Annotated in this window: 116 protein-coding genes and 4 pseudogenes (1 of these 120 cut by a window edge); 64 read left to right on the plus strand and 56 right to left on the minus strand. The window is 57.3% G+C overall.

Annotated features, from left to right (window positions below; translation table 11 throughout):
* Nucleotides 1-97 precede the first annotated feature (97 nt).
* Both ABLV52_RS13855 and ABLV52_RS13860 read left to right on the plus strand, forming a co-directional pair.
* The gene (locus tag ABLV52_RS13855) at nt 98-2,212 is read left to right on the plus strand and encodes an endonuclease NucS domain-containing protein (protein WP_134913939.1); all 2,115 of its coding nucleotides are present in this window, start codon (nt 98-100) and stop codon (nt 2,210-2,212) included.
* A 285-nt stretch (nt 2,213-2,497) separates the two neighbouring features.
* A pseudogene (locus ABLV52_RS13860) lies at nt 2,498-2,749 on the plus strand (DNA adenine methylase); the annotation flags it as partial.
* Between the two features lie 64 nt (nt 2,750-2,813).
* Here the strand turns inward: ABLV52_RS13860 and ABLV52_RS13865 are convergent.
* From ABLV52_RS13865 to ABLV52_RS13880, 4 genes are all read right to left on the minus strand, one after another.
* Nucleotides 2,814-3,332 carry a hypothetical protein gene (locus tag ABLV52_RS13865; RefSeq protein ID WP_065907427.1) on the minus strand — a complete coding sequence of 173 codons (519 nt, stop codon included), beginning with the start codon at nt 3,330-3,332 and terminating at the stop codon, nt 2,814-2,816.
* A 2-nt stretch (nt 3,333-3,334) separates the two neighbouring features.
* Nucleotides 3,335-4,534: an ATP-binding protein gene (locus ABLV52_RS13870; RefSeq protein WP_065907424.1), complete on the minus strand. Its 1,200-nt coding sequence runs from the start codon at nt 4,532-4,534 to the stop codon at nt 3,335-3,337.
* 453 nt (nt 4,535-4,987) lie between these two features.
* On the minus strand, nt 4,988-6,049 hold the full coding sequence (locus ABLV52_RS13875) for a phage portal protein (RefSeq protein WP_268121501.1): 1,062 nt from the start codon (nt 6,047-6,049) through the stop codon (nt 4,988-4,990).
* The gene (locus tag ABLV52_RS13880; RefSeq protein WP_065907420.1) at nt 6,043-7,770 is read right to left on the minus strand and encodes a terminase family protein; all 1,728 of its coding nucleotides are present in this window, start codon (nt 7,768-7,770) and stop codon (nt 6,043-6,045) included. Before ABLV52_RS13880 ends, ABLV52_RS13875 begins: the two co-directional genes overlap by 7 nt.
* A 156-nt stretch (nt 7,771-7,926) precedes the next feature.
* Between ABLV52_RS13880 and ABLV52_RS13885 the strand changes: the two genes are divergently transcribed.
* The 17 genes from ABLV52_RS13885 to ABLV52_RS13965 all read left to right on the plus strand — a co-directional run bounded on the left by ABLV52_RS13885 (nt 7,927) and on the right by ABLV52_RS13965 (nt 22,088).
* Nucleotides 7,927-8,766 (plus strand): GPO family capsid scaffolding protein, encoded by an 840-nt coding sequence (locus ABLV52_RS13885; protein ID WP_065808130.1) that lies wholly within the window; start codon nt 7,927-7,929, stop codon nt 8,764-8,766.
* A 9-nt stretch (nt 8,767-8,775) separates the two neighbouring features.
* On the plus strand, nt 8,776-9,810 hold the full coding sequence (locus tag ABLV52_RS13890) for a phage major capsid protein, P2 family (protein WP_004213107.1): 1,035 nt from the start codon (nt 8,776-8,778) through the stop codon (nt 9,808-9,810).
* 49 nt (nt 9,811-9,859) lie between these two features.
* On the plus strand, nt 9,860-10,717 hold the full coding sequence (gene gpM, locus ABLV52_RS13895) for a phage terminase small subunit (protein ID WP_348890515.1): 858 nt from the start codon (nt 9,860-9,862) through the stop codon (nt 10,715-10,717).
* 112 nt (nt 10,718-10,829) lie between these two features.
* Nucleotides 10,830-11,345: a head completion/stabilization protein gene (locus ABLV52_RS13900; RefSeq protein ID WP_023339940.1), complete on the plus strand. Its 516-nt coding sequence runs from the start codon at nt 10,830-10,832 to the stop codon at nt 11,343-11,345.
* Nucleotides 11,345-11,545: a tail protein X gene (locus tag ABLV52_RS13905; RefSeq protein WP_004131559.1), complete on the plus strand. Its 201-nt coding sequence runs from the start codon at nt 11,345-11,347 to the stop codon at nt 11,543-11,545. Before ABLV52_RS13900 ends, ABLV52_RS13905 begins: the two co-directional genes overlap by 1 nt.
* Entirely contained in the window at nt 11,536-11,820 is a 285-nt protein-coding gene (locus ABLV52_RS13910) for a hypothetical protein (protein ID WP_032432781.1), read from the plus strand. Before ABLV52_RS13905 ends, ABLV52_RS13910 begins: the two co-directional genes overlap by 10 nt.
* Nucleotides 11,817-12,362, plus strand: a complete 546-nt coding sequence (locus ABLV52_RS13915) for a lysozyme (protein ID WP_032445027.1) — start codon at nt 11,817-11,819, stop codon at nt 12,360-12,362. Before ABLV52_RS13910 ends, ABLV52_RS13915 begins: the two co-directional genes overlap by 4 nt.
* 246 nt (nt 12,363-12,608) lie before the next feature.
* Nucleotides 12,609-12,884 (plus strand): peptidase, encoded by a 276-nt coding sequence (locus ABLV52_RS13920; RefSeq protein WP_348890516.1) that lies wholly within the window; start codon nt 12,609-12,611, stop codon nt 12,882-12,884.
* A complete protein-coding gene (locus ABLV52_RS13925; RefSeq protein WP_268121505.1) occupies nt 12,885-13,352 on the plus strand; it encodes a phage tail protein in 468 nt (155 codons plus the stop codon). It abuts the gene before it with no gap.
* Nucleotides 13,349-13,990 carry a phage virion morphogenesis protein gene (locus ABLV52_RS13930; protein WP_348890517.1) on the plus strand — a complete coding sequence of 214 codons (642 nt, stop codon included), beginning with the start codon at nt 13,349-13,351 and terminating at the stop codon, nt 13,988-13,990. Before ABLV52_RS13925 ends, ABLV52_RS13930 begins: the two co-directional genes overlap by 4 nt.
* A complete protein-coding gene (locus ABLV52_RS13935; protein WP_268121507.1) occupies nt 13,980-14,567 on the plus strand; it encodes a phage baseplate assembly protein V in 588 nt (195 codons plus the stop codon). The genes ABLV52_RS13930 and ABLV52_RS13935 overlap by 11 nt, the downstream gene beginning before the upstream one ends.
* Nucleotides 14,564-14,914, plus strand: coding sequence for a GPW/gp25 family protein (locus ABLV52_RS13940; protein ID WP_048337031.1), 351 nt, complete (start codon nt 14,564-14,566; stop codon nt 14,912-14,914). The genes ABLV52_RS13935 and ABLV52_RS13940 overlap by 4 nt, the downstream gene beginning before the upstream one ends.
* 1 nt (nt 14,915) lies before the next feature.
* Nucleotides 14,916-15,839 (plus strand): baseplate J/gp47 family protein, encoded by a 924-nt coding sequence (locus ABLV52_RS13945; RefSeq protein ID WP_268121508.1) that lies wholly within the window; start codon nt 14,916-14,918, stop codon nt 15,837-15,839.
* Nucleotides 15,829-18,855 carry a phage tail protein I gene (locus tag ABLV52_RS13950; protein ID WP_268121509.1) on the plus strand — a complete coding sequence of 1,009 codons (3,027 nt, stop codon included), beginning with the start codon at nt 15,829-15,831 and terminating at the stop codon, nt 18,853-18,855. Before ABLV52_RS13945 ends, ABLV52_RS13950 begins: the two co-directional genes overlap by 11 nt.
* Entirely contained in the window at nt 18,852-19,064 is a 213-nt protein-coding gene (locus ABLV52_RS13955; RefSeq protein ID WP_032688258.1) for a hypothetical protein, read from the plus strand. The genes ABLV52_RS13950 and ABLV52_RS13955 overlap by 4 nt, the downstream gene beginning before the upstream one ends.
* Nucleotides 19,064-20,161, plus strand: a complete 1,098-nt coding sequence (locus tag ABLV52_RS13960; protein ID WP_268121510.1) for a phage tail protein — start codon at nt 19,064-19,066, stop codon at nt 20,159-20,161. The genes ABLV52_RS13955 and ABLV52_RS13960 overlap by 1 nt, the downstream gene beginning before the upstream one ends.
* 151 nt (nt 20,162-20,312) lie before the next feature.
* Nucleotides 20,313-22,088: an AIPR family protein gene (locus tag ABLV52_RS13965; RefSeq protein ID WP_200558160.1), complete on the plus strand. Its 1,776-nt coding sequence runs from the start codon at nt 20,313-20,315 to the stop codon at nt 22,086-22,088.
* 191 nt (nt 22,089-22,279) lie between these two features.
* Here ABLV52_RS13965 and ABLV52_RS13970 read toward each other — a convergent pair whose 3' ends face one another.
* Genes ABLV52_RS13970 through ABLV52_RS13995 form a run of 6 tightly spaced genes read right to left on the minus strand, consistent with a single transcriptional unit; the run spans nt 22,280 to nt 27,957 of the window.
* Complete coding sequence (locus ABLV52_RS13970) at nt 22,280-22,771, minus strand: phage tail protein (RefSeq protein ID WP_201503338.1); 492 nt, start codon at nt 22,769-22,771, stop codon at nt 22,280-22,282.
* Nucleotides 22,772-22,785: 14 nt separating this feature from the next.
* Nucleotides 22,786-25,761 (minus strand): phage tail tape measure protein, encoded by a 2,976-nt coding sequence (locus ABLV52_RS13975; protein WP_348890518.1) that lies wholly within the window; start codon nt 25,759-25,761, stop codon nt 22,786-22,788.
* A complete protein-coding gene (locus tag ABLV52_RS13980) occupies nt 25,748-25,906 on the minus strand; it encodes a GpE family phage tail protein (RefSeq protein ID WP_071839164.1) in 159 nt (52 codons plus the stop codon). The genes ABLV52_RS13975 and ABLV52_RS13980 overlap by 14 nt, the downstream gene beginning before the upstream one ends.
* Nucleotides 25,906-26,223 carry a phage tail protein gene (locus ABLV52_RS13985; RefSeq protein WP_082225718.1) on the minus strand — a complete coding sequence of 106 codons (318 nt, stop codon included), beginning with the start codon at nt 26,221-26,223 and terminating at the stop codon, nt 25,906-25,908. Before ABLV52_RS13985 ends, ABLV52_RS13980 begins: the two co-directional genes overlap by 1 nt.
* A 46-nt stretch (nt 26,224-26,269) precedes the next feature.
* Entirely contained in the window at nt 26,270-26,785 is a 516-nt protein-coding gene (locus ABLV52_RS13990) for a phage major tail tube protein (RefSeq protein ID WP_023328055.1), read from the minus strand.
* Entirely contained in the window at nt 26,785-27,957 is a 1,173-nt protein-coding gene (locus tag ABLV52_RS13995) for a phage tail sheath family protein (RefSeq protein ID WP_200991466.1), read from the minus strand. The genes ABLV52_RS13990 and ABLV52_RS13995 overlap by 1 nt, the downstream gene beginning before the upstream one ends.
* Before the next feature lie 154 nt (nt 27,958-28,111).
* On the opposite strand from ABLV52_RS13995, the gene ABLV52_RS14000 reads away from it, so the two are divergent.
* From ABLV52_RS14000 to ABLV52_RS14010, 3 genes are all read left to right on the plus strand, one after another.
* Nucleotides 28,112-29,251 carry a phage late control D family protein gene (locus tag ABLV52_RS14000; protein WP_348890519.1) on the plus strand — a complete coding sequence of 380 codons (1,140 nt, stop codon included), beginning with the start codon at nt 28,112-28,114 and terminating at the stop codon, nt 29,249-29,251.
* A gap of 43 nt (nt 29,252-29,294) precedes the next feature.
* Nucleotides 29,295-29,546, plus strand: coding sequence for an ogr/Delta-like zinc finger family protein (locus tag ABLV52_RS14005; protein ID WP_004213128.1), 252 nt, complete (start codon nt 29,295-29,297; stop codon nt 29,544-29,546).
* Between the two features lie 265 nt (nt 29,547-29,811).
* Nucleotides 29,812-30,051 carry a DUF333 domain-containing protein gene (locus tag ABLV52_RS14010; RefSeq protein ID WP_086076174.1) on the plus strand — a complete coding sequence of 80 codons (240 nt, stop codon included), beginning with the start codon at nt 29,812-29,814 and terminating at the stop codon, nt 30,049-30,051.
* Here the strand turns inward: ABLV52_RS14010 and ABLV52_RS14015 are convergent.
* Together ABLV52_RS14015 and ABLV52_RS14020 are read right to left on the minus strand one after the other, a co-directional pair.
* Nucleotides 30,041-30,379 (minus strand): DUF488 family protein, encoded by a 339-nt coding sequence (locus ABLV52_RS14015; RefSeq protein ID WP_072096655.1) that lies wholly within the window; start codon nt 30,377-30,379, stop codon nt 30,041-30,043. The genes ABLV52_RS14010 and ABLV52_RS14015 overlap by 11 nt on opposite strands.
* A gap of 4 nt (nt 30,380-30,383) precedes the next feature.
* Nucleotides 30,384-30,893 (minus strand): DUF523 domain-containing protein, encoded by a 510-nt coding sequence (locus ABLV52_RS14020; RefSeq protein WP_023289247.1) that lies wholly within the window; start codon nt 30,891-30,893, stop codon nt 30,384-30,386.
* A 145-nt stretch (nt 30,894-31,038) separates the two neighbouring features.
* Here ABLV52_RS14020 and ABLV52_RS14025 point away from each other — a divergent pair, with 145 nt between their 5' ends.
* Nucleotides 31,039-31,731, plus strand: coding sequence for a CTP synthase (locus tag ABLV52_RS14025; RefSeq protein WP_023289248.1), 693 nt, complete (start codon nt 31,039-31,041; stop codon nt 31,729-31,731).
* A gap of 31 nt (nt 31,732-31,762) precedes the next feature.
* Here the strand turns inward: ABLV52_RS14025 and ABLV52_RS14030 are convergent, their stop codons facing one another.
* Nucleotides 31,763-32,938, minus strand: coding sequence for a CynX/NimT family MFS transporter (locus ABLV52_RS14030; protein WP_072096660.1), 1,176 nt, complete (start codon nt 32,936-32,938; stop codon nt 31,763-31,765).
* Between the two features lie 106 nt (nt 32,939-33,044).
* Between ABLV52_RS14030 and ABLV52_RS14035 the strand changes: the two genes are divergently transcribed.
* Complete coding sequence (locus tag ABLV52_RS14035) at nt 33,045-33,839, plus strand: helix-turn-helix transcriptional regulator (RefSeq protein ID WP_072096654.1); 795 nt, start codon at nt 33,045-33,047, stop codon at nt 33,837-33,839.
* Here ABLV52_RS14035 and ABLV52_RS14040 read toward each other — a convergent pair.
* The 3 genes and pseudogenes from ABLV52_RS14040 to ABLV52_RS14050 form a co-directional block, all read right to left on the minus strand.
* Nucleotides 33,823-34,269 carry a DUF441 domain-containing protein gene (locus tag ABLV52_RS14040; RefSeq protein ID WP_348890520.1) on the minus strand — a complete coding sequence of 149 codons (447 nt, stop codon included), beginning with the start codon at nt 34,267-34,269 and terminating at the stop codon, nt 33,823-33,825. The two genes, ABLV52_RS14035 and ABLV52_RS14040, sit on opposite strands and share 17 nt — an antisense overlap.
* A gap of 117 nt (nt 34,270-34,386) precedes the next feature.
* A complete protein-coding gene (locus ABLV52_RS14045; protein WP_182962089.1) occupies nt 34,387-34,887 on the minus strand; it encodes a YbaK/prolyl-tRNA synthetase associated domain-containing protein in 501 nt (166 codons plus the stop codon).
* A 95-nt stretch (nt 34,888-34,982) separates the two neighbouring features.
* Nucleotides 34,983-35,139, minus strand: a pseudogene (locus tag ABLV52_RS14050) (hypothetical protein).
* On the opposite strand from ABLV52_RS14050, the gene ABLV52_RS14055 reads away from it, so the two are divergent.
* Complete coding sequence (locus ABLV52_RS14055; RefSeq protein WP_072096653.1) at nt 35,134-36,270, plus strand: glycosyltransferase family 9 protein; 1,137 nt, start codon at nt 35,134-35,136, stop codon at nt 36,268-36,270. The pseudogene ABLV52_RS14050 and the gene ABLV52_RS14055 overlap by 6 nt on opposite strands.
* Nucleotides 36,271-36,431: 161 nt before the next feature.
* On the opposite strand, the gene ABLV52_RS14060 is transcribed toward ABLV52_RS14055, so the two are convergent.
* The 3 genes and pseudogenes from ABLV52_RS14060 to ABLV52_RS14070 form a co-directional block, all read right to left on the minus strand.
* The gene (locus ABLV52_RS14060; protein WP_348890521.1) at nt 36,432-36,674 is read right to left on the minus strand and encodes a DinI family protein; all 243 of its coding nucleotides are present in this window, start codon (nt 36,672-36,674) and stop codon (nt 36,432-36,434) included.
* 217 nt (nt 36,675-36,891) lie between these two features.
* Nucleotides 36,892-37,167 (minus strand): annotated as a pseudogene (locus ABLV52_RS14065) (IS3 family transposase); the annotation flags it as partial.
* Nucleotides 37,168-37,284: 117 nt separating this feature from the next.
* A complete protein-coding gene (locus ABLV52_RS14070) occupies nt 37,285-37,590 on the minus strand; it encodes a DUF596 domain-containing protein (protein WP_348890569.1) in 306 nt (101 codons plus the stop codon).
* 926 nt (nt 37,591-38,516) lie between these two features.
* Here ABLV52_RS14070 and ABLV52_RS14075 point away from each other — a divergent pair.
* Nucleotides 38,517-38,969, plus strand: a pseudogene (locus ABLV52_RS14075) (DUF4113 domain-containing protein); the annotation flags it as partial.
* A gap of 6 nt (nt 38,970-38,975) precedes the next feature.
* Here ABLV52_RS14075 and ABLV52_RS14080 read toward each other — a convergent pair.
* Nucleotides 38,976-39,881, minus strand: a complete 906-nt coding sequence (locus ABLV52_RS14080) for a LysR family transcriptional regulator (RefSeq protein ID WP_348890522.1) — start codon at nt 39,879-39,881, stop codon at nt 38,976-38,978.
* 167 nt (nt 39,882-40,048) lie between these two features.
* Here ABLV52_RS14080 and ABLV52_RS14085 point away from each other — a divergent pair, with 167 nt between their 5' ends.
* Entirely contained in the window at nt 40,049-40,798 is a 750-nt protein-coding gene (locus tag ABLV52_RS14085; protein ID WP_262963059.1) for an SDR family oxidoreductase, read from the plus strand.
* A 90-nt stretch (nt 40,799-40,888) separates the two neighbouring features.
* Here ABLV52_RS14085 and ABLV52_RS14090 read toward each other — a convergent pair whose 3' ends face one another.
* Both ABLV52_RS14090 and ABLV52_RS14095 read right to left on the minus strand, forming a co-directional pair.
* A complete protein-coding gene (locus ABLV52_RS14090; protein ID WP_348890570.1) occupies nt 40,889-41,449 on the minus strand; it encodes an ester cyclase in 561 nt (186 codons plus the stop codon).
* 14 nt (nt 41,450-41,463) lie between these two features.
* Nucleotides 41,464-42,573 carry an alkene reductase gene (locus ABLV52_RS14095; protein WP_348890523.1) on the minus strand — a complete coding sequence of 370 codons (1,110 nt, stop codon included), beginning with the start codon at nt 42,571-42,573 and terminating at the stop codon, nt 41,464-41,466.
* Nucleotides 42,574-42,673: 100 nt separating this feature from the next.
* Here ABLV52_RS14095 and ABLV52_RS14100 point away from each other — a divergent pair, with 100 nt between their 5' ends.
* Nucleotides 42,674-43,609: a LysR family transcriptional regulator gene (locus ABLV52_RS14100; RefSeq protein ID WP_072413008.1), complete on the plus strand. Its 936-nt coding sequence runs from the start codon at nt 42,674-42,676 to the stop codon at nt 43,607-43,609.
* A 13-nt stretch (nt 43,610-43,622) separates the two neighbouring features.
* Here the strand turns inward: ABLV52_RS14100 and ABLV52_RS14105 are convergent, their stop codons facing one another.
* Nucleotides 43,623-44,453 (minus strand): oxidoreductase, encoded by an 831-nt coding sequence (locus ABLV52_RS14105; protein ID WP_348890571.1) that lies wholly within the window; start codon nt 44,451-44,453, stop codon nt 43,623-43,625.
* A 102-nt stretch (nt 44,454-44,555) separates the two neighbouring features.
* On the minus strand, nt 44,556-45,563 hold the full coding sequence (locus ABLV52_RS14110; RefSeq protein ID WP_101991848.1) for an AraC family transcriptional regulator: 1,008 nt from the start codon (nt 45,561-45,563) through the stop codon (nt 44,556-44,558).
* A 226-nt stretch (nt 45,564-45,789) separates the two neighbouring features.
* Here ABLV52_RS14110 and ABLV52_RS14115 point away from each other — a divergent pair, with 226 nt between their 5' ends.
* The 7 genes from ABLV52_RS14115 to ABLV52_RS14145 all read left to right on the plus strand — a co-directional run bounded on the left by ABLV52_RS14115 (nt 45,790) and on the right by ABLV52_RS14145 (nt 52,006).
* On the plus strand, nt 45,790-46,647 hold the full coding sequence (locus tag ABLV52_RS14115; RefSeq protein WP_348890524.1) for a MurR/RpiR family transcriptional regulator: 858 nt from the start codon (nt 45,790-45,792) through the stop codon (nt 46,645-46,647).
* 128 nt (nt 46,648-46,775) lie between these two features.
* Entirely contained in the window at nt 46,776-48,104 is a 1,329-nt protein-coding gene (locus ABLV52_RS14120) for an aspartate aminotransferase family protein (protein WP_180264934.1), read from the plus strand.
* The gene (locus tag ABLV52_RS14125) at nt 48,101-48,655 is read left to right on the plus strand and encodes a carboxymuconolactone decarboxylase family protein (protein ID WP_171005034.1); all 555 of its coding nucleotides are present in this window, start codon (nt 48,101-48,103) and stop codon (nt 48,653-48,655) included. The genes ABLV52_RS14120 and ABLV52_RS14125 overlap by 4 nt, the downstream gene beginning before the upstream one ends.
* Before the next feature lie 127 nt (nt 48,656-48,782).
* A complete protein-coding gene (gene glnH, locus ABLV52_RS14130) occupies nt 48,783-49,535 on the plus strand; it encodes a glutamine ABC transporter substrate-binding protein GlnH (RefSeq protein ID WP_023289263.1) in 753 nt (250 codons plus the stop codon).
* A 51-nt stretch (nt 49,536-49,586) separates the two neighbouring features.
* Nucleotides 49,587-50,243 carry a glutamine ABC transporter permease GlnP gene (gene glnP / locus ABLV52_RS14135; protein ID WP_023289264.1) on the plus strand — a complete coding sequence of 219 codons (657 nt, stop codon included), beginning with the start codon at nt 49,587-49,589 and terminating at the stop codon, nt 50,241-50,243.
* A 2-nt stretch (nt 50,244-50,245) separates the two neighbouring features.
* Entirely contained in the window at nt 50,246-50,968 is a 723-nt protein-coding gene (glnQ, locus tag ABLV52_RS14140) for a glutamine ABC transporter ATP-binding protein GlnQ (protein ID WP_348890572.1), read from the plus strand.
* A 21-nt stretch (nt 50,969-50,989) separates the two neighbouring features.
* The gene (locus ABLV52_RS14145; protein ID WP_348890525.1) at nt 50,990-52,006 is read left to right on the plus strand and encodes a C45 family peptidase; all 1,017 of its coding nucleotides are present in this window, start codon (nt 50,990-50,992) and stop codon (nt 52,004-52,006) included.
* Here the strand turns inward: ABLV52_RS14145 and ABLV52_RS14150 are convergent.
* Nucleotides 52,003-53,193 carry an MFS transporter gene (locus ABLV52_RS14150; protein WP_348890526.1) on the minus strand — a complete coding sequence of 397 codons (1,191 nt, stop codon included), beginning with the start codon at nt 53,191-53,193 and terminating at the stop codon, nt 52,003-52,005. The two genes, ABLV52_RS14145 and ABLV52_RS14150, sit on opposite strands and share 4 nt — an antisense overlap.
* Before the next feature lie 175 nt (nt 53,194-53,368).
* On the opposite strand from ABLV52_RS14150, the gene ABLV52_RS14155 reads away from it, so the two are divergent.
* Nucleotides 53,369-54,250 (plus strand): LysR family transcriptional regulator, encoded by an 882-nt coding sequence (locus ABLV52_RS14155; protein ID WP_348890527.1) that lies wholly within the window; start codon nt 53,369-53,371, stop codon nt 54,248-54,250.
* 70 nt (nt 54,251-54,320) lie between these two features.
* Here the strand turns inward: ABLV52_RS14155 and ABLV52_RS14160 are convergent, their stop codons facing one another.
* Nucleotides 54,321-54,416, minus strand: coding sequence for a hypothetical protein (locus ABLV52_RS14160; protein WP_224222709.1), 96 nt, complete (start codon nt 54,414-54,416; stop codon nt 54,321-54,323).
* Between the two features lie 91 nt (nt 54,417-54,507).
* Here ABLV52_RS14160 and ABLV52_RS14165 point away from each other — a divergent pair, with 91 nt between their 5' ends.
* On the plus strand, nt 54,508-54,819 hold the full coding sequence (locus tag ABLV52_RS14165; RefSeq protein WP_044522295.1) for a hypothetical protein: 312 nt from the start codon (nt 54,508-54,510) through the stop codon (nt 54,817-54,819).
* Between the two features lie 121 nt (nt 54,820-54,940).
* Here the strand turns inward: ABLV52_RS14165 and ABLV52_RS14170 are convergent, their stop codons facing one another.
* Nucleotides 54,941-55,423 (minus strand): glutathione peroxidase, encoded by a 483-nt coding sequence (locus tag ABLV52_RS14170; protein ID WP_048297307.1) that lies wholly within the window; start codon nt 55,421-55,423, stop codon nt 54,941-54,943.
* A 159-nt stretch (nt 55,424-55,582) separates the two neighbouring features.
* Between ABLV52_RS14170 and ABLV52_RS14175 the strand changes: the two genes are divergently transcribed.
* On the plus strand, nt 55,583-56,146 hold the full coding sequence (locus ABLV52_RS14175) for a hypothetical protein (protein ID WP_044522300.1): 564 nt from the start codon (nt 55,583-55,585) through the stop codon (nt 56,144-56,146).
* A 45-nt stretch (nt 56,147-56,191) separates the two neighbouring features.
* Here ABLV52_RS14175 and ABLV52_RS14180 read toward each other — a convergent pair whose 3' ends face one another.
* On the minus strand, nt 56,192-57,475 hold the full coding sequence (locus ABLV52_RS14180; protein ID WP_012968476.1) for a YeaH/YhbH family protein: 1,284 nt from the start codon (nt 57,473-57,475) through the stop codon (nt 56,192-56,194).
* Nucleotides 57,476-57,560: 85 nt separating this feature from the next.
* Entirely contained in the window at nt 57,561-59,495 is a 1,935-nt protein-coding gene (gene yeaG, locus ABLV52_RS14185) for a protein kinase YeaG (protein WP_004203779.1), read from the minus strand.
* Nucleotides 59,496-59,911: 416 nt separating this feature from the next.
* Here yeaG and ABLV52_RS14190 point away from each other — a divergent pair, with 416 nt between their 5' ends.
* Together ABLV52_RS14190 and ABLV52_RS14195 are read left to right on the plus strand one after the other, a co-directional pair.
* Nucleotides 59,912-60,658 carry a MipA/OmpV family protein gene (locus ABLV52_RS14190; protein WP_023289272.1) on the plus strand — a complete coding sequence of 249 codons (747 nt, stop codon included), beginning with the start codon at nt 59,912-59,914 and terminating at the stop codon, nt 60,656-60,658.
* A 91-nt stretch (nt 60,659-60,749) separates the two neighbouring features.
* On the plus strand, nt 60,750-61,604 hold the full coding sequence (locus ABLV52_RS14195; protein WP_348890528.1) for an aldo/keto reductase: 855 nt from the start codon (nt 60,750-60,752) through the stop codon (nt 61,602-61,604).
* Between the two features lie 59 nt (nt 61,605-61,663).
* Here the strand turns inward: ABLV52_RS14195 and ABLV52_RS14200 are convergent, their stop codons facing one another.
* Both ABLV52_RS14200 and gapA read right to left on the minus strand, forming a co-directional pair.
* On the minus strand, nt 61,664-62,548 hold the full coding sequence (locus ABLV52_RS14200) for a D-hexose-6-phosphate mutarotase (protein WP_023289274.1): 885 nt from the start codon (nt 62,546-62,548) through the stop codon (nt 61,664-61,666).
* Between the two features lie 74 nt (nt 62,549-62,622).
* Entirely contained in the window at nt 62,623-63,618 is a 996-nt protein-coding gene (gene gapA, locus ABLV52_RS14205; RefSeq protein WP_004203784.1) for a glyceraldehyde-3-phosphate dehydrogenase, read from the minus strand.
* 337 nt (nt 63,619-63,955) lie between these two features.
* On the opposite strand from gapA, the gene msrB reads away from it, so the two are divergent.
* Both msrB and ABLV52_RS14215 read left to right on the plus strand, forming a co-directional pair.
* The gene (msrB, locus tag ABLV52_RS14210) at nt 63,956-64,369 is read left to right on the plus strand and encodes a peptide-methionine (R)-S-oxide reductase MsrB (RefSeq protein ID WP_004203786.1); all 414 of its coding nucleotides are present in this window, start codon (nt 63,956-63,958) and stop codon (nt 64,367-64,369) included.
* 43 nt (nt 64,370-64,412) lie between these two features.
* Entirely contained in the window at nt 64,413-64,691 is a 279-nt protein-coding gene (locus tag ABLV52_RS14215; protein ID WP_348890529.1) for a YeaC family protein, read from the plus strand.
* A 94-nt stretch (nt 64,692-64,785) separates the two neighbouring features.
* Here the strand turns inward: ABLV52_RS14215 and yajD are convergent, their stop codons facing one another.
* The 5 genes from yajD to sppA all read right to left on the minus strand — a co-directional run bounded on the left by yajD (nt 64,786) and on the right by sppA (nt 70,378).
* Nucleotides 64,786-65,130, minus strand: coding sequence for an HNH nuclease YajD (gene yajD / locus ABLV52_RS14220; RefSeq protein WP_002901254.1), 345 nt, complete (start codon nt 65,128-65,130; stop codon nt 64,786-64,788).
* A gap of 160 nt (nt 65,131-65,290) precedes the next feature.
* Nucleotides 65,291-66,544 carry a glycoside hydrolase family 18 protein gene (locus tag ABLV52_RS14225; protein ID WP_348890530.1) on the minus strand — a complete coding sequence of 418 codons (1,254 nt, stop codon included), beginning with the start codon at nt 66,542-66,544 and terminating at the stop codon, nt 65,291-65,293.
* A 171-nt stretch (nt 66,545-66,715) separates the two neighbouring features.
* The gene (gene pncA, locus ABLV52_RS14230; protein WP_064158346.1) at nt 66,716-67,357 is read right to left on the minus strand and encodes a bifunctional nicotinamidase/pyrazinamidase; all 642 of its coding nucleotides are present in this window, start codon (nt 67,355-67,357) and stop codon (nt 66,716-66,718) included.
* Nucleotides 67,358-67,366: 9 nt separating this feature from the next.
* Complete coding sequence (ansA, locus tag ABLV52_RS14235) at nt 67,367-68,386, minus strand: asparaginase (protein WP_023289277.1); 1,020 nt, start codon at nt 68,384-68,386, stop codon at nt 67,367-67,369.
* Between the two features lie 138 nt (nt 68,387-68,524).
* Nucleotides 68,525-70,378: a signal peptide peptidase SppA gene (gene sppA / locus ABLV52_RS14240; RefSeq protein ID WP_004203792.1), complete on the minus strand. Its 1,854-nt coding sequence runs from the start codon at nt 70,376-70,378 to the stop codon at nt 68,525-68,527.
* Between the two features lie 166 nt (nt 70,379-70,544).
* Between sppA and ABLV52_RS14245 the strand changes: the two genes are divergently transcribed.
* Nucleotides 70,545-71,096 carry an NAD(P)H nitroreductase gene (locus tag ABLV52_RS14245; protein ID WP_152842478.1) on the plus strand — a complete coding sequence of 184 codons (552 nt, stop codon included), beginning with the start codon at nt 70,545-70,547 and terminating at the stop codon, nt 71,094-71,096.
* A gap of 472 nt (nt 71,097-71,568) precedes the next feature.
* On the opposite strand, the gene phoC is transcribed toward ABLV52_RS14245, so the two are convergent.
* A complete protein-coding gene (phoC, locus tag ABLV52_RS14250; protein WP_004203793.1) occupies nt 71,569-72,315 on the minus strand; it encodes an acid phosphatase PhoC in 747 nt (248 codons plus the stop codon).
* A gap of 225 nt (nt 72,316-72,540) precedes the next feature.
* Between phoC and selD the strand changes: the two genes are divergently transcribed.
* From selD to ABLV52_RS14265, 3 genes are all read left to right on the plus strand, one after another.
* Nucleotides 72,541-73,584 (plus strand): selenide, water dikinase SelD, encoded by a 1,044-nt coding sequence (gene selD / locus ABLV52_RS14255; RefSeq protein WP_044522394.1) that lies wholly within the window; start codon nt 72,541-72,543, stop codon nt 73,582-73,584.
* A gap of 4 nt (nt 73,585-73,588) precedes the next feature.
* Nucleotides 73,589-75,535: a DNA topoisomerase III gene (locus ABLV52_RS14260; protein WP_023289280.1), complete on the plus strand. Its 1,947-nt coding sequence runs from the start codon at nt 73,589-73,591 to the stop codon at nt 75,533-75,535.
* A gap of 174 nt (nt 75,536-75,709) precedes the next feature.
* Nucleotides 75,710-76,690, plus strand: coding sequence for an NAD(P)H-quinone oxidoreductase (locus ABLV52_RS14265; protein WP_348890531.1), 981 nt, complete (start codon nt 75,710-75,712; stop codon nt 76,688-76,690).
* Between the two features lie 43 nt (nt 76,691-76,733).
* On the opposite strand, the gene gdhA is transcribed toward ABLV52_RS14265, so the two are convergent.
* Both gdhA and ABLV52_RS14275 read right to left on the minus strand, forming a co-directional pair.
* The gene (gene gdhA, locus ABLV52_RS14270) at nt 76,734-78,077 is read right to left on the minus strand and encodes an NADP-specific glutamate dehydrogenase (protein WP_004176526.1); all 1,344 of its coding nucleotides are present in this window, start codon (nt 78,075-78,077) and stop codon (nt 76,734-76,736) included.
* A 182-nt stretch (nt 78,078-78,259) separates the two neighbouring features.
* Nucleotides 78,260-78,670, minus strand: coding sequence for a pyrimidine (deoxy)nucleoside triphosphate diphosphatase (locus ABLV52_RS14275; RefSeq protein ID WP_048335002.1), 411 nt, complete (start codon nt 78,668-78,670; stop codon nt 78,260-78,262).
* A gap of 86 nt (nt 78,671-78,756) precedes the next feature.
* Between ABLV52_RS14275 and ABLV52_RS14280 the strand changes: the two genes are divergently transcribed.
* Nucleotides 78,757-79,371 (plus strand): CDP-alcohol phosphatidyltransferase family protein, encoded by a 615-nt coding sequence (locus ABLV52_RS14280; protein ID WP_032452514.1) that lies wholly within the window; start codon nt 78,757-78,759, stop codon nt 79,369-79,371.
* A gap of 51 nt (nt 79,372-79,422) precedes the next feature.
* Here ABLV52_RS14280 and ABLV52_RS14285 read toward each other — a convergent pair whose 3' ends face one another.
* The 7 genes from ABLV52_RS14285 to ABLV52_RS14315 all read right to left on the minus strand — a co-directional run bounded on the left by ABLV52_RS14285 (nt 79,423) and on the right by ABLV52_RS14315 (nt 86,037).
* Nucleotides 79,423-80,730 (minus strand): sulfurtransferase, encoded by a 1,308-nt coding sequence (locus ABLV52_RS14285; protein ID WP_348890532.1) that lies wholly within the window; start codon nt 80,728-80,730, stop codon nt 79,423-79,425.
* Between the two features lie 93 nt (nt 80,731-80,823).
* The gene (locus ABLV52_RS14290) at nt 80,824-81,456 is read right to left on the minus strand and encodes an ATP-binding cassette domain-containing protein (RefSeq protein WP_048334784.1); all 633 of its coding nucleotides are present in this window, start codon (nt 81,454-81,456) and stop codon (nt 80,824-80,826) included.
* On the minus strand, nt 81,456-82,991 hold the full coding sequence (locus ABLV52_RS14295) for an ABC transporter permease subunit (protein ID WP_348890533.1): 1,536 nt from the start codon (nt 82,989-82,991) through the stop codon (nt 81,456-81,458). Before ABLV52_RS14295 ends, ABLV52_RS14290 begins: the two co-directional genes overlap by 1 nt.
* On the minus strand, nt 82,964-84,142 hold the full coding sequence (locus ABLV52_RS14300) for an ABC transporter substrate-binding protein (RefSeq protein ID WP_348890534.1): 1,179 nt from the start codon (nt 84,140-84,142) through the stop codon (nt 82,964-82,966). The genes ABLV52_RS14295 and ABLV52_RS14300 overlap by 28 nt, the downstream gene beginning before the upstream one ends.
* Before the next feature lie 2 nt (nt 84,143-84,144).
* Nucleotides 84,145-84,705, minus strand: a complete 561-nt coding sequence (locus ABLV52_RS14305) for a carboxymuconolactone decarboxylase family protein (RefSeq protein WP_064158338.1) — start codon at nt 84,703-84,705, stop codon at nt 84,145-84,147.
* Nucleotides 84,702-85,412 carry a TVP38/TMEM64 family protein gene (locus ABLV52_RS14310; RefSeq protein ID WP_348890535.1) on the minus strand — a complete coding sequence of 237 codons (711 nt, stop codon included), beginning with the start codon at nt 85,410-85,412 and terminating at the stop codon, nt 84,702-84,704. Before ABLV52_RS14310 ends, ABLV52_RS14305 begins: the two co-directional genes overlap by 4 nt.
* On the minus strand, nt 85,399-86,037 hold the full coding sequence (locus tag ABLV52_RS14315; protein ID WP_223822588.1) for a TVP38/TMEM64 family protein: 639 nt from the start codon (nt 86,035-86,037) through the stop codon (nt 85,399-85,401). Before ABLV52_RS14315 ends, ABLV52_RS14310 begins: the two co-directional genes overlap by 14 nt.
* On the opposite strand from ABLV52_RS14315, the gene ABLV52_RS14320 reads away from it, so the two are divergent.
* Complete coding sequence (locus tag ABLV52_RS14320; RefSeq protein ID WP_023289292.1) at nt 85,969-86,112, plus strand: hypothetical protein; 144 nt, start codon at nt 85,969-85,971, stop codon at nt 86,110-86,112. The genes ABLV52_RS14315 and ABLV52_RS14320 overlap by 69 nt on opposite strands.
* Nucleotides 86,113-86,267: 155 nt before the next feature.
* Here ABLV52_RS14320 and xthA read toward each other — a convergent pair whose 3' ends face one another.
* On the minus strand, nt 86,268-87,074 hold the full coding sequence (gene xthA / locus ABLV52_RS14325; protein WP_218810167.1) for an exodeoxyribonuclease III: 807 nt from the start codon (nt 87,072-87,074) through the stop codon (nt 86,268-86,270).
* A gap of 438 nt (nt 87,075-87,512) precedes the next feature.
* On the opposite strand from xthA, the gene ABLV52_RS14330 reads away from it, so the two are divergent.
* From ABLV52_RS14330 to spy, 6 genes are all read left to right on the plus strand, one after another.
* The gene (locus ABLV52_RS14330) at nt 87,513-88,733 is read left to right on the plus strand and encodes an aspartate aminotransferase family protein (protein WP_348890536.1); all 1,221 of its coding nucleotides are present in this window, start codon (nt 87,513-87,515) and stop codon (nt 88,731-88,733) included.
* Nucleotides 88,730-89,764 carry an arginine N-succinyltransferase gene (astA, locus tag ABLV52_RS14335; RefSeq protein ID WP_023289295.1) on the plus strand — a complete coding sequence of 345 codons (1,035 nt, stop codon included), beginning with the start codon at nt 88,730-88,732 and terminating at the stop codon, nt 89,762-89,764. Before ABLV52_RS14330 ends, astA begins: the two co-directional genes overlap by 4 nt.
* A complete protein-coding gene (gene astD / locus ABLV52_RS14340) occupies nt 89,761-91,239 on the plus strand; it encodes a succinylglutamate-semialdehyde dehydrogenase (RefSeq protein WP_348890537.1) in 1,479 nt (492 codons plus the stop codon). The genes astA and astD overlap by 4 nt, the downstream gene beginning before the upstream one ends.
* Entirely contained in the window at nt 91,236-92,561 is a 1,326-nt protein-coding gene (gene astB, locus ABLV52_RS14345; RefSeq protein WP_044522417.1) for an N-succinylarginine dihydrolase, read from the plus strand. Before astD ends, astB begins: the two co-directional genes overlap by 4 nt.
* 9 nt (nt 92,562-92,570) lie before the next feature.
* Nucleotides 92,571-93,536, plus strand: coding sequence for a succinylglutamate desuccinylase (gene astE, locus ABLV52_RS14350; RefSeq protein ID WP_023289298.1), 966 nt, complete (start codon nt 92,571-92,573; stop codon nt 93,534-93,536).
* Nucleotides 93,537-93,879: 343 nt separating this feature from the next.
* Nucleotides 93,880-94,365 carry an ATP-independent periplasmic protein-refolding chaperone Spy gene (gene spy / locus ABLV52_RS14355; protein WP_072096650.1) on the plus strand — a complete coding sequence of 162 codons (486 nt, stop codon included), beginning with the start codon at nt 93,880-93,882 and terminating at the stop codon, nt 94,363-94,365.
* An 87-nt stretch (nt 94,366-94,452) separates the two neighbouring features.
* Here the strand turns inward: spy and cho are convergent, their stop codons facing one another.
* Both cho and nadE read right to left on the minus strand, forming a co-directional pair.
* The gene (gene cho / locus ABLV52_RS14360) at nt 94,453-95,316 is read right to left on the minus strand and encodes an excinuclease Cho (protein WP_348890538.1); all 864 of its coding nucleotides are present in this window, start codon (nt 95,314-95,316) and stop codon (nt 94,453-94,455) included.
* A 99-nt stretch (nt 95,317-95,415) separates the two neighbouring features.
* On the minus strand, nt 95,416-96,243 hold the full coding sequence (gene nadE / locus ABLV52_RS14365; RefSeq protein WP_023289301.1) for an ammonia-dependent NAD(+) synthetase: 828 nt from the start codon (nt 96,241-96,243) through the stop codon (nt 95,416-95,418).
* 282 nt (nt 96,244-96,525) lie between these two features.
* Between nadE and osmE the strand changes: the two genes are divergently transcribed.
* From osmE to chbG, 8 genes are all read left to right on the plus strand, one after another.
* A complete protein-coding gene (gene osmE / locus ABLV52_RS14370) occupies nt 96,526-96,864 on the plus strand; it encodes an osmotically-inducible lipoprotein OsmE (protein ID WP_023289302.1) in 339 nt (112 codons plus the stop codon).
* A 278-nt stretch (nt 96,865-97,142) separates the two neighbouring features.
* Entirely contained in the window at nt 97,143-97,463 is a 321-nt protein-coding gene (gene chbB, locus ABLV52_RS14375; protein ID WP_002901547.1) for a PTS N,N'-diacetylchitobiose transporter subunit IIB, read from the plus strand.
* 19 nt (nt 97,464-97,482) lie between these two features.
* Nucleotides 97,483-97,599 (plus strand): hypothetical protein, encoded by a 117-nt coding sequence (locus tag ABLV52_RS14380; RefSeq protein ID WP_162543158.1) that lies wholly within the window; start codon nt 97,483-97,485, stop codon nt 97,597-97,599.
* Between the two features lie 11 nt (nt 97,600-97,610).
* Nucleotides 97,611-98,969: a PTS N,N'-diacetylchitobiose transporter subunit IIC gene (gene chbC / locus ABLV52_RS14385; RefSeq protein WP_004203823.1), complete on the plus strand. Its 1,359-nt coding sequence runs from the start codon at nt 97,611-97,613 to the stop codon at nt 98,967-98,969.
* Nucleotides 98,970-99,022: 53 nt separating this feature from the next.
* Entirely contained in the window at nt 99,023-99,370 is a 348-nt protein-coding gene (gene chbA, locus ABLV52_RS14390; RefSeq protein ID WP_023289303.1) for a PTS N,N'-diacetylchitobiose transporter subunit IIA, read from the plus strand.
* Between the two features lie 27 nt (nt 99,371-99,397).
* The gene (gene chbR, locus ABLV52_RS14395) at nt 99,398-100,222 is read left to right on the plus strand and encodes a transcriptional regulator ChbR (protein ID WP_004203825.1); all 825 of its coding nucleotides are present in this window, start codon (nt 99,398-99,400) and stop codon (nt 100,220-100,222) included.
* Nucleotides 100,223-100,332: 110 nt separating this feature from the next.
* Nucleotides 100,333-101,679 (plus strand): 6-phospho-beta-glucosidase, encoded by a 1,347-nt coding sequence (locus ABLV52_RS14400; RefSeq protein WP_044522424.1) that lies wholly within the window; start codon nt 100,333-100,335, stop codon nt 101,677-101,679.
* A 12-nt stretch (nt 101,680-101,691) separates the two neighbouring features.
* On the plus strand, nt 101,692-102,450 hold the full coding sequence (gene chbG, locus ABLV52_RS14405; RefSeq protein WP_032452530.1) for a chitin disaccharide deacetylase: 759 nt from the start codon (nt 101,692-101,694) through the stop codon (nt 102,448-102,450).
* A gap of 56 nt (nt 102,451-102,506) precedes the next feature.
* On the opposite strand, the gene katE is transcribed toward chbG, so the two are convergent.
* The gene (gene katE / locus ABLV52_RS14410; protein WP_023289306.1) at nt 102,507-104,765 is read right to left on the minus strand and encodes a catalase HPII; all 2,259 of its coding nucleotides are present in this window, start codon (nt 104,763-104,765) and stop codon (nt 102,507-102,509) included.
* A 190-nt stretch (nt 104,766-104,955) separates the two neighbouring features.
* On the opposite strand from katE, the gene cedA reads away from it, so the two are divergent.
* Nucleotides 104,956-105,210 (plus strand): cell division activator CedA, encoded by a 255-nt coding sequence (cedA, locus tag ABLV52_RS14415; RefSeq protein WP_008807754.1) that lies wholly within the window; start codon nt 104,956-104,958, stop codon nt 105,208-105,210.
* 57 nt (nt 105,211-105,267) lie between these two features.
* Here the strand turns inward: cedA and ABLV52_RS14420 are convergent, their stop codons facing one another.
* The 4 genes from ABLV52_RS14420 to hxpB form a co-directional block, all read right to left on the minus strand.
* A complete protein-coding gene (locus tag ABLV52_RS14420) occupies nt 105,268-106,659 on the minus strand; it encodes an L-cystine transporter (RefSeq protein ID WP_023289308.1) in 1,392 nt (463 codons plus the stop codon).
* 135 nt (nt 106,660-106,794) lie between these two features.
* Nucleotides 106,795-107,385 carry a metal-dependent hydrolase gene (locus ABLV52_RS14425; protein WP_023289309.1) on the minus strand — a complete coding sequence of 197 codons (591 nt, stop codon included), beginning with the start codon at nt 107,383-107,385 and terminating at the stop codon, nt 106,795-106,797.
* 91 nt (nt 107,386-107,476) lie between these two features.
* Complete coding sequence (kduD, locus tag ABLV52_RS14430) at nt 107,477-108,238, minus strand: 2-dehydro-3-deoxy-D-gluconate 5-dehydrogenase KduD (protein WP_032452531.1); 762 nt, start codon at nt 108,236-108,238, stop codon at nt 107,477-107,479.
* A 149-nt stretch (nt 108,239-108,387) separates the two neighbouring features.
* Entirely contained in the window at nt 108,388-109,056 is a 669-nt protein-coding gene (gene hxpB / locus ABLV52_RS14435; protein ID WP_102006181.1) for a hexitol phosphatase HxpB, read from the minus strand.
* 188 nt (nt 109,057-109,244) lie between these two features.
* On the opposite strand from hxpB, the gene ABLV52_RS14440 reads away from it, so the two are divergent.
* Nucleotides 109,245-109,781 (plus strand): YniB family protein, encoded by a 537-nt coding sequence (locus tag ABLV52_RS14440; RefSeq protein WP_023283571.1) that lies wholly within the window; start codon nt 109,245-109,247, stop codon nt 109,779-109,781.
* 29 nt (nt 109,782-109,810) lie between these two features.
* On the opposite strand, the gene yciA is transcribed toward ABLV52_RS14440, so the two are convergent.
* Nucleotides 109,811-110,209: an acyl-CoA thioester hydrolase YciA gene (gene yciA / locus ABLV52_RS14445; protein ID WP_002901629.1), complete on the minus strand. Its 399-nt coding sequence runs from the start codon at nt 110,207-110,209 to the stop codon at nt 109,811-109,813.
* A gap of 107 nt (nt 110,210-110,316) precedes the next feature.
* On the minus strand, nt 110,317-110,569 hold the 3' end of the coding sequence (locus ABLV52_RS14450; RefSeq protein WP_004203842.1) for a septation protein A. It continues 287 nt past the right edge of the window; the window shows 253 of its 540 coding nt (coding positions 288-540); the start codon falls outside the window, past its right edge; the stop codon is at nt 110,317-110,319.

Genomic DNA, 110,569 nt, shown 5'->3' on the forward strand with positions numbered 1-110,569 from the left:
AATGTAATTGAATGTTTGCTTTTTCATTGTGTTGTATATATGCTTATGGTTCGTTAAGAATGTATTTAGTGACTGCGATTTGTATTTTGGAGGCGATATGAAAGAAAATGAGTTACGTGATTTAGTCTGTGAGAGAATGGATGTTTTTGGTGAGGATTTAATTCTTCTTGATAAGGAAAAATATATACCAAATAAACTTGGCACTAAAAGTTTTATTGATATATACGCAAAGGATAAACAAAATAATCATGTGTTAATAGAATTGAAACGAAGTAATCAAGCGGCAAGGCAAGCATTGCATGAGGTTATGAAATACGCCGAAGGTGTTAAATCATACTTTGGAGCTAACGACGATGAGATTAGAATTATCATTGCTTCAACTGAATGGAGTGAGTTACTAGTTCCTTTTTCAAGTCTTGTTCATAGTATTCAATTTCCATTAAAAGGGGTTGATATTAAACTGGACGGCCGTGATATTTCCGTGGAAACGATTCAACCGCTAAAATATAACAAGGGTAGGTTTATTTCTCCAGCCTATGATGTGTTTTGGTATAAGGATGAGATTAATTTAAATGAGGGGGGGGCATCGATAATAAAAACATTAACTAATGCAGGCATCTATGATTTTTTAATTACAATATTAAAGGCAGATAAACCAATTCCCTCTTCTTCTAAGGAGAGACGCATAGGTGTTATAAAGGATATCATGAGAATGAATAAGTTAGAGGCGATTGATTCGGATGCGGAATTGTTTTCTTATATAGTATTCCTTTCCGTTCAAGCTATGTCCGCTAGCGAACATCTGGATATAATAAAAAAAACAAAACCAAACGAAGTAGTTGAGGAAGTGAAGGAAACTATTGAAGAACTCGAGGAAGAAGAACAGATTGAGTATCTGCGAAATTATTCTTTTGATCTCGAAAATATAGAAAGTGACTATTATGAAATTGGAAATCCTGCAAAGTTCATGCTTTATTTTAATACTCATGGAATAAAGCTCCATAAGTTAATTAGAAAAGGTTTCTTTGAGCTAAATGAAAACTTAACTAACGATATCATCCTTGCAGAGTTGAAGGGAACCAAAGGTAACTCAGCACAAAATCTTCAGGCAAATATTAGTATTAACTGCAAACAAAAGCTAAGTAATTTGAAAGAGGCAGTCCAAGATTTATTGGATGCAAATCTAGCATGGCAGAGTCAGATACTGCAAATTTTAGCCGAAATCCAACAGAAATATCCTGACTCAACTATTGAGTTGAATATTTATCACCCAAGATTGGGCTTGTTTTCACTTTATTATACCTTTAAAGAATTTGAAAATAAGGAAAGCTATCTCCCATGTTATTCAATCTATGTAAAGAACACAAGCACTAAGGTTGTAAAAATATATTTCGGGTGTTTGCAGGGAAACACCAAAAGCTTGTCTTTTTATGAAGTGATTGATAAGTATTATAGTGGTAATATTCAAGAGTTAATGCTTACAATGATTTGGGGTGGTCGAGAATATCGAGATGATGAAATATTAGATGATCTAGGGATGTCCTATATGAGCTTTTGTTGGGATATTGAAACAGGTAAAAAGTTTACTTTAATAAATAACAAATGGCGTGAGGATGATGTTAAGTCTGTTTATGGTTATTTTTACGAATATATTGAGAGAAATGAAGGTTTGATGTTCGATATTCTAAACGAGATATCTTTTTATGATCAGGGAGATAAGTTTTGCACGCCGATTATTGATACCCATATAATAATTGAAAGAAAACAAATTGAAAATCTTGACACATCTAAGCTTCATGATTTTTTTAAGTATTTAACATCTTCACGCTCGGCTATGAAATACTTCCAAGGCAAGATAGATATTTCAATAAATGGATATGATGCTGATGGTGAATTGTACAACATCGTAGATGTCAGAAAATACTTAATAAAAGTAAGCGAAGAGATAAGGTTCCTATTTTTTTTCATTAATCCCAATGGGTTTAGCCAAATCCTAAGACATTTCTTTTTAGCCTATGCAGAAGTTAAATCTGAGACCATTACTTCAGAGGGGAATATTAAAATTGAGCTAGATACTTCAAATGTCGGCTCGTTTTTTGAACATCAGTTCTCAGGTTTGAACGAACTTACCGATTTTTGTGGCATGAGTATAGATGAAAATAAAGCTATTACTGATGCTGTTATGAGCTGTATAAATGTTTTTTATTCATGATTGTATCTTATATCATACCTAAAGGTATACTTAGCTGCACGCGATAAGATGTTTTTATATATTGTGCACATGGCTCATTAGAGAAAATATTTAGTGGGCTCAAATGGAATTGAGGAGATGTACTGACCAATAATAATGAGTAAGTGTTTTTATTTTTTAAGTTGCTTAAGAGTTCTGTCAATAACTGTACGGGGCGCTCCGCTTCGGATGAAAAACCGCCGTCAGAAACAGCAGTGCCAGCTGATAAAACCGCGCCTGACGACAGTTCAGTGACAGACCTTGCAGCTTTATGACGAAACGTTAGTGGGCTGGCGCAGCAAGGAATTTCAGGCCATGACGCGGGGCGGTGTACGCACTGAGAAAATATGGATGAACTACCCAGAGGGAGCCGCTTACTCGCACGCGTTCGCTGGTAAAGACTACAACGACCGTTACCGCATTAAACGGAAGGCGTTGCGCTGGAAAGAGAAATTTGCAGCTCTACCGGCCTCTGAGAGGCTGGCAATAATGGTTGCGTTAAATGATGTAGATTACTGATAAGAAAGCCGCTCATCTTAGCGGCTTTAAAAAATCATGACTCTATTGAATTTATTTTTTAGTGCTATGAAAAATAAGCATCATGGGATGAGGTATGTGAAGAATAATCATTCAATTGTGGAATTATGCCTCTGCTCCATAGTAAGCTTTTGTTAATGTTGAGACCGTCGAGCTTTGGCATTCTGTTGTGTAAAGCAATAAATTCATTTTTGAAATTATCTGAGGAAACAATTTTTGAGCAAAAAGAAGAATACAAAGCACGGTTGTTTATGTTGCACGCTTTAGCAATCTCATCTTCAAAATTTTTTGTTTGTTGAAATAAGTAGATTGTATGCTTCTTGGCCTTTAGAAGACTTATGTTGGTTTTAAATCGTTCTATGTTCTCAATTCGGTCAGTATCAAAAACCACTACGATCTCACTAACTTCAGTCAAAGCTGGCATGATTTTTTTTATGCTAACATTCCATAAGTTTGCAATGACTATTTTTTTTATAGGGTACCCAAGCGATGTTTTGAAATCACTGAATAATGCCTTTTCCGTTTCCCCCTCAACGAGGACAATAGCAAATTTTTTGGCCGCCATAATCAATCCTCAAAAAGCATTTCTTCAATTAATGAAACATCAGGGATGGTCGCGAAACAATCGTTTTTAACTTTATTTAAAAGATTTCGGTCATTCTTTTTATGCTGAGAGGTCGCTTCAATAAATGTGGTTGACCCGTTTATTTTTTTAGTAAATGTAAACGAGTGAGTCGGTAAATCTAAACTCAATATATCGTAATTATGAGTTGTATATATAAACTGACCATATCTGCAGAGTTTAGATATTATCAAAGTGACCATTATTTTTTCTAACTCTGTATGGGTGAAGGCCATTTTCTCATCCAAAAAATAAAGGCCACTACATGGGAAATTCATATCAGTTTCTTCAGTTTTATCTTCAAGTATCCCTGAAAGGAGGTGCGATATTTTTACAGCATCATAAGTCCCTCGGGATAATCTATCTTTGTTAGTTATCTCCCCCTCCATGTCAATAATGACTTTATCACCATTATTGAAAATCACAGAGTACCCTTGCAGATTTTGATTGCCTTCATCATCTTTAACAATTAGTCCAGAAACGGATTTAACTGTATTGTCAAAGGTTTTAAGTATACTCTTTAGAATATTGCTTCCAATACGAGATATCTTATTCGTATTTTCTTGGTTTTCAGAAAGTATAAAATGCCATCCTAGAACAAACCCTAAATTATCTAGATATTGAGAAAACTCCTTTGGATTAGCATTCTCAGTAGAGAAATATTTGTTTGGTCCATTTAGTTCGAATTTTTGATCATTCCAGACAATGTCTAATCTTTTAGTCGTTTTTGCACAAGAATCGGACTTGCGTAAATCAACTGATGCCATAGCAATTTTCTCTACAGTGACAGAGTCGTCTGTAGCTTTAAGCCAAATACCAGTCCTGAATAAAGATTTCAAATGGGCCTGAAAGAAGTCCATTTCAATATAAGCAGGTTTCGTTTTGTCCATTAATTTTAATGGTTCCGGATTAAAAACCCCGGTGCTAAGAAATCGTAGTACGGAGATCATTACCCGGCCAAGTGATGTTTTTCCTGATGCATTTGCGCCAGATACAATGCACACTTTTTTGAAGTAAAACTTTTCATACCCCTCAATGTACTCGCCTTCCAGTGAGCTATTAACTGGGGTTCTTGTGAAACTCAGGTCAAGGACACTGTTTTCAAAGCAAAAAAGATTGTCGATTCTGATTTTAGTAAAAGCCATTTTGTTCCACCTTTTGGAAGTAAATCCAACTATCAATGGAGTTTACATGTAAAAGGCAAGTAATCAATACTGGAGCTTGATTTAGTGCACAATAGCGCACAAATTTGCACAATTTTTTTGATGTACTTTTTCTCCTTTAAGCCCATACTGGGCGCGGTCTTAGGCCGATTTTGTGCATGCACGAAAAATGAAAGGATTGCTGCGCGCAGGTGACGGGGGGCAAGCCCCCGCAAACGGGTCAGGGTAGGGAAGGCGGCAGAATACGCAATTTCACGGTTTCTGCGTCACGGTGAGCGGTCGTTTTGGTTGGCGGCATGCCCTTGCAGGTAAAAAGCAGCGACGCGCAGAGGGGCGCTGATGCGGGATTTTTTCAGCAGAAAAGATGAGGCCAGCGAAAACGCTGGCCTGTTATAAATGGCTGATGTTGTTTAAAGAAACTGAATTGTCTGGCGGTTATTTCTCAGCGGTAAGCAACGCGTAAGGGTTAAAGCGGATCACTTCTTCTCCGATCCACTCATTGACCACCTTCAGCGCCTCCATTACGGGCGTCAGCTCGTTGATAGCGTAGACCCGTGCGGCTTTCTCGATATCCCCAAATGAGCCGTTTCCCTCTGGCATGGCGCCCATCAGCTGCGGCGGGATACGGTGCGCTGCGAGTATGTCGTCACGTGTGGCGTTCTTAATGTTGATAAACTCATCTTTCGCAGTGATCTGCTGGAAGGGGAGGATTTGCACGCCGTCTTTGCCGCCGCCTGGCGCATGCAGCAGCAGGTTTTTAAATGCGCCTTTACCACGCGCGCCGGTCAACGTCTCTTTGACTGCCTTCATGCTTTTATCGTCAACCTGTCCGGCGCCAATATAAACAATGCATCCAGCATGCGATCCATTGTCGTAGTAAAGCTTACGGAACATGTCAGCGGAGTGGGCCAGGCTGGCGGCCAGCAGTGCTGCCATATATTCCGGCATACCGTAGACCTCCTGATTAATATCAGGGTTCAGAACGTGACAAACCGTTCCTGATTTGAATGTATGCTCTTCTTTCCAGCGCCGGATAAACCAGTATTGATCGAGATCTGTGCTTCCACGCCGGGTGTACTTCGCAAGAGAGTGTTTGAAGGGAAGCGGGCCGCCTAGGCGATTACGCGGCAATTCGAGGTAGGCATTGCCAAACGTGAACCAGTCCAGCGCAAACGCGGAAAAGGTCTGGCGATTGAGCAGTTTGTGCGGGATAAAACAGCCGGTGAGCACATTACGTTTGAAATACAACGCCGACTCATGCCAGGCGCTCTGACGCGGAGCTTTAGCCAGTCCGTAAAAGTCTACTGGCGTCTCATAGTATCGCCCGTTATCCATGCAATAGAGATTTTCCAGCAAATCGGCCATATCCCGCACGGGATAAGGGCCGTCAAAGCTGAACGCTGTCAACGCGGGATCGGCCTTCAGTGACTCCACAATGTCAGGGCCGGCGGTGCTGGCTATCGGCTTTTTACCGTATTTCTTTTTCAAAGTTACCATCCCATTGCGAAACCACCGCCGCCACTTTCCTGGCCCAACGGTTCATTAATAATCGAAAGCATGGTTGCCCACGCCATATCACCATGGCTTACGCCGCGCGATCGGTCCGTTTCGTAAGTGATGAAACCGCCGGGCGTAACAACTTTGCGAACAGCGTTGAAGGCTCTGACCAGACCCTGCTCGCTGCGGTCATATTCCCAGCGGCCGGCGCGTATGACCTGCAACATTTTGAGGACAAGGGCGCGCTTGGAAGATAGGCTCATCTGGTAGCAAATAGCCGCCGGGAACCAGTTTTTAACAATCTGCCAGACCGCCTCCCCGACGCCTTGACCGTCAATGGCGATGTGAGTGACGTTGTAGCGCTCGGCAGCCTCTTTGATGACCGCCGCCTGCTGTTCAAACTCAAGCCCTCGCAGTTGCTTCAATTCAACCGTGCGAAACCGGCCGCCGGCCACAAGGGGAGGGACCGTCACGGACAGAGCACCGGAATCACCATTGCCGCTGCCGCCGTTGGCGTCGTAGCCCAGCCACACCTCACGTTGGCCCATAGGGCGACTGGCGAAGGGTTTCCAGTCGGGCCAGTCGTCATACCCGTCAGCGCCGCACCCCAGTAACTGGCTAAGATTGAACGCGCTTTCGCCGTCTTTGACGAACTCGCACATGTACAGGTTTTCAAATTCATCGGGACTGTTTTCGTCCCTGATTTCATCAATGTCGGTGTAGTCCCACCCGTTGTTGATAGCGTCCTGAATAGTGACGATCTGCCGCCACGTTTTGTCCGGGTAAAGCACGCCGCTATGCGTTTTCTTCCAGGACACGTCGAAATCAACGCGCTGTGCTTTAGGCCGTTTCGCATTCCATCGATCGCCGGTCCAGAACTGATAGGCTTCATGGCTTTCACTCGATGGCGTGGAGAAGTACGTGCGAGTTAAGCCTTTTAGCGTTGCCATGGCTCCGGCAACCTTGCGCAGGTTGATAAAGTTTCCTGTCCAGAAAAACTCATCAAATCGCAGGTGGCCGGTGTAAGACTGCGCCGTCGCCGCCGACGTCCCGAGAAAATGCAGCTCTGCGCCGTTTGACAGCGTGATTTGCTCGCCGCCTTTAAGTTCGACGTCCACCTCTTCAGCCGCTTTGCGGATGAAGTTGCGGAACTGTAGCGCCTGCTTTCGTGATGCTGACAGAAAGATTTGGTTGCGCTGGTAGTCGTGCTTAACGTCTGTTCTCAGTGCGCCCAGCAATGCCTCGCGGGCAAAGTACCAGGTTGCCCCAATCTGCCGTGATTTGAGGATCATCCGGTTACGCTGATCTCGTTGTTCGTACCAGCCGCGCTGATGCCATGCGAGAGAGTCGAGAATTTTTAAGCGCAACGCCTCGATCTGCTCCTCGGAGAAGTGGTTTTTCTTCTTGCGACGACTGGTTTTCTTGTTCCCGGTAGCCGCCGCATTTTGCCCGGTATCCAGCCTTTTCAGCTGCCGGGTAAGCAGGTCAATCTCTTTGAAGTCGCCGCCGGTCTTGTTGTCTTTTGCATTCAGCTGGCAAAGGCGGGCGTCAATGGATTGGGTGACGCGCTGAATTGGGGGCGTTTCGTCCCACTCGTCGCGCTTTTTCCACGAATAAACCGTGTTTGAGTTGATACCCATGAGTCGCGAAATTTCGGCGGGCGGGTAACCCTGCCAGTAGAGCTGCTTTGCCCTTAATCGAATAAACGCATCCTGAATCATCACTTCCCCCTTTTGAGCAGGGAGATTACCTGCGCGCGATCCCCGCGGCTCGGGCTTTCAGGTCTGGCCGTTCTCCGACAACAAAACCGCGTGGCGCCGGGCTTTCAGGCTCTGCGATGATGCAGCGACTGACATTAATCAACAGGATAAAACGACATGGCCAGCACGACTAAACCCGCCCGCAAAAAGTTTCGCGTTGCGGTTTCCGGCGCCACCGTTGACGGGCGCGAGATCCAGCCGCAGCACCTCCGCGATGCGGCGGCGAGCTACAATCCGGCCGTTTACGGCGCCCGCGTGAACGTGGAGCACTATCTCTCCATGCTTCCTGACAGCAATTTTGGCGCCATGGGGGATGTTGTTGCTTTAAGCGCGGAGGATATCACCGAAGGGCCGCTGGCCGGTCGTACGGCGCTCTATGCCGAGATCGACGCTTCGGCACGAATGAAGCAGCTCACCGATGAAGGAAAAAAAATCTATTCCAGTATTGAGCTGCATCCGCAGTTTGCCCTTAACGGTAAGGCGTATGTGGTCGGCCTGGCGATGACGGACACCCCGGCAAGTCTGGGGACTGAGCGCCTTAAATTTGCCGCGCAGCAGCGCGCGCAGGTGATGGCTTTCAATAACCAGCAGATCGAGGCGCCGCTGTTCTCTGATGCGCTTGAAGCTGAAGTGATCGAACTGGCCGCTCATCGCAGCGAGGAGGGCGTCAACTGGTTCAACCGCGTGATGGGCATCCTTGGTAAAGGCCAGAAAACCGACGATCAGCGGTTCAGTCAGTTGCATCAGGTTGTTGAAGCCGTTGCTCAATCTCAGGCAGACCAGATTGACCGGTTCAGTGCCCTGGAACAGGACCGCCAACAGGATAAAGCCACCATTCAGCAACTGACCAGCAAACTTAACGAGCTGCGCGGTCAGCTTCAGCTCCAGCCCGCAGAAAATTACAACGCACGACCGGCGGCAACCGGCAACAGCAGCGCGCAGCTTGCAGACTTCTAAGAGGTAACCATGGAAAACCAGACTCGCGAACTATTTGATAAGTACATTGTGCGCCAGGCACATCTGAACGGTGTCTCACCCTCAGCCGTTGCCAATCGTTTCAGCGTCGATCCGACTATCCAGCAAAAACTGGAACAGGCCGCCATGGAGTCGGATGACTTCATGAAGCTGGTTAACCACTTTGGGGTTAAAGAGCAGGAAGGGCAGAAAGTAAAAATTGGCAGTAAGGGACCGATGGCGAGCACCAATAACAGCTCGGACGGTACCAACCGCCGTAACCCTGCACCGAACCATAACAAAGAGCCGCAGAACTACCACTGCCGCAAAACCAACTATGACTATGCGCTTTCCTATGCGGAGCTGGACGCGTGGGCCGGTCACCCTGAATTTCAGTCATTAATCAGTAATGCGATGGCTCGTCAGCTGGGGTTGGATCGCCAGATGATTGGCTTTAATGGCACGCATTACTCTGAAAACTCCGACCGCACGACCTACCCGTTATTGCAGGATTGCGGCGTTGGCTGGCTGCAAAAAATCCGCAATGAAGCGCCGCAGCGCATTATGCCGGGTATCACGCTGACCTCCCGTGATGAGAATAACGCGGTAATTGCGTCAGGCACCTACGGCAATATTGATGCCGCCGTGCTTGATGCGCGTCACAGCCTTATGGATCCCTGGTTCCGCCGCGCTCCCGGCCTGGTGACTGTGCTCTCGTCCGATCTGCTGCTGAAAGTGAACCTGCCGAAAGTGAACGCGCTCAGCCAGACCAATCCGAATACCGAACTGCTGGCCGCGCAGCTCATTGTCAGCCAGGAAAAGATCGGCGGTCTGCCGACGGTCTTTGTCCCGGGTATTCCTGAAGATGTAGTACTGATCACCAACCTGAAAAACCTCTCTGTGTACTACCAGAAAGGCTCCCTGCGTCGCTCTATCCGGGAAGAGCCGCACTACAACCGCGTGGCGACTTACCAGTCCAGCAATGATGACTATGTCATTGAAGAGTACGGCATGATTGCCATGATCGACGGCGTGACATTCGCCTGATAATCCCCATCACATGGCGGGCAGCAAGCCCGCCCAGGAGAATGAACCCATGCTGACACCGGCACAAAGACACTTTCAGAAGGTTATGGCAGAGAGGCGGGGCATCATTGATGAGCGTGACGCGGAGACGCGCACCGCACATGAGCAGATCCTCTTTCGCCTGCATATGCATAAATCTTCGCTAAGCCAAATCCAGTCCCGCCAGGCGAAGGCCGCTGTAAAGGCCAGCATCCTTCCTGAGTTTCAGGGATGGATTGACGGCACGATCGAGGGCGACAGCGGGCGCGCGGATCCGGTCATCACCACTCTGATGGTGTGGGCGGTGGACTGCTCCGACTATACGCTGGCGCTGCGTATCGGGCGCTATGTCGTTAAGCATGGCCTGAGCATGCCGGATGACAACTATCGCCGCCCGGCACCCACGGTACTGACCGAGGAAATCTGCAATCCCATTCTGAACCTCGCTACCACGGACGCCGGAGCCGATTTGTCAGGCTATATCCCCATGCTGGACGAGCTGGCCAAAATTGTGGCTGACAGTGATATGCCGGATGAGGTCCGCGCGAAGCTGTGTAAGGTGAGGGCATTTTGCCGTCGTGACACGGAAGACGCGGAAACCAAAGGCGAAGCGCTGAAACTCTTCCGGGAAGCCATGAGCCTGAACCCAGGTGCAGGTGTGAAACGGGAGATCGCCTCTCTGGTCAGCACCCTGAAGAAGGCACCGCAGATCAGCGCGGCGGGAGGTTATGCGGAAGATGAGACTTTATTCAGAGATGCAGCTGCACCCGTAACATCCGCAGCAGAAAAAGCCACACGAACACGCAAGCAGACGAAAACGGCGGCCGGAACCCAAAAAGCCACCCGCAAAACGGCGGCAAAAAAGACAACGAAAACCGCCACAAAGTAAACGCCTGAGCGTAATGAACTGGCCCCGCGCCACAGGCGGCGCGCCCGGCGATCTGCCCGTAATGCGGTCTTTTTACCGGACGCCCACCGCCTGACCTACCGGAGAAACGACGATGAGTTTTATCGCACAGCGCCCCGTCAGACCTGCTGAAAGTGATGTGACAGACGTGGACGACGGCGGCGCACAGATTGCCATCGGCACTTTCTGGCCGACGGTAAAACTCCACGATCTGCGCCTGGCTGCCCGCATCGCCGGTGACATTACAACATCCCGATTAATGCATATGGCAACGGAGGCCGCGCTGCATGTCGCGGATCAATTGAAGGACTGGCGCAAGCAAAGGGAAGCGGAAGGAGCGGAGTCACTGGCTTCTGTACTGCTGACTTCCGCCGGTGAACCTGTTGAGCAGATTAACGGCGAAAGCGCAAAAGTTTATCGCTTCCGACGCGCGGTCTACTCCTTCACGCGCGCCAGCGTACTGGAAGGTTACAGGGACGTCGGCACCACGCCAAAGGGCGACAAGGATGCGGAGGCCCTGGACAGGCAGATCGACGATCTATGGCGGGACGGGCGCTGGAGCATCGCTGACATTCGGGAAGAAGCCCGTATCTATGCGGAGCTGTTCTGATGAAAGTCAGGGCGTTGCAAAACGACACGGTTGATCAGCTCTGCTGGCGTCATTACGGCAAAACCGCAGGTGTCACAGAGAAGGTGCTCGAAGCCAATCCTGGACTGAGCAACCAGATATTTTTGAATGCCGGGCAGGAGATCGAAATGCCCGTGATAACCAGCGAGGTGGAACGGGTAACCGTCCAGTTATGGGAATGACTCTGGATCGTATTAACGAATATTTTGCGTTTGCAACATCCGCCCTGGTGACCGGCGTGGGCGTCATGACCGTCAGCGAAAAACTGGCACTGGCTGGCCTTCTTCTGGGGATTGTTTCCGCCGTCCGGCTGGCGATTCACCGCCGCCGCATTGAGCAGGCCAGCCAGCGCCGTAACGATTTGATAGAGCAGATTCTCCGACAGGCGGAAACCCGCAACCTTTCGGACCGCGAGCGGCAACTGCTGGAGCAACTGCACGGGGATAACCCGACATGAAGAACATCATCAAAAAATGTTCGATTGCGGTGATTGTGGCCCTTGGTATTTCGCTGGCGCCCGGGAGCGTCAGAACGTCGAAAGAAGGGCAGCAGAAAATTGCCGGTTGGGAAGACTGCCGCAGCACGCCTTATTACTGCACGGCGGGTGCTCTGACCATTGGTATTGGCTCCACGGGCGGCGTGGAAAACCGCGAATACAGCAACCAGGAAATAGCGCGGCGCTGGATCAACGATCTGCAACGGGCAGAAAACTGCATCAATAACAATTTCCACGGCGCCGACATGCCGCAGCTCACCTTTGAGGCCATGACGGATGCCGCGCTAAACCTGGGCTGCACCGGGCTGATGTGGTTCACCGATAAAAACGGACGCAAGCAGAGAACCACGATCTGGAAGCATGCTCAGGCCAGGCAATGGCCGCAGATGTGCAACAGGCTGACTGATTTTGTCAATGCGGGCGGTAAGCGCTCCCCCGGGCTGGTTAACCGGCGCAATGACTTTAAAGCCTGGTGCCTGCTGGGCCTGAGTACGCCGTCATGAGGGCGGGCAGTGTGATTGTAATGCTTGTCCTGCTGGCCGCTGTCTTGTGGCAGACCGACCAGCTTAGCGAGGCCCGGACCCGCAACAAGCTGCTGACCGAAACGGCGACCGGCTACGACCAGGTTATCCAAGAAGTGAAGGCGACCGCCATACAAACCCATAAGTTACTGGCAGAGGTGAAAGTCCGTGAGCAACAGCGTAATGCAGAAGGGGAGCGCCGACGTGAAGCAATGCAGGCCGCGTTCAATGGTGACACGTGCGCTGTTACTCCTGTGCCTGACGCTGTCAGCCGCAGCCTGCAAAAACGCACCGCCCGCGCCGAACATTCAACTGGTCCGTGAACCCGTCCCGGAGAGCCTGACCGAAGAGACGCCACGCCCGGCGTTGGATAAGCCAGTGACCTGGGGCGCGGTGGCGATATTCAGCGACAGGCTGATGGATGCGCTTGATGCCTGCAATGCTGACAAAGCGACGATCCGCCAGTGGAACAGCCTGCGCCAGAACACCCGAAAGGAGCCATAAATGCTGAAGATAAACACACTCCGCGCCGCCATAGAGAAAGCAAACACCTGGTGCCGGGCGAACCCGGAAGCCTGGACGGTGTTTGTTGAAGAGGGTGGCATTGAAACGACCGGTGAAACGCCGTCTTTCATGTACCGCTATTCTCTGGTGCTGTTCGTCATGAACTACGCCGGGAGCATTGACGACTTCACGCTGCCGCTGATGGCCTGGCTCTGGTTTAATCAGCCCGATCTGCTGCTGAACCCGGATAAAAACCAGCAGATTAAATTCACCACGTTGATTAACAGCGATGACACCGCCGATCTTATGTTTGAGCTGCCGGTGCGTCAGCGGGTACTGGTGCAGCTGGATGAAAACGGGGTGCCGTATGCCGAGCATTTGCCGGAGCCGCGCCCGCGCGTGCTGGCACCCCACGCCGCAAGCTGGGGGCTGGTATTTGAAGGCATGCTTCAGGAGGCCGGAGCGTGAGCGATCGCATGTTCAGCGAGCTGGATCAAGTCTTTCAGGACATCCTCGACGGCGTCAGTCCGGCGGGGCGCACCCGTACCGCGCGCAAAATTGGCCTGGCAGTGCGCCGCAGTCAGCAGCGCCGCATCGCCTCACAGAAAAACCCGGACGGTAGCGGCTATGCCGTGCGCCGTCGTAAAGTTTACCGCACCCAGCAGGGAATCAAGTTCTTCTGGAATAACGAGGTACGGGCGCTGAAAAACTGGCGCGGCGGGCGCGGGAAATATGGCCGGACAATCACGGGCTTTGACGAGAAACGCCGGGATATCCGCACATTTTACCGGGCCGATATCGAGCGCTATCTGGAAGTCAAAACACAATCAGCGACGCATTCAGAGACAAAAAAAACGCCGATGTTTACCCGCCTGCGCACCCTGCGCTTTATGAAGGTCAGACCGGACACGGGCGGCGTCACCGTAGGATTTGACGGCATTGCTGCGCGCATTGACCGTATTCACCAGTACGGCCTCCAGGATGAAGTTGGTCCGGGCGCCTACGCACAGTACCCGGCGCGTGAACTGCTGGGCATGACCCCGGCAGACCTTATCGCGACGGAAAACGCCGTTATCAGCAGTCTGGGGGGGCGTCATGAATGCTGAGCTGATGCGCCTGCTGGAAAACATTCTGCGTCTGGGCGTCGTGGAACAAATCAGCGCCGACAAGAAAGCGGTGCGCGTTCGCTCCGGCAGGTTGCTGACCACCTGGATCCGGTGGAACGTCACCCGCGCAGGGGCATTCAGCATCTGGCTGCCGCCCTCGATAGGGGAGCAGGTCTGGTTCGGTTGTCCGGGCGGCAACCCTGAAAACGCGTTTGTGATTGGCTCTGCATACAGCGCAGATAATCCGCCAACGGGCAGCAACCTGCTGGAAATCAGCATCACCGCACCGGATGGCGCGCGCCTGCATTACGACGCCGCCGCCGATGCCGGAGCACTGTCCGTGACCGGTATTAAAACCGCGCATATCCAGGCAGAGACCCGCGTCACGCTGGACACACCGGAGGTGGAATGCACGGAACACCTCAAAACGCGCACTTTCGAACTGACCCACGGCGGCACGATGGCCGGTGATGTGTTCCATTCCGGCGGCGTGTTGCAGTCAAACGGGATCACCGTACATGAACATAAACACGGTGGCGTGCAGTCTGGTGGGAGTACTACAGGAGGCCCGCAGTGACAGCCAGTTACACGGGGATGAACCCGGAAGGCACCGGTTCGCTGACCGATCACGATCAGCTCTGGCAGTCTGTGACAAAAATCCTCACCACGCCAACAGGCTCCCGTGTGATGCGCCGGGACTTTGGCAGCGTGGTACCTGATTTACTCGATGCGCCACAGAACACCGTCACCCGCATGCAGCTGATGGGCGCCACCGCTATTGCGCTGGCGCAGTGGGAGCCGCGGATCAGTCTGACCACCGTCAATGTGGAGTTTTCAGAAACAGGCGCGGTGACTGCTGAACTGGCCGGTACTATCACGGAAACCATGACAGATACCAGCAACACCATCAGGTTAAGGAGCTAGCGTGCAAACGTCCGTCGATTTATCTCAGATCCCGCAGCCTGATATCGTCGAGGTGCCGGATTTTGAAACGGTGCTGGCTGATATCCGGGCGCTTATCGTGGCGGCCATGCCTGCGGAACTTCAGGCTTCTGTGTCTGCTGCGCTGTTGCTTGAATCTGAACCGATGGCCGCGCTGGCTCAGGCATTCACCTATCGCGAGATCAATCTGCTGCAACGTATCAATGAAGCCGTGCGCGCGGTGCTGCTTTCCAGCGCCCTGGGGGCGGATCTCGATCAGGTCGCGGGTAATTTTGACACTGAACGTCTGCTGATTACTGAAGCCACCGACGAGGCAGACGCCGTATACGAAAGCGACGAAGAGTTGCGCGCCCGCGCGCTGCTCTCATGGGCGCGCCTGAGCACGGCGGGTGCCCGTAATGCCTATCACTATTTTGCGCGCGGGGCTGATGCGGATGTGCTCGACGTGCACGCCTATGGCCCTGAAACACATAACCAGGAGGGCCGCGTTTTCCTCTACGTGCTGTCACGCACCGGGGATGGAACCGCCCCGCAGGCTCTGCTCGATAAAGTCCTCGCAGCGGTGAACCCGGAGGACGTGCGCCCGATTACGGATTATGTGGCTGATTATGTCCGTTCCGCCGTGATTTTGAATTATCAGGTGGTTGCTGACATTTACGTCCCTTACGGCGTGGACACCGCCACGGTGCTGGAAAAAGCCACCGCAGCACTGAACGAATACACCGCCTCTGTGCATCTTATCAACGCCACCGCTGCACGGTCGGGCATAGACGGGGCGCTGCATCAGGACGGCGTTGTTACCGTCGATTTGCATTCACCGGCCTCCGACGTCGTTGCGACGATGGGCGAAGCGCCTCATTGCACCTCTGTGAAAATCAATCTTGTGGTGATGGACTATGACCGCTAATTATCCCGCCAGCATTCTGCCACCCAACGCCACCGCCGTGGAACGGGCCATAGACAGGGCCAGCGCCGCCGCACTGGAGAGGTTGCCGGTATATCTGATCCGTTGGGTTAAAGATCCGGACAGTTGCCCGCTGGCGCTGCTGCCGTGGCTGGCGTGGGAATATCAGGTTGATACCTGGAATATTAACTGGTCAGAACAAAAGAAACGCGATGCGATCAAGCGCGCCCACTACATCCACCGCCATCGTGGTACGGTCGCCGCCGTCCGTCATGCCCTGGTGGACAGTCCTTTCGGGACGGATATTGTTGAATGGTTCAATCAGAACCCGAAAGGGGATCCGTATACCTTTCGCCTGAACGTGTATCAGAACGATTTGCCGGTGACGGAATACGACCAGCAGGATCTAAAACTGGCGGTGCTGCGCGCCAGGAATCTGCGCAGCTGGTTTTCCGTTCATGTATTTGGCCGACTTCAGGGAACCTCGTATGCGGCCGGTTACATGTACGCCACGGAGAAAATCACGCCGCGCTTTGTCCCGTTGCAGGTGGTTTTATCCCGCTACGAGCTGAATCTGGCCCCCGGGGACGCGGAAACGGTCACGGTGACAATTCTCCCCGAATACGCGGAAGATAAAACCTTTACGGTAACTACATCGGATCAAACAATCGCGACCGCCCGGATAGTAAACGGCGATATTCTGGTTACGGGCATGAAGCGAGGTACCTGTTCGGTCACCGTTACGACGACTAATGGCGTCAGTGCGGTGATCAGCATAAAAGTGGTCGCGGTAATGAAGTTCATTACCCGCATCGACAGTGCAACCAGGCCAATATTCTTTGCTCATATGGACGAGGGTTTCACGGTTGACTATGGCGACGGCATTGACAGCCGGGACTACCGTTTCGATCCCGCCAGTGAAGCTTCAGGTTGGGTTATTCCTACACGTGAATTAGTACAGGGAAAGGAATACACCATCACGGTTAAGAACACGGAAACCGCCTGTCTGCGCAGCCGTTTATCTAACTATTCTTCGAAACTGAACCCTGTTGTGGAATTGATTAGTGTTACAGGGGAAAGAGGTCATCTTTCAGGGTTCGCTTTGGATACCACCGGATTAATGGCTATTCGTCCCGGAGCATTTGACGATTTGCCAAACGTGAATAACTGCAAAAATATTTTTACCAACTGCTCGTCGCTTACAGGTATTCCGGCATCGTTGTTTTCTCGCATGAAGATAGAGGATTTTTCAGACGCATTCAGAGGGTGTACATCGCTTACTGAGGTTCCATCGGGGCTATTTGCAAACCAGCCCGATGCGATCGACTTCTCATCTGTATTTGCAGGCTGCACCGGCCTGATCAGTATCGGCAATAATCTGTTCCACAGCTGTGTATCTGCGGTGAATTTCAGTTACGCGTTTGATGGTTGCTCAATGCTTGCAAATATCGGCACGGGAATATTTACAGGATGCGGTTCAGCAGGGACATTCTCTTATAGCTTCAGGGCGTGTAAAAATCTTCTTGTCTTGCCTGCTGATATGTTTGCGGATGTTCCGGGCGGCGCATTCACCGGCGTATTCCAGAATTGCACGGCACTGACGGCAATTCCCGCCAACCTGTTTAAAACATGTTCTGAAGCGAATCATTTTGGCGGTGCATTCACTGGCTGTTCGCAGCTTCTTTCTGTTCCTGCCGGTCTGTTTGCTGGTCTGTCGAAAGTGACCTATTTCGGCACGGTCTTTTCTGGTTGCAGTTCGCTGAAAACGGTCGGCGCGGGTTTATTTGCCGGGTGCAGCCAGGCGCAGACATTCGCCTCTGCATTTTACAGCTGCCGCTCTCTTGAAACTGTAGCGAAAGATATTTTCAGCGGCTGCGTAGAGGTGACGACCTTTGCCAGTACGTTTTATGGGTGCAGCAGCCTGACGGCACTCCCGTCTTTTACTGACTGCGCGAAAGTCACCACTTTCTCATACGCTTTTGCTAACTGCGGATCGCTCACGAAAATTGATGCAGATGCTTTTGCTGTTAAAGCGCTGGTCACGACATTCACATACGCTTTTGTAAACTGTACTTCGCTGGTTTCTGTGGAGGACGGCGCATTTCGGGGATGTAGCGCGTTAACCAGCCTGGGCTATACGTTTTCAGGTTGCCGCTCTCTGGTTTTTCTCGCGGGAGATATGTTTGCCGGTTGCGCCAAAGTGACAGCCGTCGATTTCTTATTCGACAAGTGCTCCGCGCTGGTTGAACTGCCAAAAGAGCTATTCAGCGACATGGTGTCCTTGAAAGGCATGGGATCGACTTTCCGGGATTGTACTGCACTCATCTCGCTACCATCCGGCCTGCTTGATGGTTGCATCAATCTCACTTCGTTAACGCTGACATTCTCGGGCTGCACCTCACTGGCGTTATTGCCTGGCGATTTGCTGAAAAACAACATTCTTCTGTCCGGCGCCGGATCGACGTTTTACGGTTGCACCTCACTGGTAAATATTCCGCCGACGCTGTTCGCGTCCTGCTCTCTTATTACCTCGTTTGGCGCCACGTTCCAGAATACCGGCGTGGAGGAAATACCGGAAAACCTGTTCAGCGGCAACCCGCTGGTGACCTCTTACGGCCAGACTTTCAGGGGCTGTAAAAACCTGCGCTCAGTGCCAGCCGGTCTTTTTGCCGCCAGCATAAGTGCCACGGTATTCACGAATGTCTTTTCGGAATGCAGTGCGCTGGAAGTCGTCGGGGCGGGATTACTCAACACCACGGCGGTAACGACGGTGGGTTATCTGTTTGACGGCTGCGCGTCATTACACAGCGACCTTAACACGATATTTAATCTTGCGAGTTACCCGGAGATTGTCACCACAACGGCAATATTCAGGAGCTGCGCATTACTCGCCGGCAAAGGCCTGGTATTTATGGGCAAAGTGCCGAACGTCACCGCGCACTATTACGCGTTTTATGCCTGTGCGGGCCTGGATGATTACGACGATTTACCCGGCAACTGGATAACGAACAAACTATGAAAACATTCAATCAATTAAAAAGCCTGATCGACTTTTGTCAGACCGATGCGTTTTTCCTGGAACACCTGAACCGGCTTCAGATCGCTGGCGTGATTTATCTTGATGAAGGCGATATCGATGCTGAGCGCAAGACTGTGAGTGATGATTTTTATGATCGACTTGCCAGTGTGTACGGCATTGAGCCAGAAACGAAAAATGAGGAGGCATAATGGCCACGGGACTGACACTAACCACGGCGGGCGCCGCCGAAATTGAGGCCGCGTATCAGGCGGGGGAGGTTGTGGATATTACCGCTGTACTGATCGGTGATGGTGGCGGCGTGACATTGCCGGCCGATCCCGATGAGCTGGCGGCGGTGACGGCGCTTTTTGGTCAGTTTGGCCGTGAAACCTTTGACTCTGATTCAAGCTATGAGGGGTTTATCAGCGGTCAGATCGTTATCAATTGCCAGGATTATCCGGGTAAAACGCTCAGAGAAGCGGGGCTGGTCAGCGCTAAGGGTACGCTCATCGCTTACGGCACATACCCGGCGACATACCTCCCGGCACAATCTGATTCCATCATCAAAGAGATCATTCTGACGCTGGTGTTGACGCTGACGCACAGCTCAAGCGTGCAGCTTGTTATCGATCCGGCGCTTGCCACACTCACGCAGGAAACAGGTGATAAACGCTATCTGCGGCGAGCACAAAATCTTTCTGATTTAAACGATCCCAAAGAGGCTAGGGATAATCTTGAACTGGGTAACTCAGCTACGCGGGACGTGGGCACCGAGACGGGAATGGTAGCTGCGGGGGATGACTCGCGGATCACCGGTGCACTTCAGAAAGAAAATAATCTTTCCGATCTGAGCGATACATCCGAAGCCCTTAAGGCGCTGGGGCTAGACAGCGATGGAGTAGTATACAAGGCTATTGTTGACGCCATTTTTTACGTTGGGATCATCATCTCTGGAGAACAAAGCCCGGCGACTCGCTTTCCCTGGCAGACATGGGCTGATTTAAGCGAAACCTTTGATGGAAGGGTTGTGCAGATCGGCTCTCATTACGGCATGATCGGCGGCAGCAACAATGTGAAACTCGAAGCCGATAACCTGCCTCCACACTGGCACCGCTCTGGTGATAGGTCACCAGGGGCAACATGGGACCCTAACACGACCCACGGAACAGATAACCAAAAAAGTGGCCCTCTAGCTCTTACGGAGGGGACTTACGTAGATGCCTATGGACTGACACAAACTCAAAACAAAGCGGTAGATGTGACTAACGAATTTGTTTGCCTGTGTATGTGGAAACGCATGACCTAAGAAAATACTCACTAGTAATGAATGTTAACTCTGCTTGTCAAAGAAAGTTTCAAATTATATTGTTTGTTTTTTAGTATACTCATACAATTCGAGATTGGTAGAAGTGAAAGAACGAAGACTTAAGGTAATGAATTTATAACAAGGGCTTATTATGAAATATTCTCAACTTACGGATAGTTCCTTCTGGTTAGCTCTACAACAAAGGAAGGATTTGGAAAAGTATGGCAATCTAAATTGCGCTTTATATGCAATAGAATTACATAACAATATAGATAGTATTGATTTGATAGCGCCTGATATCATAACTGAAGGTGGAGATGACGAAAACATTGACATATTAATGACGGATAGGGAAAGTAAGCAAATTTATCTAATACAATCTTATCAGTCTGCCATATTTCGACCTCAAGGAGCCAAGCCCTCAAAAGCTCAAGAAACATCTTATGCTGAGACAGCATTACTTTCGGCTGATATTGATAATATCCCACTAAGAATCAGGGAACAGGTTAGTGATGCAAGAGAAGCTTTGAGAAATAAGGAAGTTGATAAAATAAATGTATGGTTTATTCATAATTGTCCAGAAACCGAAGAATGTGAGAGACCTTTACATTCGATCGGTCGTGCCATTATGGATAAAATAAAAGCGATCTATCAGATTGAAAATTTGAGAGTTAGTTCTAAGCAAATGGGATTGAATTCTCTTGATGAGCTTTATAATTCCCAGCATAGCCCGATTTTGATATCTGATAAGATATCGTTAACAGATATTCATGGGTTTTATCAGAGTTCAGATACACACTGGGCATCCTTTTCCACATTTGTAACTGGTAAGTTTATCAAAGATCTCTATAGTAGTTATGGTGAGGATCGTTTATTTAGTGCAAATGTTAGATCTTATTTGGGTAGCAATAAAAAAGACCTATCAATTAATAAGGAAATTCAGAATACGGCTAAGTCTCACCCTCAAAACTTTTTTGTTTTTAATAATGGCATTACGGCATTAGTACACGACTTTGAACTGGATTTATATGCTGACTCACCAATCTTAGGGCAATTAAAAAGTGTGACGGGCATATCTATTGTTAATGGCGCTCAAACAACTGGAAGTATTTCTAATATTGATACAGAACCTGATGATGATTTAAAAATTGCTATTAGATTCATTAAGGTGGAAAATCCTGAGTTAATTAACGAAATCACCCTGGCCAATAACTCACAAAATAAAGTGTTGCGTTCAGATTTTCGCTCTAGTGATCCAATTCAAAAAAGATTAAGGCGAGATTTTAGTCAAAACAAAGAGTCTTTATATACTGGTGGGCTTCGCCAAGTTTTAACGCCAGCGCAGAAAAGAATTCTCCTTCCCACGGATACAGTAGCTCAAATATTGATAGCATTTCACGAACATCCTACTAGTGCATATCATAGGAAAAAAGATATTTGGGATGATGAAGAACTGTATCAAAAAGCTTTTGACGATACCATAACCATGGGTCATATAATTTTTGTTTATTCTCTAAATGAAGCAATTAGTCAAACCAAATCGGAGTTTAATGAGCAGTACAGGCATAATCAACTCCCTGAAGTAGATGCTATTAAACATAAGTTATTAACTCAGCCAGGTGTGTCATTATTAATGATACACGCCATCGCCAGTATAATGGAAATTATACTTGGTTCAGCAATTCCCAATAAATATATTTTATCCTTCAAGGAAGGCGTAAAAAGAGACCAGGCAAAAGAGCTCTGGTTGCCGGTAATAAAAAGAGTGTTAACGAGATCTGCATTACTTGAGCCAGCAACAGCAGGTAGACTTTCTAAGCGAAAAGACATATCGGAGATAATAACTCGCTTCCAAAGTGATATGGATATGTATCGAGATGACTTTAAAGTTCTTCTGCCGGAGTTTATTTCAAAAATTTATTATTAATTCAAATTAAGCCTCCTATGGGAGGCTTTTTTATTTCTTTTTATTAGACATTATTTAGTGTGTGCTTTGCTATTGATGTTAAAGATAATTAAAACTCTTTTTCTTCAGAAATTTTCATTATTTTCGCATTGTTAATGTTGCTAAATTGTTAAACGCCTATTGTTTGCTAACGAAACTAATATTGCTTCAGCTCAAGAGGATAGGCTGCCGAGCGTTTTCTTGGCCGTATTCATAGCCGTTTCAGTCCCGGACTTAAGAGTTATCTGCAAATCGCTAACAGATGCACTTTGCAGATGCTCCCTGATATCTTCATCAACCCGCTGCAATGAAAGCGTGAACTCTATCTTTTTAGCTTTTCCGTAGCGATCGAACTCCTGATGCGTTTCCTGCAAACCCGTGATGACATACATTCCGTAGATGGAGCCAACGCCATCAATTAGCGGCCAGGCAAGCCCGGTGTAAGCCATTGTCGAGACGGCACCCAAAGACAGGTTGCCACCAGTGATTTCTGGATACAGCAACCCACCCAGTGTCAGTTGGTTCTCGCCTGCACCAACGTACTGCCATTTTGCACTACGGCCCACACGATCATTTTTAACGTGCCGCCAGTTACGGGACAGCTGCAATTGCTGATAGGGCAGTGTCCTGAGTTCAAATACAAAGAGCCCGAATACCATCATCATAGCTATAACTCCTGTTAATCATGGTCCCGGAACGAACCCCGGGCAGCGCGTTGCTGTTTGTCAATTTCTGCGCGTATCGCTTCGCCAACAAGTCGCGCCAGTTCGCGCGGATTGCTGTTCTGAATGCCGTGCAGATGGATGTGAATATCACCGGAAAAACTATTACCTTGAGCCGCAGCCGCCGTGTGGGTGCTTTGATTTCGGCGTACCGCTTGCCATGCCTGCGTCTGTTTTATCAATGGTTCGCCAGCGGCAATAACCGGGCGAGCGCTGATAGACTGGCGGACAAGCCTCGACTCCTGCCATTCACCACGTACTGCAAGGGCTGGAGGGAGATTTTTAAATACAATGTCACCCGGCCCGATACGTTTGCGCTTTTCCTCATCTAAAAGGCCTTTGGTGTTATCCGCGATTTGGCCCAGCCGCCGCTCTGTTCCAGAGTTGCCCCCGAGCACATTGGGCGGCGGGGCGCTGCCTTTGCTTGCAGGCTTTTCAGATGACCATTGCCACTCCCTTTTAACCATGCGCCGGGATTTTTCATCCCATTCCCACATAACCGGAATAGCCCTGAGTCTGGCCGCTTCCAGCCTGGCTCTTTCAATGCCATCGGGGATGAGATCGAGCTTCTCCAGTAACCAGCCGACGCCTTCCATTAACTTCTGAAGCGGCCAAAGCAGAACGCTAAGTGCGGTCCCCAGGACTTCGCCAAAAGTCTGCCCGGCACTGGCGCATTTGTTTAGCGCCTCGCGACTCTCCTCAACGGGCGTTAATACTTTTTTAAACCAGTTCCAGACGTTTTTGACGCCATCCCCAATGACCCCGAAAACGGGCGCCAGCCGGGAAAATGCGTTATAAACTGGCGCTAACCCCTGGATGACGCCTGTAAAAAAACCGCTAAAGAAGGCCTTAATTGGTCCCCAGTATTTCCAGATCAGTACTCCCGCAGCTACAAACGCAGTACCCACTAAACCGATTGGGCTCAAGAGCATTGATAATCCGCCACCCAGTGCCGCAATACCGCCTTTTACAATGCCGAAGAGAGCAGGGATCCCGGTTAGCCGCAATGCCAGCCCACCAATGCTTTTTGACAGGGCGCTGATAGCAGTCCCCGGAGAGGTAAAGGCTCCAAGTAACGCACCGCGCAGGGGTACCATCATTCTGGTTAATACGCCGATGCGTCCTGCCAGGCCGCTGAGTAAAGCACGCCATCCGCTAATTTTTACCAGTGAGCTACCGCCCGCAGCACTCAACATGCGGAACGCTGATACCGTACCTCTGATTCCGCTCCCGCCGGACAGAAGCGCAAACCCCAGTCTGAGCTTCGCCAGCGGACCTATCAGCAGACCAGCAGCTAATGACATACCGCCAATTACAGCGGTCAGTGCCAGTGCAGTCCCGCCGGCGAGTAACAACGTTTGTGAAAGTCTGGGGTTTTCTTCTATCCAGCTTTGAACAGTGCCAATAACCCGGCTAAGCCCCTGTGTCAGCCTGCGCAATGGGCCGTCTACTGTCTCAGCCACAGAAATACGGAACGCCTCCCACGCGCTGTCCAGCTCCTTCAAATCGCCGCCCAGGTTGTCTTTCTTCTTGTTGGCGACGGCGAAGGCCTCCTGATTTTTATGTGCTTCTGCAATTTGTTCATAGAGTGACTGGAGGTAGCCATCACCTGCGCCGTTGACCAAAGACTGGAGGCTCGTAAAACCCTCTTCTCCGGCGATATCTTTGAAAAATGAAACCTGATCCACCTCGCCAAAGCGGGAAACGCGTTTTTGTAGATCGAGAAGAATATCGAACGGACGTCGCATTTTTCCGCTCGCGTCGGCAGTTTCCACTCCCAGCTCTTTGAGTGCCTTTTTGGCTGCCGTAGTAGGGGAGGCCAGGCGGGAGAGGGAGCGACGCATTGCAGTACCGGCCTCGCTACCGCGAATACCCACGCGCGCCAGCGTGCCTGTCATCGCTGCTGCTTCTTCCAGGCTAATCCCAAGCCCCGCCGCTACCGGCCCGACAACTTTCATTGTCTCGCCGAGGCTGCTAAGCGTGGTGTTGGTACGGGTAAATGTACCTGTCAGCACATCGCTGACGCGGTCCATTTCTCCGGCATCGAGGGAAAACTGAGAAAGAATGTTTGAGCCGATGTCTGCCGTTTCGCCCAGTTCCATGCTGCCTGCCAGCGCCATATTGAGCACACCGGGCAGTGCGGCACGGATAGCATCTGGCGTGAAGCCAGCCATCGCGAGAAAGGCTTGGCCGCTGGCGGCGTCACGTGTGGTGAAGGCGGTTTCAGCACCGAGTTTTTTTGCCTGAGTGCGCAAGGCGGCCAGCTGCGAATCGCTTTTATCGAGCCGCGTCAGCGCCTGGACGTTTGACATTTCCTCATCAAAACCAACCGCAGGCGACAGGAAGCGTCCGGCGCCGTACCCGGCAGCGGTTGCTGTACCTAATGCTATGGCACCGCCAGAGCGCAACTTCCCGGCCATCTGCTGCGCACCCTCGTAACGTTTACGAGCTTGAGTGACCGCAGCAAGTTGCCGTTTTTCCCGTTCAAGGGATTGGTTGTATTGTTCTGTGCGGCGTATCGCGTTACCGATGGTGGCACTACTACCGGAAAGCATGACGCCATGCTGGCGCAGGGCTGATGCACTCTCACGAAGGCGGGCCACTTCCGTCACACGTTTTGCGGTCAACCGATCAAGCCGCTCACCCAGTCGCGACATCAGTATTTGCTGTTTTTCCGTCAGCGTCCCGTTTTTACGTTGCGCTTCTGACAAGCCATCAAAGCGGGCGCGGGCACGTGAGATGGAACGATCGGTTTTGCCGACGGCCGCGGTCATTCGCTGAAAAGTGGCTCTGCTCTTATCGAGCCCTTTCAGGGTGGATTGTGTTTTTCTGAGGGAGTCGGAAAGGCCACCCGCACTCTGGCGGGCAGCATTAACGGGGCGGGTAAATCTGTCGATAGCGCTGAAAGCAACGCGTATATCAAGACTCTTCATCACTGGCACCACTTCGAAGCGCCGCCCGCTTGCGCCAGGCTATCACCTCGCCAAGAGCCATGCCGAAAACTTCAGAGGGCGGCCAGTTAAAAATAACGGCAATATCAGCAACCAGATCATCGATCTGGTCAAACGCAACGGTGATTACTCGCTCTCCGTCTCCGCCACGTTCGACGCTCCAGGCTCCGGCGGATTCAAGAAAGGGACCAGAAGCTCTGCCAGCCCGATAAAGTCCAGAGTGTGCATTTCGTTGATTTCTTTTTGTGTCAGCGCAGGCGCGGTGACTCGCGTCAACAGTGTGGAAATTGAGTCTGCATCCATATTGGCAACGCGGATAAGATTCAGGCCGCGCAACGATCCGGCCTGACTGATGGCACCGGTGATTTCCACCTGACCGATCTCACTGTCTTTACGAACTACCGGCTGCATCAGCGTGAACAGGTTTTTAGTTTTTTTAGCCATGTTAAAAATCTCCGGGCGGCATCTTTGCCACCCCTCTGAAAGGTTATTAATTGCCCATACCAAGGGCGGAGGTGATGCGGTCCGGGAACATGTTCTGACCGTTCTTTTTGTAGATGAAATTCAGCAGATCGATTTCGATAATGGGCTGATCATCTATGGAGAATTTGTAGTAGGTGGATTTAAAGGTGTAGCTTTCCTCGGTGTCTTCTCCCTGTTTTGAATCTCCACCGTCGAGTTCAGTAAATCGCCCGCGCAGCTCCACCTCGACAAGCTGGCTTTCGCCATCAGTGAAATATTCACCCGCAAAGCGCAGCCGCGTGCCGTCAATTTCTGCTCCGTATTCGAGAAACAGAGCCTTAATGAGGCCGCCAAAAACAATGGTGGAATCCAGCGCGCCAGCCTCAAGGCCGAGATCAACACCGACCGCACCCAGCATGCCACCGCCCTGATAGTCCTCTACCTTTCGTGACAGTTTGGGGCGAGTGAAAGAGGTCACTTTTCCTAGATAGTTGTCGCCGTTAACAAAGCAGCTAAAAAGCCGCAGTTTGTGAGGAATAGCCATTATTCACCCCCGAGCGACGCGAACGCCGGTTCGTAAAAATCATCAGTAAAGGTCTGGTATAGCGTCAGATCTTCAAGCGGTGGGACCGGGCTGTAGCTATAGCGCACAATCAGTTTTCCCTGGCGCAAATCCGTGGTGCCGTTGTCCAGCGTGTCATACCAGCAGTCAGCGCCGATAAGCTGACCGGCAGTGACTTTTTTGCTGAGAGCCGCTCGAATACCGCTCACAACATCTTTCACGTTGGCCGGAGTGAGCGGGCTGTCAACCGTGGTAAATTGCGCCTCCGCAATACTGTCCGCCAGGATCTGCGCAGTACGGGTAAAAACCTCAAAAGTGTAGGTTTCAGTGTCCGTGGTGCGGTTACCCCAGAAGCGGAAACCGTCACGCTTGATAAGCGTTGTGATTTCGTTGTTGTTAAGCTCGTTCGCGTCGCTGTCTTCTGCCTGTAATGCCCAGAAAACATCCTTCGAAATACCGAGAACGTTATTCACCACAACATTCGACAGCGATTTGTGCCAGCCCTGGCTGTTATCGATAGCGGCGCGCAGGCCGCAGGCGTAAGCCGGGGCGGGAAACGTTTCGTTATCATCCGTCAGGGGGTTGTAAGCGATAAAGTCCGGCCAGATCAGCATCAGCTCGCGGTAAGCGAAGGTTTTGCGATAAGCGATAGCCTCCGCCATGGTCGCGCAGCCGTTGCAACCGCCATAAACAAAAGCCCGCAGATTCTGGGCAATCACGCAAAGCTGTGACGTCACTTCCTCGGTGTCGTAGTCCGGCACCGCCAGGATGCGCGGCCGATAGCCGGTTTTGGCTTCCGCTGTCAGCAGGGCATACATTCCCGTGTAGCTGTCGCCATCTGTTCCGCCAATAACGGCCTGAGACTGGCTGGGGCCGTTACCGGAAGCCTCTTCCACCCGGACAATCACAACACGCGGACTGCACTGATCGGAAATGGCTTTGAGGGTTTTGTAAAGTGACCCGGTTTTACCTGCCTTGCCGAGGACGTTACGCACCCGTGTCAGCAGAACCGGCGTATTGAGCGGGAAGGTTTCCGGATCGGCGTCATCAGCAACCGCAACAATACCGATTACACTGGAATCAATGTCATTGATTGCCTGCTGTAGGTCGGTATTTTCGCGAGAGCGGACGCCGTGAAAACGAGTTTCAGACATAAGTTCACCATCATGTTGCTCTTTGAGTTCAGGGCAATATTCAACGTTAAGTCTGCTGGCGTCGCCTGGTTGCCGGTCTGCCCGTTCGCTGACAACAAAAAGGGATTCAGCCCCGCGCGCGGGCATGGAATCATCAGCAAAAAACGGGGGAGTTATGTCGATAGCAGACACGCTGACAACAGCAGCCGAAGCGCATGTAGAAAAATTAAGTGAGGTCGTAAAGACACCGGATTTTAGTATCACGCTGGGTGGGGTTGCCCTGACCGAACTGGCCGACCGCATCACCTCGCTATCTGTGACAGATAACAACGGTTTTGATGCTGACCAGCTCACCCTGTCAGTAGATGACTCTGACGGGGTAACAGATTTACCCCCACGTGGTGCGGAGCTGGCGGTGTCCATCGGCTGGCTGGGTGAGGCGTTGATCTACAAAGGTCTCTACACCGTTGACGAGGTGGGGCATAACGGGCCGCCGGATGTTATCGACATCACCGCGCACAGCGCTGATTTTCGCGAAGAGATGAACGTCAGGAGGGAGGTGTCCTGGCATGATGTGACGATAGAGCGGGTGGTATCAGCCATAGCCCGGCGTTATGACCTGAAGCCGATGATTAGCGAGGCTCTAATCGACATTGAGATCGACCATGCGGATCAGACCGAAGAGAGCGACATGTCGTTTTTAACGCGCATGGCGGGGATGCTGGGGGCCATTGCCACCGTGAAAAATGGCTGTCTGCTGTTTATCCTGCCTGGGGGAGGCGTCAGTGCATCCGGTAGGGCGCTGCCATCGGCTGAGATAACCCGTGCCAGCGGAGATCGTCACAGGTTCCGCATTGCCGATCGCGATGCTTACACCGGCGTGAGGGCGTACTGGCTGGATCTTAATTTCGGCAAGAAAAAACCGGTCAAGGTCACTAAGCGCAAAACAAATACTGCCAGAAAAAAGGCTGAGGAGAAAAGCAGCCGGCCGGAGGGGGATTACATGGAAGGCGCTGAAGGTAACGTGTATGTTTTGCGTAAAACCTATCAGAACGAAACGGCGGCCAGGCGCGCAGCTGCGGCAAAATGGATACAACTCCAGAAAGGCGCAGCACAGTTTTCGATAACCCTGGCACGCGGCCGCGCCGATTTATACCCGGGTATGCATCTGACCGTGTCGGGCTTTAAGCCTGAAATCGATACTCAGGATTGGATAATTGCCAGAGCGGAACATGTGATCGGTGATAACGGATTTACCACGAAAATGGAGCTTGAGGCGAAAATAAGCGACTGGATTGCAGAAACTGAACAGTAGCGGCCATAATAGGCGTGAGTTCAACTCCCTATGGGAGATCATCATGTTTGTTTGTCCCTACTGCGGCGCAAACGCCCGTACCCGCACCAGCCGCCGGTTAAGCGAGTTCACCATCCGGCAATATCATCAATGCCAGAATCTTGAATGCAGTGAGTCATTCACGACACTTAACACCGTAGAGCGCAGAGTAACGAAGCGCTCAACCAGCGCAGATCCATTGCCGCCAGGATTCATCCCCGGCGACGCTTTCCCGGCTTCTCATTACGGGAACAGTCAACTTAGTCTTGCAGTATAAAAATAGCCCCCCTGGAAGGGGGCTATTCTTGTCAATGTGGTCGATATGTGGACACTTTTGAAATAAATCCTTTTATTTCAATTTATTAAATCCCAAAAAAAAGCCCCGTCGGGGGCGACGGGGAAAAACTCATTGATTATGGAATGATCTGTTCTCTGGTCAGTTCGAGAACAAGGGTTAATCTACGGGGGAAAAGTGCAGGCAAGATGGAGAAAACGTGGAGATTCAGGCTAAAATCCCCGGGAATTGAAGAAAGGGAGAAAAGATGAAAAAGTTACTGGCTATTTTGCCCCTGGCGCTGGCCGGCTGCGCCCAGCCGCAGCCCACCGCGCCGACGAAAACCATCGGCATGGCCAATCCCGCGTCGGTCTACTGCCAGCAATCCGGCGGCACCCGGGTGCCGGTGCAAACGCCGCAGGGCGTCAGCACCCAGTGCAAGCTGCCCAGCGGCGAAACCATCGATGAGTGGGCGCTATGGCGCCGGGACCATCCGGCTAAATCGTAACCGGCAGGGCCGCCAGCCAGGCGGCCAGCACCCGGGCATGATTCTGCTCGGTGTTCTTCGCGGCGTACAGCAGCGTCAGCGGCTGGCGCTGCGCCAGCGCCGCCAGCCGCAGGCCCGTTTCGCGATGGGCGTCGAGCTCCTGACGATAGCGCTGGCTGAAGTGGTCGAAATCGATCGCCTCGCCGTGAAAGGCTTTCCGCAGCTCAGCGGACGGCGTTAACTCTTTACACCACTCATCGCAGGCCAGCGCCTCTTTTTTAATCCCCCGCGGCCAGAGACGGTCGACCAGCACCCGATAGCCGTCGCTGCTTTCCTGTGGATCGTACACCCGTTTACATTGAATCATCATCCTGCTCCCTCTGTGCCATCCAGGCGAGCAACTGCGGGATCTGCCCGTCGGAAAATACCGTGATGCCGTGAGCGCGCAGCAGGTCGGCGGCCACGCCGGCGCCCGCTTTGCGCCGCCCGCGAAAGGAACCGTCATAGATAAACTGACTGCCGCAGGTGGGGCTGCCGTCGGTGAGTAATGCCGCCTGACATCCCGCTTCCCGGGCGGCGCTGAGCGCCAGCCAGGCGGCCAGCTGATAATGTCCCGTGACGTCGCGGCCGTCGCTTTCCACTATCCGCGCCCGTCCGGCAAGCACATCGCCGCCGGCACCGCCGAGGATCTCCGCCGGCAGGCGGGGCGTCGGCAGACCGGCCGCCAGCTCCGGGCAGTGGATCACCAGACGATCCGCCTGCTGCCAGCGGGACAGGGTCGCCGCCAGCTGCGCTTTCTCGCTACCGTTATATCGCACCTGGAATCCCATCAGGCAGGCGCTGACCAAAAGCTTACTTTTCATCCTCTCTCCCTTTTGCGCTTGCTCCAGTATACCTCACCCACCGGCCACGGCGGTGGGGTGAAAATAAGGATTGTGTTCCGCGGAGGGGATCGCTATCCTGACGTGCCTTGTGCTGCTCGTCTCGTCCAGACATAAGGAACCTGCTATGAAAACCCCTTTACGCCTCGCCCTCGTCGGCGATTATCACCCCGATATTGTTGCCCATCAGGCCATTCCCCTGGCGATAGACGATGCTGCCGCCGTGCTGGAGCAGCCGGTGAAATATGACTGGCTCGCCACCCCGTCGATCGCCTCCGGCGACGCGCTGGCGGAGTACGATGCCGTCTGGGTCGTTCCCGGCAGCCCGTATCATCACCCGGAAGGCGCGTTTGCCGCTATCCGCTATGCCCGTGAAAACAGCATTCCTTTCCTCGGCACCTGCGGCGGCTTTCAGCATGCGGTGATTGAATACGCCCGTAACGTGCTCGGCTGGCAGGACGCGGGTCATGCGGAAACCGACAGTGAAGGGCGGATGGTGATCGCTCCCCTCAGCTGCTCGCTGGTGGAGACTTCTGCCGTCGTCGAGCTGCGGGCGAATACGCTGATTGCCCGCGCCTATGGTCGGGAGAGCATTGAAGAGGGCTACCACTGCCGCTACGGGGTGGATAGCGCGTTTGCCGCGGAGCTGGAGCAGGGCGATCTGCGCGTCACCGGCTGGGATGAAGAGGGCGAGATCCGCGCCGTCGAGTTGGTGACGCACCCGTTTTTTGTCGCCACCTTGTTTCAACATGAACGCCACGCGCTGGACGGGCGTCCTGCGCCGCTGGTGCAGGCGTTGCTGCGCGCCGCGGCACAATAACCCTACCGGCAGCGGGCGCTGCCGGTCATCTTCAGGGATGAATCTCCCGGTCGCGCCCGGCGAGGGCGCCGCAGACCGCCATCACCAGCGAAATCAGCGCCACCGCCAGCAGCGGAATATGCCAGTCGCCATTGGCATCGTGGATCCTGCCCATCAGCGGCGGTCCGCAGGCGGCCAGCAGATAGCCGACGCTCTGCGCCATCCCCGACAGCGCCGCGGCCTGGTGCGCCGAGCTGGCGCGCAGGCCGATAAACGTCAGGCCGAGGATCATCGTGGCCCCGGAGCCAAAGCCGAACAGCAGCGTCCAGCCGATGGCCAGCCCTGGCAGCAGCCACAGCCCGGCGGCGCTGATAGCGCACATCAGGGCGACCAGCACCGCGATCCCGCGCTGGTCGCGCAGCCGATGCAGGATCAGCGGTATCGCCAGGCCGGGCGCGGCGGTCGCCAGCTGCAGCAGGCCATGCAGCGAGCCGGCCTGCGCTTCGCTATAGCCCATACTCTGCAGAATCGACGGCAGCCAGCCGATAATCACGTAATAGACCAGCGAGTTGATGCCGAGAAACAGCGTCACCTGCCAGGCCAGCGCCGACCGCCAGATCCCCCGGTTATGCATGGCGCCTGAGCCGGTCAGCGGCGCCTCCGCTTGACGCCGGGACTGCGGCAGCCAGCTGACGAGCGCCAGCAGCGGGAAGATCATCAGCAGCAGCAGCGCCCCGCGCCAGCCGAATCCGGCCATCGCCACGGGGACCACCAGCGCCGAGCCAAGCGCCGCCGCGCCGCCCATCGTCAGGGAATAGGCGCCGGTCATCCGGGCGACATGCTGCGAGAAATCCCGTTTAATCAGCCCGGGCAGCAGCACGTTACCCAGCGCAATGCCGCAGCCGATCACCGCCGTGCCGATAAACAGCCATGCAGCGGAGGGCAGGGAGCGCAGGGCAATGCCGGCGCAGATCAGCAGCATCGCCAGCAGCAGGCTGCGCTCCATGCCGAACCGGCGGGCAACCCCAGCCGCCAGCGGCGAGACAAGGCCAAAGGCCAGCAGCGGCAGGGTGGTGAGCAGCCCGGTCTGCGCGGTGGTCAGGCCATAGTCGCTACGAATCGCGTCCAGCAGCGGCGCCGCGCCGGTAAAGACCACGCGCAGGGTGGTGGCGATGAGCAGGATACCGGCAATCAGCAGCGCGGGGCGGCGGCCGGTGGAGGAGATCACAGAAGACATATCATTCTCAAGGTAACTAACGAGGGGGTTACGATAGCGACTTTGTCCCCTGTTTAAATCAAGCTAAAATGACAGATTATCGCTAATATCGGACAACATGATGATTGGACTGGGTCTGGATGGTTATGAACCGGACAGTGGCCACGAATCGGCTATTGCCTTTCGTATTCGGGTGGTGGAGGCGGAGCAGTATATTCCGGCGCATTCCCACCGTAAGGGGCAGCTGATCCTCGCCCTGCACGGCGCCTTGACCTGCGAGGTGGAGAACGCGATGTGGATGGTGCCGCCGCAGTATGCGGTGTGGGTCCCGGGGCAGCTTTCCCACAGTAACCGCGCCACCCCCGGCGCCCAGGTGTGCTTCCTGTTCATCGAGCCGGGCGCCGCGCCGATGCCGGACCGCTGCTGTACGTTAAAGATTTCCCCGCTGGTGCGTGAGCTGATCCTCACCCTGGCGGAACGCGGCGGCGAGTCGCTGGCCGCCCCTGCCACGGCCCGGCTGGTGCAGGTGCTGTTTGATGAGCTGCCCCGGCAGCCGCAGGAGCACCTGCAACTGCCGGTATCGAACCACCCGAAAATTCGCCAGATGGTGACGATGATGGCCGAGGATCCGGCGCGCTGGCAGACCCTGAGCCAGTGGGCGGCGGAGTTCGCGATGAGCGAGCGCAATCTGGCGCGGCTGGTAGTGCGTGAAACGGGGCTGAGCTTTCGCCGCTGGCGCCATCAGCTGCAGCTGATCCTTGCGCTGCAGCAGCTGATCCGCGGGCAGACGGTGCAGCAGACGGCCCAGGCGCTGGGCTACGATTCCACCACCGCCTTCATCACCATGTTTAAGAAAGGGCTCGGACAGACGCCGGGCCGCTATCACGGCAGCCTGGCTACGACTTCCCAATAAACAACGAGATGATCCCGGCGGCAATCAGCGGCCCGACCGGGACGCCGCGAAACAGGGCGACGCCGAGCACCGTACCGACCAGCAGTCCGGCCACCAGCTGCGGCTGGGAGCCCATCAGCGAGACGCCGCGCCCGCCGAGCCACGAAACAAACACCCCGACCGCAATCGCCAGCAGTGATTTCCAGTTCATAAAGGAGTGGATCAGGGTCGACGGCGGCAGCGTGCCGCTGGCGATGGGTGCCATCACGCCGATAGTCAGAATGATGATCCCGACGGTCAGTCCCTGTTTCTCAATCCAGGGAAAGAAGGCGTTCAGCGGCGTGACGCGCACGATAATCAGCACGAGGATAGAGATCGCTACGGTGGTGTTATGGCTGATAAAGCCGAGCGCCGCCAGACCCATCAGGATCAACAGGGTGGTATCAAACATGTACAGAGGTCCTTGCCAAAAAAAGAAAGCCAAAAAATATCCCGCTTACTCTACGCATCGTGGCGTGAATAAACAGGATTTTTGCGCCATGCGGCGGAAATCAGGGCCGATGCCCGGTTAGCTAAGACGGCGAAAGGTCGCGATCTCCGGTCGGGCGATATGTAAATAGTCTTCGGTATCGAGAATGATCGACCGGTCCAGGCGCCCGGCGTTAAAGGCGATTTGTGGAAAGCGCTCAAACAGCAGCGGGTCGGCCACCAGGCGCAGCGCCGGATGGAAGCTGAAGGGGGGAATGGCGCCGAACACGCAGGCGGTGAGCGCCTCCACTTCCGCCGGACTGGCCAGCGAGGCTTTGCCGCCGCCGATATGCCGGGCCAGGCTGGCGAGGTCGGCCTGCTGATCGGCGGCGAGGATCGCCAGCACATGCTGGTTGACGCCGTTTCCTTTTACTTTACAGACTAACGCTTTCGCGCCCTGGCCAAGCGCGGTGCCGCGGATCGCCGAGACGGCTTCGCACTGGCCAACCGCGTCGTGCGCCATCACCCGGTAGCGCGCCTGGTGTTCGTCGAGCAGCGCGCACAGTCGCTGGTGGATATTACCTTCTACTGCTTCAAGCATAGCGTCCTCCTGACAGCATAAAGCAGCCAGCTTAGCGCTGTTGCGCCAGCCTGCCAACGGTGGGCCGGGAAATTCACCATTCGCTCATTATTGCTTCACAGTGCTGTGTTGCAATCCCGCAGGGCTGGATGAGTTTTGTAAATAAAAAAAAGAATGATTTTCATTTTCAATCGAACTTTTTTTATTTCGCTCAGTCTTTATCGGACGACACAGAATATTAATGATTGCCGTAATGAGGTTAGGATGATGCACGATGCAACCATGCAGGGTTCCCCACGCAAGAAGTTTAATAAAATAAGGGAGCTCAACAGACGGCGGAATTACTTTACTAAGAAAGTACGTAATGCCCTGCGGGTGGGAGTGGCGAAAGCGCTCTGGGACCGCCGACGCCGTCAGCCGGTGGATTTGTCGTCCGCGAAAACCGTCTTACTCATGCGCAACGAGGGGGCGGTCGGCGATGTGGTGGTGGATTCCGCGCTGGTGAAATGCCTGCATCAGTCAGGCTATATCGTTGATTTCCTGCTGACGACCTCTAATAGCCAGGTGATGCGTTATAACCCGCGGATCCGCCATATTTATGAAGCTGACCCGGTCACGTCCGCCGATTTTTTGCGAAAATTTAATCATAACGTTCCCCGCGACGTTATTAATGAACTGGCTAATAATAAGTACGATATTATTATTGACCCTTCGCTGTTCGATATTCCCGTGCATCGTCTACGGCTTTTCCGACAAATAAAAGCGAAATCGGTGCTCGGGTTTAATAAATGGCCGTCGATTAAGCACTACTCCCACTCTTTTGATTTTGACTGCCAGCGCTGGCACGTGACGAAAACGTTCGAGTTGATCGCCGATTATCTCAAACTGGACACCTGCGGGCTGGATGCTTACGACCTGGCGATTCCCGGGCCGATTATGCAGGAGGTGGCGCAGTATCTGGCGTCGCTGAGCGGAAAAGCGGTAGTGATTAATATTTTTGCCGGCCATGCCGACCGGAGTCTCTCGCAGACGCAGCTGGCCGAACTCCTCGACAAGCTGCTGGCTCGCCATCCGGGGATCGCGGTGATTCTGCTCGATCACCGGCGCGAGATCCGCATCCCGCTGCCGCCGGAGGTGGTGGTTAATCCATTTAACACGTTGCACCATGCGATGGCGCTGATTGCCCAGGCGGAGCTGATTATCTCCCCGGACACCTCGGTGGTGCACATGGCGGCGGCGTGGAACAAACCGCTGATCGCGGTCTACAAGGACGTTCTGCTCAACAACCGTCTGTGGGCGCCGGGCTATGACAACGCCAGGCAGGTTATCGTTAAATGCGGGAAGGTGCATCAGCATCGCGAGCTGGTGGATCGGATAATGGCGGCGCTGCCGGAGACGCTGTGAGGCGATGAGGGGAGGCTCACCTGCTGGCCGTATGCAAGAGCCAGCAGGTGAGCGAAGGTTGCATTGCCAGTCTGCAACCGCCGCTATTGTACTGTTGCCCGTTGCTCTGCCACATCCGGGAAAGCTCTTAAAGAGGGGGGTGCCGCGAGGGACGGGCGGCATTACTCTTCAGTGAGCCACATGTCCGCCTCTTCAAACATCTCCTGCACCGTGCGGTTGATCAGCTCTTTTTCATGCTTGCTGGCGTCGGTGTTGATCGCCGGGAGCGTCATCATCGGCTTCACCCGCACTTCCGCCTCCGGAAAAATGCGCTGCATGCGTTTGGTCAGCTCGTTAAGAATGGTCTCTCTGGCGCCCGGCAGCCCGGCAAAATTGCGCTTGTCATAAATCAGTTCCACAAACATCTTTTGTCCTCTGTATGCTGATCGCGGGCGATAGTTTTACTGTATTAATGTACAGTGTCAAGCGATTGCCGCGGCGCTGCGCATCCGCCACCTCGCGCGGGAGAGGGGCTGCGCGCAAAAGCAGCAAACGGTTCGCCACCGACGACGGTGACCTTTAGTGACATCAAGGAGTTATTTCAGTGCTGGCGATTGATAGCTGGAGCCGATATTGACCCTGTAGTGCCAGTTTGCGTGAGAGAGTGGGCTTCATCGACCAGCCGACCACGTTACGGGCGAAGTGATCGTTAACTTCTGCCAGATATAACCATCCCAGCCAGGTGTGGATATAAGTAATATTGGTAACCCAGACCTGATTGGCCCGGACAACGGTAAACTGCCGCTACACGCGATGAGGAGCGACCACTGCAGGTCTGCCGGCGATACGATTTGGTGATTTATAACCGCGTGCAGCTTTAATCCGGTTCAGTTGCATGATGCGGCCCACCCGGTTTTTATCTTCGCTCGCTGTGGTCAACTCACGGGAGGACTTTCACCTCTAAGATCGCGCCCATGCTGGGCGCACACATTCTCCCCGTCCTAAATGACGAGGAGAATGTTAAAATATCATTATCTAAGTCCAATCCTGGTAACCGTTTTCGTGAATCCAGACAATACCCGCTGGGCAGTTTTCACTCAAAAACCAAAATCCTTCAAATGCATCGCAATCCATATCATCCTCAGTTTTGGGAAATGCTATTTCAAAAGCTTCGATCTGCTTGTCGATGCTTCCTGAGAGGAACTTTCCATGGCGAGCAAGTTTGATCTCACCATCTTCCAGCAAACGCCTAATAAACCGGATATAAAGCGCTTTTTCTTCTTCATATGTTAGCTTATAGGTGCCATCAACGCTTTCGGGGTCGATATTTTTCCATAGCATGGTAGTAGAAGCCCCTCGAAGAAACTCTTTCCTTTCTTGGTATTTTTTTTCGGTTAAATACATCACGTTATCTCGTCTCCTACCTAAATTTAACTTCAAATCTGTTTAATGAGGTTTTGGAGGCAGCTTTAATATCGGAATTCCCAATGATATCAATTGTCCACCTTGCCCCAGTGTCCTCTGCTGAAGCTGAAAAATTTCGTAAATTGATTGTTTGATTATCATTTATTTTTGCATACATCAGCCTACCGCTTGGAAGAATCTGCTCTTTAAATGGGATGCCACCTGTCAGAGATGTAGCAAAGCTAATTATCTCCGGCGGCTTTCGGGAGTGAGGGGGCAGGTGTGGTATAGCGGAGCATGTCGCGCTGCTGTTGCGTCTGTTCCAGCAATGCCTTCTGTTTCTGCTCAACAATATTCTGGTCAGCTGGACTCAGTGGTGCTGCCGGGAGACCTGCTGATATCAGACCCGTCAGCAGAAGCCCGTACCTGGCAGAGGGCATATACAACATCAAAAACTCCGTTTTTTGAATTGTTATGAAATCTAATGTAACGATTTGTAATTAAATATCCATTAAAATTTTATTTTCGAATAAAAATTATTATTACCGGAGTATGCTGTCAGGCGGCATAAAAGGCGGACACTGGATGAAAACAAGGCTCAGAACTCAGTCCGCCGGGACCCGGTGTAGCCGGCTACCATTTTGATAGATTCAGCCTTATCCACCCCCTCCCTGGAAAGCCATACCCGCTCAAAACGTCTCAGACGCTTCTGTACGCAGTCGGGGAATATCTCCGCGTTAGCGCCGTTCAGGCGCTTATGAGCGTGTACCCCCTGAACTCACGACAGCACCCCTTACAGCGATGAAGAAGAGTAGTTACAACACCTTTCATTAAAAGCGATGGTGTTTCCCGGCCTTCGCCCGCGGGCAGCAGAAAAGCTGCGCGGTGAACATCAGTACTGCCGGTTCGTCTCCGCCTTTGTCAAAACCAGCCCCTTCGCGCTGAATGAACCCTATTACGGCAACAGCGCCTCGCTGAAGCTGCTGACGCCGACGCAGGATTCCCGGGATATTATCGCCGCGGCGACAAGCTGCCTGGACGGCATCTGGAAAGCGGGGCACCGCTATCAGAAGGCCGGGGTGATGCTCGGCGATTTCTACAGCCAGGGCGTCGCCCAGCTGAACCTGTTCGACGAGCTTGCCCCGCGGCAGAACAGCGCCAGGCTGATGCAGGTGCTCGACCAGCTGAATGCGAAAAACGGCAGGGGGGCGCTCTATTTTGCCGGCCAGGGGATCCAGCAGCAGTGGCAGATGAAGCGAGAGATGCTATCGCCGCGCTACACCACGCGATACGGCGACCTGCTCCGCGTCAGATAACGCGCTTTATCCCTGCACCGCGTCCGGAAAAACTGCCGCCAGCCAGTCAATAAAGACGCGGAGCCGGGGCGGGACGTGCCGGTGCCGGGCATAGACGACGTGAAAAGGATAGGGGGCCGGGCGCCAGGCGGCGAGGATCTCCACCAGTTTGCCGCTTGCCAGCGCCGGTCTTAGCGAATAGGTAAAGGTCTGCACAATGCCTAAGCCCGCCTCGACGGCGGCAATATGCGCGTTGCTCTCATTGATGCCGAGATGGGGCTCTGTCTTGAGCTCGGTACTGACGCCGTGACGCGTAAAGCGAAACGGAAACGCTCTGCCGCTGGCCGGCGACAGATAGCTGATGAGCTGGTGGCCATGATGGAGTTCATCCGGCGAGGCGGGCGTGCCGCAGCGCTGAAGATAGCCAGGGGTGGCGCAGGTGACCAGCGTCGCCTCGCCGATTTTACGGGCGATCAGCGTCGAGTCTTCCATCGGCCCGCCGCGGATGGCGCAGTCAATATTGCCGCTGATGAGGTCCGCGGGTTTATCGGCCACCTGCAAATCAATACGGATATCCGGCCAGGAGGTCATAAAGTCCGCCAGCAGCGGGATCAGCACATCGCGCGCGGTCGACCCGCCGATGGCGATCCGCAGATGGCCCTTCGGCTTATTGTGGGCGGTATTGAAGGAGGCGTCGATCTCTTCCAGGTCTTCCAGCAGGCAGCGAGCTTTTTCATAGTACTCCCGTCCTTCCGGCGTTACGGTAATACGCCGGGTGGTGCGCTGCAGGAGGGAAACCCCCAGGTGCGCTTCCAGTTGCTTGATGGTTTTGCTGAGCGTGGCGTTGGGCATATCCAGCGAGTCCGCGGCGCGGGTAAAGCTGCTGGCTTCGACAACGCGGGTGAAGGCTTTGAGGGCTGAAAACCGGTCCATTATTCGCAGTATCCTGGTTAGCGGGCGTCCATTATCCACGGAGGGGAAAAGTGTTTTTCAGATTAGGCCATTTTTCCGCCTCTCTGAGGCGATTACAGTGCTTTCCATACCCGGCGGGACGCTTTCGCGAGCCTGGCCTGTTTATACTCTAACCAAGGAAATGCACCATGAGCAAAAAACTTGCGGATAAAGTGGCGTTAGTGACCGGCGGCAGCACCGGGATTGGCCTGGCGTCGGCGAAAGCGCTGGCGGAGCAGGGCGCGAAGGTGTATATCACCGGCCGCCGACAGGAGGAGCTGGATGCGGCGGTAAAATTCATCGGGCCCGCCGCCCGCGGGATCCGCGCCGACGCCGCCGTGTTAAGCGACCTTGACGCGGTATTTGCGACCATTGCCGACGAGTCCGGCCGCCTGGATGTGCTGTTCGCCAATGCTGGCGGCGGGGATATGCTGCCGCTGAGCGCCATCACCGAAGCGCACGTCGAGCGGATTTTCGCCACCAACGTGCGCGGGGTGGTGTTCACCGTGCAGAAAGCGCTGCCGCTGCTCACCGACGGCGCCTCGGTGATTTTGACCGGCTCTACGGCGGCGGTCAAAGGGACGGCGAACTTCAGCATCTATAGCGCCAGTAAAGCTGCGGTACGCAGCCTGGCGCGCTCCTGGGCGCTGGAGGTGAACGATCGCGGGATCCGCATCAATGTCGTCAGCCCGGGGCCGGTGCGTACCCCTGGTCTGGGAGGACTGGTGGCGGAGGCGGACCGCCAGGGCTTGTTCGACGCTCTGGCTGCCAGCGTACCGCTCGGACGGCTGGGCGAGCCGGAGGAGATTGGCAGGACGGTGGTGTTTTTAGCGTCGGATGAGTCGAGCTTTATTAACGCCGCGGAGATCTATGTCGACGGCGGGCTGGCGCAAATTTAAGCGCCGGACTCCGCCAGGCGAGCCGTCCTGGCGGAGTCCGGGGCGGCTCGTGGTTTTGCCGATCGCTTACTCGTCATCCGGGTGGGCAGCTTATTGCGCGCCCAGCTGTTTCATCAGCGTCAGGTTATCTTCAATATGCCAGTTGGCGGCAATTTTACCGCCGCTGATCTGATAGATATCGGTGGCGATAAAATCGATATTTTGTCCTTTACCCTGCCGGGTGCCGAAGGTCCCGGTAAAGTGGCCATGAAAATGTAAGTGTGAGACCACCCGGTCACCGGCCACGATCATTTGTTCGACATCACAGCGTAAATCCGGCACCGCCTGGCGAAATGCTCTGGAGGCGAGGATCGCTCCTTCCGGCCCCTGTTGGCGCCCTTCCGGGGGCGTTTTATCGATAAAATTCCCCGCCAGCGCCGCCCTGGCCAGCGCTTCATCGCCGGTATTCCAAAACGTGGCGTATTGCCTGGCGACATATTCATTGGCGGCGCGTGTGGCAGCGGGAAGGCTGCCGTCAGCAATGAGTTGTGCCGGCTTCAGCAGATCCTGCGGGGCTGAAAACGCGGAGCCGGACATTCCGGCAAGCAGCAGCGCGGTGGCGCAGCGACGGCGCGTGCGGGCAACAGCGACACCACGCCCGGCAGGTAACATTTTGTCGATCAATTTCACTCTTTATGCTCCGAATAGAAGGGATAGTCGGTATAGCCCGCCGCCGTTCCGCCAAACAGCGTGCCGGGATCGCTGACGGTCGCCAGCGGCCAGCGGTGCTGAAGCCGCTGCGGAAGGTCGGGATTGGCAATAAACGGCCGGCCGAAAGCCACGAGGTCGGCGAGACCGGCGCCAAGAATGCGCTCCGCCTTCTGCTGATCGTAATTGCCGGCCACGATCAGCGTGCCGCTGAAGGTTGCGCGCAGCGTGTCGCGGAAGTGCAGGGGAACGGCTGGCGCATCGTCCCAGTCCGCCTCCGCCAGATGGATAAAGGCGATACCCTGCTGTTCGCACCAGGCCGCCAGGGCAAGGATGGCGTCGATCACCTGCGGATCGTTCATCCCGCGCTGGGTAATGAAGGGGGAAAGGCGGATGCCCGTCCGCTCGCGGCCGATAGCGTCGCCGATGGCGGTCAGCACCTCCTGGGCAAAACGGATCCGGTTGTTCAGGCTACCGCCGTACTCATCGGTGCGCTGGTTGGCGGTACGCCGCAGGAACTGGTCGATCAGATAGCCGTTGCCGCCGTGCACCTCCACGCCGTAAAACCCCGCCGCGATCGCATTGCGCGCCGCCTGGCGGTAATCGGCGACAATACGCTGGATATCCGACCGGGAGAGCGCCCGCGGCGGTGGGCAGTCCACCATCTGGCCCCGGCCCTGCTCATCCACCACCCAGACCTGGGCGTCCGGCGCCAGCGCCGAGGGGGCCACGGGTTGACCATCCGCATGAAAACGGGCGTGCGACATGCGTCCCACGTGCCAGAGCTGAGAAAAAATAACGCCGCCGGCCTGGTGTACGGCCCGGGTCGTCAACTGCCAGCCGGCAATCTGGTCTGCGGAATGCAGGCCGGGCGTCCAGGAGTACCCCTGTCCCTCGGGAGAGATTTGCGTCGCTTCCGTGACGATCAATCCGGCGCTGGCGCGCTGGCGGTAATACTCCGCCATCAGCGCGGAGGGGATATTTCCCGGCTGCAGGGCGCGCGCCCGGGTCATGGGGGCCATGACGATGCGGTTTTTCAGCGGCAGCGTACCGATGCGATGACGATCAAAAAGTGAGAGCGTGTTCATAATGGTGTCCCTTGCGAGTGGAATGGAAATCACTTTACAGTCGGGATTTGATTTTGATAATTAGACGAAAAACAGATTCACTTTTCGGGAAATGCGAAAAATGGGCAAACTGGAAGATATGGCGCTGCTGGTGGCCGTCGCCGAGGCGGGGGGACTCTCCGCCGCCGGCAGACGGTTGTCGCTCTCGCCGGCCACCATGACGGCCCGTCTGAAGGCGATGGAAGAGCGTTATCAGACCCGCCTGTTCCATCGTTCCACGCGGGCTATCACTCTGACCAACGCGGGGGAAGATTTTTATCATGCCGCGCGGCGCGTGCTGGAGGAGGCGCGCCACGCCGAGTCGTTGCTGACGCAAAAAGAGGGGGTCCTGAGCGGCGATATTCGCCTTTCCGCCCCCTCCGACTTTGGCCGACAATACCTTAGCCCGGCCATCGTCGACTTTACCCGCCGTCACCCGGAAGTGACCTTTTCCGTCTACTTAGGCGAGCGCGTGGAGGATCTGGTCGCCAACCGGCTGGATATGAGCATCCGCGTCGGTAACCTGCCGGACAGTAGCCTGGCCATCCGCCACATTCGTCCTAACCATCGGGTGCTGGTGGCCTCGACGGCTTACCTTGCCGCCCGTGGAACGCCTGCTTCGCCCGAGGCGCTGCATCATCATCGCTGCCTGGCGCTGGAGCGGCACGGCGTGGTGATGAACGAGTGGCGCTTTGAGGAGGCGGGAAAAGAGCAGGTCATCCGGGTGACGCCGGCGATGGTCTGCGACGATGGGGCACTGCTGCGGCAGTGGGCGCTCAGCGGGGCGGGGATCGCCGGTAAATCATGGTGGGATGTGAAGAGGGATGTTGAGGAGGGGCGGCTTCAGGTGTTGTTTGCCGACCGCTTCACCGGATTCAGCCCCTTAGACCGCAAGGAGGTTGGGCTGCAGTTTGTCTTTCCCCAGCGAAAGCTGCAGCCCCCTCAGGTATCGGCGTTTATGGCGTTTTTTATCGACTGGCTGGAAGAGTCATCCCCCTCCAGCGCGAGGCGAAAGTGAGCAGAACATGACCTCAGCGCATCTGGCTGAGGATAATACGATCGAAAAGACGGTCACCCAGCCAGACACGCATCCGGATAAGCAATTTGGCATACTTACCGACGGCATAACGGGGGCGTGGATTTGAGGTATTCACCGCGACCAGGACCACCTCGGCGATCGTCTGCGGGTCGCTGCCGGTGCCATGGCCGTACGTTTTTTGGATCGACAGGGTGACCCCTTTTACCAACTGACCATACGGTCCTGTGGCCGAACGTTTGACAATACTTTCACTGGCCGCATCGCCGAAGCCGGTTTCAATCACTCCAGGTTCGATGATAACCACCTTGATGCCGAAGTCGGCAACTTCCAGCCGCAGGCAGTCTGACCACCCCTCAAGTGCATGTTTGGTGGCGTGGTACCATGCGCCGAGGACGCTATACATCTTCCCGCCCATGGAAGAGATATTGACAATATATCCGCGACGGCGGGCGCGCATCGCGGGAAGCAGTAGTTGCGTGAGATGTGCCGCGCCGAAGAGATTGACCTCAAACTGGTAGCGAGCCTCATCGATGCCGATCTCTTCGACCGGGCCATACAGGCCAAAACCGGCATTATTGACCAGTACATCGACCCCTCCGGTCTGAGACAGAATGGTGTTCACGACCGCCAGCCGATCGTCCTGCCGTGAGAGATCCATCTGCAGGCATTGGGCCCCTAGCGAAGCCAGATCTTCCATTTTCCCGAGCTGCCGGGCAGCAACGTAAACCTGGTAACCCTCCTGGATAAGACGACGGGCAATGGCTTTCCCCATCCCTGACGATGCGCCGGTGACCAGCGCGGTTTTATTTTCCTGAATAAACATAAGCACCTCGGCAAGTAGACTGCGCTGAGTGTGCCTGCTGTCAGGCGCGGTGTCGCTGGCACGGTGCGCCACAATACTGGCAAAGCGCGCCATGACGCGCGCTTAGTTGAGGCGCATCATGTCTCTGAGGGTTTCTGGCGTCTGGCCGGTCCACGCCATAAAAGCCCGGTAGAAGGAATTTGGATCTTCAAAACCGAGCAGAAAGGCGATTTCATAGCCGGAAAGCGTGGTATTGAGAAGATAGTGGCGAGCCAGCGCTTCGCGACAAGCGTGAACAAGGGCGCGATAATTCTCTCCCTCCTGCTCCAGCCTGCGCTGCAGGGTGCGTTTGCTCATTCCCAGACGTTGCGCCGTATTGTCGATTGAGGCGTCGTTGCCCGGCAGAAGCTCCAGCAGGACTGCATGAACACGTTCAGCCGTTGAGGCCTGATCGCTAAGCTGGCTGAGACGACGCTTCAGCTCCGGCTCAAAGACCTGCCACATACCCTCGTTCACCGTCAAAAAGGGCCGCAGGGCATCAGCGGCGGCAAAGCTGATGGTCGCCCGCTTTCCACGCTGTATGGTCGTGCCGAAGAAGGCTGAAAAGTGGTGGGTCTGCTGGCGGGTGAGGGGCTGTGAGAGCGTTACTTTAACGGCCTGAACCGGTTCGCGGGTGGCCAGTCGGTTCAGACGAAGTAAAAATGCCAGCTCTGCCACTTCCAGAGAGGCAGGGATTTCTGTTGCTCCCAGCCAGCGCGGAGACACTGTCAGCGTGCCGTTCTGCACGACCGTCGTCTCCAGCACCATGGGGGCAATAAGCAGTTTATACCTGGCCAGCCGCTGGACCGCCTGCATCATGTGGGTACTACACAAGGCGGCGAACAGCGGGGGATCAAACACTTCCGCAGAGACCCTTTCTACAAAGGGCAAAGGAAAGGCCTGATCGTCGCTTTCTTTTTCCAGCACGCGCCAGAAACGCAGATACTCATCGGTAGTCAGACCGCGATTGATGTCTGAAAAGGTGTCATCCGGCAAACCGGCCTGGCGGAGAAGATGTTCAGGCTCCATCCCTGCGTCTTTGAGCAGCGCTCGCCAACGGAGATTGAGAGAAAAAGTGCGGTTGCGTGCCATGGTGAGATTTCCAGCAGTGAACAGGGCTTTGATGTGCAACGCCCCCTGATAAGAGCATACCTTTTCCCACCCGCCAGTGACATTCCTCTTGTGCCATATTTGAAGTAAAGCACGCCAGCAATGAGAAGGGGGAACGGATGTGACCCGCGGGATCGTTAGCCACCTATAGAGTCTTGATCTCAAATATGATTAGATAGCTTTCACTTAAAACCAGTCAGTGGCTGCCATGAATCTCAGGGAAAAAATCATTAATGAATTCGGCGGGTTGTCGCCCGAGCTGCAACGCGCCGCCGAGTTCTCACTGCAAAATGCCAGTCAGCTGGTGGTGTTATCCATGCGCGCCTTCGCGGCGGAAGCCGGGGTAAAACCGGCGACGCTGCTGCGTCTGGCGCAGCGGCTGGGCTACCGCGGCTGGAGCGAGCTAAAAAGCGATTTCATTGACGACCTGGGGCTGCGCAATGATACATACGTATCAAAAGCGGAAAAAATGATGGCCCGCGGCACGCAAACGCAGCTGTATAAAGAGGTATTTCAGGCGCATCAGGCGAACCTGACCTTTACGCAAAACGAAAATGCCCAGCAGATGGAGCAGGCGGTGACCTTGCTCGATAGCGCGGAGAATGTCTATATCTGCGGATTCCGCGCCAGCTTTCCGATCGCGTGGTCGCTATTTTATGTCTATCGACTGTTCAACCGCCAGGTATCGTTAATCGATGGCCTGGCCAGCAATATCGAAGTTTTCACCCGCGAACTGACCAACCGGGATTGCGTCTTACTCACCAGCTTTGCGCCCTATTCGCGCGAATCACTGGATGTTTTACGGGCAGCCCGGCAGGCCGGGGCGAAGATCCTCGCCATTACCGATTCGCCGGTTTCCCCCTTAGCGCAGGCGGCAGACTGCACGCTGCTGTTCTCCATCGACAGTCCGTCATTTTTCCCTTCCGTGGTCTCCGGCATGGGGCTGGCGGAGTGTCTGCTGGCGATGCTGGTGGTGCGCCACGGCCGGGAGGCGGTGAGAAAAATTGAAAGTGCCGAACGCTATCTCATTGAGTCTGGCGCCTACGTGATCCCCGGTAAGTCCTGATAAATGATTCAAATGTATCAGTTATAAGTATAATGGATGCATTTATATCTTTAATTCGTTGACGTGATCCAAATGGATCCTGCAAGATACGCTCAATTAATGTAGCGGATTCAGGAGCAGAACCCATTATGAGTCATGTCATTCACCGCAGCCTGCGTAGCACGCCGATGGTGGCCTCACGTGCGCAAGGGGCCTATATCTTTGATACCCAGGGAAAACCGTATCTTGATGCCTGTGGCGGGGCGGCGGTTTCCTGCCTCGGACACGCGCATCCTGATGTGCTGGCGGCGATGCACCGCCAGATCGATCGGCTGGCCTATGCGCATACCAGCTTTTTCACCAGCGATGCCGTCGAGCAGCTTGCCGAACATCTCACCCGCACGGCGCCCGGCGAGCTTAACTACGCCTACTTTGTCTCGGGCGGTTCTGAGGCGGTAGAGACGGCGCTGAAGATGGCGCGGCAGTACTTTGTGGAGATCGGCCAGCCATCGCGCACCCGCTTTATCGCCCGTCAACAGAGCTATCATGGCAATACGCTGGGCGCGCTGGCGGTGGGCGGTAACGAATGGCGCCGTCGCCAGTTTGCCCCCTTATTAATGGATGTTATCCGCGTCTCCGCCTGCAATGAGTACCGCGATCGCCGGGCTGACGAGACCCAGCAACAGTATACCGAACGTCTGCTCAATGAGCTGGAGCAAGCCATCCTTGAGGCCGGCCCGGAAACGATCATCGGTTTCTGTGCGGAAACCGTGGTGGGAGCGACGACGGGAGCCACGCCGCCGACGCCGGGCTATCTGCAAGGGGTCCGCCGCCTGTGCGACAAATACGGCATCCTGTACATCGCGGATGAGGTGATGTGCGGTATGGGGCGGACCGGGACGCTGCATGCGTTTGAACAGGACGACGTGGTGCCCGATTTAGTGACCATCGCCAAGGGACTCGGCGGAGGCTATCAGCCGATTGGGGCGGTACTGGCGAGTGAGACCATCGTCTCCGCGCTGAAGACGGGCAGCGGGTTGTTCCAGCACGGTCACACTTACATTTGTCATGCCACCGCCGCGTCGGCAGCCCTGGCGGTGCAGCAGGTGATCGCGCGCGATAATTTACTGGACGCCGTCAAACAGCAGGGCGCCTATCTGCACAAGGCGCTGCGCGAGGTGCTGGGGGAGTTACCGCATGTCGGTGATACGCGCGGACGCGGCCTGTTTGCGGGGGTCGAACTGGTGCGCGATAAAGACGACAAAACGCCATTCGATCCTGCCCTGAAGCTGCACGCCGCGATCAAAGCAAACTGTATGGCGCGCGGACTGATGGTCTATCCCATGGGCGGCACGATCGATGGCCAGTCTGGCGACCACATCCTGATTGCACCGCCGTTTATCATCACCCCGGCGCAGCTCGATTTTGTGGTCGATACCCTGGACTGCGTGATCCGCGAAGAGACGGGGAAATTATGATCAATCGTTTACCGCCCCTGGCGGAACAGGAATGGGACGATCGGCAGCGTCAGTTAGCGGAAGAGATCATCAACGGACCGCGCGGCGCCTTACTGCCGCCTTTTGAGCCGCTGTTGCGTAGTCCCGAGCTGATGGCCCATGCCCAGCGTATGGGGGAGTACCTGCGCTATCGCAGCGCGCTGGGCCAGCGTCTTTCTGAACTGGCGATTTTGCTGACCGCGCGGCACTGGTCGCAGCCGGTAGAGTGGGCGATCCATGCGCCGATAGCCCGCGAGAAAGGGATCTCTGCCGCGGCGGTGCAGGCGATTAAGGAAAGGCGCCGGCCCGCGGATCTGCGGCCCGATGAGCAGGCGATCTATGACTTCTGTCAGCAGCTGCATCAACAGCAAAAGGTCAGCGATGAGACCTGGCAACAAGCCATTGAGTTATGGGGCGAGAAGGGCGTGGTGGATCTGATTGGAATAAACGGTTATTACAGTTTTCTCTCCATGGTGATGAACAGCGCGCAAACGCCAGTACCGGATACCTCTGACGCTCTGTTTTCTGAATAAGTTATCGATTTTATTCGGGCGCATAAAACTGCGCCCGGCATATCAGCTCTTATTATTGGTTCTTCCGGCGAGATATTTCGCAGGATGACGTTCGTTGTAGGCTATTTCACTGACGCTGAGGGTAATTATGAGTGGATTATTTAAGAAATTAAAGCTGACGCTGGCATTAGTTATTTGTTCAGCCAGTTTTGTGACAGCAGCAGAAGATAAAATAACGGTGGGTGTCGATACTGCCTTTGTTCCATTTGAATTTAAACAAGGCGATAAATATGTCGGCTTTGATATCGATCTGTGGGACGCGATTGCGAAGAAAATGCATATCAGCTACGAATTAAGGCCGATGGATTTCGGCGGCCTGATCCCCGGTCTGCAGTCGCGTAATCTGGATGTGGCGATGGCGGGAATAACGATTACCGATGCGCGCAAGCAGGTCGTGGACTTCAGCGAAGGATATTATAATGCCGACCTGCTCATGGCCGTGAAAAGTACCGACAACTCCATTGTTAAATTCAGCGATTTGACCGGGAAAAAAGTCGGCCTTAAGCAGGGGACGGCGGCAGCCAGCTTTATGAAAAGCAAATATAAAGCGAATTATATCGAGTTCCCGAATATCGATAACGCCTACCTTGACCTGCAGGCCGGTAATCTCGATGCCGTGGTTCATGATTCACCGAATGTCCTTTACTACGTGAAGACGGCGGGTAACGGTAAGGTCAAATCCACCGGTGAGACGGACAGCATTCTGCCACAGCAGTATGGCTTTGCGATGCAGAAAAACAGCAGCCTGACGCCAAAAGTCAACCAGGCCCTGCAGGCCCTGCGCGCCGATGGCACCTACGACAAGATTTACGTAAAGTGGTTTGCTAAACAGCCGAAATAACCCTGCCAGGTCGGAGCGATCCGACCTCATATTTTCTTTACGGGTAGAAGCATGAATTTTGACAGTCGCTATATTTGGGATGCATTGCCGCTGCTGATGCAAGGCTTGCAGCTGACGCTGATTATTTCGTTATCAGGTTTATTAGGTGGATTAATCATTGGCTTGCTGGCCGGGACCTGCCGCGCATTAGGCGGAACAATATCCAAAACGGTATCGCTGGTGTTTGTGGAAGTCATCCGCGGGACGCCAATTATGGTACAGGTGATGTTTATCTACTTCGCCCTGCCGATGGTGTTGCCAGTGCGTATTGACCCGGTTCCCGCCGCCATTATCACCATTGTGATTAACTCCGGGGCTTATATAGCGGAGATCACCCGGGGGGCGATTCTGTCGATTAATAAAGGATTTAAAGAAGCCAGCCTGGCGATGGGATTATCGCCGCGCAGCACCCTGTGGCATGTCATTATGCCGCTGGCTTTTCGGCGGATGATCCCGGCATTAGGCAATCAGTGGATTATCAGTATTAAAGATACCTCGCTGTTTATTGTCATTGGCGTGGCAGAATTAACCCGTCAGGGACAAGAGATTATTGCCGGCAATTTTCGGGCGCTGGAGGTGTGGACGGCGGTGGCGATGATTTATCTGTTTTTGACATTGTGCCTGAGCTTCCTGCTGAAACAACTTGAGAAAAGGATCCATATTTTATGAGCATGGTTGAATTTAGCGCGGTGGCGAAAAACTTCGGCGCCACTCAGGTGCTGCACGATATCAATTTAAAGATTGAAGCGGGCGAGGTAGTGGTGATCATTGGCCCGTCCGGTTCGGGAAAATCGACCCTGCTGCGCTGTATTAACAAGCTGGAGGCGATCTCTTCGGGAACGCTGCTGGTGGCGGGCATGCACATTACGGATCCGCACGCGAATGAGTGTGATATTCGCCGCGAAGCCGGTATGGTGTTTCAACAGTTTCATTTATTCCCGCATCTGACCGCCCTGGAGAATGTTATGTTCGGTCCGCTTCGCGTGCGCAAGCAGAGCAAGGCCGCGGCGCGGGAGCAGGCGCTGGCGTTGCTGGACCGCGTGGGGCTGCATGAACGCGCCAACCACTATCCGGCAGAGCTCTCGGGCGGTCAGCAGCAGCGCGTGGCGATAGCGCGCGCCCTGGCGGTGAAACCCAAAATGATGTTATTTGATGAGCCAACATCCGCCCTCGATCCCGAACTGCGGCATGAGGTGTTAAAGGTCATGCGATCCCTGGCCGAAGAGGGCATGACGATGGTGATTGTGACCCATGAGATTGGCTTTGCCAGAGAGGTGGCTTCCCGGTTGATCTTTATTGATGGCGGCACCATTGCCGAAGATGGTTCACCTGAGGCGCTGCTCACGGCCAGCAGCAATCCGCGTCTGCAAGAGTTTTTGCAACACGTATCCTGAACATAAGTGAATGATGACAATATGAAAACAATCGCAATCCGTGGTTCCGCCTATGCGGTCGGTCAGCAGCTTGGCGCGTTTGGTCGTGAGGCCTGGCATACTAAAATCAGGCAAACGGCGCTGTGGCAAACCGTAACCGCCCTGAAAACGGCGGAACAGACCCAGCGCATGCGCGCAGCCGTGCAGGCGCAGTTCCCGCTGATTTGGCAGGAGCTGGAGGGCATGGCGGAGGGGCTGCAGGCGCCGGTGGATGAGGTGTTCGCCTGGAACTGTCGCGGCGATCTGGTACGTTCGACGTCAGATGGCTGCACCACCCTGGCGGGGAGAAGCCCGGAGGGCGCGTTGATCATTGCGCACAATGAAGACGGCTTCCCGCAGCTGCGTGAAGAGTGCGCCATCGTCAGCGTAACCCCGGAGGTGGGCCTCGCCTTCACCAGCTTTGCCTATCCCGGCTCCCTGTGCGGGCACACCTTCGCGGTGAATGAGAAGGGGATAGTCAATACGGTCAACAATATTCGCGCCGTGCATCGTCCGGACGGCATGCCGCGCCAGATTGTGGCCCGCGCATCGCTGAACGCCGCCACCTTAGAGGAAGCCGTCACTTTGCTGAGCGCCACGCCGCGCGCGGGCGCGTTTCACCACACCCTGGGCCAGATGGGCGATAGCCGTCTGTTTAGCGTGGAAGCCACCGGCTCCGGCAGCTCGGTGCGCGAGTTGTCCGCCACCGGCGGGCATGCCAACCATCTGATCCATCCCCAGCTTGCGGCCATTGAACAGATCGTGACCGGGAGCTCCGGTTCGCGCCAGCGGCGCCTGGACGCGTGGCTGACGACGAACCCGCCGCTGGATGGTGTGACAGCGAAAGCGATGCTCTCCGACCAGCAGGATCCGCTGTTACCGATTTACCGGCTGTCTCCCGACGATCCGGATGAGGAAAATACGCTGGCGACGGCCATTTTTACCTTGAGCGCGACCCGCGTCGTGTGGCAGGTCTTCACTCTGGACCGTGAAAACGCGGTCTTACAGGGCAGCGTTTAGCGGGCCGAGGGCGCTTTCAGCAGGGCGATCAGCAGCGTACTGCCCACCATGATCCCCGCCGCCAGCCACACCATTCCCGACAGGCCAGCTGAGGCGATCAGCTGGCCGCCGACAAGCGCCCCGGTGCCGATGGCGGCATTAAAAATGGCCACGTAAATGGCTGACGCCGGCTGGGCGACCGCGCCCGCGCTGCGCAGCAGCCAGGTCTGTAAGCCGACGAACACAATCGCGATGCCGGCGCCCCACAGGGCTAACAGTAGCCCGCTAAAACAGAACGGCAGTGGCGCAAGACGGGCGGCGCCAAGGATCGCCAGCGCGCCCCCGCTCAGCAGCAGCGCAGCGAAAATCAGCCCCTTCAGATGACGATCGATAAGCTTACCGGCGATAACGTTACCCAGCAGCCCGGAAACCCCTGACAGCAGCAGCAGGCCGGAGAGGGCGGTCGCCGGGACTCCCTGCAGATTTATCAGCAGCGGTTCAATGTAGGTGAAGGCGGCAAAGTGTGCGGTAATGATGCAGGCCGTGGCGCCATACAGACCAACGAGCAGCGGATTGCGGAAAATATCGCGATAAACACGCAGCCTGACGGAGGCAGGGGCGGCCAGCGGGGGCAGCGTTGAGCACAGCGCCGCAGCGGCGGCCAGTGACAGCAAGGCCATCGCCATAAACGCGTGTCGCCAGCCCGCCAGGGTGGCGATAAAGCTCGCCAGCGGTACCCCCACTACGCTTGCCGCCGACACGCCGCCAAAAATGATCGCCGTGGCCAGCCCCAGCCGGTGCGGCGGCACCAGCTGCGCGGCGACGATGCCAATTAAGGCCCAGAAGGCGCCATGGGCCAGGGCGCCAATCATGCGGGCACTCATCAGGGCGAACATCGAATAAGACCGGGTTGCGGCGAGGCAGGAAAGCGCCAGGATCAGCATCAGCCCGACCAGCAGCGCCTTGCGGGAAATACGCGCCGGTATCGCGCCGGAAAGCAGAGCCGCCAGGGCGCCCACCCAGCCATAGGCGGTGACGGCGAGGCCCATGCCGGATTCCGTCTGGTGAAAATCCGCCGCCAGGGCGCTGAGCATGCCCACCGGCGCCAGTTCGCTGGTGACGATCGAAAAGGCGCAGATCCCGAGCGCAACGACGGCTATCCAGACGCGCGCCGGCGCCGGGTGGAGGGGTAAAGCAATCTCTTTCATATCAGGCGTATCCTTAGGAAAGGTGCGTTCCGCGCGGTGCGCGGACGTTCAGGTGAGGAGCGAGCAGGCGACCGGATGGCCTGGTTGTCTCCGCGAGTGGCGTGCAGTATCATCCCTGTGAAACTGATAAAAAAGAGCGGAAAACGGAGAGTCGTTTTCCGTAAATGGAAAATAGATGACCGCAGAATTTAACTGGGATGATGCGCGCATATTCCTCGCCATCGCCCGGGCGGGAACGCTGAGCGGCGCCGCCGACAAGATGAACATGGGGATTGCCACGGTCTCCCGCCGGCTGGATCGGCTGGAGCAGGCGTTTAACGTTCCGCTCTTCAGCCGCCATCAGAGCGGCTATCGCCTGACCGACGATGGCGAAGCCCTGCTCGCGCGGGCTGAGGCGCTGGAATACGCAGGCCTGGCGTTCGGCGAAGCGGCGCAACTGCAGGGGCATGTCGCCGGGGTTGTCCGCCTGGCCACCGCGGACAACCTGGCCACGCATTTTATTCTGCCCTCCCTGAAAGGGCTCCTGGACCAATATCCCGAGCTGCGGGTGGAGGTGCTGAGCGGCGTGCAGCCGGTGAACCTGCACCGTCGGGATGCCGATCTGGCGATCCGCATGGTCAAGCCTGAGGCCGGACATCTGACGTTAAAGCGTCTGGGGACGGTGGGGTTTGGCGTCTATGGCGCCGCTGGCTATCTGCCCGGGGCGGACGGCCTGTCGCTGAGCGAGGCGGACTTTGTGGGGTGGCCGGAAACTCACCAGCACCTGCCGGCCGCCCAATGGATCACGCGCACCCTGCGCGGCCGGCCGTGTAAAGTCGAAGCCAATACGCTCGTGGCCCAGGTTTCCGCGGTATCCGCGGGCCTCGGACTGGGCGTCCTGCCGCACTTTATGGCGCGGGCCAGCGGCCTGCAGTGCCTGCAGCCGGAGATCGGCGCGGATCAGCCCCTCTGGCTGGTGATGCATTCCGACCTGGCCGGGTCAAGACGCGTGCGGGTTCTCGCCGACCATCTCATCGCTCTCTTTGCGGATCATCAAGAGCGGCTGGCGATGCCCTGAAGGGACGCGGCTTGGGCGTGTATCGATAAGACCCCCCGGGGCTGACGAGCCACGATTTTTTCCGCGCCCGCTAACAGTCATACTCACCGCGCAATATTCGGCCCAATGCTGCGCCGCAGTCGAAAATACTGCAGAGTGAGGGGATATCCCCGTCCGGCAAAATAATTTTGTGTTGTTGCCAGCGCCGCCTTGTTGCGCTCCCCCAAAAATGCCTGTCGATGTTAGGGTGAGAGGTTGATTACCACAGGAGAACGCAAATGATTGTCAGGACCTGGCACGGCTGTGTGCCATTGCAACATGCCGAGGGGTTTGCAAAGCACCTTGAGCGGACCGGCGTGGAACACGCCCGGGGTATCTCCGGCAACAGGGGCGCGCTGGTGCGCCGGGAAAACCAGGGCGAATGGGCGCATTTCTTTCTCGCCACCTACTGGCAGGATCTCGCGGCGGTCAAAGCCTTCGCAGGCGAAGACTATCACGTCGCGGTCACCTATCCGGACGACGAAGTATTCGAACTGCTCTCCGACCCCTACGTGTTTCAGCATGAGGTTGAGGCCGTGTCGCCGCTGTAGGCTGCGTGTCGGGCAGGCGGAAGTTAGGCCAACCACAGACGGTTGCTGGCCGCGTGAGATCGACCTCTATCTTGCATGGGCAGCCAGCCACCGTTGGGCGAGCGTGGAATGACAGGAACACTTAGCGTTTGAGTGCGGCAACAATGGCGGCTTCCATTTTCTCCGGCGTCGTGAACGGCGCAAAACGCGTGAGGGGAGTGCCGTCGCGACCGATGAGGAACTTGGTGAAATTCCACTTGATCCGTTTGCCGAGCACGCCGGGCAACGCTTGTTTCAAATAACGAAACAGCGGATGCGCGGCGGGGCCATTGACGTCCACTTTCTCAAACATCGGGAAGCTCACGCCGTAGTTAACGTGACAGGTCTGCTCGATTTCATCCGCACCGCCGGGTTCCTGCTTGCCAAACTGGTTGCAGGGGAACCCAAGCACAACCAGCCCCTGAGCCGCGTACTTTTTGTAGAGCGCTTCAAGGCCAGCATATTGCGGCGTGAAGCCACAATGGCTGGCCGTATTCACCACCAGAACCACCTTGCCAGCATAGTCAGCCATGGAGAGGGGCTGTCCGCGCAGGCGGGTAGCCGTCAATTGATAAAAAGGGGTCATAGCAGGCTCCTGAGAGTAGAAACAGTTCAATGCTGACGATCGCGCGAATGTTTGAAGCAGATTAGGCAGTTATGATACACAGGGTTAGGGATTTGTACCTGTAGTGTTAAAAAAAACGCCAGATGTCATAGAAAAAACCGCGAACAGGAACGGCTGAAAATGGTCAAATATATCTTATCGCTGGTCGTAGTGGCGATGCTCGCAGGCTGTACCAGCGCGCCAAACTTGCCGCCTCGGGATACCATTGTGGCGATGAAACCCACAGAGTCCGGTATTGTCGCCAGCTCAGCGAAATACAGTTACCGCTTTGTCCGTGACGGTGTGCCTGAGGAATATCAGCGTTATAAGACCTTTTATGAGCGCTTTCACCAACAGGCTTCCGGCGTGCGGGTTAACTTTGTCGTGGAACAACATGAGGTGACGGCGGAATATCTGGTGGTGATGGATCAGCGCAAACTGGATGCCGGGCAGCATAGCGAGCTGGTGAATCAGTATCATGCGGTGCAGATTGATAACGATCGCCTCGGGGTGTTGTTTAAAGCGACAGGATTTTGGACGGCATCGGACGCGTCAGATCTGGCCGCCGCCTACCAGTTAGCGCACCCCGTTGTGGTATCAATCAATGATAAGACCAAAACGATTAGCTCGCTTGGCGCCGTCGCCATGGCCCCGTTGTTTCCGTTTTACATGATGTATGGCTGTGCCATCGGGCCTTGTGTCTGAGGAAAATAGCCAGCAAGTCACTCGACTCACTGGCTGAGTATTTCACTACGCTTCACTTTTAGACGATTGTTTGTGAAACAGTTCGCGGAATACCGGGTAGATATCCTCCTGGTCGCGGATATGCTGCATGGCGAAATTATCAAAGGTCGCCTGCAGGTGTTCATACTCGCGCCACAGGGTCTGATGCGCCCGGCGGGTAATTTCGATATAGCTGTAATAACGGACCACTGGCAGAATTTTCTTCGCCAGCAGTTCGTGGCACAGCGGGGAGTCGTCGGCCCAGTTGTCGCCATCCGACGCCTGGGCGGCGTAGATGTTCCACTGCGCCGGGTCATAACGCGCCTGCACCACTTCATCCATCAGCTTCAGGGCGCTGGAGACGATGGTGCCGCCGGTCTCCTGAGAGTAGAAGAACTCGTGTTCATCCACCTCTTTCGCCTGAGTATGGTGGCGGATGTAGACCACATCGACGTTTTTATAGGTCCGGCTGAGGAACAAATACAGCAGGATATAAAAGCGCTTGGCCATGTCTTTGGTGGCCTGGTCCATCGAGCCTGAGACGTCCATCAGGCAGAACATTACCGCCTGGCTGGAGGGCTCCGGCCGTTTTTCGTAATTTTTGTAGCGCAAGTCAAAGGTGTCGATAAACGGCACCCGTTCAATTTTAGCCCGCAGTTCGGCAATCTCTTTGCGCAGGCGCTCCTCCTCCAGCAGCTGCACCGGTTCGCTGCGGCTGATGGTCTCCAGATCCTCCTCCAGGGCGCGCAGTTCACGGCGCTTGCCGGCGGTCATCGCCGTCCGGCGGGCCAGCGAGTTCTGCAGCGAACGCACCACGCTGATGTTGGCCGGCACCCCGTTAGAGGTAAAGCCCGCGCGATGGGTTTTAAACTCGTTCAGCTGCCGGTGCTGATTTTTCTTCAGGTTCGGCAGAGCGAGATCTTCGAACAGCAGATCCAGGTACTCATCTTTCGAAATCTGGAAGACAAACTCATCCTTCCCTTCGCCATCGGCGCTGGCTTGCCCCTGACCGCCGCCCCCGCCGCCGCCGCCCCCTTGCGGGCGTTCGATGCGGTCGTTTTGCACGAAATGGTCGTTGCCCGGGTGGACGCGGTTGCGCAGCCCGCCGCGACCCTGATGAAACATCGGCTCGTTGATATCGTCCGTCGGGATCGAGACGGATTCTCCGCTCTCAATATCAGTCACCGAGCGCTTGTTGATGGCCTCGGAGATCGACTGTTTAATCTGCGCCTTATAACGGCGCAAAAAGCGCTGACGATTGACGGCGCTTTTGTTTTTCCCGTTCAGGCGTCGGTCTATGAACCAGGTCATATGCCCTCCTGTACTGCATTAGCCAACTTTACTTATCATCATTCAGCTACAGTTGGCCCGGCGGCGCACCGCCGGGCTGGACGCATCAGGACGATTTACGAACCCGCAGGTACCACTCGCACAGCAGGCGAACCTGTTTGCGGGTGTAGCCTTTCTCCATCATGCGGTCGACAAAGTCGTCGTGTTTTTTCTGCTCATCGGTTGAGGTTTTGGCGTTAAACGAAATGACCGGCAACAGCTCTTCGGTATTGGAGAACATTTTCTTCTCAATAACCGTGCGCAGTTTCTCATAGCTGGTCCAGTTCGGATTACGTCCGCTGTTGTTGGCTCTGGCGCGCAGCACAAAGTTGACGATTTCATTACGGAAGTCTTTCGGGTTGCTGATCCCGGCCGGCTTCTCAATTTTCTCCAGCTCGGCATTCAACGATTCACGGTCAAACAGCTGCCCGGTGTCCGGATCGCGGTATTCCTGATCCTGGATCCAGAAGTCAGCGTAGGTGACATAGCGATCGAAAATGTTCTGCCCGTACTCGGAGTAGGATTCCAGATAAGCGGTCTGGATCTCTTTGCCGATAAACTCGGCGTATTTCGGGATCAGATAGCCTTTGAGGAACTCCAGATAGCGCTCGGCCTGCTCCTGCGGGAACTGTTCGCGCTCAATCTGCTGCTCCAGCACATAGAACAGATGCACCGGGTTGGCCGCCACTTCAACATGGTCGAAGTTAAACACCCTTGAGAGGATCTTAAAGGCAAAGCGGGTGGAGAGCCCGTTCATCCCTTCATCCACCCCGGCATAGTCGCGATACTCCTGATAGGATTTCGCTTTCGGGTCGGTATCCTTCAGGCTCTCGCCGTCATAGACCCGCATTTTCGAGTAGATGCTCGAGTTTTCCGGCTCTTTCAGGCGCGACAGAATCGAGAAGCGCGCCAGCGTTTCCAGAGTGCCCGGGGCGCATGGCGCATGCGTCAGTTCGCTGCTGTTGAGCAGTTTTTCATAGATACGGATCTCTTCGGAGATCCGCAGGCAATAAGGCACTTTGACGATATAGACGCGGTCGAGGAAGGCCTCATTGTTTTTGTTATTACGGAAGGTCACCCATTCCGATTCGTTGGAGTGGGCAAGGATGATCCCGTTAAACGGCAGGGCGGAGATCCCTTCGGTCCCGTTATAGTTACCCTCCTGGGTCGCGGTCAGCAGCGGATGCAGCACCTTGATCGGCGCTTTAAACATCTCGACGAACTCCATGATCCCCTGGTTGGCGCGGCACAGCGCACCGGAGTAGCCGTAGGCGTCCGGGTCGTTCTGCGCATAGTGCTCCAGCTTACGGATATCCACTTTACCCACCAGCGCCGAAATATCCTGGTTGTTCTCATCGCCCGGTTCGGTTTTGGCGATGGCGACCTGCTCAAGAATCGATGGCCAGACTTTGACCACGCGGAATTTCGTGATATCGCCGCCAAACTCATGCAGGCGTTTGGCCGCCCACGGCGACATAATGGTGCCGAGATAGCGGGTAGGGACGCCATACTCTTTCTGAAGGATCTGCGCATCCTCCTGCGGATTGAACAGGCACAGCGGGTGATCGTTAACCGGGCTGCGCTCGCCGTTGGCGCTCAGCACATAGATAGGCACGCGCTGCATCAGGGCTTTCAGCCGTTCAGCCAGCGATGATTTACCACCGCCCACCGGTCCCAGCAGATAGAGGATCTGTTTCTTCTCTTCCAGCCCCTGGGCGGCATGCTTGAGGTAGGAAACGATCTGCTCAATGGCGTCTTCCATACCGTAAAACTCTTCAAACGCCGGATAGCGTGCGATGACCCGGTTTGAAAAGAGACGGGATAGCCGCGGCTCGAGAGCCGTATCAACCATGACGGGTTCACCAATGGCCATCAACAGACGTTCTGCCGCATTGGCATAGGCACTGCGATCTTGCCGGCAGATGGTAAGAAACTCCTGCAGTGTGAACTCTTCGTCCTTGGCAGCTTCATAGCGCTGGCGATAGTGATCGAATATATTCATGGCATGCCGTCCTTTCGTTTTTTAGCACAGGTTGAGAGCCGTTCATATGAATAGTGGGGGCCCCCGGAAGACATAAGCTGAACATCGCTCTCCTGGTATCCAGCAACCCTTATGCCAGGTTGCGGGTGGGGTAGCGTGAATGTGCCCTGCAATTACACCTTCTAAATTTAAGCGTAGATGCATTTAGAAATCTTGCATGCCGCAGAAAATCAATTTCAATGACATATCAATAACTCATCCTGAAAAAGACGCTTTTTGATTCGCCGGGACGTGAAGCTGTCATCGGGCTGTCACCAGATGGTAAGAGAAGGGTGGGAAAGTGAACGATTTGTGTCATATCGGGTAAAGAATTTGAGGCATGAGACCTACGACGGTAAACTGCACGGGCTGATTATTTGACAACGGGAATATGGATTGTGACTAAAATCAAACTTCTGGCACTCGGCGTGCTGATTGCGACCTCCGCCAGCGCGGCGCATGCCGATGGGAAGTTCACGCTTGGGGCTGGCGTCGGCATCGTTGAGCATCCGTACAAGCAGTATGATGCGGATGTTTATCCGGTGCCGGTCATTAGTTATGAGAGCGATAACTTCTGGTTCCACGGTCTGGGCGGGGGTTACTACCTGTGGAATGACACCAACGATAAGCTGTCGATAACGGCCTACTGGTCGCCGATGTACTTCAAGCCGGGCGACAGCGATAGCGAACAAATGCGTCGCCTGGATAAACGTAAATCGACCGTGATGGCCGGTCTTTCTTATGTCCACAACACGCCCTATGGCTTCCTGCGCACGACGATTGCCGGCGATACGCTGGATAACAGCAACGGTATCAACTGGGATCTCGCCTGGCTGTACCGCTACACCAACGGGAACCTGACGCTGACGCCGGGCATTGGCGTCGAGTGGAACAGCGACAATCAGAACGAATACTACTATGGCGTCTCGCAGCATGAGTCCCGTCGCAGCGGGATGCGCAGCTACGATCCGGATAGCAGCTGGAACCCGTATCTGGAGCTGGCGGCCAACTATCGCTTCCTCGGCGACTGGAGCGTATACGGTATTGCGCGCTACACGCGTCTGTCGGATGAAATTACCGATAGCCCGATGGTGGACAAATCCTGGAGCGGTCTGATCTCAACCGGGATCACCTACACCTTCTGATTGTGCATTATTACAGTGCGCTTTATGCATCAAAACAGGGCTTCGCGCCCTGTTTTGCTTTAGGGTGGTGCAGGGCGCGAAGAAGGAGACGATGGTGAAAAAAACAGTATGCTTTGGCGAGCAGGCGGCAGTTCCGGCCATCGGGCTGGGAACCTGGTATATGGGCGAGAACGCGGCGCAGCGTCAGCAGGAGGTGGCTGCACTGCGCGCGGGCATCGACCATGGCCTGACGGTAATCGATACCGCGGAGATGTATGCCGACGGCGGGGCGGAGGAGGTGGTGGGCCAGGCGATCCGCGGCCTGCGCGACCGGGTGACGCTGGTCTCTAAAGTCTATCCCTGGCACGCCGGCGGAGCGGCGATGCGCCGCGCCTGTGAAAACAGTCTGCGCCGGCTGCAGACCGACTATCTGGATATGTATCTCCTGCACTGGCGGGGCGATATCCCCCTGCAGGAGACGATCGAGGCAATGGAAAGGCTGGTGGCCGAGGGCAAAATCCGCCGTTGGGGCGTCTCCAATCTGGACACCGACGATATGCAGGCGTTGTGGCGCACGGCGGGCGGCGAACGCTGCGCCACCAACCAGGTGCTCTATCATCTCGCGTCGCGGGGCATTGAATACGATCTCCTGCCCTGGTGCCAGCAGCACACCCTGCCGGTGATGGCCTATTGCCCGCTGGCGCAGGCGGGGCGCTTACGCGATGGACTTTTTCAGCATACCGATATCATCAATATGGCTAACGCGCGGGGCGTGACGGTGGCGCAGCTGCTGCTGGCCTGGGTGATTCGTCATCCGGGAATGCTGGCGATCCCGAAAGCGGCGACTATCGAGCATGTGGTGCAGAATGCCGCCGCGCTTGATATCGTTCTCAGCCCGCAAGAGCTTGCGCAGCTGGACCGCCTCTATCCGCCGCCGCCGCGGAAAACCCGGTTGGATATGGTTTAACCCACAGAGCATCCAGGTGGAGAAGAGAAAAGCCCCGTGACAAACGGGGCTTTTTGCGGTTAGCGTTTTTTCACGCTGATGGTTTGCGCCAGGCGAGACGGGGTCTCTTCACTGGCTTTCTGCGGCTGGGTCACGCAGCAGGTTTCGACGCAAACGAAGGTTTTATAGCCATCGTCCGGCATGTCGCCCATGCTGACGGACAGCGCCGGGCCCGGGTTCCAGGCCACCACGTTGTGCTGATGATGATGCACCACGTCGATCGTGCGGCTGAGCGCGTCGTCGTGGATCACGCTGCAGCCTTCGGCGTCGAGATAGACGCGGTCGGTACGATCCGGGAAGGTCTGCACGCCGTTGTTCAGAACGCCTTCTTCGGCGTTCTTCACTTTATCGATATAGCGCTCGCCAAGACCGCTCACTTTCACCGCCGCGATATCGCCGACGTTGAAGTAGCTGTGCAGGGCAGAGGTGGTCTCGAATTCGCCGTGGGCTTCCAGCTCGATTTCGCAGGTCTTGCCCAGCTTGAAGCGGGCATAGAGGGTGAACTCATGCGGCCACAGCTTCATGGTTTCAGCGCTGTTCTGCAGCGCAAAGGTCAACATCACGCCGCTGTCGTCTTCATCATGCCCTTCCAGGGTCCACGGCAGGTTGCGGGCAAAGCCGTGCGACGGCAGGCCCTGCTGCGCCGATGGGCCAAACCACGGCCAGCAAATCGGCACGCCGCCGCGCAGGGCGACGCCCTGTTTAAATGGGGTGTTGTTGCTCAGCCACAGGACTTCTTCTTCACCGGCGGGTTTCCAGGAGAGCAGGTGCGCCCCCTGCAGCGCCACAGAGGCTTTCACCTGCGGATGGTCGATGACAATCAGCTCCAGGTCGTCCAGCTGGCGACGGGAGATAACGGGCGAAATGGTTTCATTCACCGGGAGAGCAAAAATTTTATTTATCATTGTGCAATCCTATCTCTGCAGACAAAAAAAAGAGCGACCGAAGTCGCTCTTACAGATTACTTTTTCATCTCAACTTATTTGGAGATGTGGGCAATCAGGTCCAGAACTTTGTTGGAGTAGCCAGTTTCGTTGTCGTACCAGGAAACCAGTTTAACGAAGTTGTCGTTCAGTGCGATACCTGCTTTAGCATCGAACACGGAAGTGCAAACTTCGCCGTTGAAGTCGGTAGAAACAACGTCGTCTTCGGTGTAACCCAGAACGCCTTTCATTGCGCCTTCAGAAGCGGCTTTGATAGCTTTCTTGATTTCTTCGTAGGACGCTGCTTTTTCCAGACGAACGGTCAGGTCAACAACGGATACGTTCGGAGTCGGAACGCGGAACGCCATACCGGTCAGTTTGCCGTTCAGTTCTGGCAGTACTTTACCTACTGCTTTAGCAGCGCCGGTAGAGGACGGGATGATGTTCTGAGCTGCGCCGCGGCCGCCGCGCCAGTCTTTGTGAGACGGGCCATCAACGGTTTTCTGAGTAGCGGTGGTTGCGTGGACGGTGGTCATCAGGCCTTCAACGATACCGAAGTTGTCGTTGATGACTTTAGCCAGCGGTGCCAGGCAGTTGGTGGTGCAGGATGCGTTGGAAACGATGTCCTGGCCAGCGTAAGTGTCGAAGTTAGCGCCGCGAACGAACATCGGGGTGTTGTCTTTGGACGGGCCAGTCAGAACGACTTTTTTCGCGCCAGCGGTGATGTGTTTACGAGCGGTTTCGTCGGTCAGGAAGATACCGGTTGCTTCAGCAACAACGTCAACACCAACTTCGTCCCACTTCAGGTTAGCCGGGTCACGTTCAGCGGTAACACGGATTTTTTTACCGTTAACGACCAGATGACCGTCTTTCACTTCAACGGTGCCGTCGAAACGACCGTGAGTGGAGTCATACTTCAGCATGTAAGCCATGTACTCTGCGTCTAACAGGTCGTTGATTGCAACGATCTCGATGTCAGAACGTTTCTGAGCAGCACGGAAAACAATGCGACCGATACGGCCAAAACCGTTGATACCTACTTTGATAGTCATATATTCCACCAGCTATTTGTTAGTGAATAAAAGGTTGCCTGTAAAATTACAAAAACCTTACGCAGCGTCAAGCGGAATCGTGTCAATCATTGCGACAAATCAATCCTGAGCACACCTTGCGCGATTGATTTGCCTCACTCTCCCTTTGAGCCCAATTCCATATGGGGGCTGCGCGCGGAATTTTAAAGGGCATTTAAGATAAAAACGTGATTTAAGTCACAATTATCTGGCTGCCTGTGGGCACCGGATAAGTTTAGAACAAAAGTGTACGCTTCATTGTTAATGTTTTGTTAGAATTGGGGCGAAAGTTGTCCATTGCAAAGCGAGATGTAAGCCCATGGCGAATAAACCCTCCCCGGAAGAGCTGAAAAACGGCTTGAGCGAAATGCAGTTTTACGTGACCCAACATCATGGCACCGAACCGCCTTTCACCGGACGGCTGCTGCACAACAAGAAAAATGGCGTGTATCACTGCCTGGTGTGCGATGCGCCGCTGTTCAACTCCCAGACCAAATACGACTCCGGCTGCGGCTGGCCGAGCTTCTACGAGCCGGTAAGCGAAGAGGCCATTCGCTATCTGGACGACAGCTCCCACGGCATGCAGCGCATTGAGATCCGCTGCGGAAATTGTGATGCCCATCTCGGTCACGTGTTTCCGGATGGCCCGCAGCCGACCGGCGAGCGCTATTGTGTCAATTCGGCGTCGCTCAGCTTCACCGATGAGCAGAACGGCGAGCAGATCAAGGGTTGAAGAAACGATTCAGCAAATTATTCCAGGTGGAGGTGAGCGGAAGATGGATATTGAGCAAATTATCGACAGCATGACCCCGGAAGTGTATCAGCGTCTGGCGACGGCGGTAGAGCTGGGAAAATGGCCGGATGGCGTGGCGCTGACGCCGGAGCAGAAGGAAAATAGCCTGCAGCTGGTGATGCTGTGGCAGGCCCGGTATAACACCGACGCCCAGCATATGACCATCGACACCCGCGGGCAGATGGTGATGAAGAGCAAACAGCAGCTGAAGGAAGATTTCGGCATTGTGCCGAAGCCAATCGCCACCTTGAAGTTGCAATAAACCGCCGGCCGGCGGGGAGACGTTCCGGCGTCGGGTGATTCGGCGCCGGACAAGGGTAGCGTCAACGACCGCGCCCGGCGGCCAGTCGCTTTGCTTACTTTTTATTCATCATCGCTTTCAGGTCGGCAAACGGGTTGTAGGTGGCCTCGCCGACGCTCTTTTGCGCATCTTCGCCCGCTACCACCGTGGAGCCATACTGATCGGCTTCGGTGTACTTGGAATGTTCGTGATCGTGACAGTAAAGGCACAACATCTCCCAGTTGCTGCCATCTTCCGGGTTATTGGAGTGGTCGTGATCGATATGGTGCACCGTCAGCTCGCGCAGATTGGAGTAGACAAACTCCCGTGAGCAGCGTCCGCATACCCAGGGAAAGAGCTTGAGCGCCTTTTCGCGGTAACCCACTTCCAGACGTGCGTAATTTTTGGGGATATAGGCCATGGCCCCCTGCCTCCTGTCAAACGGTTAAGCTGCGCCAGCCCCTGGCGCAGCGGATAACAGGCATCATAACCTATCCCGGGCGGCGCGATATACCTGCATTGCCGGCGATGCTGCCTGCGTCACGCCGCCCGGCGGCGGCGATGCGGCGGAAAAGCCGCGATTAGTGTTTGATCCCCAGCGATTCCGCCAGCTGGCGGGCCAGCTGGTTCTGGTCATCGGCGCCATACTCCCAGAACATCGCTCCGGCGAGGCCTTTCGCCTTGATGTAGTCCGCTTTAATGGCCACCGATCGCGGGTTCTCGTAGGAGAGGGCGAACAGCGGATTGCCCTCCGCGGACTGCACCGACAGCCACGGGACTTTCGCCTCATCGTCCCAGTGCTCGGTAAAGCGTTTCTGCGGATCGTTGAGCAATTTGCCCACGATATCATTGTATTTCACGTAGGTGTCTTTGCTCAGGTCATAGCCCAGCGAGGCAAACAGCGCGATCTGCTGTGGACCAAAATAGGGCTGGGTGACCGGGTTCTTTTGCGCATCCGCTTTACTCCAGTCAATCCCCGGCTCGACCGCCCGTTTCGGCACCCGGCCATAAAAACCAATCCCGAGGTTCATCTGGCTGGGTTTAAGCCCGGCGGCCAGGTAATTGTTGACCACAAAATCGGCGCTGTATTTATCCGCCGCGGCGACCGTCGGCCAGTGGCTGGAGTCATACAGGTTCGAGTTGAAGTACTGCGTGCCGTAGGCCATGTCGTAGGTCATCAGGTTGATGTAGTCGAGCGATGACGCAATCGCTTTAACGTCCACCCAGCTTTTCGGGCTTTCGGCGTTGGCGCCCACGGCGATAGTGACCAGTTTCCTGGTACCAAACGCTGCGCGCAGCTCTTTTAACAGCGCGGTAAAGTTATCGCGATCGGCCGGTTGACTGGCAACCAGCCCCCAGGCGCCGTTGACCGGAAACTCCCAGTCGAGGTCAATCCCATCCAGACCATATTTTTCAACAATTTCCTGCGCAGACTGAATAAACACCTTCCGGGTTTCTTTGCTTGCCGCCGCGCCGGAGAAACCGCGCGCTCCCCAGCCGCCGACCGATAGCAGGACTTTGAGGTCCGGGTTCTGTTTACGCAGGGCCGGGAGCTTTTGCAGATCCGCCTGCACCTTCGGCGACAGCCAGATCTCGTGCAGATGAGCAGGATCCTTCAGGGCTGCGTTGGTCTCGTCTTTTTCATCGTTATAGATAAGGCCAAACGAGTAGTTGAGATGGGTGATCTGCCGGACGTCCAGCTTGTCGATATCCCCGCCCGGCCCGGCAGTGACGTCGCCGCCGCCGTTGAAATAGCCGACGGACATCAGCGGTTGGGCAGAGAGCGCGGAAGCGCAAAGCAGGGGCAAGGCTGCCAGCAAGGGCAAACGTTTCATAGTGGTTCCTCTTTGACATAAAAAAAATAACCGCGCCACGGAAATGGCGTGGCGAAAAAACAGCCTTGCCAGACTACCAGCAATAACCTGTTGAAACTGCGAGAGAGTTCAATTTATGGACGATAACGAAGCGGCAGAAGAAGCCCCGGCGCGGGCGCGCCGGGGGCGGGATCAGGCGTGGGTTTCCCGCCAGTCGTCGAGGGTATAGAGCGTGGCGCCTGCGGCGGCCATCTCCATAAACGCCTGGCTGCTGTCCTGCGGCTGAAGATTCACCCCGCGGCAGCCGTCGGTGATGACGTTGACCGTGTAGCCCAGCGCCAGGGCATCCAGCACGGTGAACTTAACGCAGTAATCGGTGGCGAGGCCGAGCACGGTCAGCTCCACGATCCCCTGACCACGCAGCCAGCCGTCCAGTTCAGTTTTCTGCCGGTGACCGTTGTCAAAAAAAGCGCTGTAGCTGTCAATGACCCGGTTTTGCCCTTTGTGGAACACGGCGGCGATGGCCTGCTGCTTGAGCAGGGGATGCAGCGCCGCGCCTTCGCTGTGCTGAACGCAGTGATCCGGCCAAAAAGTTTGCGCCAGGCCATCCAGGTCGCCCACGGTGTAGGGCTCCACATGGTGCTGGCTGGCGAAGCTGCCGTGATCCGCCGGATGCCAGTCCTGGCTGGCGACGATGGGCTCGCCGCGCGCCAGGCTCCAGTCGATAAGCGCATTGGCCACCTCGACGGTACTATCGCCTTCAGGAACCGCCAGCGCGCCGCCGGCGCAGAAGTCGTTCTGCAAATCAACCAGTAACAGCGCTCGATGCGCCATACGTCCTCCTTAAGCTTCGTCAGGGGTCAGTTCGCCACGCAGATTCTGCTGCATCGCCGCGCGAATGGCGTCAACGTCCAGCTGCTGGCTCAGCAGATAGTGTAGCTTGGTCAGCGTCGCTTCCACCGTCATATCGAAACCACTGATGACTCCCGCCTGGGCGAGGGCATTGCCGGTGGCATAGCCGCCCATGTTCACTTTCCCGGACATACACTGCGTCAAGTTGACCACCACAATGCCGCGCTGGCTGGCTTCCGCCAGCACCTGAATAAACTCGCCATTCTGCGGCGCATTGCCGACGCCGTAGGAGCGGAGGATCAGCGCTTTCACCGGCTGGCGCAGGAAATTACGCACCACGTCGGCGGAGATGCCGGGGTAAATCGTCACCACGCCAATCGGCTGCGGGGTGATGGGATGCACGATAAGCTCACCGCGGCCCTGCGGCGCCGGCGGGGTACCGAGACGGCGGATATGGATCCCGGCCTCCAGCAGCGGCGCGAGGTTTGGCGAGGCGAAGGCGTCAAAGCCGTCGGCATGGGCTTTAGTGGTTCGGTTGCCGCGGAACAGCCGATTGTTGAAGAACAGCGCCACTTCGTTAATCGGATAGTTGGCGGCGACGTACAGGGCATTGAGCAGGTTGATCTGGCCGTCGGAGCGCAGCTCGGCCAGCGGGATTTGTGACCCTGTCACAATCACCGGTTTGCCGAGGTTTTCCAGCATGAATGACAGCGCAGAGGCGGTAAACGCCATGGTGTCGGTACCGTGGAGGATCACAAAGCCATCATACTCCTCGTAATGGCTGCGGATATCGTCGGCGATGTGCTGCCAGTCCTCAGGGGTCATATCGGATGAATCCATCAGCGGATGGTATTCATGGATCGTGAAGTCCGGCATCTCCGGGCGATGGAACTCAGGCATCAGCGCCAGCTGACGCTGGAGATGGCCGGAAACGGGTACATAGCCGTGTTCAGAGCGCTGCATACCGATGGTCCCACCGGTGTAGGCAACGTAAATCGATTTTTTTTGCATAGCATCGCTTAGGTTGGTCGTAGACAGGCGCAGTATAAAGAGACGGAGGAAAAAATACAGTGTTGGCCGCTCGCTTTGTGGCGGCGCTGGCAGGTGCGGAAAAAAGGCTGCCCCGGGAGACGGGGCAGCCGCTGCGTATTAACGGATGTTGGCGCAGGTCAGGCAGAAGGCATAGCGGTTCTGCGGGTCGTTAAACGCCGCCAGCTTGTCGCTTTCGGCTTTCACCGTCTCGGCTGCCGCGGCCACCGGCGCAGGCAGCCAGGCCTGAATGGCGGCCGGCAGCGAGGCGCGTACCGAACCGGTCAGGCTGTCCAGCACCATCGAGAAGAAGGTGGGCTCTTCCTGATAGTAGTTGAGGTGCCAGGTTTTCAGCTTCGCCAGCTCGGCGGCCTTGGCCACCGCGTCGTCGAAGTCGCCGAGGCTGTCGACAAGACCGTTGGCTTTGGCATCTTCCCCGGTCCAGACGTGGCCCTGGGCAATCTGGTCGATTTTCTCCGGCGTGCTCTTCCGCGCGTTAGCCACCAGGGTGATAAAGCGTTGATAGCCGTTCTCAATGCTCAACTGCATCAGCTGCTGCACTTCCGGCGGCAGCGCTTTGGTGCTGGAGATATCCGCCAGCGGCGACGTGGCGACGCCGTCGGTATGGACGCCAATCGACCCAAGGGTGTTTTCCACGGTGTTGATCACCCCAAAGATGCCGATGGAGCCGGTGAGGGTGCTTGGGTTCGCGACAATGTAGTCCGCCGGCGTGGAGATCCAGTAGCCGCCAGAGGCCGCCATGCCGCCCATTGAAACGACCACCGGTTTACCCGCGGCTTTGGCCGCCGCCAGCTCTTCGCGAATGATTTCCGAGGCGGTCACGCTGCCGCCCGGGCTGTTGACGCGCAGGACGATGGCCTTAATTTTCGGGTCGAGGCGCGCATCGCGAATTTGCGCGGCGGTGGTGTCGCCGCCGACGTTGCCCGGGGTCTCCTCGCCGTCCATGATGGCGCCGTTGGCGAAGATCACCGCGATGGCGGAACCTTGGTCAGACGGTGTCTTCACGTTGTAGTCGTAATAGCTGATCGCCCGGTAATTGTTATCCGCTTTGCTCCAGCCAAACTGTTTGGTCAGCGCCTTTTCCACTTCCGTGGAGGTCGCCAGCTCATCCACCAGCTTATTGTCCAGCGCATATTTCGCCGTATCGCCGCCCACCTTACGCAGGCCATCGATAATGCCCTGGGCGCCCGGGAAGAGCTGCTGGGCGGTGATCTGCCGGTTGGCGGCGATGGTGTTGAGGTAGTTCTGCCACAGTTCGCCAATCCAGCGGCTGTCCGCTTCGCGGGCGGCAGGGGACATGTCATCGCGAATGAAAGGCTCGACGGCGGATTTATAGGTGCCGACGCGGAAGACATGGGTGGAGACTTTCAGCTTATCCAGCAGCGACTTGTAGTACAGCCCGTTGGTGGCGAAGCCGTGCAGGTCCACCTCCCCCTGCGGAGAGAGCCAGATTTTGTTGGCAAAGCTCGCCAGGTAGTACTGGCCCTGGCTGTAGCTGCTGCCGACGGCATACACCGGTTTGCCGCTGTCGCGGAATTCGCGCAGCGCTTTACCGATGTACTGCATGGAGGGCTGATCGCCGCCGACGAAGTTTTTCAGATCCAGCACAATACCGGTGATATTACGGTCATCCTTCGCCTGACGGATGGTCTGCACGATATCGAACAGAGAATTCTCCTGCAGACGGTCCGAGCTGGCGCCAAACAGCTGGCGGCCAATTACGCCGAGCTTGCTGCTGGCGGACGGTTTATCCACCACCACGCCAGTAATATCCAGCAGCAGCGCGCCGCGCGCGGCATGTTCGCTGGTGGTGCTGCTGAACTGGCTCCAGATGCCGATACACACCAGCACCAGCACCAGGAAGATCGCATTGAGGGCCAGTTTGCGAATAAAGTTGAGTATCCGCCACGTCCATTTAAAAAAGCTGGCAATCAGTCGCCAAAGGGTTCGCATGTATTCTCCCTAACGTTATCTAAAAATGGGCAGGCCGCAGGGGCCGCCGCGTCTGGCTATCCTAAAGAGTGAGCCGTCGGTTGTCAGCAGGAATCACCGACCGCGCTGTAACAAAATCCTTGTGCATGTTAATTTTATGAAAAATGACATCACAGGAGTTATACAGATGGATGCTCTCGACCTACTGCTTAATCGCCGCAGCGCTTCCCGCCTGGCGGAACCGGCCCCGGCCGGCGAACAGCTGGAAAACATTCTGCGCGCCGGGCTGCGCGCCCCGGATCATGGCGCCCTGCAGCCGTGGCGCTTTTTCATTATCGCCGATGACGGCTGCGAACGCTTTAGTCAGCTGCTGGAAAAGGGGGCCCGGGAGGCCGGCCAGGATGAGAAGGGCATAGAGAAAGCCCGCAATGCGCCGTTTCGCGCGCCGCTGATCATTACCGTAGTGGCGCGCTGTGAAGACCACCCGAAGGTGCCGCGCTGGGAGCAGGAGATGTCCGCTGGCTGCGCGGTGATGGCGATGCAGATGGCGGCCCTGGCCCAGGGATTCAACGGCATCTGGCGCAGCGGAGCATTGACCGAGAGCCCGGTGGTGCGGGCCGGCTTCGGGTGCCGCGAGCAGGATAAAATCGTCGGCTTCCTCTATCTGGGCACGCCGCAGCTGAAAGCCTCAACCACCATTGCCTTGCCGGATACCGCGCCGTTTGTGACGCGATTCTGAGTCAGCGCGTGTTACGCCGGGTGGCGGCTGCGCCTTACCCGGCCTACGTTCTTACGACCTGTCGTTAATTTATTCACCATTGTTGCTGAAACTGCCGGTGCTGGCGGCCCCCTGTGCGCTCCCTGCGCCATGCCAGACATAACGCAGAGGATATATCGGGAGCGCCATCTGCCCGGACATAACACAGGAGTGGTAGCCCTGCTAAGCGCAGCGCGAGCAGGGAAATTTACGATTGTGCCGTTATTTCGCCGGGTGGCGGCTGCGTCTTACCCGGCCTACATAACCATCCCGATATCAGACGGTTACCCCTCAATGTAGGCCCGCGCAAGCACAGCGCCGCCGGGCGATGGCAGCAGGCTCGGAGCCGCATCTATGCCGGGCGGCGGCATGCGCCGGACCCGGCCTTCAGCCCCAAAGGTAGCCCGGACAAGGCGCGCCAGGCGCCGTATCCGGGAGTTCAACGGCGATGACGTTACTTCTGCGTTTTGGCGAATTCGTCTTTGGCTTTCTGCAACTGCTGCTGGAAGGCCGGGTTGGTGTGCAGCGTGGCGACCACCGCGGAGCCGACGATGCGCGCCGCATCGACATCGCTCTGCCAGTGATAGCCGCAGATCACCCGGCTCTCGCCGAGCTCATAGCCGCGCTTCAAAATTTCGTTCTGCCGCTGCGGGTTGATCTCCGCCAGCACCAGGGCGGTGGCCCAGCCGATGGAGGTATGCCCGGATGGGTAAGAGCCGTTTTTCGCCAGCTTGTCCTGCTCGGTGGTGTTGCAGGTGGAGACACCGTAGAAGGCAAACGGGCGAATGCGCATATACTTCTCTTTCGCGCCGCGGGTCGCCAGATCGCCGGCGTCTTCAATCATATTGGTCAACAGCTTATGGAGCTGCGGCGCGTCCTTTTCGGTGATCGGCGAGCCAAAGGCGCTGGAGAAGGCGTTAGCCACGCCGCCCGCGCTGAGGTTGGCATCCTCTGCCGCCAGCTTCCCGCGCTCGGTGTTGCGCAGCAGGCGCCCCTGCTCATACATCGCCTGATCGTTTAAGAACGCGATACTGCCCACCGCCGGCGGCGGCGGCAACAGCGCCAGGCTGTCGATGGCCTGGGCATTGGTCAGATAGTAGAGATCGGGCTTGGTGGTGACATCGTTACCGGGGGGAACCAGCGCGAAGGCGTTAACGGAGAAGAAACTGGCCAGGCAAAGGGCAAGAACACGCTTTTTCATTAGAATTTCCTTACGTCATAATCATTCCAGAGAAGACAGTCCTGGGTTGTCACATTTCTGTCATCTTTAAGTAAAAGTGAAAATGGTCGGGAAAAAATTGCCGCGTCTCGCAAAAACGGCTTTTTGTCTGCTTAATGAGCAACCATACGCGATTTCAGACTGTCGTACTTACCACCCTGACGTTTGGGCGCTAACATAGCGGGATTGCAATGACAGGAGATGTCCATGAGCGAGCAAGCCATTCGTTTAACGCAATACAGCCACGGAGCCGGTTGTGGTTGTAAAATTTCCCCGAAAGTGCTGGAAACCATCCTGCATAGCGAGCAGGCGAAGTTTGTCGACCCGAACCTGCTTGTCGGCAACGAAACCAGCGATGATGCCGCCGTTTACGATCTTGGTAATGGCACGTCAATCGTCAGCACCACCGACTTCTTTATGCCGATTGTCGATAATCCGTTCGACTTTGGCCGCATTGCCGCCACCAACGCCATCAGCGATATTTTCGCCATGGGCGGGAAACCGATTATGGCGATTGCCATTCTCGGCTGGCCGATCAACACCCTGGCGCCGGAAATCGCCCGCGACGTGGTGGAGGGCGGGCGCTTTGCCTGCCAGCAGGCCGGGATCGCGCTGGCGGGCGGCCACTCCATTGACGCTCCGGAGCCGATCTTTGGTCTGGCGGTCACCGGCGTGGTGCCCACCGAGCGCATCAAGAAAAACAGCACCGCGCAGGCGGGCTGCAAACTGTATCTCACCAAACCGCTGGGGATCGGCGTGCTGACCACCGCGGAGAAAAAATCGCTGCTCAAGCCAGAGCATCAGGGGCTGGCGACGGAGACCATGTGCCAGATGAACCTTGCCGGCGCCGCGTTTGCCGCTATCGACGGGGTGAAGGCGATGACCGACGTCACCGGCTTTGGCCTGCTCGGCCACCTCAGCGAGGTGTGCCGCGGGGCCGGCGTGCAGGCGCAACTGCGCTATGCCGATATCCCGAAACTGCCGGGGGTGGAGGAGTATATCGCCGCCGGCGCGGTGCCGGGCGGCACCGGGCGCAACTTTGCCAGCTACGGCCATTTGATGGGCGAGATGCCGACGGCGTGGCGCGATCTGCTGTGCGACCCACAAACCTCAGGCGGTCTGCTGCTGGCGGTGACCCCGGAGGCGGAGGCGGAAGTCCAGGCCGCCGCGGCGGAGTTCGGTATTAAGCTGGCCGCCATCGGCGAGCTGGTGACCGCCCGTGGCGGGCGACCGATGATCGAGATCCGTTGATTCGATGCGGTTGTTTATTGCAGAAAAACCGAGTCTCGGTCGGGCTATCGCCGATGTGTTGCCTAAACCGCACCGCAAAGGCGATGGCTATATTGAGTGCGGCAACGGGCAGGTGGTCACCTGGTGTATCGGTCACCTGCTGGAGCAGGCGCAGCCGGACGTCTATGACAGCCGCTATGCCCGCTGGAATCTCACCGACCTGCCGATTGTGCCGGAGAAATGGCAGCTGCAGCCCAAACCTTCGGTCACCAAACAGCTGAATGTGATCAAGCGCCTGCTCGGCGACGCCGAGGAGGTTATCCACGCTGGCGACCCCGACCGTGAAGGGCAACTGCTGGTGGACGAGGTCCTCGACTACCTGCAGCTGGCACCGGAGAAGCGCCAGCAGGTGCAGCGCTGTCTGATAAACGATCTCAACCCGCAGGCGGTGGAGCGGGCGATCAACCGCCTGCGCGCCAACAGCGAGTTTGTGCCGCTTTGCGTGTCGGCGCTGGCGCGGGCGCGCGCCGACTGGCTGTACGGCATCAATATGACCCGGGCCTATACTCTGCTGGGGCGCAACGCCGGCTATCAGGGGGTGCTCTCCGTGGGGCGGGTGCAGACCCCGGTGCTCGGCCTGGTGGTGCGCCGCGATGAAGAGATTGAAAATTTCGTCGCCAAAGATTTCTTCGACGTCAAAGCGCATATCGTCACGCCGCAGGAGGAGCGCTTTGTCGCGACCTGGGTGCCGAGCGAAGCCTGCGAACCTTACCAGGATGAAGAAGGGCGCCTGCTGCATCGTCCGCTGGCCGAGCACGTGGTTAAGCGTATCGAAGGCCAGCCGGCGCTGGTGACCGGCTATAACGATAAGCGCGATTCCGAACCCGCGCCGCTGCCGTTTTCGCTGTCGGCGCTGCAGATTGAGGCGGCCAAACGTTTCGGCTTCAGCGCGCAAAACGTGCTGGATATCTGCCAGAAGCTGTATGAAACCCACAAGCTCATCACCTATCCGCGTTCGGACAGCCGCTACCTGCCGGAAGAGCATTTCGCCGGCCGCCATGCGGTGCTGAATGCGATTGCCGTCCATGCGGCGGATCTGCTGCCGCAGCCGGTGGTGGATCCGGAGATCCGCAACCGCTGCTGGGATGATAAAAAGGTCGACGCGCACCATGCGATTATCCCGACCGCCCGCAGCAGCCAGGTCAAACTCACCGATAACGAAGCGAAGGTCTACACCCTGATCGCCCGGCAGTATCTGATGCAGTTCTGCCCTGACGCGGTGTTCCGTAAATGCCAGATTGACCTTGAGATCGCCAACGGCAAATTTGTCGCCAAAGCGCGTTTTCTGGCCGAGGCGGGCTGGCGGACGCTGCTTGGCAGCAAAGAGCGCGATGAAGAGAACGACGGCACGCCGCTGCCGGTGGTGGCCAAAGGCGATGAACTGCTGTGCGAGAGGGGCGAGGTGGTGGAGCGCCAGACGCAGCCGCCGCGCCACTTTACCGACGCCACGCTGCTGTCGGCGATGACCGGGATTGCCCGCTTCGTGCAGGATAAAGATCTGAAAAAGATCCTCCGCGCCACCGACGGCCTCGGCACCGAAGCAACCCGCGCCGGGATTATCGAACTGCTGTTTAAGCGCGGTTTCCTGAGCAAAAAGGGGCGCTATATTCACTCCTCGGAGGCCGGAAGGGCGCTGATTCATTCCCTGCCGGAGATGGCCGGGCGACCGGACATGACCGCCCACTGGGAGTCGGTATTGACGCAAATCAGCGAGAAACAGTGCCGCTATCAGGACTTTATGCAGCCGCTGGTGGGGACGCTGTATCAGCTGATCGAGCAGGCGCGCAGCACGCCGGTGCGCCAGTTCCGCGGTCTGGTGGCGCCTGGCGGGGCGAAAAAATCCTTCAGTAAGGGCAAAGGCAAAGCGAAAGGCAAAAAAGCGGCAGACGATGCCGCGCCGCCGCCGCAATAACCCGCCCGGCGGCCGCGAGGATGTGCTTCCCCGCGGCCGCCGTTTCTCCCCCCGCCAGGTCAATGGTCTACACTAAACAGCCGGGAAGGGGTTGACGACCCCCTCAGAACAGGGATGCCCATTGCCCTTCCCGATGCTGTTGCTCATTTCTCTCCCAGGCGATAAGGAGGACCCGTGAAATATATCGCTATCAGCCAACCGGGTGGCCCGGAAGTATTGCAGATCCGCGAAGGTGAGATCCCCACCGTCGGGGTGCATGAGGTGCTCATCGAAGTGAAAGCGGCGGGCGTCAACCGGCCGGATATTCTGCAGCGCCAGGGGCTGTACCCTATGCCTGAGGGCGTCACCCCCGTGCCCGGCCTCGAGGTGGCGGGCGTGGTCGTGAAGGTCGGCGCGCAGGTCACAACCTTTACCCCCGGGGATCGCGTCTGCGCGTTGACCAACGGCGGCGGGTATGCCGAATACTGCGCCGTCCCGGCAGGCCAGACGCTGCTGATCCCGGCGGGCCTCAGCTTTAGCGAAGCGGCCGCCATTCCGGAAACCTTCTTCACCGTGTGGGCGAACGTTTTCCAGCTCGGTAAGCTGCAGTCCGGCGAGAGCATTCTGATCCACGGCGGCGCCAGCGGGATTGGCACCACCGCGGTCCTGCTGTGTCACGCGCTGGGGATGAGCGTCTATGCCACCGTCGGCCAGGACGAAAAAATTGCCGCGCTGCGACCCTACGCCACGGCGATCAACTACAAAACCGAAGATTTCGCAGATAAAATTCACCAACTGACCAACGATGAAGGGGTGGATGTCATTCTGGATATCGTGGGCGGCCCTTACTTTAACCGCAACCTGGGGCTACTGAAAAAGGATGGACGGCTGGTGATCATCGGCTTTATGGGCGGGCGAATCGCTCATGAGGTGGATATTCAGACCCTGATGCTCAAGCGGGCCACCGTCACCGGCTCCACCATGCGCGGCCGGACGGCGGCGGAGAAACAGGAGATTGCCGAGGCGCTGCGGCGCCACGTCTGGCCGCTGCTTGAGGCAGGGAAATGCAAGCCGATGATCTACGCCAGCTACCCGATGGCGGAGATTGCCGAGGCGCATGCCTGTCTGGACAGTGGTCAGCATCTGGGGAAAGTGGTGATCACGATGACGTCGTGAGACGCCTCCCGGCGGGCAGCCGCCGGGAGGGCGTCAGGGGAGGTTAAATCACGCCCTGGGCCAGCATGGCATCCGCCACCTTCACGAAACCGGCGATATTGGCGCCGCGCACGTAGTTGGTCTGCTTCGCTTCACCGCCGTACTGCACGCAGGCGTGGTGGATATCCAGCATAATGTGATGCAGGCGGGCATCCACTTTTTCCGCTTTCCAGCCCATGCGCGCGGCGTTCTGCGCCATCTCCAGACCGGACGTCGCCACGCCGCCGGCGTTGGCCGCTTTGCCCGGGGCAAACAGCACGCCAGCTTCAAGGAACAGATCGGTCGCGGCGATGGTGGTCGGCATGTTGGCGCCTTCCGCCACGGCCTTCACGCCGTTGGCAATCAGCTGGCGGGCGGCATCGACGTCCAGTTCGTTCTGAGTGGCGCAAGGCAGGGCGATATCCACCGGCACTGACCATGGCTGCTGGCCTTCGAGATAGGTGAGGCCAAACTCGCGGGCGTAGTCGGCCACCCGGCCGTGGGCACGCTCTTTGATGTCGATCAGGCGGGCCAGTTTTTCTTTGGTGAAGCCCGCCTCGTCAACGACGGTGCCGTTGGAGTCGGAGGCGGTGACCACCCGCGCGCCAAGCTCCATCGCTTTCTCAATGGCGTATTGCGCGACGTTGCCGGAGCCGGAGACCGCCACGCGAGCGCCTTCGAAGCCGAGGCCGTGACGTTTGAGCATTGCTTCGGTGAAGTAGATCAGGCCGTAACCGGTGGCTTCCGGACGGATCAGGCTGCCGCCGAAGGAGAGGCCTTTACCGGTGAAGACGCAGGCGCTGTTGTTAGAGAGTTTGCGCATCATGCCGGCCATAAAGCCGACCTCGCGGCCGCCGACGCCGATATCGCCCGCCGGTACGTCGGTATCCGGGCCAAGATGGCGATAGAGCTCGGTCATCAGCGCCTGGCAGAAGCGCATCACTTCGCCATCGCTCTTGCCTTTAGGATCGAAATCGCTGCCGCCTTTCCCGCCGCCCATCGGCAGGGTGGTCAGGGCGTTTTTGAAGGTCTGCTCGAAGCCAAGGAATTTGAGAATCGACAGATTCACCGACGGATGGAAGCGCATCCCGCCCTTATACGGGCCGATGGCCGAGTTGAACTGCACGCGCCACGCGCGGTTGACCTGGACCTGATTGCGGTCGTCCACCCACACCACGCGGAACTGGATCACGCGCTCCGGTTCCACCAGACGTTCCAGCAAAGCAAGCTGACGATAGCGCGGATTTTCCTCAAGGAAAGGCCACAGGGTGGTCATGACCTCCCGGACGGCTTGAGCAAATTCGGTTTGATGAGGATCGCGCTGTTGAACGCGGGTGAGAAAGCCTTCCAGAGTGCACGTCTGATCCATAGATATAAGTTCCCCTTATGGTTGTGGTTGCGTGTATTTATTATGATTCGGTCCTTGAAAAAACCGATTTTCCGACTATAACACCGCTAATCCTTAGGCAAGCAAGGAAAAATTAAGCCGTCAGCAAAATTTATAATTGCCCGCCCGTCATAACTAAAAACGATGACGAGGCGGCGAGCGGATCAGCGGGGAGAAAGGGACGGGCGCTGGGCGATAAAGGCGTGCAGGAGGGGGATATCGGCCGGGGCGAGATCGAGGGTTAAGGCGTCGGCAGGAAGGCACCAGCGCAGCTGGCTGTGATAGTGGGCCAGCGGCGCGCCCTGAAAGTTCGGTACCCACCAGGCGTGCAGATGGATCTGGCGACCGGAGACTTCCCGCTGATGGCTGGCGATATAGCATGCCGGGTGGGCGATGATGCCCATCTCCTCCCGCAGCTCCCGGGCCAGCGCCTGCGGCTGGCTTTCACCCGACTCCACTTTGCCGCCGGCGAATTCCCACATTCCCGGCTGGTCGGCGTGGGGCGGGCGCTGCGCCAGCAGAATTTTGCCATCCTGTTCAATAATGGCGGCGACAACTTCAATCATTTTTAGCATAAGCATCAACGTTAATAAGACCAAACTGGCCTATTATCACCGCCATAGACCTTCACTGACAACCGCCAACTCTGCTGGAGACCCCCGTGCTTGATAGCCACTTGCATCCTCGCCTCAAACCTCTGCTTAACGCTGCCGCCGGCGCGCTTGACCGCCCGGGCATTTCGCCAGACGGGCTGACGCTGCTCGGTTTTGCCATCGGCGCGCTGGCTCTGCCATTTCTGGCATTAGGGTGGTATGGCGCGGCGCTGGCGGCCATTCTTCTCAACCGCCTGCTGGACGGCCTGGACGGCGCCCTGGCGCGGCGGCGCGGGCTTAGCGACGCCGGCGGTTTTCTCGATATCTCACTGGATTTTCTCTTCTATGCCCTGGTGCCGTTCGGTTTTATCCTGGCGGATCCGCAGAATAACGCCCTGGCGGGCGGCTGGCTGCTGTTTGCCTTTATCGGCACCGGCAGCAGCTTTCTCGCCTTTGCCGCGCTGGCGGCAAAGCACCAGATCGCCAATCCCGGCTATGCCCATAAATCGCTGCACTATCTCGGGGGGCTGACGGAGGGGACGGAGACTATCCTGCTGTTTGTCCTCAGCTGCCTGTTTCCGGCGCATTTTGCCTGGCTGGCGTGGCTGTTTGGCGCGCTATGCTGGCTGACGACGGCGACGCGTATCGCCAGCGGCTACCGGACCTTAAAGCGGGTGGCGTGAGCGGAAAATCGCGCGTCGCCGGCAGGGGGCGACGCGCGCGGGTGGGACGCGTTACTGACTGCTTTCCGGGCCGCGTTCTCCGCGGGCGACCGGATTGTGCGGGTTGCTGCTCCATTCGTACCAGCCGCCGTCATAGACGGCGACGTGCGGCCAGCCCATGGCCCGGGCATACATGAAGGTTTCCGAGGCCCGCCAGCCGGTTCCGCAATAGAACGCCACCTGTTGGTCAGGCAGGATGTTCCACTGGCGCCACAGGGCGGCGATATCGTCGGCGCTGCGCATGGTGCCGTCCGGGTTATGGAAGTCTTCCATGTGCGTGGAGTCGCTTCCGGCATGGCCCCAGCGGGCGCCGGCGATGTCGCCCTTCGGTTTGATATAGCTGTAGCCGCTGGTGGTGCCGATAAACTCCGGCCACGAGCGGACGCTGACCAGCGAGGCGTCCTGGCGGTGCAGCAGACCGCGGGCCTGCCCGGTATCCAGCATCAGCTGCGGCTGGCCGGGGATCGGCGCGCCAAAATCCGGCGCCGGCTGCGGCGTCGGCGGCATGCCGCGCGCCACCGGCAGACCGGCGTCGGACCAGGTCTGCCAGCCGCCGTCCAGCAGGCGCACGTCTTTGACGCCGGCGTACAGCATGATCTGCGCCACCCGCGCCGCGGCGTAGACGTCGCGACCGTAGAGGATCACCGTGGTGTCATGGCGGATGCCGTGCTTCGCCAGCATCGCCTTCAGCTGCGCATCGGACACTTTATTCCACAGCGGTTCGCTCTCCACCTCATTGGTGTCGATATAGCCCGCGCCCGGGATATGGCTCAGCAGATAGAGCTTCGGCGCTCCCCAGGCGGCCTCAAACACTTTCCAGTCGCCGGCCGGGGCGGCAGCCACGCTTTTCCCTTGCTGCAGATCGTGCAGCCACTGCGGGTAGACCAGCTGTTCAAAGTGCGGCAGCTTTTGCAGACGGTCGCCCTGGCTCAGAGCGTCGCTCAGGACGTTGAGCCGGGTGAAGCCCGCTTGTTTCAGTCGCGCCGCGACGCTGGCGTTATCCTCAGGACTGCCGTACAGCGCGATGGGGGTATCGGGCTGGAGCTGGTGCTGCTTAGCCCAGCTGTGGAGCTGCTCGTCGCTCATGGCGCCGAGCCAGCGGGCGGAAAGGTTCAGCGCCTGCGGCTCATGCCCTTCCGGGCCGTTGACGTGCTGCGGCCAGCCGTTGTAATAAGCGCTCAGGCGGGTGTCGATGGCCACGCCGTGCTGCTGTTGCAGGTGGGAGAGGGTGAGCGCTTGCATGGTTTCAGCGGCGCAGGTGGTGGTAGCAGCAAGCCCCATGAGCAGGGCGAGTGCGGTCAATTGAGAAACACGTTTCATCGAAATGCCCGACGGTAAAAAGTGGAGGGCGTATTCTCCGCTTGCCTGGCGTTGATTTCTTTGCGGTAACGCAGGTTTGCACGCTATTGCGCTTCATTGCCAGCGCTCCATCGCCAGGCACCGCCCCGTCGGCGGACAGTCCTCGCGATCGTGGGTCACCAGGATCGCCGGAATGGCCTGGCGGGCCAGTTCCTCAAATACCCAGCGGCGGAACGCGGCGCGCAGGGTGGCATCCAGGCGGCTGAAGGGCTCATCCAGCAGCAGCGCCTCGGGGCGCGCCAGCAGGGCGCGCAGCAGACTCACCCGCGCCCGCTGTCCGCCGGAGAGCGTGGCCGGGTCGCGCGCGGCGAAGCCATGCAGCCCGGCGCGACTGAGCGCCTGCTCCACCGCGGCTTTTCGCGCCTCGCCGCGCACGCTTTCCGGTAGCGCCAGCTGTAAATTTTGCCCGACGCTGAAATGGTCGAACAGCAACGGGTCCTGAAACAGGATGCCGATGCGCCGGCGCTCCGTCGGCAGCGTATCGCAGCGCCGATCGTTGAGCCACAGCTCGCCCTCGGCGCGGAAGTCGCCGGCCAGAGCGCCAATCATCCATGCAAACAGCGTCGATTTTCCGCTGCCGGAAGGGCCCATCAGCGTCAGCACTTCACCCGGGGCCACCGAGAAGGCGACCTCCCGCAGCAGCGGCTGACGTTTCACGCTCAGGGTCAAATGGTTTACGGTTAGCACTAGCGAAGTCCTCGTCGGTAGCGGCCCGCCAGCCAGGCCAGCAGGGCCGTCAGGGTAAAGCATACCGCCGGCAGCAGTAATTGCCACAGCGCCTGGGCGGCGAGCGTCTGCGCCTCGCCGCCGCTGCTGAGCGCCACCGCCTGGCTGGTGAGCGTCGGGATACGGCCTGCCCCCAGCCATAGCGTTGGCAGATACTGCGCAATGCTCACCGAGAAACCCACCGCCAGGGCGGTCAGCAGCGGGCGGGTCAGCGAGGGCAGGGTCAGCAGCCAGAAAATACGCGTGGGATCCCAGCCGAGCGTGCGGGCGATCACCGCCATCCGCGGATCGCGCTGGCGCCAGGCCGGGCGCAAAATAAACAGCATCCACGGCACCACCCATAGCAGATGGCCCCACAGGACGGTCCACCATTCGCCGTCTAGCCAGGCGTACAGCGCCAGCCGGTACTGGCCGTCGGCCAGCGGCAGGGCCGGCAGCACCAGCGGCAGCCAGACCCAGCCATCTCTCCGCGCCGGACCGCAGGCCAGCCACAGCAGGCAGACGGCCGCGCCGAGGGCGCAGGCCGCCAGCGCCAGACCAAGGCTGTTAATCAATGCCTCGGTCTGCGGCGGCGCCGAGCGCGCCAGCCCCGCCAGCAATAGCGCGCACAGCAGGCCGCTCAGCGGCAGGGCACTCGCCAGCAGGCGGCCGGGCAGGGCGTGAGGATGGGGATGCCGAACGCCGCGCAGATCGGGCAGACGTCGACGCTGTAGCCGCCATCCGCCCCAGGCGACCAGCGCCAGCCCGCCGAGGATCGCCAGCAGCAGCAGGCTGGCCAGCGCCCCTTTCGCCTGCTGCAGGTCATCGCCCTGGCTTAACCACTGCCACGCCAGCACGGCGAGGGTGGGCGGATTGCCGGGCCCCAGCACCAGGGCGACGTCTACCGTCGACAGGCTCCAGGCCGCGGCGGCCAACAGCACCATGCCGAGGGCGGGCAGCAGCCCAGGCAGCACCAGCCAGCGCAGGCACTGCCAGCGGCCGTAGCCGAGGCTCTTTAGCGCTGTCGCCTGGTCGGCGAGGCGCGCCTCCCCCAGCAGGCCGTAGATCACCCACAGCACAAAGGCGCTCTCTTTCAGGGCCATCGTCAGGCCAAGCCCGATGCCGTACCGGTCGACCGGCGGCGTCAAAAACGGCAGCCGCTGCCAGATCCAGCCGCCTTCGGCGAACAGCAGCAGCGCTGCCGTCGCCAGGGCAAGATGGGGCACCGCCAGCAGCAAGGGCAGGCGGGAAGCCAGTCGCCGCCAGCGGGCCGAAGGCCAGAGGGCGGCGACGATGGTCAGGGCGATCAGTAACGCGCCGCCGACGGACAGCAGCGTGGAAACAAAGGTGGCGGCCAGCGCCTGGCCCAGCTGCGGGTCGGCGAACAGCGCCCGCCAGTGGACCGGGGAGAGCGCCGGCCACACCAGCCCTGCGGCGGCGGGGAATAAGGGCAGATAGATTGCCGCCATCGTCCCCCAGGCCAGCAGGATCAGTGGGTACCGTAGCGGCGCAGCCATTCCTGCTCCAGTGCGTCAACCCACGCCGCGTGCGGCTCGGCAAGCACCGGCGGCAGATCCTGCGGCAGGGTGGCCGCCAGCGCCTGGCGCTGCTTGTCAGGTAGACGCTGCGGGTCCAGAACGCTTGGATCGCCCCAGACGGCGGCATCCGCCTTGCGCAATTGCGCCTCAGGGGAGAGCAGGAAATTGGCCACCACTTTGGCAGCGGCGACGGCGCGCGCGTTGGCCGGAATAGTCACGAAATGGACGTTGCCGAGGGTCCCTCCGGTAAAGCCGAAGCTGTAGCTGTCCGCCGGTAACTCCCCGCTGGCGGCCTTCTGCCGGGCATGGAGCGGATTAAACGTCAGCGACAGGCGGAGGGTGCCCTGGTTGAGCATGGCGTCCATCCGCGCCGGCGACGCCGGGAAATCCTTGCCCGCCCGCCACAGCGCCGGGTGCAGCGTATCGAGATAGCGCCACAGCGGGGCGGTGACCGCCGCGAAAGTCGCCGTCTGAGGCGGCTGGCGCAGGGCGGCAGGCTGGTCGGTGAGGGCGATCAGCAGCTGCTCCAGCAGGGCGGTACCGGTGAAGTCCGGTGGCCGCGGGTAGGTTACGCTGCCCGGATGGGCTCTGGCGAAGGCCAGCAGCGTCTGCGGACTGGTGGGAGGCTGCGGGGTTTGTTCGCGGCGGGCGATAAACGTCAGCTGGGCGCTGCCCCACGGCGACTCGGCGCCCTCGGTGGCGACAGAAAAATCTTCCTGAACCGGCTTTTGCCGGTCGACATAGCGCCAGTTGGGCAGCGATTCGGCCCAGCCGGAGAGCAGCAGGTTGGCCTGTTTTAGGGTGTGAAAGTTTTCGCCGTTGATCCACAGCAAATCCACCGAACCGCCGCGGCGACGGCCAGACTGCGCCTCAGTCTGGATGCGTTTCACCGCGTCGGCGGCGTCGGCGATGGGGACAATACGCAGGTCGATCGCGTAGTGGCGTTTGACCTCCTCGCTGACCCACGCCAGATAGCGATTAACGGCCGGGTCGCCACCCCAGGCGTTAAACCAGACGGTCTGGCCACGGGCTTCCGTCTGGGTCTGCCGCCAGCTGTCGTCGGCATTCACCACCAGCGGCCAGAGCAGCAGCAGGTACAGACAGAGGCTGAAATCACGCAAACGGCGCATCGTTACTCCTTATTGTGCGGGGAAGAGGGGGGGATCTTGCACAGCCCCTGGGCCGGGATCGCCATCGCGGCGTTGAACCGCGCTGATAAATTTTGCAGGCCAATCAGGGCGGTCAGCTCGGTGAGCGCCCGGGCGTCAAAATGCGCCGCCATCGCGCTGCGCAGGGCATCATCCACCTCCGGCGGCGTCTGACTGGCGGCTTCGGCATAGGCCAGCGCCAGACGCTCTTGCTCGCTAAACAGCGTACTGTTGCGCCAGTCGGCGACCGCCAGCAGTTTGTCGCGGCCTCCGCTCCGCGCCGCGAGGGTCATGCTGGTGATATCGATGCAGAATTCGCAGTGGCACAGCTGGGCGATGCGGGCGCTGACCAGCGAGCGCAGCACCGGATCCAGCGGCGAGCGGCGGCGTTCAATATAGCCCACGAACAGCGAGACCAGGTAAAACAGCCACGGGATCCGTCCCCACCAGCGAATGGGGCTCAGCACCTGGCCGTAATGACGACGGTGCAGCCAGGCCTGCGGACGAAGGATCAGGGGGACAGTATCCAGCGGGGGTAAGCTCATGGCGACGATCTCTTATGACGTTCACGGTAAATATTTTTGGCGATGGAGATGACCACCGCCAGGGCAAAAAGCAGCGAAAGGCCAGTGGCCAGCCAGAAGGCGCCTCCGGTCAGCAGGCTCCCGGCCCAGGAATAGACGATGGTCGCCGGCAGCTGTCCCACGCCGGTGGCCAGCATAAAGGGCCAGAAGCGCAGCGAAGTCAGTCCGGCGGCATAGCTGACCGGATCAAAAGGGACAAACGGCAGCAGGCGACAGACCAGGATCGTCTGCGGGCCAAAGCGGGCGAAATAGCCGTCGACGCTGCGCAGCACCGTGCGGCCGGTGAGTTTCTCCACCACCTCGCGCCCCAGCGCTCTGGCGATGCAGAAACAGAGCCCGGCGCCGACCATGGCGCTGAACCACGACAGCGCGCCGCCCCAGAAGGCGCCGAACAGCGCGGCGTTCGCCAGGGTGATCAGGAAGGCCGGCAGCGGGGCGACGATCGCCTGGAGGATCATCAGCGCAAAAGAGACCAGCGCCGCCTGCGCCCCCCAGGCGGCGATAAAGTCTTTAACATGCTGGGGATCCAGCGACGCTAGCGCCGTCAGGCTTTGCTGCAGAAAGGCTCGCCCGCCGGGGAACCACAGCCAGGCGGCCAGAGCGGCAACGGCCACCACGGCGAGGGCCAGCCGGGCGCGGCGCAGGTGACGGCGATCAGGTCGGGTCATGGCGCACCTCCTCGCCGGGCGTTGCCACACGGCGGGCGCGGGCAAACCGTTTGCCCATCTGCACCAGGGCAAACAGCAGCCCGCCGGCGAGGCTCAGCTTGAGCGCGAAGGCGAAGGTCGCCCCCTCGCGAGCCAGTTCGCTGGCCATCACCGAATAGATCACCAGGCCCGGCAGGGTGGTCACGGCGGAGATCAGGGTAAAAGGCCAGAAGGGGATCGCCGTCAGGCCGTAGGCGTAATTCTGAATGTTGTAGGGAAAGAGCGGCACCAGGCGGGTGAGGATCAGAAAATCGCTGCCGCTGCGGGCGATACCGCGCTCAATGGCCTGGAAGACGGCGGTATGGCCCACATAGCGCTGCAGCAGATCGCGCCCAAGCCAGCGGGCGATCAAAAACGACAGCGAAGAGGCGACAGTGGCGGCGGCAAATGAGAGCAGAGAGCCGGTCAGCGGGCCGAAGAGTATTCCGCCGGCGATCACCAGCAGGCTGCCGGGGATCAGGCACAGGGTGGCAATGATAAACAGCGCTGCATAGACCAGATAGCCCCAGGCGCCCTGATGGCGCAGGGTCTCCTGCAGCAGATGCAGGTGAGTCAGCAGATCGTGGAGACCGACGCGGTGGCTGATAACGGCCAGCGTGGCCGCCAGCGCGATGAGTCCCAGCCCTTTACCAATGGCCGGATGATGGCTTCTTTTTCATGAAGGGGTCTCCTGTACAGCCTGGACGCGGTGGACATTAAAAAGTGCGCGCGACAGTATCCTGTTCAGACGACGGCCACAATGGTTTACCGTCGCTTTGTTGATTTTGCTCAGGAAATTCTGCCCCCCGCGCGGCGGGAGGCAGGTCAGGACGTGGCTTACGGCCGGAAGGTGGCCCACACCGGCGCGTGGTCGGACGGTTTTTCCATCCCGCGGATCTCATAATCGATTCCGGTCTCCACGCAGCGCTGGGCCAGAGGCTGGCTGGCCAGCAGCAGGTCGATGCGCAGCCCGCGGTTATCGTCGAAGCCTTTGGAGCGGTAATCAAACCACGAGAAGTACTCCTGATTGTCCGGGTTAGCCTGACGCCAGGTATCCACCAGGCCCCAGCCCAGCAGGCGGTCCATCCATTCCCGCTCTTCCGGCAGGAAGGAACATTTGCCGGTGCGCAGCCAGCGTTTGCGGTTCTCTTCACCGATACCGATGTCGAGATCGGTAGGGCTGATGTTCATATCGCCCATGATCAGCACCGGATTCTCTTTATTGAGCTCGGTCTCCAGGTAGTTCTGCAGATTCTGATAGAACGCCGCTTTGGCCGGGAATTTGGTCTCATGATCGCGGCTTTCACCTTGCGGGAAATAACCATTAATCACCGTAACGTTACCGAACGGCGACGGGATCTCGGCCATGATGATGCGGCGCTGAGCCTCTTCGCCATCGTCCGGGAAACCGCGGCGGACGGCAATCGGCGTCTCTTTGGTCAGCAGAGCGACGCCATAATGGCCTTTCTGGCCGTGATAAAAGACGTTATAGCCGAGTCTGGCGACCTCTTCGAGAGGGAACATATCGTCGTGAACTTTGGTTTCCTGCAGGCCAATCACGTCCGGCTGGTGCTTTTCGACGATGGCGGCCAGTTGGTGTGGGCGGGCGCGCAGGCCGTTGATATTAAAAGAGACGAATTTCATAGTCGCTGCCACTGTGCAAGGTGAATAGTGCAGGGATGGTAGCAGAAATTCGCCAGGCTGGCTGCCATCCGATGCGTCATTCTGCCAATCGCTGCGTATGAGCGTGCCGTGGGTGCCCCTTTTGCGGGCACGCCGCGCCAAAAAAGGGCAAATAGCTACGATAAATTTCGCAGAAGATCACAATTACAGAATTATATCTTACCTTTGCATAACTTATCTTATTTAATCACTGTTCATCCCCCTTTATCGGATACTTATTCACTAAGTATGCATTTTATGTGAATAACGCCAGGTTGTAACTTATTGATATTTCGTTATCTCATCCGGTTTATGCATTTTTATCGCTGGCTGGCACGAACCGTGCAATCTACATTTACAGCGTAATAACTCATATTTATTAACATTATTGCTACTTTTAATTTACCGGAAGAGGTCGATATGTCTCAGTCAATTACGCGTAACCACTTTGATGAATGGATGATGCCGGTCTACGCGCCAGCGGCTTTTATTCCGGTGCGGGGCGCCGGGTCGCGGCTGTGGGATCAGCAGGGCAAAGAGTATATCGATTTTGCCGGAGGCATCGCCGTGAACGCGCTGGGGCATGCGCATCCGCGGCTGGTGCAGGCCCTCACCGATCAGGCTGGCAAGTTCTGGCATACCGGCAATGGCTATACCAATGAGCCGATCCTGCGTCTGGCCAAAATGCTTATCGATGCCACCTTCGCCGACCGGGTCTTCTTCTGTAACTCCGGGGCCGAGGCCAATGAGGCGGCGCTCAAGCTGGCGCGTAAATATGCCCACGATCGCTTTGGCAGCGAGAAAAGCGGCATTGTCGCCTTCCAGAACGCCTTCCACGGGCGGACGCTGTTCACCGTTTCGGCAGGCGGTCAGCCGGCCTACTCCCGGGATTTTGCCCCGCTGCCGCCGCAGATCCAGCATGCGGTGTTTAACAATCTCGCGTCGGCAAAGGCCTTAATCAATGACCAAACCTGCGCGGTGATCGTCGAGCCGGTGCAGGGCGAAGGCGGCGTGGTGCCGGCCAGCGTCGAGTTTTTACGCGGCCTGCGCCAGCTTTGCGACCAGCACAACGCCCTGCTGATTTTCGATGAAGTGCAGACCGGGGTCGGACGCACCGGCGAATTGTATGCCTATATGCACTACGGCGTGACCCCCGATGTGCTGACCACCGCCAAAGCGCTGGGCGGCGGCTTCCCCATCGGCGCACTGCTGGCGACAGAGGCCTGCGCCAGCGTGATGACCGTCGGCACCCACGGCACCACCTACGGCGGTAACCCGCTGGCGGGGGCGGTGGCCGGCGAGCTGCTGTCGATCGTCAATACCCCGGAAGTGCTCTCCGGCGTCAGACAGCGCCATCAGTGGTTTTGCGAACGCCTGCAGGCGATCAACGCCCGCTATGGTCTGTTCAAGGAGATCCGCGGCCTGGGGCTGCTGATCGGCTGCGTGCTGAACGACGCCTGGGCCGGGAAGGCGAAAACCCTCAGCAACCTGGCGGCGGAAGAGGGCGTGATGATCCTGATCGCCGGCGCCAACGTGGTGCGTTTCGCGCCGGCGCTGAACGTCAGTGAAGAAGAGGTGAACAGCGGGCTGGATCTCGTTGAGCGGGCCTGCGCGCGATTCCTGGCGGGAGTTTCATCATGATGGTTATTCGACCGGTGGAGCCGGGCGATCTGCCCGGGCTGCTGAAGCTGGCGGCGGAGACCGGCGGCGGGCTGACCTCGCTGCCGGTGGATGAAGCCACCCTCGCGGCGCGGATCGCCCGCTCACAGCAAACCTGGCGCGGCGAGCTGCCGAAAAGCGAGCAGGGCTATGTCTTTGTGCTGGAAGAGAGCGAGAGCGGCGCAGTGGTGGGCATCTGCGCGATAGAGGTGGCGGTGGGGCTCAACGATCCCTGGTACAACTACCGGGTCGGCACCCAGGTCCATGCCTCGAAGGAGCTTAACGTCTATCAGGCGCTGCCGACGCTGTTTCTCAGTAACGACCACACCGGCAGCAGCGAGCTGTGTACCCTGTTCCTCGACCCGCAGTGGCGCAAAGAGGGCAATGGCTATCTGCTGTCGAAATCGCGCTTCTTATTTATGGCCGCCTTTCGCGAGCGCTTTAATGAGAAGGTGGTTGCCGAGATGCGCGGGGTGATTGACGAGCACGGCTATTCCCCGTTCTGGGAGAGCCTGGGCAAACGCTTTTTCGCCATGGAGTTTTCCCGCGCCGACTACCTGTGCGGCACAGGACAGAAGGCTTTTATTGCCGCCCTGATGCCCAAGCACCCGCTGTATATCGATTTCCTCACCCCCGAGGCGCAGGCGGTGATCGGCAAGGTCCACCCGCAGACCGCCCCGGCCCGGACGGTGCTGGAGAAAGAGGGGTTCCGCTACCTGAACTACATCGATATTTTCGACGGCGGCCCGACCCTGGAGTGCGATATCGACCGGGTGCGGGCGATCCGCAAAAGCCGTCTGGTGACCACCGAGGCCGGCGAAACGCCGCCCGGCGACGGGCCGCTGTGCCTGGTGGCGAACGAACAGTACCACCAGTTCCGCGCCCTGCTGGTGCATGCCGACCCGGATGGCGACACCCTGACCCTCAGTGCCCGCGAGCTGGATATGCTGAAGTGTCATGCCGGCGACCAGGTGCGCATGGTGCGCTTGATCCCTGAGGAGAAAACCGCATGAGTCTGTGGATTAACGGCGAGTGGCGACCCGGCGATGGGCCGCGCTTCAGCAAACAGGATCCGGTCAACCTGAAGGTTGTCTGGCAGGGAGAGGCGGCGGACGCCGGGCAGGTCGCCGAGGCGGTGGCGGCTGCCCGCCAGGCGTTCCCGGCCTGGGCGCGGCTGCCGTTTGCCGACCGCCAGGTCATCGTCGAAAAGTTTGCCGCGCTGCTGGAGGCCAGCAAGGCGGAGCTGACGGCGATTATCGGCGCCGAGACCGGAAAGCCGCGCTGGGAGGCGGCCGGGGAAGTGACGGCGATGATCAACAAGGTGGCGATCTCGGTGAAGGCGTACCACACCCGCACCGGCGAACAGCACAGCGATCTGCCCGATGGCGCCGCGACGCTGCGTCACCGGCCGCATGGCGTGCTGGCGGTCTTTGGCCCCTATAACTTTCCCGGCCATCTGCCGAACGGGCATATCGTGCCAGCGCTGCTGGCGGGCAATACCGTGGTGTTTAAACCCAGCGAACTCACCCCGCACAGTGGCGAAGCGGTGGTGAAGCTGTGGGAGCAGGCCGGCCTGCCCGCCGGGGTGCTCAACCTGCTGCAGGGCGGTCGGGAAACCGGCGAGGCGCTCAGCGGCCAGGCGGATATCGACGGGCTGCTGTTTACCGGCAGCTCGACCACCGGTTTTCATCTGCATCGCCAGCTGGCCGGACAGCCGCAGAAGATCCTCGCGCTGGAGATGGGCGGCAATAACCCGCTGATCGTCGACGATCCGCGGGACGTCGATGCCGCGGTGCATCTGACCATCCAGTCCGCCTTTATTACCGCCGGCCAGCGCTGCACCTGCGCCCGGCGTCTGCTGGTCCGGCGCGGAGAGGCGGGAGATGCTTTCCTCTCCAGGCTGGTGACGGTGAGCCAACGGCTGATCCCCGCGGCGTGGGACGCTGAGCCGCAGCCGTTTCTCGGCGGGCTTATCTCTGAACAGGCCGCGCAGAAAGTGCATCAGGCCTGGCTGCAGCGGATCGCCGCTGGCGCAGCCACCCTACTGGAGCCGCGCTTGTTGCAGGCCGGGACGTCGCTACTGACGCCGGGGATTGTCGACATGAGCGACGTGGCCCAGGTCGAGGATGAAGAGGTGTTCGGCCCGCTGCTTGGCGTCTGGCGCTACGGCACTTTCGAGGAGGCGATTGCCCTGGCCAATGCCACCCGCTTCGGGCTCTCCTGCGGGTTAATTTCCCCGGAACGGGAGAAGTTCGATCGGCTGCTGCTCGAGGCGCGGGCCGGGATAGTCAATTGGAACAAACCGCTGACCGGGGCGGCGAGTACCGCGCCGTTCGGCGGCACCGGGGCCTCTGGCAATCATCGCCCCGGGGCCTGGTATGCCGCCGATTATTGCGCCTGGCCGATGGCCAGTCTCGAATCGCCGACCCTGACGCTGCCCGCCAGTCTCAATCCGGGGCTCGACTTTCGGGCCGGGGAGGCGTCATGACCGCCCGCGAAGTCAACTTTGACGGTCTGCCCGGACTGACCCATCACTACGCCGGTCTCTCCTTTGGCAATGAGGCCTCCACGCGGCACCGCTTTCGGGTGTCGAACCCGCAGCTGGCGGCAAAGCAGGGGCTAAAAAAAATGAAAGCCCTCGCCGACGCCGGCTATCCGCAGGCGGTGATCCCCCCTCAGGAGCGGCCCAACGTGCCGCTCCTGCGTCAGCTGGGCTTTAGCGGCAGCGATGAACAGGTGGTGGCTCGCGCGGCTCAGCAGGATCCGGATCTGCTGTCGGCGGTGAGTTCGGCCTCGGCGATGTGGGTGGCCAACGCCGCGACGGTCTGTCCCTCCGCCGATTCGCTGGATGGCCTGGTACACCTGACGGTGGCGAATCTGCAGGATAAATTCCACCGCGCCAGCGAAGCCCCCACCACCGGAGCGTTACTGCAGGCGATCTTCCCGGACCGCACGCGATTTGCCATCCATCCGGCGCTGCCTGCCTCGGCATGGTTTGGCGACGAAGGGGCGGCGAACCATAACCGTCTCGGCGGCGAATATGGCGCCCCCGGCGTTCAGCTCTTTGTCTATGGCCGCCGCCGGGGAAGCGAAGAGGCGCCGCGTCGCTATCCGGCGCGGCAAACTCTTGAGGCCAGCCAGGCGGTGGCGCGCCTTAATCAGGTCAATCCCCGCCAGCTGATCTTCGCCCGCCAGCATCCGGCGGCGATAGACATGGGGGTTTTTCATAACGATGTCATCGCGGTGAGCAATCGTCAGGTCCTGTTCTGCCATGAGCAGGCCTTTGCCGACCAGAACGCGGTTTTGCAGCAGCTGGCGCAGCAGGTGCCGGGCTTCACCCCGCTGGTGGTTCCCGCCAGCCGGGTCACGGTGGAAGAGGCGGTTGCCACCTATCTGTTCAACAGCCAGCTGTTGAGCCGGGCGGACGGCAGCATGGCGCTGATCCTGCCCCAGGAAGCCCAGGCGCATCCGGGCGTGTGGAACTATCTCAATGAGCTGCTGGCCGGGGATAACCCCATCGCCGCGCTGCAGGTTTTTGATCTGCGCGAGAGTATGGCCAACGGCGGCGGTCCGGCGTGCCTGCGCCTGCGGGTAGTGTTGACGGCCGAGGAGTATCAGGCGGTCAATCCGCACGTCCTGATGAACGATACGCTGTTTGCCACCCTCAATGATTGGGTGGATCGCTACTATCGCGATCGTCTCACCCAGGCCGACCTCGCCGACCCCCAGCTGCTGCGGGAAGGGCGCGACGCGCTGGATCGGTTGACCCAGATCCTGCAGCTCGGTTCGGTTTATCCATTTCAGCAATAAGGGGGCGCGGTGGAACACTTTCTGGCATTAACCCTGGCGGGGCGTTTGCCCCATCACTTTCACGGCGAGACGGCCCATTTCCGCTGGCACTGGCTTGGGGAGGGGATCCTTGAGCTGACGCCGCATGCGCGCTGCGAGCGCGGGCTGGTGCTCTCCTGCGCCATTCATGGCAACGAAACGGCGCCGGTGGAGATTGTCGACCGGCTGGTGCAGCGGCTGGTTCGGGAGGAACTCCCCCTGCGCTGGCGGCTGCTGGTGATCGTCGGTAACCCGCCGGCGCTGCGGGCGAATAAACGCTATCTGCACAGCGATATGAACCGGATGTTTGGCGAGCGCTGGCGGCAATTCCCGGCCAGCGAGGAGACGCAGCGGGCGCAGCGGCTGGAGCAGGCGGTGGGCCGCTTCTATCGCGACCACGATGGTCCGCGCTGGCACCTCGATCTGCATACCGCGATCCGCGGGTCGCTGCATCCGCGTTTCGGGGTGCTCCCGGCCCGCGATACGCCCTGGGAGGAGGATTTTCTTCACTGGCTGGGCGGCGCCGGGCTTGAGGCGTTGGTGTTTCATCGCCAGCCAGGCGGGACCTTCACTCACTTCAGCTGCGAGCGGTTCGCGGCGCTGGCCTGCACCCTTGAGCTGGGCAAAGCGCTGCCGTTGGGGGAAAACGATCTGACGCAGTTTGCCGCCGCCGAGGGGGCTATCTCCCGGCTGTTGGTGGGGGATCTGGCCATTGCCGACGCCCCGGCGCCGTTGCGCTACCGGGTGGTGCAGCAGATCACCCGCCATAGCGATGATTTCCGTCTGCATATGGCGGATCGGACGCTGAACTTCACCCCCTTCGCCCCAGGCACGCTGTTGGCGGAGGAGGGGGAGATGCGGTATGTGGTGGGGGCTGAGCCGGAGTATGTTCTGTTTCCCAATCCGGCGGTGGCGAGGGGGCTGCGCGCTGGCCTGATGCTGGAAAAATTACCCTGAGGGCAAGCCGTCCGCCGGGCGGCCTGCTTAATTTCGCACGTCGTTTTACATCTTCTTATTTTTTCGTGCGCCAGCGTAAATTTGCGGATTATTCCTGGTAAAATGCTTTGTTTTTAATCTCCCCTCCTTTATACTCTCCATAATTTCTCTGCAAAACAGTAGGTTATTTATTTTTTATTGCAATTCCTCGTTCAAATTCCTTATTTTCTCCATAATTGGTGAGAAACTGTTTTTTACACTTTCATTGTTTTACTCTTGCTCTGACTAATTGACGATTAACGTCGTAAAGTTAATCTCGTCAACACGGCAACGCGCCGTAAGAATAACGTAAAGTAAGGATTGAATGATGAAGAAACTCACTGCACTGTTTGTTGCCTCTACTCTGGCTCTGGGCGCGGCTAACCTGGCACACGCCGCCGATACCACCACCGCGCCGAGCGACAGCAAGCCGATGATGATGCATCATAAAGGCGGCCCGGGTCAGCATGACATGATGTTTAAAGGCCTCAATCTGACCGATGCGCAGAAGCAGCAGATCCGCGACATCATGAAGAGCCAGCGCGAAAACATGAAGCGTCCGTCCCTTGACGAACGCCGCGCGATGCACGAGCTGATCGCCAGCGATACCTTCGACAAGGCGAAAGCGGAAGCGCAGATCGATAAGATGGAGGCGCAGCATAAAGCGATGGCGCTGTCCCGCCTGGAAACGCAGAACAAGATCTACAACATTCTGACTCCAGAGCAGAAAAAACAGTTCAATGCCAATTTTGAGAAGCATCTGACAGAACGCAACGCGCCGGCAGGTAAAATGCCTGCACCCGCTGAATAATGTAGCGTACTGAATCAAGACCGCCGGTCTTGCCCAATAATGCCATCAGGCGTTGGGCAGGGCCGGCGGTTTTTTCTTTCTGGCTTCTCAGCTAAGCGGGTGCAGCGGGTAATTGCCGCTGAGCAGAGGCTTACAGAGAATTTTGTAACCATCCTGGTCGAATCCGGCGGGCAGGCGGGTGAGCTCAGCGGCCTGGTCGAGCGAGTCGACGGCCCCCAGCCACAGCCAGTTATGAATGACATGATACTGCGTCATATCAGGGCCGCGCTCCTCCAGCGCCACCGCTCCTGCCCAAGGCCAGCACACCAGCTGCAGCTTGCTCATCTGCGCCAGCAGACGCTGGCGGTGCGCCTCCACGCTCTCCTTTCCACAGCAGGCGCCGGCGCAGCGGCCCAGCGCGGATCGAAAGCAGGCGCGACCGCGGCTGAGCGGCTCCAGACCGAGCAGGCCATAACAGAGGCGCTGTTCGTCAGCGAGGCTCTGCAGCATCTGCAGCGCCGCCCGCCGGTTGGCGAACAGACCATAGAGATGCTGCTGATGAGAGAAATCAACCTCGCGGGCATAGACAATCTGCGGCCGGTCGTCCGCAAGCAGCCAGGCGCAGAGTTGCTTGTTACGCCGTAGCCGCTTGTTAAACAGCGGCTGCTGCTCTTTAATTAACCGCGCCTCCAGCAGCAGGGCCCCAAGCTCGCCAGCGGTGCGCTGCCAGGTAATACGCCGGGACTGACGCAGCATCGCGGCCTCTTCAGGCGTGCGCAGGTGGGAGAGCACCCGGCTGCGCAGGTTAACGCTCTTGCCGATATAGAGCGGCATCGTGTCGCTGTCGCCGTGAAATTGATAGACGCCCGGCAGCTTCGGCAGCGCCTCCAGCCACGGGCGAAGGTGTTCGGGATATTCATAGATCGCCGCCGCCTCAAACTCCAGACGCGGGGCAGATTGCTTTCTGGCCACAATAACTCCTGATACTGTCTATCTATCCAGTATAGCAGGCGGTTTTTGCGGCGAAAAGCGCAAAAAATAACCCCGGCGCGGGCCGGGGCGGGGGAGGGACTATTTTTTCCAGAAATCGTCAAAGACGGTGATGGGCGGCCGACGCTTGTGTTCGGTTTTCAGATACCAGCCTTCGATCGTTTTGGCGATGCTGGGGTCCAGCGTTTTGCCTTCCAGATAGTCGTCGATATTCTCATAGGTGACCCCCAGCGCCACTTCATCCGGCAGGGAGGGGCGATCGTCTTCCAGATCGGCGGTCGGCAGCTTCTTATACAGATGTTCCGGGCAGCCGAGATGGGCCAGCAGCTGTTTGCCCTGACGTTTGTTCAGGCGGAAGATCGGGTTGATGTCGGTGCCGCCGTCGCCATATTTAGTGAAGAAGCCGGTAATCGCTTCCGCCGCATGGTCGGTGCCGACCACCACCCCTTTGGTCATCCCGGCGATGCTGTACTGGGCTTTCATGCGCTCACGGGCTTTTTCGTTGCCGCGAACGAAGTCGCTCAGTTCGATCCCCGCTTCGCGCAGGGCCTGTTCGCTTGCCAGTACCGAGGCTTTGATATTCACCGTCAACACGCGGTCAGGCTGAATAAAGGCGATGGCATCCTGGCAGTCCTGCTCATCCGCCTGCACGCCGTAGGGTAAACGCACGGCGATAAACTGCAGGCTGCTGTCGCCAGTTTCGGCGCGCAGTTCATTGATCGCCATCTGGCACAGTTTCCCCGTCAGGGTCGAGTCCTGGCCGCCGCTGATACCCAGCACCAGCGATTTAATAAAAGGGTAAGTCTGCAGATAGGATTTCAGGAAATCGACGCTGCGGCGGATCTCGCCTGCGGCATCAATCTGCGGCTTCGCGCCCAGCGCCTGAATAATCTCTTGTTGTAGCGTCATCGCGCCCTCCGAAAATGAATCTGTTTGGCAACCTGTTGGCTTAAAGCTACCTCTTTGCCGCTGAAACGACAAGGACCGGGGTTTTGACTGCCGGAAAAGAAGGCAATCAATGACATAGGATTTCATTATAGATGCCCGCGCGCAGGAGAAAGCGCCGGTCGTCGGCGGAGCGTCAATCCTGTTTACGCAATAACACAATCAGACATGATTTCGCTGTTCGGCTTGAAAAATAACACTATTTATTCCAGGCTTATCGTTACACAGTGGAAGAGAGGAACCAAAATGAACAAAAGCTTAGCAGGAATACTGGGCGTCACCGTCGCGTTAACCTTACTCGCGGGCTGTACCGCTTACGATCGTACCAAAGACCAGTTTACCCAGCCGGTGGTGAAAGATGTGAAGAAAGGAATGTCGCGTGAGCAGGTGATGCAGATCGCTGGCAAACCTTCAACGGAAGTGACGATGGTCCATGCCCGCGGCACCTGCCAGACCTATATCCTCGGTCAACGAGATGGTAAAGTGGAGACCTACTTTGTGGCCCTCGACGAAACGGGGCACGTGATGAACTCCGGCTACCAGACCTGCGCTGAGTATGATACGGATCCGCGCAACGCTAAGTAAGCGCCCTACTGTTGACTGAGTTGTACGTAAGCCCGACCACTGGTCGGGCTTTTTTGTGAGTCCTGATGCTTATTTAATTGCGCGAATTATTTGGATGAAAATGTGAGGGTAGTCAAAACCGGAGGTCAATGAGAGACAATTCTGTTCAACAGGGAATTATCACGACGGCTCAGGTTGCCGTATACTCAACCCATAAACAGAATTAACCGGATGTTACCAGTCTTACCGGCTCTCAGCGGTTACTGAAGGCCCTGGTCTCACACATTGAGGAAGCGTTCATGGAAAAGAAACACATTTATCTGTTCTGCTCGGCAGGCATGTCCACGTCACTGCTGGTCTCCAAAATGCGGGCGCAGGCGGAAAAATACGAAGTCCCGGTCATTATTGAAGCCTATCCTGAGACTCTCGCGGGTGAAAAGGGACCGGAAGCCGACGTTGTATTATTAGGGCCACAAATTGCGTATATGTTACCGGAAATTCAGCGCCTGCTGCCGAATAAACCGGTAGAAGTCATCGATTCTCTTCTGTATGGCAAGGTGGATGGTTTAGGTGTATTGAAAGCCGCCGTCGCGGCCATTAAGAAAGCTGCAGCACAATAATTTTAAATTTTAAAACTCGATATATTTTGACGCCTGGCGGCATCCCGTTGCCGGGTGTCAAAGAATAAAGAGTTTATTTTCCCGTCAAAGAGTAATTTCATACATCATCGCCGTAATAGTTTATTGCGGCTTTTAAGGGTATTGACTATGAGTAAAGTGATCGACTCGCTTGAAAAGGTACTCCTTCCTTTTGCAGTGAAAATAGGAAAACAGCCGCATATTAATGCGATTAAAAATGGATTCATTAAATTAATGCCGTTGACCCTCGCCGGGGCCATGTTTGTATTAATTAACAACGTTTTTCTGAGCTTCGGCGAAGGCTCTTTCTTTTATTCCATGGGCATTCGCCTGGATGCCTCCACCATTGAAACCTTAAACGGTTTTAAGGCTATCGGCGGTAACGTCTATAACGGTACCCTCGGCATTATGTCGCTGATGGCGCCATTCTTTATTGGCTCCGCGCTGGCGGAAGAGCGCAAAGTCGACCCGATGGCCGCAGGCCTGTTGGCGGTCGCGGCCTTCATGACCGTGACCCCGTATAGCGTGGGCGAAGCCTATGCCGTCGGCGCCAACTGGCTGGGCGGGCAGAACATCATCTCCGGCATGATTATCGGTCTGGTCGTCGCGGAGCTGTTCACCTTCGTGATCCGTCGCAACTGGGTAATCAGACTCCCGGACAGCGTGCCGGGGTCGGTATCGCGCTCTTTCTCCGCGCTGATCCCTGGCTTCTTGATCCTCTCCATCTTCGGCATTATCTCGTGGGCCCTGTCGAGCTACGGCAGCAACTTCCACCAGATCATCATGGACTCCATCTCTACGCCGCTGGCGGCGATGGGCAGCGTGGTCGGCTGGGCATACGTCATCTTTAACTCCCTGCTGTGGTTCTTCGGGGTGCACGGTTCGCTGGCGCTGACCGCGCTGGATAACGGCATCATGACGCCGTGGGCGCTGGAAAACATCGCGCTGTACAACCAGTACGGATCGGTTGATGCGGCGATCGAAGCGGGTAAACAGTTCCACTTCTGGGCCAAGCCGATGCTCGACTCCTACATCCTGCTGGGGGGTTCCGGGGCGACGCTGGGTCTGATCATCGCCATCTTTATCGCTTCCCGTCGCGCTGACCATCGTCAGGTTGCGAAGCTGGCGCTGCCGTCAGGCATCTTCCAGATTAACGAACCGATTCTGTTTGGCCTGCCGATCATCATGAACCCGGTCATGTTCATCCCGTTCGTGCTGGTCCAGCCGATTCTGGCGGCCATTACTCTCGCGGCCTACAGCCTGGGGATTATCCCACCGGTGACCAACCTGGCGCCGTGGACCATGCCAACTGGCCTGGGGGCGTTCTTCAACAGTAACGGCAGCGTCGCCGCTCTGCTGGTCGCCCTGTTCAACCTTGGCGTCTCCACCCTGGTCTACCTGCCGTTTGTGGTGCTGTCGAATAAAGCGCAGACCGTCATCGAGCAGGAAGAGAGCGAAGAAGACATCGCCAACGCACTGAAATTCTGATACCGCGCGGTACGGGCAGCGTCCCGTACCGCCTGAGAAATGAGGGAAATATTATGTTTGATCTGGACAACATCGACGCGGTAGAGACCCCGGAAAACGACCTCGAAGAGGTGGTGATGGGGCTGATTATCAACTCCGGACAAGCCCGTAGCCTGGCCTATGCCGCGCTAAAACAGGCCAAGCAGGGAGATTTTGCCGCGGCGAAATCGATGATGGAGCAGTCGCGTCAGGCGCTGAGCGAGGCGCATCGCGTGCAGACCCAGCTTATCGAAAGCGACGAGGGCGAAGGGAAAATGAAGGTCAGCCTGGTGCTGGTGCATGCTCAGGATCACCTGATGACCTCCATGCTGGCCCGCGAGCTGGTTGCGGAATTGATTGAGCTGCACGAGAAGGTACAATAGGCCATCACGACGATGAGGCAGCCCAGGATGATGACCACCGAGATCAGTACCGCCAGAGAACAGCAGTTGTTCAACGGGAAGAACTTTCATGTGGTCATCTATAACAAAACGGAAAGCGTGAGCGGGCTCCACCAGCATGATTACTACGAATTTACCGTCGTATTAACCGGGCGCTATTACCAGGAGATCAATGGCAAACGGGTGCTGCTGGAGCGCGGGGATTTTGTCTTTATCCCGATGGGCTCGCACCACCAGAGCTTCTACGAATTTGGTGCGACGCGCATCCTTAACGTCGGCATCAGCAGGCGCTTCTTTGAGAAACACTATCTGCCGCTGCTGCCGTTTGGCCTGGTGGCGTCGCAGGTCTATGCCGTGCAGAGCGCTTTTCTCGGCTATATTGAGTCGGTCATCGCCTCACTCAATTTTCGCGAAACGGAATTTGACGAATTTATCGAGCTGGTCTCCTTTTATGTCATTAACCGTTTACGTCACTATCGCGAAGAGCCGGTTGCAGACGTCGTCCCACAATGGTTAAAAAATACCGTTGAGGCCATGCACGATAAACTGGAGTTTGGCGAGAGCGCCCTCGAGAATATGGTTCGGCTATCGGGCAAAACGCAGGAATATTTAACCCGGGCGACCCAGCGCTATTATGGTAAAACGCCGATGCAGATAATTAACGATATCCGTATCAACTTTGCCAAAAAGCAGCTGGAAATTACCAACTATTCGGTGACGGATATAGCCTATGAATCAGGGTACAGCAGCCCGAGCCTGTTTATTAAAACCTTTAAAAAGCTGACCTCGTTTACGCCGAGCAGTTATCGCAAACATTTGACCAGTATTAATTAAACCCGCGCGGTATTAGCCGCCCGGCTTACACCGTAACTAATTTAAGTTAACTGTCCGCATTTATGCGGAGAGCGGCCTGCGCCCAGGCGCAGCGCCTAAGGGAGAAAAAAATGAGCCAGAAATTAAAAGTCGTCACCATTGGCGGCGGTAGCAGCTATACCCCGGAATTACTGGAAGGTTTCCTGAAACGTTATCATGAACTGCCGGTGACAGAGCTGTGGCTGGTGGATGTGGAAGAGGGCCAGGAGAAGCTCGATATTATCCATGCGCTGTGCGAGCGGATGGTGGAAAAAGCCGGCGTGCCGATGAAGGTTTATAAAACGCTGAACCGCCGCGAGGCGCTGCAGGGCGCGGATTTCGTTACCACCCAGCTGCGTGTGGGCCAGCTGAAGGCGCGTGAAAAAGATGAGCGCATCCCGCTGAGCCACGGCTATCTTGGCCAGGAGACCAACGGGGCGGGCGGGCTGTTTAAAGGGCTGCGTACCATCCCGGTGATTTTCGACATCGTGAAAGATGTGCAGGAGATCTGCCCGGACGCATGGATCATTAACTTCACCAACCCGGCGGGCATGGTCACCGAGGCGGTCTATCGCCACACCAGTTTCAAACGCTTTATCGGCGTGTGCAACATTCCCATCGGCATGAAGATGTTCATCACCGACGTGCTGCAGCTCAGCCCGAGCGATGAGCTGAACATCGACCTGTTCGGTCTGAACCACCTGGTGTTCGTCCGCGACGTGCTGGTTAACGGCGTCTCGCGCTTCGATGAACTGCTGGACGGCGTTGCCTCCGGCCGCCTGACCGCGAACTCGGTAAAAAATATCTTCGACCTGCCGTTTAGCGAGGGGCTGATCCGCTCCCTGCGCCTGATCCCATGCTCCTATCTGCTCTATTACTTTAAGCCAAAAGAGATGCTGGCGATTGAGATGGGCGAGTACTATAAGGGCGGCGCGCGCGCCCAGGTGGTGCAGAAGGTGGAGAAGCAGCTGTTCGAGCTGTATAAAAATCCGGATCTCAAGGTCAAGCCGAAGGAGCTGGAGCAGCGCGGCGGCGCCTATTACTCCGATGCCGCTTGCGAAGTGATCAACGCTATCTATAACGACAAGCAGACTGAGCACTATGTAAATATCCCGCATCATGGCCATATCGATAATATCCCGGCGGACTGGGCGGTCGAGATGAGCTGCACCTTAGGTCGCGATGGCGCGAAGCCGACGCCGCGCATCACCCATTTCGACGAGAAGGTGCTGGGGCTTATCTACACCATCAAAGGGTTTGAAGTGGCGGCCAGCCAGGCGGCGATCAGCGGCGAGCTGAACGACGTGCTGCTGGCGCTGAACTTAAGCCCGCTGATCCATTCCGATCGTGACGCCGAGCAGCTGGCGCGGGAGATGATTCTGGCTCATGAAAAATGGCTGCCGAACTTTGCGGCGACGATCGAAAAACTGAAAGCGTAACGGGAGCGGCAAATGGAACGCGTATTGATCGTCAACGCCGACGACTTCGGCCTCAGTAAAGGGCAGAACTATGGCATTATCGAAGCCTGCCGCAACGGCGTGGTGACATCGACTACGGCGCTGGTCAACGGCGCGGCTATTGACCACGCCGCCCAGTTGAGCCGCAGTACGCCGGAGCTGGCGGTCGGGATGCACTTTGTGCTGACGCTGGGCGAACCGCTGTCGGCCATGCCGGGGTTAACCCGCGACGGCCGGCTGGGCAAATGGATCTGGCAGCAGGCGGAAGAAGATACCCTGCCGCTGGAGGAGATTGCCCATGAGCTGGCGTGTCAGTACCGTCGTTTTATCGATCTCTTCGGCCATGAGCCGACGCATCTCGACAGCCATCACCATGTGCATATGATCGCCCCGATCTATCCCATCGTCGCCGCTTTTGCCCGCGACAAGGGCATCGCGTTGCGCATCGATCGCCAGGTGGCGGCGCAGAGCGGTCTCGATCAGCAGGCGGCGCGCAGCAGCGCAGGCTTCAGCAGCGAGTTTTACGGGGAAGCCGTCTCTGAGGCGCTGTTCCTGCAGACGCTGGACGCCTCAATCGCCCGCGAGGAGCGCTCCCTGGAGGTGATGTGTCATCCGGCCTTTGTCGACCAGACCATCATGGGCAGCGCCTACTGCTACCCGCGGCTGGGCGAGCTTGATGTGCTGACCTCTGCCTCGCTGAAAGCGGCGGTGGCCGACCGGGGTTATCGCCTGGGAACCTACCGCGACGTGTAAGCCCGACGGGGGAAAGGAAAGTGAGTCAAGCCCGGCACACCGTGCCGGGCTTTTTGCTACGCCGGAATAGCGGCGATTTTCGGGCTTCTCGACCACACCCGGTGGGCCGTCATCAGGGCGAGCAGTTTATCTGCCGCCGGGGTGTCGAGAGCATCGGTAACGATGACGCCCTCTTCGCCCTGGGCCGGGACCTGGAGAACCGACGTTAACTGCCGCGCATCGCCTGCCAGCAGGATCGGCTTCAGGTGCTTATAGGCCTCCAGCAGGTAGTAGCGCGCATCGCCGCTCTGGCTCAGGGCGCTGAGGTCGCCGCCGGGCACCACCACGGCATCCACCGTCAGCGATGGGGAACCGGCGAAGGTGCCGGCGATCGGCACGGGAGAACCATCGTCGGCGATGACCTCGCCCATCCGCGAATAGAGCAGTTTACTGTGCACGCCCTGGGCCTGTAGCGCCTGCAGGAGATGGACCAGGTCCTGCGCCGAGGTACGCTCATTGAGCAGCACCGCCACCACGCGACCTTTCACATCCCCTTCGGCGTCCGCATAGAGGCTCAGGGTGGGATCTTTCTCCACGCCGTTGACCGGGGAGGGCAGAGTGAGGCTGCGCTGCTCATCGCTCAGTTCGATACCTAAATTCGCCCCGACCGCTTCCGCCAGCCGGGTATCAATATGGGCCAGGTGATCGACCACCCGCTCGCGGATCCAGGTGCGGACCACTTTGCTGAGCTCGAAGCTGAAGCCATCGATAATATGCTGCTGCTCAATCGGCGTCTGGCTCAGCCAGAACAGACGCGGCTGGGCGTAATATTCGCCGAATGAAGGGCTGCGCTGGCGGATCTTCTCGCCGTCGACGCGTTCGGCAAGGGACTCGAAACCGCCGCGTTTGGCGGCTGGCGGCGTCTCGCGCGGCCAGTTGTCGTTGATCGAGTTGGGTTCGTAGTTGGCCGGGTTGGTGTCAATCTCCATCCGGTGCATACCGTCGCGCTGGAAGTTGTGGTACGGGCAGGTTGGCCGGTTGATCGGGATTTCATGGAAATTCGGTCCGCCGAGGCGGCTAATCTGCGTATCGGTGTAGGAGAAGAGACGTCCCTGCAGCAGCGGATCGTTGCTGAAATCGATGCCCGGTACGATATGCCCGGGATGGAAGGCCGCCTGTTCGTTCTCGGCAAAGAAGTTGTCCGGGTTGCGGTTGAGGACCATTTTGCCGACCCGTTGCACCGGCACCAGCGCCTCAGGGATCAGCTTGGTGGGATCTAACAGGTCGAAGTCAAAATCAAATTCGTTCTCCTCGGGGATCAGCTGCAGCCCGAGCTCAAATTCCGGGTAGTCCCCGGCTTCAATGGCCTCCCACAGGTCGCGGCGATGAAAATCGGGGTCACGGCCGGTCAGCTTCTGCGCTTCATCCCACACCAGCGACGCCTTGCCGGCGACCGGTTTCCAGTGGAAGCGAACAAAGGTGGCTTTGCCCTCGGCATTGATCAGGCGGAAGGTGTGGATCCCGAAGCCTTCCATGGTGCGATAGCTGCGCGGGATGCCGCGATCGGACATCGCCCACATCACGTTGTGCAGCGTTTCCGGCTGCAGGGAAACGTAGTCCCAGAAGGTGTCGTGAGCGCTTTGTCCCTGGGGGATGGCCCAGTGGGGCTCAGGCTTCACGGCGTGGACAAAGTCGGGAAACTTCAGCGCGTCCTGAATGAAGAAGACCGGGGTGTTGTTGCCGACGAGGTCAAAAATCCCCTCGTCGGTGTAAAACTTGGTGGCGAAGCCGCGAATATCGCGAACGGTGTCCGCCGACCCCGCGCCGCCCTGCACGGTGGAGAAGCGCACAAAGACCGGGGTGATTTTATCGGCTGCCGAGAGAAAATCGGCTTTGGTCAACGCTGTCAGGCTTTTGTAGGGCTGGAAGTAACCGTGGGCCGCTGAGCCGCGGGCATGAACGATACGCTCCGGAATTCGCTCATGGTCGAAATGGGTGATCTTCTCCCGCAGAATGAAATCTTCCAGCAGCGTTGGGCCGCGGGCGCCGGCGCGCAGCGAGTTCTGATCGTCGGCAATGCGCACGCCCTGGTTGGTGGTCAGCGGATAGTCTTCTCCGCCTTTGCGCTGCGGCTCCAGGGCGTCAAGTTTGCTGCTGTGGGTATCAGGCGCTTTCAGGCTGCCAGGGGCGGTCGGTTCAGCGCCAGGGGCGGTGGGTTTCGGCGTGGGGCGCCACTCCCGGTCATCCGGCGCCAGCGAGTCGAGACCCGGCTGCGCTTCCTCGCTGCCGTGAACCGGTGCCTGCTGGTGGTGAGGGTTTGGGTGCTTATCAGACATTGCTCGTCTCCTGCTTTCATTGCTAAAAGTGGTCGTTGATAAACCAAAACCCTTCTAACTATAGAACATTACGCTGGCTGCGCCCGGCGAGGGGGCAGGGAGTTATCCTAAAATGCGCATCGGCGGCAGGGGGGCGACGAACGGGGCCACGATCGGCTATGATAGAGGTTTCTGTTTCCCGCTTTGCTTAGTGAATCCATTTGTTATGAAACCATTGCGCCAACAAAATCGCCCTGTCATTAGCTACGTGCCGCGCGTGGAGCCTGCGCCCCCGGAACATGCCGTGAAAATGGACCATTTTCGCGATGTCTGGATTTTGCGCGGGAAGTATGTCGCCTTTCTGCTGATGGGGGAGCATTTCCGCCGTTCACCGGCGTTCAGCGTGCCGGAGTCGGCGCAGCGCTGGGCTAACCAGGTGCGTCAGGAAGGTGAGATTGAAGCCTGAATCTGCTGCAGAAATAAAAAAACCGCTGATTATCAGCGGTTTTTTTGTGCTTACCGTTTAGCGATGCGCCAGTTCGGCCTCTTCTTCGCTATCGAAAATCGACTTGTCGGTCTGGCGCAGCCACTGGCTGGTCAGCGTCCCGGCGGTCATGGAGCCGTTAACGTTCAGCGCGGTACGCCCCATATCGATCAGGGGTTCGACGGAGATCAGCAGCGCCACGAGGGTCACCGGCAGGCCCATCGCCGGCAGGACGATCAGCGCGGCGAAGGTGGCCCCGCCGCCCACTCCGGCGACGCCCGCCGAGCTGACGGTGACGATGCCCACAAGGGTGGCAATCCACATCGGATCCAGCGGGTTGATGCCTACGGTCGGTGCGACCATCACCGCCAGCATGGCCGGGTAGATACCGGCGCAGCCGTTCTGACCAATGGTGGCGCCAAAGGAGGCGGAGAAGCTGGCAATCGACTCCGGTACGCCGAGACGACGGGTCTGCGCTTCCACGTTCAGTGGAATGGAGGCGGCGCTGGAGCGGCTGGTGAAGGCGAAGGTGATCACCGGCCAGACTTTACGGAAGTACTTCAGCGGGCTGATGCCGTTAATCGCCAGCAGCAGGCCGTGAACGACAAACATGATGCCCAGCGCGATGTACGAGGCCACCACGAAGCCGCCAAGCTTGATGATATCCTGTAGATTCGACCCGGCAACCACTTTGGTCATCAGCGCCAGCACGCCGTAAGGGGTCAGCTGCATCACCAGACGAACCAGCTTCATCACCCAGCCCTGCAGGGTATCGATGGCGGTCAGTACGCGCTGGCCTTTTTCCACATCCTCTTTCAGCAGCTTCAGGGCTGCGACGCCGAGGAACGCCGAGAAAATGACGATGCTGATGATCGAGGTCGGGTTAGCCCCGGTGAGGTCAGCAAATGGGTTCTTCGGCACGAAGGAGAGGATCAGCTGCGGGACGCTGAGATCGGCCACTTTACCCACATAGTTGCTCTGAATGGCGTTCAGACGGGCGGTCTCCGCGCTGCCCTGGACCAGCCCCTCGGCGGTGAGGCCGAACATGTTGGTCACCAGCACGCCAACCAGGGCGGCGATCAGGGTGGTGAACAGCAGAGTACCGATGCTCAGGAAACTGATTTTCCCCAGCTGCGAGGCATTGTGCAGGCGGGCCACGGCGCTAAGGATTGACGCGAAGACCAGCGGCATAACGATCATTTGCAGCAGCTGGACATAACCGTTGCCGACGATATTGAACCACTGGATGGAATCTTTCAGCACCTGGCTGTCAGACCCATAGATCAGCTGTAGCGCCAGACCGAAGATCACGCCAATCGCCAGGCCGACCAGGACCTTCCTGGCCAGGCTCCACTGTTTATGGCGAGTTTGCCCCAGCGCAAACAGCAATACGGCGAACACGACTACGTTCGCTATTAATGGAAAGTTCATCCCCGTTCTCCTGATATTTTTATAACCTGGGCTGGTGGATAACCAGCTCTTATGACCGCAAGGTTAGCAGAAGGCGTTATCAAGGACTTATATTCAAATGGAATGGGTTATAACCAAATGGCGTTTTCTGCCGGTTTATCGCCCACTCTGGTGACTTATGAAGCGATTGAAGGTGATCTGCAGGGAATTAATCACCCCGGAAGACCAGCGTATCGCGCTGTTGTCCGCCAGCGTCTGCGGCATCCAGACGGCATAGACGAATAGCGCCATGCATAAGGCGCGCTCCAGCTGGTTGCCTTTGCGCGGCGCAAGGATCGGCAGCCGGAAGCGCCAGCGACAGGGCCATAGCAGCGGCACTCCGGCGGGGGTGAGCATATCGGCGAGAATGTGGCTGAGATAGCCCAGCACCAGGCCCTGGAGGGCGTCCGCCGGGACAATCCAGCTGTCAGGCACCTTGAGGTAGAATAGCGTCAGCGCGCCAAACACTGCCAGCAGGCTGTGGGTGAAGCCGCGGTGACCAAAGGCCCGCGCCACGGGCCTGGAGATCCAGCTCAGCCGCTGGCCAAGAAACGACTTTGGGTGATCGATGTCCGGCAGCAGGCAGGTCAAGACCGCGGAGGGCACAATATGCCACCAGTCGCCCTGCGCCAGCACCGGCGTTAACTCTGCGTTTTTGGCAAATACTGCGCAGGCGATTGAAAAGAAGAGATGGCCTTCCGCCGTCATGATAACACACCCTAAACTGTCGATTCATACAGTATAGGGTTTTTATACAGTGCACGGAAGAGGTGACGGTGTAACTCTTTGTCACAAATTCTCAGCGCGCCAGCCATCCGCCGTCGACGGCCAGGGTATAGCCATGAATATAGTCGGCGGCGGACGAGGCGAGAAACACCGCCGGCCCCTGCAGGTCACCCGGCACCCCCCAGCGACCGGCGGGGATACGCTCAAGGATTGCCTGGTTACGCTCTTCATCTTCGCGCAGCGCCTGGGTGTTATTAGTGGCCATATACCCGGGCGCAATGGCGTTGACGTTGATACCCTGACCAGCCCATTCGTTGGCCAGCAGGCGGGTCAGGCCCAGCACGCCGCTTTTCGAGGCGGTATAAGAGGGGACGCGGATCCCGCCCTGAAACGAGAGCATCGAGGCGATGTTAATAATTTTCCCGCCTTCACCCTGGCGAATGAACTGCCTGGCGACCGCCTGGCAGAGGAAGAAAACCGCTTTCAAATTCAGATCGATCACCGCGTCCCAGTCGCTTTCCGTGAAGGTCAGGGCGTCATGGCGGCGGATAATCCCGGCGTTGTTAACCAGAATATCGACCCGGCCCATCGCCGCCACCGCCTGGTCGACCAGAACGGTCATATCATCCTGATGGCTGAGATCCGCCTGAATGGCATGAAAGCGGCGGCCCAGCGCCTCAACCTGCGCGGCCGTGTCGTGGGGAATTTTGCGGTTGATGCCGACGATATCGCATCCGGCCTGCGCCAGGCCCAGCGTCATTCCCTGTCCCAGGCCGGTATCGCAACCGGTCACGATGGCGACCTTACCCGTCAGGTCGAAGGCGTTCAGTACCATATTCACCTCTGCGTGCTGATCTTCAGGCGTACGATGACGCCACCTGTGCCCAGCATAGAGGCAGGAAAACAAAATTACAATTAAAATGAAACGATGTTTTGATTTTATTGCCGGCGGCGTGACGGCGTTCGCGTCAGCCGCCAGCGGCGTTACCCGAGCAGCGCCTCGACGGTCAGGGCCTGCAGTGACGGCAGCTTGACGTCCGCCAGCACAAAGCGCGGGTCGCGGCTGTTCTCCGCTTCCGGCACCACGATAGCGCGCATGCGCGCAGCTTTGCTGGCGATCATGCCGTTGACCGAGTCCTCCAGCGCGACACAGCGCTGTGGGTCGACCCCGAGGGCGGCGGCGCAGTTGAGATACACCTGCGGGTGCGGTTTGCTCCAGGGCAGATGCTCCGCCGAGGCGAGGGCATCAAACTGATCGCGCAGCTCGAACATATTGAGCACTTTCTCCAGCATCATCAGCGGCGAGGCTGAGGCCAGCCCAACCTTCAACCCCTGGGCTTTACACAGGGCCACGGCCTCGCGCACCCCCGGCAGCAGCGGACGTGAGGCTTCCACCAGTTCGATGGCGCGACGGATAATGCGCGCGGTGGCTTCCGCGCGGTCCACGCCGCGCCACGGCTGCTGCGCGTACCACAGATCCACCACCAGGTCGATTCGCAGACCCAGCAGGTCGGGCAGTTCATCGCGGCGGCGGGTATCCACCCCCAGGCTCTCCATGACCTCGACCTCCGCCTGATCCCAAAGCGGCTCAGAGTCAATCAGCAACCCGTCCATATCAAAAATCGCAGCCTCAATGCGGCGCTTCGCTGACATATGTCCTTCTCCTGTTGCGTAATCAGATAAACGAATCGGCATTCATGGTATATCATACCGCGCGTTATTGGGCGAAATTCGCCGTGGAAGATAGACTTATACCCGACACATTCGGGTAAGCGAGGAGCGCCTGCGCCACACAACGGGCGGCAGGCGAACCACAAACGCGTCTTTAACAAGGGGAACTCATGACGTACCAACAAGCTGGACGCATTGCGGTCATCAAACGTATTTTGGGATGGGTCATCTTTATTCCCGCCGTGCTGTCGACGCTGATTTCTGTCCTCAAATTTATGTATGAGCACAGTGAAAAGAAACCCGGCATTGACGCGGTAATGATGGATTTTGCGCACGTCATGATTGAGATGATGCGCTTTAACACGCCGTTCCTGAACTTTTTCTGGTACAACTCACCGCTGCCGGATTTTCACCACAGCCTGAACATCGGCTTCTGGATTATCTTCATTCTGGTGTTCGTCGGTATGGCGCTGCAGGCCTCCGGCGCGCGGATGGCGCGGCAGGCGAAATTTCTCCGCGAGGGGATTGAGGATCAGCTGATCCTCGAGCAGGCGAAAGGCGCGGAAGGGTTAACTCGCGAGCAGCTCGCCGAACGCATTGTGGTGCCGCGACATACGATCCTGGTGCAGTATTTCCCGCTGTACGTGCTGCCGGTGATCGTAATTGTCATCGGCTACTTCTTCTTCTCGCTGCTGGGCTTTCTCTAAGCCAGGTGCCCGGTTAGCCGGGCGCCATCTTATTCCGCCGGCAGAGGGCGTGGTTTACCCTGATTATCGACGGCAACGTAGATAAACAGCGCTTCCGTCGCCTTGTAGCGCTGGCCAATTGGTTCTGAAGAGACTTTTTTCACCCACACTTCGATGTTAATGGTCACCGAGGTATTGCCGCGCTTCACGCAGCGGGCATAGCAGCACACCACGTCGCCGACGGCCACCGGGCGTAAAAAGGTCATCCCATCCACGCGCACGGTCACCACGCGACCCTGGGCGATCTCTTTGGCCATAATGGCGCCACCGATATCCATCTGCGACATCAGCCAGCCGCCAAAAATATCCCCGTTGGCATTAGTATCCGCCGGCATTGCCAGGGTGCGTAAAACCATTTCGCCCTTCGGGGCGAGATCTGTTGTTGTCATGCTCTACTCTGTTGTGGTCAAAGACGATCAGCGGGATGCTACTATGAAAACGGCGGAGAGAGAATAGGGGATAGCGCCCGCGGAGGCGGGCGCAGGCTGCCTGGGAATTAGTGGTGGTCGTCCTGCGGCATATGGCGGTAGATGTAGATCCCGCTCAGCAAGGTAAAGACCAGCGTGAGAGCGGTTAAACCGAAGACCTTAAAGTTAACCCAGATATTCTGCGGCAACCAGAAGGCGATATAGATATTAGCCAGCCCACAGAGGATAAAAAACGCCGCCCACGCCAGGTTTAGACGCGACCAGACCTGCTGCGGCAGGGTCAGCTCTTTACCCAGCATGCGCTGGATAAGCGGCTTTTTC

Origin of the sequence: Klebsiella sp. GB_Kp056 (assembly GCF_040064755.1) — a bacterium.
Taxonomy (GTDB): Bacteria; Pseudomonadota; Gammaproteobacteria; order Enterobacterales; family Enterobacteriaceae; genus Klebsiella; species Klebsiella quasipneumoniae.

What these genes read in the sequence shown, in the direction of transcription:
- ABLV52_RS13855 (WP_134913939.1), top strand. Translation starts at nt 98, where the DNA reads ATGAAAGAAAATGAGTTACGTGATTTAGTCTGTGAGAGAATGGATGTT.
- ABLV52_RS13865 (WP_065907427.1), bottom strand. Translation starts at nt 3,332, where the DNA reads ATGGCGGCCAAAAAATTTGCTATTGTCCTCGTTGAGGGGGAAACGGAA.
- ABLV52_RS13870 (WP_065907424.1), bottom strand. Translation starts at nt 4,534, where the DNA reads ATGGCTTTTACTAAAATCAGAATCGACAATCTTTTTTGCTTTGAAAAC.
- ABLV52_RS13875 (WP_268121501.1), bottom strand. Translation starts at nt 6,049, where the DNA reads ATGGTAACTTTGAAAAAGAAATACGGTAAAAAGCCGATAGCCAGCACC.
- ABLV52_RS13880 (WP_065907420.1), bottom strand. Translation starts at nt 7,770, where the DNA reads ATGATTCAGGATGCGTTTATTCGATTAAGGGCAAAGCAGCTCTACTGG.
- ABLV52_RS13885 (WP_065808130.1), top strand. Translation starts at nt 7,927, where the DNA reads ATGGCCAGCACGACTAAACCCGCCCGCAAAAAGTTTCGCGTTGCGGTT.
- ABLV52_RS13890 (WP_004213107.1), top strand. Translation starts at nt 8,776, where the DNA reads ATGGAAAACCAGACTCGCGAACTATTTGATAAGTACATTGTGCGCCAG.
- gpM (WP_348890515.1), top strand. Translation starts at nt 9,860, where the DNA reads ATGCTGACACCGGCACAAAGACACTTTCAGAAGGTTATGGCAGAGAGG.
- ABLV52_RS13900 (WP_023339940.1), top strand. Translation starts at nt 10,830, where the DNA reads ATGAGTTTTATCGCACAGCGCCCCGTCAGACCTGCTGAAAGTGATGTG.
- ABLV52_RS13905 (WP_004131559.1), top strand. Translation starts at nt 11,345, where the DNA reads ATGAAAGTCAGGGCGTTGCAAAACGACACGGTTGATCAGCTCTGCTGG.
- ABLV52_RS13910 (WP_032432781.1), top strand. Translation starts at nt 11,536, where the DNA reads ATGGGAATGACTCTGGATCGTATTAACGAATATTTTGCGTTTGCAACA.
- ABLV52_RS13915 (WP_032445027.1), top strand. Translation starts at nt 11,817, where the DNA reads ATGAAGAACATCATCAAAAAATGTTCGATTGCGGTGATTGTGGCCCTT.
- ABLV52_RS13920 (WP_348890516.1), top strand. Translation starts at nt 12,609, where the DNA reads ATGGTGACACGTGCGCTGTTACTCCTGTGCCTGACGCTGTCAGCCGCA.
- ABLV52_RS13925 (WP_268121505.1), top strand. Translation starts at nt 12,885, where the DNA reads ATGCTGAAGATAAACACACTCCGCGCCGCCATAGAGAAAGCAAACACC.
- ABLV52_RS13935 (WP_268121507.1), top strand. Translation starts at nt 13,980, where the DNA reads ATGAATGCTGAGCTGATGCGCCTGCTGGAAAACATTCTGCGTCTGGGC.
- ABLV52_RS13950 (WP_268121509.1), top strand. Translation starts at nt 15,829, where the DNA reads ATGACCGCTAATTATCCCGCCAGCATTCTGCCACCCAACGCCACCGCC.
- ABLV52_RS13955 (WP_032688258.1), top strand. Translation starts at nt 18,852, where the DNA reads ATGAAAACATTCAATCAATTAAAAAGCCTGATCGACTTTTGTCAGACC.
- ABLV52_RS13960 (WP_268121510.1), top strand. Translation starts at nt 19,064, where the DNA reads ATGGCCACGGGACTGACACTAACCACGGCGGGCGCCGCCGAAATTGAG.
- ABLV52_RS13965 (WP_200558160.1), top strand. Translation starts at nt 20,313, where the DNA reads ATGAAATATTCTCAACTTACGGATAGTTCCTTCTGGTTAGCTCTACAA.
- ABLV52_RS13970 (WP_201503338.1), bottom strand. Translation starts at nt 22,771, where the DNA reads ATGATGATGGTATTCGGGCTCTTTGTATTTGAACTCAGGACACTGCCC.
- ABLV52_RS13975 (WP_348890518.1), bottom strand. Translation starts at nt 25,761, where the DNA reads ATGAAGAGTCTTGATATACGCGTTGCTTTCAGCGCTATCGACAGATTT.
- ABLV52_RS13985 (WP_082225718.1), bottom strand. Translation starts at nt 26,223, where the DNA reads ATGGCTAAAAAAACTAAAAACCTGTTCACGCTGATGCAGCCGGTAGTT.
- ABLV52_RS13990 (WP_023328055.1), bottom strand. Translation starts at nt 26,785, where the DNA reads ATGGCTATTCCTCACAAACTGCGGCTTTTTAGCTGCTTTGTTAACGGC.
- ABLV52_RS13995 (WP_200991466.1), bottom strand. Translation starts at nt 27,957, where the DNA reads ATGTCTGAAACTCGTTTTCACGGCGTCCGCTCTCGCGAAAATACCGAC.
- ABLV52_RS14000 (WP_348890519.1), top strand. Translation starts at nt 28,112, where the DNA reads ATGTCGATAGCAGACACGCTGACAACAGCAGCCGAAGCGCATGTAGAA.
- ABLV52_RS14005 (WP_004213128.1), top strand. Translation starts at nt 29,295, where the DNA reads ATGTTTGTTTGTCCCTACTGCGGCGCAAACGCCCGTACCCGCACCAGC.
- ABLV52_RS14010 (WP_086076174.1), top strand. Translation starts at nt 29,812, where the DNA reads ATGAAAAAGTTACTGGCTATTTTGCCCCTGGCGCTGGCCGGCTGCGCC.
- ABLV52_RS14020 (WP_023289247.1), bottom strand. Translation starts at nt 30,893, where the DNA reads ATGAAAAGTAAGCTTTTGGTCAGCGCCTGCCTGATGGGATTCCAGGTG.
- ABLV52_RS14025 (WP_023289248.1), top strand. Translation starts at nt 31,039, where the DNA reads ATGAAAACCCCTTTACGCCTCGCCCTCGTCGGCGATTATCACCCCGAT.
- ABLV52_RS14035 (WP_072096654.1), top strand. Translation starts at nt 33,045, where the DNA reads ATGATGATTGGACTGGGTCTGGATGGTTATGAACCGGACAGTGGCCAC.
- ABLV52_RS14040 (WP_348890520.1), bottom strand. Translation starts at nt 34,269, where the DNA reads ATGTTTGATACCACCCTGTTGATCCTGATGGGTCTGGCGGCGCTCGGC.
- ABLV52_RS14045 (WP_182962089.1), bottom strand. Translation starts at nt 34,887, where the DNA reads ATGCTTGAAGCAGTAGAAGGTAATATCCACCAGCGACTGTGCGCGCTG.
- ABLV52_RS14055 (WP_072096653.1), top strand. Translation starts at nt 35,134, where the DNA reads ATGCACGATGCAACCATGCAGGGTTCCCCACGCAAGAAGTTTAATAAA.
- ABLV52_RS14060 (WP_348890521.1), bottom strand. Translation starts at nt 36,674, where the DNA reads ATGTTTGTGGAACTGATTTATGACAAGCGCAATTTTGCCGGGCTGCCG.
- ABLV52_RS14070 (WP_348890569.1), bottom strand. Translation starts at nt 37,590, where the DNA reads ATGCTATGGAAAAATATCGACCCCGAAAGCGTTGATGGCACCTATAAG.
- ABLV52_RS14080 (WP_348890522.1), bottom strand. Translation starts at nt 39,881, where the DNA reads ATGGACCGGTTTTCAGCCCTCAAAGCCTTCACCCGCGTTGTCGAAGCC.
- ABLV52_RS14085 (WP_262963059.1), top strand. Translation starts at nt 40,049, where the DNA reads ATGAGCAAAAAACTTGCGGATAAAGTGGCGTTAGTGACCGGCGGCAGC.
- ABLV52_RS14090 (WP_348890570.1), bottom strand. Translation starts at nt 41,449, where the DNA reads ATGTTACCTGCCGGGCGTGGTGTCGCTGTTGCCCGCACGCGCCGTCGC.
- ABLV52_RS14095 (WP_348890523.1), bottom strand. Translation starts at nt 42,573, where the DNA reads ATGAACACGCTCTCACTTTTTGATCGTCATCGCATCGGTACGCTGCCG.
- ABLV52_RS14100 (WP_072413008.1), top strand. Translation starts at nt 42,674, where the DNA reads ATGGGCAAACTGGAAGATATGGCGCTGCTGGTGGCCGTCGCCGAGGCG.
- ABLV52_RS14105 (WP_348890571.1), bottom strand. Translation starts at nt 44,453, where the DNA reads ATGTTTATTCAGGAAAATAAAACCGCGCTGGTCACCGGCGCATCGTCA.
- ABLV52_RS14110 (WP_101991848.1), bottom strand. Translation starts at nt 45,563, where the DNA reads ATGGCACGCAACCGCACTTTTTCTCTCAATCTCCGTTGGCGAGCGCTG.
- ABLV52_RS14115 (WP_348890524.1), top strand. Translation starts at nt 45,790, where the DNA reads ATGAATCTCAGGGAAAAAATCATTAATGAATTCGGCGGGTTGTCGCCC.
- ABLV52_RS14120 (WP_180264934.1), top strand. Translation starts at nt 46,776, where the DNA reads ATGAGTCATGTCATTCACCGCAGCCTGCGTAGCACGCCGATGGTGGCC.
- ABLV52_RS14125 (WP_171005034.1), top strand. Translation starts at nt 48,101, where the DNA reads ATGATCAATCGTTTACCGCCCCTGGCGGAACAGGAATGGGACGATCGG.
- glnH (WP_023289263.1), top strand. Translation starts at nt 48,783, where the DNA reads ATGAGTGGATTATTTAAGAAATTAAAGCTGACGCTGGCATTAGTTATT.
- glnP (WP_023289264.1), top strand. Translation starts at nt 49,587, where the DNA reads ATGAATTTTGACAGTCGCTATATTTGGGATGCATTGCCGCTGCTGATG.
- glnQ (WP_348890572.1), top strand. Translation starts at nt 50,246, where the DNA reads ATGGTTGAATTTAGCGCGGTGGCGAAAAACTTCGGCGCCACTCAGGTG.
- ABLV52_RS14145 (WP_348890525.1), top strand. Translation starts at nt 50,990, where the DNA reads ATGAAAACAATCGCAATCCGTGGTTCCGCCTATGCGGTCGGTCAGCAG.
- ABLV52_RS14150 (WP_348890526.1), bottom strand. Translation starts at nt 53,193, where the DNA reads ATGAAAGAGATTGCTTTACCCCTCCACCCGGCGCCGGCGCGCGTCTGG.
- ABLV52_RS14155 (WP_348890527.1), top strand. Translation starts at nt 53,369, where the DNA reads ATGACCGCAGAATTTAACTGGGATGATGCGCGCATATTCCTCGCCATC.
- ABLV52_RS14165 (WP_044522295.1), top strand. Translation starts at nt 54,508, where the DNA reads ATGATTGTCAGGACCTGGCACGGCTGTGTGCCATTGCAACATGCCGAG.
- ABLV52_RS14170 (WP_048297307.1), bottom strand. Translation starts at nt 55,423, where the DNA reads ATGACCCCTTTTTATCAATTGACGGCTACCCGCCTGCGCGGACAGCCC.
- ABLV52_RS14175 (WP_044522300.1), top strand. Translation starts at nt 55,583, where the DNA reads ATGGTCAAATATATCTTATCGCTGGTCGTAGTGGCGATGCTCGCAGGC.
- ABLV52_RS14180 (WP_012968476.1), bottom strand. Translation starts at nt 57,475, where the DNA reads ATGACCTGGTTCATAGACCGACGCCTGAACGGGAAAAACAAAAGCGCC.
- yeaG (WP_004203779.1), bottom strand. Translation starts at nt 59,495, where the DNA reads ATGAATATATTCGATCACTATCGCCAGCGCTATGAAGCTGCCAAGGAC.
- ABLV52_RS14195 (WP_348890528.1), top strand. Translation starts at nt 60,750, where the DNA reads ATGGTGAAAAAAACAGTATGCTTTGGCGAGCAGGCGGCAGTTCCGGCC.
- ABLV52_RS14200 (WP_023289274.1), bottom strand. Translation starts at nt 62,548, where the DNA reads ATGATAAATAAAATTTTTGCTCTCCCGGTGAATGAAACCATTTCGCCC.
- gapA (WP_004203784.1), bottom strand. Translation starts at nt 63,618, where the DNA reads ATGACTATCAAAGTAGGTATCAACGGTTTTGGCCGTATCGGTCGCATT.
- msrB (WP_004203786.1), top strand. Translation starts at nt 63,956, where the DNA reads ATGGCGAATAAACCCTCCCCGGAAGAGCTGAAAAACGGCTTGAGCGAA.
- ABLV52_RS14215 (WP_348890529.1), top strand. Translation starts at nt 64,413, where the DNA reads ATGGATATTGAGCAAATTATCGACAGCATGACCCCGGAAGTGTATCAG.
- yajD (WP_002901254.1), bottom strand. Translation starts at nt 65,130, where the DNA reads ATGGCCTATATCCCCAAAAATTACGCACGTCTGGAAGTGGGTTACCGC.
- ABLV52_RS14225 (WP_348890530.1), bottom strand. Translation starts at nt 66,544, where the DNA reads ATGAAACGTTTGCCCTTGCTGGCAGCCTTGCCCCTGCTTTGCGCTTCC.
- pncA (WP_064158346.1), bottom strand. Translation starts at nt 67,357, where the DNA reads ATGGCGCATCGAGCGCTGTTACTGGTTGATTTGCAGAACGACTTCTGC.
- ansA (WP_023289277.1), bottom strand. Translation starts at nt 68,386, where the DNA reads ATGCAAAAAAAATCGATTTACGTTGCCTACACCGGTGGGACCATCGGT.
- sppA (WP_004203792.1), bottom strand. Translation starts at nt 70,378, where the DNA reads ATGCGAACCCTTTGGCGACTGATTGCCAGCTTTTTTAAATGGACGTGG.
- ABLV52_RS14245 (WP_152842478.1), top strand. Translation starts at nt 70,545, where the DNA reads ATGGATGCTCTCGACCTACTGCTTAATCGCCGCAGCGCTTCCCGCCTG.
- phoC (WP_004203793.1), bottom strand. Translation starts at nt 72,315, where the DNA reads ATGAAAAAGCGTGTTCTTGCCCTTTGCCTGGCCAGTTTCTTCTCCGTT.
- selD (WP_044522394.1), top strand. Translation starts at nt 72,541, where the DNA reads ATGAGCGAGCAAGCCATTCGTTTAACGCAATACAGCCACGGAGCCGGT.
- ABLV52_RS14260 (WP_023289280.1), top strand. Translation starts at nt 73,589, where the DNA reads ATGCGGTTGTTTATTGCAGAAAAACCGAGTCTCGGTCGGGCTATCGCC.
- gdhA (WP_004176526.1), bottom strand. Translation starts at nt 78,077, where the DNA reads ATGGATCAGACGTGCACTCTGGAAGGCTTTCTCACCCGCGTTCAACAG.
- ABLV52_RS14275 (WP_048335002.1), bottom strand. Translation starts at nt 78,670, where the DNA reads ATGCTAAAAATGATTGAAGTTGTCGCCGCCATTATTGAACAGGATGGC.
- ABLV52_RS14285 (WP_348890532.1), bottom strand. Translation starts at nt 80,730, where the DNA reads ATGAAACGTGTTTCTCAATTGACCGCACTCGCCCTGCTCATGGGGCTT.
- ABLV52_RS14295 (WP_348890533.1), bottom strand. Translation starts at nt 82,991, where the DNA reads ATGGCTGCGCCGCTACGGTACCCACTGATCCTGCTGGCCTGGGGGACG.
- ABLV52_RS14300 (WP_348890534.1), bottom strand. Translation starts at nt 84,142, where the DNA reads ATGCGCCGTTTGCGTGATTTCAGCCTCTGTCTGTACCTGCTGCTGCTC.
- ABLV52_RS14305 (WP_064158338.1), bottom strand. Translation starts at nt 84,705, where the DNA reads ATGAGCTTACCCCCGCTGGATACTGTCCCCCTGATCCTTCGTCCGCAG.
- ABLV52_RS14310 (WP_348890535.1), bottom strand. Translation starts at nt 85,412, where the DNA reads ATGACCCGACCTGATCGCCGTCACCTGCGCCGCGCCCGGCTGGCCCTC.
- ABLV52_RS14320 (WP_023289292.1), top strand. Translation starts at nt 85,969, where the DNA reads ATGGCGCAGGGTCTCCTGCAGCAGATGCAGGTGAGTCAGCAGATCGTG.
- xthA (WP_218810167.1), bottom strand. Translation starts at nt 87,074, where the DNA reads ATGAAATTCGTCTCTTTTAATATCAACGGCCTGCGCGCCCGCCCACAC.
- ABLV52_RS14330 (WP_348890536.1), top strand. Translation starts at nt 87,513, where the DNA reads ATGTCTCAGTCAATTACGCGTAACCACTTTGATGAATGGATGATGCCG.
- astA (WP_023289295.1), top strand. Translation starts at nt 88,730, where the DNA reads ATGATGGTTATTCGACCGGTGGAGCCGGGCGATCTGCCCGGGCTGCTG.
- astD (WP_348890537.1), top strand. Translation starts at nt 89,761, where the DNA reads ATGAGTCTGTGGATTAACGGCGAGTGGCGACCCGGCGATGGGCCGCGC.
- astB (WP_044522417.1), top strand. Translation starts at nt 91,236, where the DNA reads ATGACCGCCCGCGAAGTCAACTTTGACGGTCTGCCCGGACTGACCCAT.
- spy (WP_072096650.1), top strand. Translation starts at nt 93,880, where the DNA reads ATGATGAAGAAACTCACTGCACTGTTTGTTGCCTCTACTCTGGCTCTG.
- nadE (WP_023289301.1), bottom strand. Translation starts at nt 96,243, where the DNA reads ATGACGCTACAACAAGAGATTATTCAGGCGCTGGGCGCGAAGCCGCAG.
- osmE (WP_023289302.1), top strand. Translation starts at nt 96,526, where the DNA reads ATGAACAAAAGCTTAGCAGGAATACTGGGCGTCACCGTCGCGTTAACC.
- chbB (WP_002901547.1), top strand. Translation starts at nt 97,143, where the DNA reads ATGGAAAAGAAACACATTTATCTGTTCTGCTCGGCAGGCATGTCCACG.
- chbC (WP_004203823.1), top strand. Translation starts at nt 97,611, where the DNA reads ATGAGTAAAGTGATCGACTCGCTTGAAAAGGTACTCCTTCCTTTTGCA.
- chbA (WP_023289303.1), top strand. Translation starts at nt 99,023, where the DNA reads ATGTTTGATCTGGACAACATCGACGCGGTAGAGACCCCGGAAAACGAC.
- chbR (WP_004203825.1), top strand. Translation starts at nt 99,398, where the DNA reads ATGATGACCACCGAGATCAGTACCGCCAGAGAACAGCAGTTGTTCAAC.
- ABLV52_RS14400 (WP_044522424.1), top strand. Translation starts at nt 100,333, where the DNA reads ATGAGCCAGAAATTAAAAGTCGTCACCATTGGCGGCGGTAGCAGCTAT.
- chbG (WP_032452530.1), top strand. Translation starts at nt 101,692, where the DNA reads ATGGAACGCGTATTGATCGTCAACGCCGACGACTTCGGCCTCAGTAAA.
- katE (WP_023289306.1), bottom strand. Translation starts at nt 104,765, where the DNA reads ATGTCTGATAAGCACCCAAACCCTCACCACCAGCAGGCACCGGTTCAC.
- ABLV52_RS14420 (WP_023289308.1), bottom strand. Translation starts at nt 106,659, where the DNA reads ATGAACTTTCCATTAATAGCGAACGTAGTCGTGTTCGCCGTATTGCTG.
- ABLV52_RS14425 (WP_023289309.1), bottom strand. Translation starts at nt 107,385, where the DNA reads ATGACGGCGGAAGGCCATCTCTTCTTTTCAATCGCCTGCGCAGTATTT.
- kduD (WP_032452531.1), bottom strand. Translation starts at nt 108,238, where the DNA reads ATGGTACTGAACGCCTTCGACCTGACGGGTAAGGTCGCCATCGTGACC.
- hxpB (WP_102006181.1), bottom strand. Translation starts at nt 109,056, where the DNA reads ATGTCAGCGAAGCGCCGCATTGAGGCTGCGATTTTTGATATGGACGGG.
- ABLV52_RS14440 (WP_023283571.1), top strand. Translation starts at nt 109,245, where the DNA reads ATGACGTACCAACAAGCTGGACGCATTGCGGTCATCAAACGTATTTTG.
- yciA (WP_002901629.1), bottom strand. Translation starts at nt 110,209, where the DNA reads ATGACAACAACAGATCTCGCCCCGAAGGGCGAAATGGTTTTACGCACC.